Annotated in this window: 111 protein-coding genes, 1 tRNA gene, 1 pseudogene and 1 riboswitch (1 of these 114 running past the window's edge); of the genes and pseudogenes, 51 read left to right on the top strand and 62 right to left on the bottom strand. The window is 47.4% G+C overall.

Features of this window, described 5'->3' with window-relative positions:
* The 22 genes from ADU24_RS23760 to ADU24_RS11335 form a co-directional block, all read left to right on the top strand.
* A protein-coding gene (locus ADU24_RS23760; RefSeq protein WP_442853759.1) for a putative holin-like toxin crosses the window boundary here: on the top strand, positions 1 to 74 show its 3' portion. It extends 10 nt beyond the left edge of the window; the window shows 74 of its 84 coding nt (coding positions 11–84); the start codon falls outside the window, past its left edge; its stop codon occupies positions 72 to 74.
* A gap of 529 nt (positions 75 to 603) precedes the next feature.
* Positions 604 to 2,562, top strand: a complete 1,959-nt coding sequence (gene glgB / locus ADU24_RS11435; protein ID WP_053366756.1) for a 1,4-alpha-glucan branching protein GlgB — start codon at positions 604 to 606, stop codon at positions 2,560 to 2,562.
* Positions 2,480 to 3,622 carry a glucose-1-phosphate adenylyltransferase gene (locus tag ADU24_RS11430; protein ID WP_053366755.1) on the top strand — a complete coding sequence of 381 codons (1,143 nt, stop codon included), beginning with the start codon at positions 2,480 to 2,482 and terminating at the stop codon, positions 3,620 to 3,622. The genes glgB and ADU24_RS11430 overlap by 83 nt, the downstream gene beginning before the upstream one ends.
* Before the next feature lie 21 nt (positions 3,623 to 3,643).
* A complete protein-coding gene (locus ADU24_RS11425) occupies positions 3,644 to 4,672 on the top strand; it encodes a sugar phosphate nucleotidyltransferase (RefSeq protein ID WP_053366754.1) in 1,029 nt (342 codons plus the stop codon).
* Positions 4,669 to 6,105 (top strand): glycogen synthase GlgA, encoded by a 1,437-nt coding sequence (gene glgA / locus ADU24_RS11420; protein WP_053368896.1) that lies wholly within the window; start codon positions 4,669 to 4,671, stop codon positions 6,103 to 6,105. Before ADU24_RS11425 ends, glgA begins: the two co-directional genes overlap by 4 nt.
* Before the next feature lie 6 nt (positions 6,106 to 6,111).
* Complete coding sequence (locus ADU24_RS11415) at positions 6,112 to 8,514, top strand: glycogen/starch/alpha-glucan phosphorylase (RefSeq protein ID WP_053366753.1); 2,403 nt, start codon at positions 6,112 to 6,114, stop codon at positions 8,512 to 8,514.
* A 22-nt stretch (positions 8,515 to 8,536) separates the two neighbouring features.
* Complete coding sequence (locus ADU24_RS11410) at positions 8,537 to 9,172, top strand: YdcF family protein (RefSeq protein ID WP_053366752.1); 636 nt, start codon at positions 8,537 to 8,539, stop codon at positions 9,170 to 9,172.
* 73 nt (positions 9,173 to 9,245) lie between these two features.
* Entirely contained in the window at positions 9,246 to 9,701 is a 456-nt protein-coding gene (locus ADU24_RS11405) for a DUF6376 family protein (protein WP_053366751.1), read from the top strand.
* Between the two features lie 170 nt (positions 9,702 to 9,871).
* The gene (locus ADU24_RS11400) at positions 9,872 to 10,864 is read left to right on the top strand and encodes a zinc-binding dehydrogenase (RefSeq protein WP_053366750.1); all 993 of its coding nucleotides are present in this window, start codon (positions 9,872 to 9,874) and stop codon (positions 10,862 to 10,864) included.
* Positions 10,865 to 11,096: 232 nt separating this feature from the next.
* Positions 11,097 to 11,951: a manganese catalase family protein gene (locus ADU24_RS11395; RefSeq protein WP_053368895.1), complete on the top strand. Its 855-nt coding sequence runs from the start codon at positions 11,097 to 11,099 to the stop codon at positions 11,949 to 11,951.
* A 122-nt stretch (positions 11,952 to 12,073) separates the two neighbouring features.
* Positions 12,074 to 13,045, top strand: a complete 972-nt coding sequence (locus tag ADU24_RS11390; protein ID WP_053366749.1) for a ring-cleaving dioxygenase — start codon at positions 12,074 to 12,076, stop codon at positions 13,043 to 13,045.
* An 18-nt stretch (positions 13,046 to 13,063) separates the two neighbouring features.
* On the top strand, positions 13,064 to 14,401 hold the full coding sequence (locus ADU24_RS11385) for a D-serine ammonia-lyase (RefSeq protein WP_053366748.1): 1,338 nt from the start codon (positions 13,064 to 13,066) through the stop codon (positions 14,399 to 14,401).
* A gap of 66 nt (positions 14,402 to 14,467) precedes the next feature.
* Complete coding sequence (locus tag ADU24_RS11380) at positions 14,468 to 15,634, top strand: LL-diaminopimelate aminotransferase (RefSeq protein ID WP_082306884.1); 1,167 nt, start codon at positions 14,468 to 14,470, stop codon at positions 15,632 to 15,634.
* Positions 15,635 to 15,653: 19 nt separating this feature from the next.
* Positions 15,654 to 17,135: an aldehyde dehydrogenase family protein gene (locus tag ADU24_RS11375; protein WP_053366747.1), complete on the top strand. Its 1,482-nt coding sequence runs from the start codon at positions 15,654 to 15,656 to the stop codon at positions 17,133 to 17,135.
* Positions 17,136 to 17,444: 309 nt separating this feature from the next.
* Complete coding sequence (locus ADU24_RS11370) at positions 17,445 to 18,761, top strand: flavin monoamine oxidase family protein (protein ID WP_053366746.1); 1,317 nt, start codon at positions 17,445 to 17,447, stop codon at positions 18,759 to 18,761.
* A gap of 63 nt (positions 18,762 to 18,824) precedes the next feature.
* Positions 18,825 to 19,532 carry a CoA transferase subunit A gene (locus tag ADU24_RS11365; RefSeq protein WP_156324565.1) on the top strand — a complete coding sequence of 236 codons (708 nt, stop codon included), beginning with the start codon at positions 18,825 to 18,827 and terminating at the stop codon, positions 19,530 to 19,532.
* A complete protein-coding gene (locus tag ADU24_RS11360) occupies positions 19,516 to 20,178 on the top strand; it encodes a 3-oxoacid CoA-transferase subunit B (protein ID WP_053366745.1) in 663 nt (220 codons plus the stop codon). The genes ADU24_RS11365 and ADU24_RS11360 overlap by 17 nt, the downstream gene beginning before the upstream one ends.
* Positions 20,179 to 20,203: 25 nt before the next feature.
* A complete protein-coding gene (locus ADU24_RS11355; protein ID WP_053366744.1) occupies positions 20,204 to 21,352 on the top strand; it encodes an acyl-CoA dehydrogenase family protein in 1,149 nt (382 codons plus the stop codon).
* Positions 21,352 to 22,554: a thiolase family protein gene (locus ADU24_RS11350; protein WP_053366743.1), complete on the top strand. Its 1,203-nt coding sequence runs from the start codon at positions 21,352 to 21,354 to the stop codon at positions 22,552 to 22,554. The genes ADU24_RS11355 and ADU24_RS11350 overlap by 1 nt, the downstream gene beginning before the upstream one ends.
* A gap of 18 nt (positions 22,555 to 22,572) precedes the next feature.
* A complete protein-coding gene (locus ADU24_RS11345) occupies positions 22,573 to 23,571 on the top strand; it encodes a hydroxyacid dehydrogenase (RefSeq protein WP_053366742.1) in 999 nt (332 codons plus the stop codon).
* Entirely contained in the window at positions 23,568 to 24,644 is a 1,077-nt protein-coding gene (locus ADU24_RS11340) for a tartrate dehydrogenase (protein ID WP_053366741.1), read from the top strand. The genes ADU24_RS11345 and ADU24_RS11340 overlap by 4 nt, the downstream gene beginning before the upstream one ends.
* Positions 24,645 to 25,104: 460 nt before the next feature.
* The gene (locus ADU24_RS11335) at positions 25,105 to 27,036 is read left to right on the top strand and encodes an endonuclease MutS2 (RefSeq protein ID WP_053366740.1); all 1,932 of its coding nucleotides are present in this window, start codon (positions 25,105 to 25,107) and stop codon (positions 27,034 to 27,036) included.
* Positions 27,037 to 27,113: 77 nt separating this feature from the next.
* Here ADU24_RS11335 and ADU24_RS23035 read toward each other — a convergent pair.
* Positions 27,114 to 27,198: transfer RNA gene (locus ADU24_RS23035), tRNA-Ser, on the bottom strand.
* A gap of 30 nt (positions 27,199 to 27,228) precedes the next feature.
* Entirely contained in the window at positions 27,229 to 27,543 is a 315-nt protein-coding gene (locus ADU24_RS11330) for a hypothetical protein (RefSeq protein ID WP_053366739.1), read from the bottom strand.
* A 124-nt stretch (positions 27,544 to 27,667) separates the two neighbouring features.
* Between ADU24_RS11330 and ADU24_RS11325 the strand changes: the two genes are divergently transcribed.
* Entirely contained in the window at positions 27,668 to 27,928 is a 261-nt protein-coding gene (locus ADU24_RS11325; protein ID WP_053366738.1) for a hypothetical protein, read from the top strand.
* Between the two features lie 81 nt (positions 27,929 to 28,009).
* Positions 28,010 to 28,288 (top strand): DUF1292 domain-containing protein, encoded by a 279-nt coding sequence (locus ADU24_RS11320; RefSeq protein WP_053366737.1) that lies wholly within the window; start codon positions 28,010 to 28,012, stop codon positions 28,286 to 28,288.
* Positions 28,289 to 28,331: 43 nt separating this feature from the next.
* Here ADU24_RS11320 and ADU24_RS11315 read toward each other — a convergent pair whose 3' ends face one another.
* On the bottom strand, positions 28,332 to 29,480 hold the full coding sequence (locus ADU24_RS11315; protein ID WP_231689600.1) for a glycosyl hydrolase family 18 protein: 1,149 nt from the start codon (positions 29,478 to 29,480) through the stop codon (positions 28,332 to 28,334).
* A 320-nt stretch (positions 29,481 to 29,800) separates the two neighbouring features.
* Between ADU24_RS11315 and ADU24_RS23665 the strand changes: the two genes are divergently transcribed.
* Positions 29,801 to 29,935: a hypothetical protein gene (locus tag ADU24_RS23665; RefSeq protein WP_269432229.1), complete on the top strand. Its 135-nt coding sequence runs from the start codon at positions 29,801 to 29,803 to the stop codon at positions 29,933 to 29,935.
* A gap of 104 nt (positions 29,936 to 30,039) precedes the next feature.
* Here the strand turns inward: ADU24_RS23665 and ADU24_RS23335 are convergent, their stop codons facing one another.
* The gene (locus ADU24_RS23335; RefSeq protein ID WP_197277503.1) at positions 30,040 to 30,195 is read right to left on the bottom strand and encodes a hypothetical protein; all 156 of its coding nucleotides are present in this window, start codon (positions 30,193 to 30,195) and stop codon (positions 30,040 to 30,042) included.
* Positions 30,196 to 30,343: 148 nt separating this feature from the next.
* Between ADU24_RS23335 and ADU24_RS23030 the strand changes: the two genes are divergently transcribed.
* The 6 genes from ADU24_RS23030 (at position 30,344) to ADU24_RS11290 (ending at position 33,729) form a co-directional block, all read left to right on the top strand.
* Complete coding sequence (locus ADU24_RS23030; RefSeq protein WP_156324564.1) at positions 30,344 to 30,493, top strand: hypothetical protein; 150 nt, start codon at positions 30,344 to 30,346, stop codon at positions 30,491 to 30,493.
* 20 nt (positions 30,494 to 30,513) lie between these two features.
* Complete coding sequence (locus ADU24_RS23660; protein WP_269432228.1) at positions 30,514 to 30,642, top strand: hypothetical protein; 129 nt, start codon at positions 30,514 to 30,516, stop codon at positions 30,640 to 30,642.
* Positions 30,643 to 30,671: 29 nt separating this feature from the next.
* Complete coding sequence (locus ADU24_RS11305; protein WP_053366735.1) at positions 30,672 to 30,863, top strand: YbxH family protein; 192 nt, start codon at positions 30,672 to 30,674, stop codon at positions 30,861 to 30,863.
* A 132-nt stretch (positions 30,864 to 30,995) separates the two neighbouring features.
* A complete protein-coding gene (locus ADU24_RS11300; protein ID WP_053366734.1) occupies positions 30,996 to 31,349 on the top strand; it encodes a hypothetical protein in 354 nt (117 codons plus the stop codon).
* A gap of 65 nt (positions 31,350 to 31,414) precedes the next feature.
* Positions 31,415 to 32,779, top strand: coding sequence for an amino acid permease (locus ADU24_RS11295; protein WP_053366733.1), 1,365 nt, complete (start codon positions 31,415 to 31,417; stop codon positions 32,777 to 32,779).
* Positions 32,780 to 33,084: 305 nt separating this feature from the next.
* On the top strand, positions 33,085 to 33,729 hold the full coding sequence (locus ADU24_RS11290; protein WP_053366732.1) for a hypothetical protein: 645 nt from the start codon (positions 33,085 to 33,087) through the stop codon (positions 33,727 to 33,729).
* Positions 33,730 to 33,765: 36 nt separating this feature from the next.
* Here the strand turns inward: ADU24_RS11290 and gndA are convergent, their stop codons facing one another.
* A complete protein-coding gene (gene gndA / locus ADU24_RS11285; protein ID WP_156324563.1) occupies positions 33,766 to 35,196 on the bottom strand; it encodes an NADP-dependent phosphogluconate dehydrogenase in 1,431 nt (476 codons plus the stop codon).
* A gap of 551 nt (positions 35,197 to 35,747) precedes the next feature.
* Here gndA and ADU24_RS11280 point away from each other — a divergent pair.
* Positions 35,748 to 36,611, top strand: coding sequence for a type II toxin-antitoxin system SpoIISA family toxin (locus ADU24_RS11280; protein WP_053366730.1), 864 nt, complete (start codon positions 35,748 to 35,750; stop codon positions 36,609 to 36,611).
* Positions 36,612 to 37,312: 701 nt separating this feature from the next.
* Positions 37,313 to 38,425 (top strand): LAGLIDADG family homing endonuclease, encoded by a 1,113-nt coding sequence (locus ADU24_RS11270; RefSeq protein WP_053366728.1) that lies wholly within the window; start codon positions 37,313 to 37,315, stop codon positions 38,423 to 38,425.
* A gap of 481 nt (positions 38,426 to 38,906) precedes the next feature.
* Here ADU24_RS11270 and ADU24_RS11265 read toward each other — a convergent pair whose 3' ends face one another.
* The 12 genes from ADU24_RS11265 to chrA all read right to left on the bottom strand — a co-directional run bounded on the left by ADU24_RS11265 (position 38,907) and on the right by chrA (position 55,085).
* Entirely contained in the window at positions 38,907 to 39,605 is a 699-nt protein-coding gene (locus ADU24_RS11265) for a peptidase E (protein WP_053366727.1), read from the bottom strand.
* Between the two features lie 127 nt (positions 39,606 to 39,732).
* On the bottom strand, positions 39,733 to 41,688 hold the full coding sequence (locus ADU24_RS11260) for a glycoside hydrolase family 15 protein (RefSeq protein ID WP_053366726.1): 1,956 nt from the start codon (positions 41,686 to 41,688) through the stop codon (positions 39,733 to 39,735).
* Positions 41,689 to 41,808: 120 nt separating this feature from the next.
* Entirely contained in the window at positions 41,809 to 42,630 is an 822-nt protein-coding gene (locus ADU24_RS11255) for a carbohydrate ABC transporter permease (protein ID WP_053366725.1), read from the bottom strand.
* A gap of 12 nt (positions 42,631 to 42,642) precedes the next feature.
* Entirely contained in the window at positions 42,643 to 43,968 is a 1,326-nt protein-coding gene (locus ADU24_RS11250) for a carbohydrate ABC transporter permease (RefSeq protein WP_053366724.1), read from the bottom strand.
* Between the two features lie 147 nt (positions 43,969 to 44,115).
* Complete coding sequence (locus ADU24_RS11245) at positions 44,116 to 45,423, bottom strand: ABC transporter substrate-binding protein (protein WP_053366723.1); 1,308 nt, start codon at positions 45,421 to 45,423, stop codon at positions 44,116 to 44,118.
* Between the two features lie 206 nt (positions 45,424 to 45,629).
* Entirely contained in the window at positions 45,630 to 46,106 is a 477-nt protein-coding gene (locus tag ADU24_RS11240; protein WP_053366722.1) for a staygreen family protein, read from the bottom strand.
* Between the two features lie 139 nt (positions 46,107 to 46,245).
* Positions 46,246 to 46,953, bottom strand: a complete 708-nt coding sequence (locus ADU24_RS11235; protein ID WP_053366721.1) for an RDD family protein — start codon at positions 46,951 to 46,953, stop codon at positions 46,246 to 46,248.
* Positions 46,954 to 47,198: 245 nt separating this feature from the next.
* Positions 47,199 to 49,640 carry a DNA topoisomerase IV subunit A gene (gene parC, locus ADU24_RS11230; protein WP_053366720.1) on the bottom strand — a complete coding sequence of 814 codons (2,442 nt, stop codon included), beginning with the start codon at positions 49,638 to 49,640 and terminating at the stop codon, positions 47,199 to 47,201.
* A complete protein-coding gene (gene parE, locus ADU24_RS11225; protein ID WP_053366719.1) occupies positions 49,637 to 51,625 on the bottom strand; it encodes a DNA topoisomerase IV subunit B in 1,989 nt (662 codons plus the stop codon). The genes parC and parE overlap by 4 nt, the downstream gene beginning before the upstream one ends.
* A 338-nt stretch (positions 51,626 to 51,963) precedes the next feature.
* Positions 51,964 to 52,377 carry a CoA-binding protein gene (locus ADU24_RS11220; protein WP_053366718.1) on the bottom strand — a complete coding sequence of 138 codons (414 nt, stop codon included), beginning with the start codon at positions 52,375 to 52,377 and terminating at the stop codon, positions 51,964 to 51,966.
* A 121-nt stretch (positions 52,378 to 52,498) separates the two neighbouring features.
* Positions 52,499 to 53,665, bottom strand: a complete 1,167-nt coding sequence (locus ADU24_RS11215; protein ID WP_053366717.1) for a PAS domain-containing sensor histidine kinase — start codon at positions 53,663 to 53,665, stop codon at positions 52,499 to 52,501.
* A gap of 241 nt (positions 53,666 to 53,906) precedes the next feature.
* Positions 53,907 to 55,085, bottom strand: coding sequence for a chromate efflux transporter (chrA, locus tag ADU24_RS11210; RefSeq protein WP_053366716.1), 1,179 nt, complete (start codon positions 55,083 to 55,085; stop codon positions 53,907 to 53,909).
* A gap of 402 nt (positions 55,086 to 55,487) precedes the next feature.
* Here chrA and plsY point away from each other — a divergent pair, with 402 nt between their 5' ends.
* The 4 genes from plsY to ADU24_RS11190 all read left to right on the top strand — a co-directional run bounded on the left by plsY (position 55,488) and on the right by ADU24_RS11190 (position 58,696).
* Positions 55,488 to 56,081 carry a glycerol-3-phosphate 1-O-acyltransferase PlsY gene (plsY, locus tag ADU24_RS11205; protein ID WP_053366715.1) on the top strand — a complete coding sequence of 198 codons (594 nt, stop codon included), beginning with the start codon at positions 55,488 to 55,490 and terminating at the stop codon, positions 56,079 to 56,081.
* A 429-nt stretch (positions 56,082 to 56,510) separates the two neighbouring features.
* The gene (locus ADU24_RS11200) at positions 56,511 to 56,711 is read left to right on the top strand and encodes a hypothetical protein (RefSeq protein ID WP_053366714.1); all 201 of its coding nucleotides are present in this window, start codon (positions 56,511 to 56,513) and stop codon (positions 56,709 to 56,711) included.
* A 472-nt stretch (positions 56,712 to 57,183) separates the two neighbouring features.
* A complete protein-coding gene (locus tag ADU24_RS11195; RefSeq protein ID WP_053366713.1) occupies positions 57,184 to 58,320 on the top strand; it encodes a CapA family protein in 1,137 nt (378 codons plus the stop codon).
* 88 nt (positions 58,321 to 58,408) lie between these two features.
* The gene (locus tag ADU24_RS11190) at positions 58,409 to 58,696 is read left to right on the top strand and encodes a HesB/YadR/YfhF family protein (RefSeq protein ID WP_053366712.1); all 288 of its coding nucleotides are present in this window, start codon (positions 58,409 to 58,411) and stop codon (positions 58,694 to 58,696) included.
* A 17-nt stretch (positions 58,697 to 58,713) separates the two neighbouring features.
* On the opposite strand, the gene ADU24_RS11185 is transcribed toward ADU24_RS11190, so the two are convergent.
* The 7 genes from ADU24_RS11185 to acnA form a co-directional block, all read right to left on the bottom strand.
* Entirely contained in the window at positions 58,714 to 59,025 is a 312-nt protein-coding gene (locus tag ADU24_RS11185) for a hypothetical protein (RefSeq protein ID WP_053366711.1), read from the bottom strand.
* Positions 59,026 to 59,041: 16 nt separating this feature from the next.
* Positions 59,042 to 59,467, bottom strand: a complete 426-nt coding sequence (locus ADU24_RS11180; protein ID WP_053366710.1) for an acyl-CoA thioesterase — start codon at positions 59,465 to 59,467, stop codon at positions 59,042 to 59,044.
* Between the two features lie 151 nt (positions 59,468 to 59,618).
* Complete coding sequence (gene tlp / locus ADU24_RS11175) at positions 59,619 to 59,858, bottom strand: small acid-soluble spore protein Tlp (RefSeq protein WP_053366709.1); 240 nt, start codon at positions 59,856 to 59,858, stop codon at positions 59,619 to 59,621.
* Between the two features lie 155 nt (positions 59,859 to 60,013).
* On the bottom strand, positions 60,014 to 60,157 hold the full coding sequence (locus ADU24_RS11170) for an acid-soluble spore protein N (RefSeq protein ID WP_053366708.1): 144 nt from the start codon (positions 60,155 to 60,157) through the stop codon (positions 60,014 to 60,016).
* Between the two features lie 62 nt (positions 60,158 to 60,219).
* Positions 60,220 to 60,351: an FbpB family small basic protein gene (locus ADU24_RS11165; RefSeq protein ID WP_053366707.1), complete on the bottom strand. Its 132-nt coding sequence runs from the start codon at positions 60,349 to 60,351 to the stop codon at positions 60,220 to 60,222.
* A 139-nt stretch (positions 60,352 to 60,490) separates the two neighbouring features.
* Positions 60,491 to 61,018 (bottom strand): redoxin domain-containing protein, encoded by a 528-nt coding sequence (locus ADU24_RS11160; RefSeq protein ID WP_053366706.1) that lies wholly within the window; start codon positions 61,016 to 61,018, stop codon positions 60,491 to 60,493.
* Between the two features lie 191 nt (positions 61,019 to 61,209).
* Entirely contained in the window at positions 61,210 to 63,918 is a 2,709-nt protein-coding gene (acnA, locus tag ADU24_RS11155; RefSeq protein WP_053366705.1) for an aconitate hydratase AcnA, read from the bottom strand.
* 316 nt (positions 63,919 to 64,234) lie between these two features.
* Between acnA and sspO the strand changes: the two genes are divergently transcribed.
* Entirely contained in the window at positions 64,235 to 64,384 is a 150-nt protein-coding gene (gene sspO, locus ADU24_RS11150) for a small acid-soluble spore protein O (protein WP_053366704.1), read from the top strand.
* Between the two features lie 74 nt (positions 64,385 to 64,458).
* Here sspO and ADU24_RS11145 read toward each other — a convergent pair whose 3' ends face one another.
* A complete protein-coding gene (locus ADU24_RS11145) occupies positions 64,459 to 64,719 on the bottom strand; it encodes a hypothetical protein (protein ID WP_053366703.1) in 261 nt (86 codons plus the stop codon).
* A gap of 148 nt (positions 64,720 to 64,867) precedes the next feature.
* Here ADU24_RS11145 and ADU24_RS22560 point away from each other — a divergent pair, with 148 nt between their 5' ends.
* Positions 64,868 to 65,002, top strand: a complete 135-nt coding sequence (locus tag ADU24_RS22560; protein WP_082306883.1) for a small acid-soluble spore protein P — start codon at positions 64,868 to 64,870, stop codon at positions 65,000 to 65,002.
* Between the two features lie 85 nt (positions 65,003 to 65,087).
* On the opposite strand, the gene selA is transcribed toward ADU24_RS22560, so the two are convergent.
* The gene (gene selA / locus ADU24_RS11140) at positions 65,088 to 66,494 is read right to left on the bottom strand and encodes an L-seryl-tRNA(Sec) selenium transferase (protein WP_053366702.1); all 1,407 of its coding nucleotides are present in this window, start codon (positions 66,492 to 66,494) and stop codon (positions 65,088 to 65,090) included.
* Positions 66,495 to 66,622: 128 nt separating this feature from the next.
* Positions 66,623 to 66,808: pseudogene (locus tag ADU24_RS23755) on the bottom strand (Rdx family protein); the annotation flags it as partial.
* Positions 66,809 to 66,982: 174 nt separating this feature from the next.
* Between ADU24_RS23755 and selD the strand changes: the two are divergent.
* Positions 66,983 to 68,050, top strand: coding sequence for a selenide, water dikinase SelD (selD, locus tag ADU24_RS11130; RefSeq protein WP_197277502.1), 1,068 nt, complete (start codon positions 66,983 to 66,985; stop codon positions 68,048 to 68,050).
* A 42-nt stretch (positions 68,051 to 68,092) separates the two neighbouring features.
* Here selD and ADU24_RS11125 read toward each other — a convergent pair whose 3' ends face one another.
* On the bottom strand, positions 68,093 to 69,043 hold the full coding sequence (locus tag ADU24_RS11125; protein ID WP_053366699.1) for an L-threonine 3-dehydrogenase: 951 nt from the start codon (positions 69,041 to 69,043) through the stop codon (positions 68,093 to 68,095).
* Between the two features lie 49 nt (positions 69,044 to 69,092).
* Entirely contained in the window at positions 69,093 to 70,286 is a 1,194-nt protein-coding gene (locus ADU24_RS11120; protein WP_053366698.1) for a glycine C-acetyltransferase, read from the bottom strand.
* 293 nt (positions 70,287 to 70,579) lie between these two features.
* Positions 70,580 to 70,681: riboswitch (purine riboswitch) on the top strand.
* Positions 70,682 to 70,800: 119 nt separating this feature from the next.
* Here ADU24_RS11120 and ADU24_RS11115 point away from each other — a divergent pair.
* Both ADU24_RS11115 and ADU24_RS11110 read left to right on the top strand, forming a co-directional pair.
* The gene (locus tag ADU24_RS11115; RefSeq protein ID WP_053366697.1) at positions 70,801 to 71,397 is read left to right on the top strand and encodes a xanthine phosphoribosyltransferase; all 597 of its coding nucleotides are present in this window, start codon (positions 70,801 to 70,803) and stop codon (positions 71,395 to 71,397) included.
* Positions 71,394 to 72,686 (top strand): nucleobase:cation symporter-2 family protein, encoded by a 1,293-nt coding sequence (locus tag ADU24_RS11110; RefSeq protein ID WP_053366696.1) that lies wholly within the window; start codon positions 71,394 to 71,396, stop codon positions 72,684 to 72,686. Before ADU24_RS11115 ends, ADU24_RS11110 begins: the two co-directional genes overlap by 4 nt.
* A 202-nt stretch (positions 72,687 to 72,888) precedes the next feature.
* On the opposite strand, the gene ADU24_RS11105 is transcribed toward ADU24_RS11110, so the two are convergent.
* Positions 72,889 to 73,329 (bottom strand): GNAT family N-acetyltransferase, encoded by a 441-nt coding sequence (locus ADU24_RS11105; protein WP_053366695.1) that lies wholly within the window; start codon positions 73,327 to 73,329, stop codon positions 72,889 to 72,891.
* Between the two features lie 192 nt (positions 73,330 to 73,521).
* Here ADU24_RS11105 and ADU24_RS11100 point away from each other — a divergent pair, with 192 nt between their 5' ends.
* The 4 genes from ADU24_RS11100 to ADU24_RS11085 all read left to right on the top strand — a co-directional run bounded on the left by ADU24_RS11100 (position 73,522) and on the right by ADU24_RS11085 (position 78,747).
* Positions 73,522 to 75,078 (top strand): ABC-F family ATP-binding cassette domain-containing protein, encoded by a 1,557-nt coding sequence (locus ADU24_RS11100; protein ID WP_053366694.1) that lies wholly within the window; start codon positions 73,522 to 73,524, stop codon positions 75,076 to 75,078.
* A 368-nt stretch (positions 75,079 to 75,446) separates the two neighbouring features.
* The gene (locus ADU24_RS11095; protein ID WP_053366693.1) at positions 75,447 to 76,337 is read left to right on the top strand and encodes a putative selenate ABC transporter substrate-binding protein; all 891 of its coding nucleotides are present in this window, start codon (positions 75,447 to 75,449) and stop codon (positions 76,335 to 76,337) included.
* A 15-nt stretch (positions 76,338 to 76,352) separates the two neighbouring features.
* Positions 76,353 to 77,114: a phosphonate ABC transporter ATP-binding protein gene (locus ADU24_RS11090; RefSeq protein ID WP_053366692.1), complete on the top strand. Its 762-nt coding sequence runs from the start codon at positions 76,353 to 76,355 to the stop codon at positions 77,112 to 77,114.
* Complete coding sequence (locus ADU24_RS11085) at positions 77,107 to 78,747, top strand: PhnE/PtxC family ABC transporter permease (RefSeq protein ID WP_053366691.1); 1,641 nt, start codon at positions 77,107 to 77,109, stop codon at positions 78,745 to 78,747. Before ADU24_RS11090 ends, ADU24_RS11085 begins: the two co-directional genes overlap by 8 nt.
* A gap of 20 nt (positions 78,748 to 78,767) precedes the next feature.
* Here ADU24_RS11085 and ADU24_RS11080 read toward each other — a convergent pair whose 3' ends face one another.
* Both ADU24_RS11080 and ADU24_RS11075 read right to left on the bottom strand, forming a co-directional pair.
* Positions 78,768 to 79,334 (bottom strand): GNAT family N-acetyltransferase, encoded by a 567-nt coding sequence (locus ADU24_RS11080; protein WP_053366690.1) that lies wholly within the window; start codon positions 79,332 to 79,334, stop codon positions 78,768 to 78,770.
* 13 nt (positions 79,335 to 79,347) lie between these two features.
* On the bottom strand, positions 79,348 to 80,214 hold the full coding sequence (locus ADU24_RS11075) for an arginase family protein (RefSeq protein WP_053366689.1): 867 nt from the start codon (positions 80,212 to 80,214) through the stop codon (positions 79,348 to 79,350).
* A 156-nt stretch (positions 80,215 to 80,370) separates the two neighbouring features.
* Here ADU24_RS11075 and ADU24_RS11070 point away from each other — a divergent pair, with 156 nt between their 5' ends.
* The 3 genes from ADU24_RS11070 to ADU24_RS11060 all read left to right on the top strand — a co-directional run bounded on the left by ADU24_RS11070 (position 80,371) and on the right by ADU24_RS11060 (position 83,077).
* A complete protein-coding gene (locus ADU24_RS11070) occupies positions 80,371 to 81,168 on the top strand; it encodes an SGNH/GDSL hydrolase family protein (RefSeq protein WP_053366688.1) in 798 nt (265 codons plus the stop codon).
* A gap of 271 nt (positions 81,169 to 81,439) precedes the next feature.
* Positions 81,440 to 82,609, top strand: a complete 1,170-nt coding sequence (locus tag ADU24_RS11065; protein WP_053366687.1) for an MFS transporter — start codon at positions 81,440 to 81,442, stop codon at positions 82,607 to 82,609.
* A 132-nt stretch (positions 82,610 to 82,741) separates the two neighbouring features.
* Entirely contained in the window at positions 82,742 to 83,077 is a 336-nt protein-coding gene (locus tag ADU24_RS11060; RefSeq protein WP_053366686.1) for a hypothetical protein, read from the top strand.
* Positions 83,078 to 83,896: 819 nt separating this feature from the next.
* Here ADU24_RS11060 and ADU24_RS11050 read toward each other — a convergent pair.
* The 3 genes from ADU24_RS11050 to ADU24_RS11040 form a co-directional block, all read right to left on the bottom strand.
* Complete coding sequence (locus ADU24_RS11050; RefSeq protein WP_053366684.1) at positions 83,897 to 84,175, bottom strand: DUF2188 domain-containing protein; 279 nt, start codon at positions 84,173 to 84,175, stop codon at positions 83,897 to 83,899.
* Positions 84,176 to 84,280: 105 nt separating this feature from the next.
* Positions 84,281 to 85,330, bottom strand: a complete 1,050-nt coding sequence (locus tag ADU24_RS11045; protein WP_231689599.1) for a mechanosensitive ion channel family protein — start codon at positions 85,328 to 85,330, stop codon at positions 84,281 to 84,283.
* Between the two features lie 251 nt (positions 85,331 to 85,581).
* The gene (locus tag ADU24_RS11040) at positions 85,582 to 86,229 is read right to left on the bottom strand and encodes a phosphatase PAP2 family protein (RefSeq protein ID WP_053366683.1); all 648 of its coding nucleotides are present in this window, start codon (positions 86,227 to 86,229) and stop codon (positions 85,582 to 85,584) included.
* A 167-nt stretch (positions 86,230 to 86,396) separates the two neighbouring features.
* On the opposite strand from ADU24_RS11040, the gene ADU24_RS11035 reads away from it, so the two are divergent.
* Positions 86,397 to 87,626 (top strand): RNA-guided endonuclease TnpB family protein, encoded by a 1,230-nt coding sequence (locus tag ADU24_RS11035; protein ID WP_053366682.1) that lies wholly within the window; start codon positions 86,397 to 86,399, stop codon positions 87,624 to 87,626.
* 369 nt (positions 87,627 to 87,995) lie between these two features.
* Here the strand turns inward: ADU24_RS11035 and ADU24_RS11030 are convergent, their stop codons facing one another.
* A complete protein-coding gene (locus ADU24_RS11030; protein ID WP_053366681.1) occupies positions 87,996 to 88,391 on the bottom strand; it encodes a hypothetical protein in 396 nt (131 codons plus the stop codon).
* 204 nt (positions 88,392 to 88,595) lie between these two features.
* Here ADU24_RS11030 and ADU24_RS11025 point away from each other — a divergent pair, with 204 nt between their 5' ends.
* Complete coding sequence (locus tag ADU24_RS11025) at positions 88,596 to 89,453, top strand: DegV family protein (RefSeq protein ID WP_053366680.1); 858 nt, start codon at positions 88,596 to 88,598, stop codon at positions 89,451 to 89,453.
* Between the two features lie 128 nt (positions 89,454 to 89,581).
* Here the strand turns inward: ADU24_RS11025 and ADU24_RS11020 are convergent, their stop codons facing one another.
* The 26 genes from ADU24_RS11020 to paaA all read right to left on the bottom strand — a co-directional run bounded on the left by ADU24_RS11020 (position 89,582) and on the right by paaA (position 115,095).
* Positions 89,582 to 90,733, bottom strand: coding sequence for a homogentisate 1,2-dioxygenase (locus ADU24_RS11020; protein ID WP_053366679.1), 1,152 nt, complete (start codon positions 90,731 to 90,733; stop codon positions 89,582 to 89,584).
* 4 nt (positions 90,734 to 90,737) lie between these two features.
* Positions 90,738 to 91,664, bottom strand: a complete 927-nt coding sequence (locus ADU24_RS11015; protein ID WP_053366678.1) for a fumarylacetoacetate hydrolase family protein — start codon at positions 91,662 to 91,664, stop codon at positions 90,738 to 90,740.
* Positions 91,661 to 92,290 carry a flavin reductase family protein gene (locus ADU24_RS11010; protein ID WP_053366677.1) on the bottom strand — a complete coding sequence of 210 codons (630 nt, stop codon included), beginning with the start codon at positions 92,288 to 92,290 and terminating at the stop codon, positions 91,661 to 91,663. Before ADU24_RS11010 ends, ADU24_RS11015 begins: the two co-directional genes overlap by 4 nt.
* A 2-nt stretch (positions 92,291 to 92,292) precedes the next feature.
* Positions 92,293 to 93,396 carry a histidinol-phosphate transaminase gene (hisC, locus tag ADU24_RS11005; protein ID WP_197277501.1) on the bottom strand — a complete coding sequence of 368 codons (1,104 nt, stop codon included), beginning with the start codon at positions 93,394 to 93,396 and terminating at the stop codon, positions 92,293 to 92,295.
* Between the two features lie 27 nt (positions 93,397 to 93,423).
* Positions 93,424 to 94,539 carry a 4-hydroxyphenylpyruvate dioxygenase gene (gene hppD, locus ADU24_RS11000; protein WP_053366675.1) on the bottom strand — a complete coding sequence of 372 codons (1,116 nt, stop codon included), beginning with the start codon at positions 94,537 to 94,539 and terminating at the stop codon, positions 93,424 to 93,426.
* A gap of 61 nt (positions 94,540 to 94,600) precedes the next feature.
* Positions 94,601 to 96,040 carry a dihydrolipoyl dehydrogenase family protein gene (locus ADU24_RS10995; RefSeq protein ID WP_053366674.1) on the bottom strand — a complete coding sequence of 480 codons (1,440 nt, stop codon included), beginning with the start codon at positions 96,038 to 96,040 and terminating at the stop codon, positions 94,601 to 94,603.
* Positions 96,041 to 97,264, bottom strand: a complete 1,224-nt coding sequence (locus ADU24_RS10990) for a dihydrolipoamide acetyltransferase family protein (protein WP_053366673.1) — start codon at positions 97,262 to 97,264, stop codon at positions 96,041 to 96,043.
* A gap of 12 nt (positions 97,265 to 97,276) precedes the next feature.
* A complete protein-coding gene (locus tag ADU24_RS10985) occupies positions 97,277 to 98,245 on the bottom strand; it encodes an alpha-ketoacid dehydrogenase subunit beta (RefSeq protein WP_053368890.1) in 969 nt (322 codons plus the stop codon).
* Positions 98,246 to 98,271: 26 nt separating this feature from the next.
* Positions 98,272 to 99,339 carry a pyruvate dehydrogenase (acetyl-transferring) E1 component subunit alpha gene (gene pdhA, locus ADU24_RS10980; protein ID WP_053366672.1) on the bottom strand — a complete coding sequence of 356 codons (1,068 nt, stop codon included), beginning with the start codon at positions 99,337 to 99,339 and terminating at the stop codon, positions 98,272 to 98,274.
* Between the two features lie 27 nt (positions 99,340 to 99,366).
* Positions 99,367 to 100,473 (bottom strand): Leu/Phe/Val dehydrogenase, encoded by a 1,107-nt coding sequence (locus ADU24_RS10975; protein WP_156324685.1) that lies wholly within the window; start codon positions 100,471 to 100,473, stop codon positions 99,367 to 99,369.
* 243 nt (positions 100,474 to 100,716) lie between these two features.
* Positions 100,717 to 101,103: a thioesterase family protein gene (locus ADU24_RS10970; RefSeq protein WP_053366670.1), complete on the bottom strand. Its 387-nt coding sequence runs from the start codon at positions 101,101 to 101,103 to the stop codon at positions 100,717 to 100,719.
* Between the two features lie 37 nt (positions 101,104 to 101,140).
* The gene (locus tag ADU24_RS10965; protein ID WP_053366669.1) at positions 101,141 to 101,935 is read right to left on the bottom strand and encodes an ABC transporter ATP-binding protein; all 795 of its coding nucleotides are present in this window, start codon (positions 101,933 to 101,935) and stop codon (positions 101,141 to 101,143) included.
* Positions 101,913 to 102,941: an ABC transporter permease gene (locus ADU24_RS10960; protein ID WP_053368889.1), complete on the bottom strand. Its 1,029-nt coding sequence runs from the start codon at positions 102,939 to 102,941 to the stop codon at positions 101,913 to 101,915. The genes ADU24_RS10965 and ADU24_RS10960 overlap by 23 nt, the downstream gene beginning before the upstream one ends.
* Positions 102,942 to 103,035: 94 nt before the next feature.
* Complete coding sequence (locus ADU24_RS10955) at positions 103,036 to 104,040, bottom strand: ABC transporter substrate-binding protein (RefSeq protein ID WP_053366668.1); 1,005 nt, start codon at positions 104,038 to 104,040, stop codon at positions 103,036 to 103,038.
* Positions 104,041 to 104,316: 276 nt separating this feature from the next.
* Positions 104,317 to 105,267, bottom strand: coding sequence for an NAD(P)H-dependent flavin oxidoreductase (locus ADU24_RS10950; protein ID WP_053366667.1), 951 nt, complete (start codon positions 105,265 to 105,267; stop codon positions 104,317 to 104,319).
* A 43-nt stretch (positions 105,268 to 105,310) separates the two neighbouring features.
* Positions 105,311 to 106,186, bottom strand: a complete 876-nt coding sequence (paaX, locus tag ADU24_RS10945) for a phenylacetic acid degradation operon negative regulatory protein PaaX (RefSeq protein WP_053366666.1) — start codon at positions 106,184 to 106,186, stop codon at positions 105,311 to 105,313.
* Positions 106,187 to 106,738: 552 nt separating this feature from the next.
* Complete coding sequence (locus ADU24_RS10935; RefSeq protein WP_053368888.1) at positions 106,739 to 107,950, bottom strand: acetyl-CoA C-acyltransferase; 1,212 nt, start codon at positions 107,948 to 107,950, stop codon at positions 106,739 to 106,741.
* A 25-nt stretch (positions 107,951 to 107,975) separates the two neighbouring features.
* Complete coding sequence (locus ADU24_RS10930) at positions 107,976 to 108,836, bottom strand: 3-hydroxyacyl-CoA dehydrogenase (protein WP_053366664.1); 861 nt, start codon at positions 108,834 to 108,836, stop codon at positions 107,976 to 107,978.
* 94 nt (positions 108,837 to 108,930) lie between these two features.
* Complete coding sequence (locus tag ADU24_RS10925; RefSeq protein ID WP_053366663.1) at positions 108,931 to 110,448, bottom strand: aldehyde dehydrogenase family protein; 1,518 nt, start codon at positions 110,446 to 110,448, stop codon at positions 108,931 to 108,933.
* A gap of 51 nt (positions 110,449 to 110,499) precedes the next feature.
* Positions 110,500 to 111,273 (bottom strand): enoyl-CoA hydratase-related protein, encoded by a 774-nt coding sequence (locus ADU24_RS10920; protein WP_053366662.1) that lies wholly within the window; start codon positions 111,271 to 111,273, stop codon positions 110,500 to 110,502.
* Positions 111,274 to 111,287: 14 nt separating this feature from the next.
* Entirely contained in the window at positions 111,288 to 112,067 is a 780-nt protein-coding gene (locus tag ADU24_RS10915) for an enoyl-CoA hydratase/isomerase family protein (RefSeq protein WP_053366661.1), read from the bottom strand.
* Positions 112,060 to 112,368, bottom strand: coding sequence for an EthD family reductase (locus ADU24_RS10910; protein ID WP_053366660.1), 309 nt, complete (start codon positions 112,366 to 112,368; stop codon positions 112,060 to 112,062). Before ADU24_RS10910 ends, ADU24_RS10915 begins: the two co-directional genes overlap by 8 nt.
* Positions 112,369 to 112,432: 64 nt before the next feature.
* Complete coding sequence (gene paaD, locus ADU24_RS10905) at positions 112,433 to 112,939, bottom strand: 1,2-phenylacetyl-CoA epoxidase subunit PaaD (RefSeq protein ID WP_269432227.1); 507 nt, start codon at positions 112,937 to 112,939, stop codon at positions 112,433 to 112,435.
* A 31-nt stretch (positions 112,940 to 112,970) separates the two neighbouring features.
* Positions 112,971 to 113,792, bottom strand: a complete 822-nt coding sequence (gene paaC, locus ADU24_RS10900) for a 1,2-phenylacetyl-CoA epoxidase subunit PaaC (RefSeq protein WP_053366658.1) — start codon at positions 113,790 to 113,792, stop codon at positions 112,971 to 112,973.
* Complete coding sequence (gene paaB, locus ADU24_RS10895; RefSeq protein WP_053366657.1) at positions 113,761 to 114,135, bottom strand: 1,2-phenylacetyl-CoA epoxidase subunit PaaB; 375 nt, start codon at positions 114,133 to 114,135, stop codon at positions 113,761 to 113,763. Before paaB ends, paaC begins: the two co-directional genes overlap by 32 nt.
* Before the next feature lie 51 nt (positions 114,136 to 114,186).
* Entirely contained in the window at positions 114,187 to 115,095 is a 909-nt protein-coding gene (paaA, locus tag ADU24_RS10890; RefSeq protein WP_053368887.1) for a 1,2-phenylacetyl-CoA epoxidase subunit PaaA, read from the bottom strand.
* Between the last annotated feature and the right edge of the window lie 248 nt (positions 115,096 to 115,343).

Genomic DNA, 115,343 nt, shown 5'->3' with positions numbered 1-115,343 from the left:
TCCAGGCCCTCATGCTCGCGATTTCGTTTGCCAGCCTTATTGTAGCCGTACTGTCGGTGAACCAAAAAAAATAACCCACCCTTGAGCCGGCAAGCATACTGGGCGGGTTGACGCTTTATTCCCGATTCCACTACCGGGAACCGTCGGTTAAGGGCCTGTGCATGCTGCAACATGCGCAGGCCTTTTTTAATTGCTTCATCATAGTTCATTATACCCGAAAAAAGGGAAAAAGAAAATAGAGGAGCCTTTTTTGGGCGGAATCCACCTGTTTTCACCATTATCCGTTCTCAAAAATGTTCCTTTGGAGACAGCGGCAAATTCCTCTCACGCCAATACCAAACCGTTTTCCTTTCTTTAAATGGATTTTTCCGTTAAAAAAGATATGTGGGGTAATTTTTATAAATAAGGATTGTACCGTCGGCCACCATATTACAAAAGGGCATTGTTTCCCCTCATTCCACTCTCCAAAAAATTCCGTCATCTCTAATGAATCAGCTTTTTTAAAGGTTTTTACGCAGTTGGCGTCGAAACCAAAATATAGCATGTTTATGCAGTTATTTTTTAGGAAACTAGAATATTACTGAAGATAGGCAGGTGACAAGGATGGTTTATCATCCAACTGAGTTTCAGCTTCATTTGTTTCATGAGGGGGCGCTCTATAAAAGCCATGAATTATTCGGTGCCCATGTCATAAACGAAGGCGGGAAGACATATACCCGTTTCTGTGTCTGGGCTCCACATGCCGCTGAAGTAAGGCTCACGGGCGATTTCAATGGCTGGGACGGCGAAGGCTTCTCCTTTGAGAAAGTAAATAGGGAAGGCGTCTGGGTGTTTTTCGCCGACCGGGACATGACCGGTGCACTGTACAAATACGAAATTATCACCGCTTCCGGGGAAAAGAAGCTGAAGGCCGATCCGTTTGCTTTTTTTTCGGAGCTAAGGCCCAATACCGCTTCCATTGTCCAACCGCTTGATGGCTACAAATGGAATGATCGGGCGTGGATGAGAAAACGGGCGAAAAAAGTTCCCTATGAGGAGCCCACAGCCATTTACGAGGTTCATCTTGGTTCCTGGAAAAAGGCGGAGGATGGTTCGTTCCTGACCTACCGGGAAGCGGCCGATCAGCTCGTGCCATATGTGCTTGAGCACGGCTATACCCATATTGAACTCCTGCCATTGACGGAACATCCACTCGATGCATCTTGGGGGTACCAGACGACAGGCTACTTTTCGGTGACGAGCAGATATGGGACACCACATGATTTTATGTACTTCGTAGATCAATGCCACCAGAACGGAATCGGCGTAATACTTGACTGGGTCCCTGGCCATTTTTGCAAGGATGCCCATGGGCTTTATTGTTTTGATGGCGGATATGCGTATGAATACAAAACGGAGAATGACAGGGAAAACACTGTTTGGGGAACAGCCAATTTTGACCTCGGGAAAACGGAGGTTAACAGTTTTCTTGTTTCAAGCGCGCTTTTCTGGCTTGAAACGTACCACATCGATGGCTTTCGGGTTGATGCGGTCGCAAATATCATCTACTGGCCTAATTCAGAAAAAGTGGTTAATCAAAATGGGCTTGCCTTTCTCAAGAAGCTGAATACGGCTGTGGCAGCGTATTGCCCAAACATCCTCATGATAGCCGAAGACTCCACCGATTGGCCGAATGTAACGAAGCCGCCAGCAGGTGGGGGACTGGGGTTTACATACAAATGGAATATGGGCTGGATGAACGATATTCTGAATTATATGGAAACGGATCCTTACCAGAGGCGGCACCATCATAATAAAATGACTTTTTCGCTCATGTATGCTTTTACCGAACATTTCGTCCTCCCATTTTCCCATGATGAAGTTGTCCATGGGAAAAAGTCCCTTCTTGATAAGATGCCGGGGGATTATTGGCAAAAGTTTGCCCAGCTACGGCTGCTCCTTGGCTACCAGGTCGGCCATCCCGGCAAAAAGCTGACGTTCATGGGAACGGAGCTCGGCCAGTTTTCCGAGTGGAAGGATAAGGAAGAAATTGACTGGCATCTCAATGAGTATGAAATGCATGCCAAGCTGAATCTCTTTGTAAAGGAATTGAACAAGCTTTATAAAAGGTCAAAGCCGCTATATCAGCTGGATTCGTCCCCTGAGGGCTTTGAATGGATCGACCCGAACAATCACCATCAGTCCGTGTTTTCATTTGTACGGAGAGGATTCAAAGAAGATGATTTCCTCGTCATAGTTTGCAATTTCACGTGGCAGGCGTACAGCGGCTACCGGATTGGCGTCCCTGCGCCTGAGCGATACAGGGAGATTCTTAACAGCGATGCAAGGGAATTCGGCGGGTCAGGKGTAATAAACAAAAAAATCATCACGGCTGAAAAGGAAGGGTTTCACGGAAAACCTTTTTCCATCCAAATGAATATTCCGCCATACGGCATTTCAATTTTAAGGCCTGTGAAAAAAAGAAAGGGGATAAATGCCAATGCAAAAGAAGAAGATGGTAGCCATGCTTCTGGCGGGAGGCCAGGGGAGCAGGCTAAATTCACTGACAAAAGAACTGGCTAAGCCAGGGGTGCCTTTCGGCGGTAAATACAGAATCATTGATTTCCCCTTAAGCAACTGCACGAATTCAGGCGTGTACACGGTTGGGGTCCTTACTCAGTACCAGCCGCTTGTCCTGAACAGCTATATCGGGATAGGAAGCGCGTGGGACCTGGACCGGATGGACGGCGGGGTAACTGTGCTGCCGCCTTACAGCGTATCGTCCGAAGTAAAGTGGTATGACGGTACGGCGAGCGCGATTTTTCAAAACCTGCCTTATTTACGGCAATATGATCCGGAATATGTACTTATTTTATCCGGGGACCATATTTATAAAATGAATTATGAAAAGATGCTGGACCATCATATCGAAAATGAAGCGGATGTAACGATTTCTGTTATTGAAGTCCCATGGGAGGAAGCTGGGCGGTTCGGCATAATGAATACGGATGAAAATTTGAGAATCGTAGAATTCGATGAAAAACCGAAGAACCCGAAAAGCAACCTGGCCTCAATGGGCATTTATATTTTTAATTGGGAGCTACTTGAAGACTGCCTGATTCAGGACGATGAAAACCCTGGCTCCTCGCATGATTTCGGGAAGGACATCATTCCTCTCCTATTAAACGAAAACAGGAAACTTGTTGCCTACCCGTTCAAGGGCTATTGGAAGGATGTCGGTACGGTCCAGAGCCTGTGGGAGGCGAACATGGATTTGCTGGACGAGAGTTCCGAGCTGGACTTGTTCGACCAGTCCTGGAGAATTTATTCCGTTAACCCGAACCAGCCTCCACAGTTTATTTGCCCTGATGCGACGCTCACGGAGTCTCTTGTGAATGAGGGCTGTGTCATTGAAGGCCGGGTGGAAAGAACGGTTGTCTTCCAGGGGGTTTCCATTAAAAAGGGAGCGGCCATCAAGGAGTCAGTCATAATGCCCGACGCGGTCATCGGCCAGGATTGCATAATTGAAAAGGCCATTGTATCACCCGGCATAACAGTTCCTGACGGAGGTGTCATAAAGGGCCGCGACGGGGAGGTCGTGCTTGTATCAGAGGATACGATTGATCAGCTTTTGTCCAAATAATCCTATTGGGAGGGGCAACAATTGAAAAAAGATATGCTGGGGATCATTGATGCTACAACTTTCCATAAAGACCTCGATGAATTGACCATCCACCGGTCGGTTGCGGCGATACCGTTTGGCGGAAGATACCGCCTAATTGATTTTATCCTTTCAAATATGGTGAATTCCGGCATCCAGAGTGTCGGCATATTTTCAAAATACCAATACCGTTCATTAATGGACCACCTGGGATCGGGCAGGAACTGGGATCTTAACAGGAAAAGGGACGGACTGTTCTTTTTCCCGTCCACCAGCCTTGACAAGCCGGTCACCGGAATTGGGCCGCTCGACGATTTCGCGGAAAACATCGATTTTTTTAAACGGAGCCGGCAGCCCTATGCGCTGGTCGCGAATGCCTATACAGTATTCAATATCGATTTCTGCCCAATTCTTGATGAGCATATTTCTTCCGGCAGGGATATTACGGAAGTATTGAAAGATGGAGCTTCGCTAGGAATTTATTTGATGAAAAAAGAAATACTCCTTGAAATTATCGAACAACGGGGAGAAACGGGCTATTTGACAATCCGGGACGCTTTAACGGATTTGAACAGTCCGTATTCAGTGCACTACCACAACTTGGAGGAATTTGCGATTCAGGTCAATTCTATCCGGAATTATGCAAAAGCAAGCAAGCTCCTCCTCAAGCCGGATATTTGGACGAGGCTGTTTACAAAGGAAAGGCCCATCCTCACCAAAGTCAAGGATGAGCCTCCGGCACGCTATTCTTCCACCTCAACCGTTCGCAACTCAATGATTGCAAATGGCTGCAATATTCAGGGCGTTGTCGAAAACAGTATCATTGCCCGCGGGGTGACAATCGGAAAAGGCGCGGTAGTTAAAAACTGCATCATTATGCAAAAATCAAGGATTGGCGAAAATTGCGTCCTTGAACATGTCATTTTGGACAAGGATGTGACAATTGAGAACGAAACAGAGTTACTTGCAACGGAAGAAAGCCCGGCAGTGATACGGAAGGGCAGGACGCAGGGAGCGTGGAAAAACTCGTGAAAATTCTTTTTGCAGTATCGGAATGTGTTCCATTTATAAAGTCCGGGGGGCTTGCGGACGTAGCGGGAGCCCTCCCAAAGGAATTAAAGAAGCTAGGCTTCGATGTCCGGGTGATCCTTCCCAAATATGCTTTAATCAGGGACGAATATAAACGGAAGATGAAAAAAACTGCCGAATTTACCGTCCAGCTAGGCTGGAGGAACCAATATTGCGGCATCGAAGAAATGGAACACGATGGCATTATCCATTATTTTATCGATAATCAATATTATTTTTTCAGAAGCCAAATGTATGGGGATTATGATGATGGGGAAAAGTTCTCTTTCTTTAACAGGGCTGTGTTGGAAAGCATCGGCCAAATCGGATTTTTCCCCGACATTATCCATTGCCATGACTGGCATTCCGGGATGATCCCCTTCCTATTGCAGGAACAGTACCGGCACCGCGAAGGATATGAAGGAATCAGGACGATTTTTACGATACACAATCTCCAGTTCCAGGGGGTATTCCCAAAAGAGGTAATGAATGATTTGCTAGGGCTTGATGACCGGTATTTCAACCCGGGACAGCTTGAGTATTATGGCAATATCAACTTTATGAAAGCGGGCCTTATTGCTTCGGATAAAATTACAACCGTAAGCCCTACATACCGGGAAGAAATTAAAACAGCTTATTTTGGTGAGGGGCTCGATGGCGTCTTGCGGATGAGGAGCGGGGATCTGGAAGGAATCGTGAACGGGATTGACTATGAGCTCTACAATCCTGATAACGACCCATTCCTTGCCGCTTCCTTTTCGGTGGAGAATCGTGTGCCGCGCAAGGAAAATAAAAAGGCGATCCAATCGCAATTCGGCCTTCCACAGGAAAGTGATGCCCCCCTTATTGCAATGGTTACCCGGCTTACGAAGCAAAAGGGACTGGACCTCGTCCGTGGCGTATTCCACGAAATTATGGCCACAGGCGCCCAGTTGATCGTTCTTGGAACGGGCGACCGGGAATTCGAATACTTTTTCAGCCAAATGAGCAGCCAGTATCCGGACCAATGCAAGGTGTTCATCGGCTTTGATGAGTCGATTGCCCACCGGATCTACGCAGGAGCTGATCTCTTTCTGATGCCGTCGAAATTCGAACCGTGCGGCCTGAGCCAGCTAATCGCCATGCGTTATGGCGCTGTCCCGATTGTCAGGGAAACCGGCGGATTGAATGATACGGTCAAGTCGTACAATGAAGAAACTGGTGAAGGCAATGGCTTTACCTTCACAAACTTCAATGCGCATGACATGCTTTATACAATTGAGCGGGCATTGTCCTTCTATAGGCGGCCTGAAGAATGGAACACCCTCGCCCGCAAGGTAATGGAGCTGGATTTCAGCTGGACCCGGTCGGCGCAAATGTATGAGCAGCTTTATGAGGACCTAAAAAATAGGGGGTAATCCAACATGTTTTCCAGTGTACCTGAGTTCAAGGCGGCATTTGTCCAGAAGCTTGAAATGGCGTATGGCACGACCTTTGAGGAAAGTACAAGGCGTGAGCAGTTCCAGACGTTGGGTACAATGATCAGGGAGCAAGTGAGTACGAACTGGATCAAGACAAACGAAATGTACCGCGTATCGGGAAAAAAACAGGTGTATTATCTTTCAATTGAATTCCTTCTCGGAAGGCTGCTTCGCCACAACCTGTTGAATCTTGGGATCGAGGAAATCGTCAGCAAGGGACTTAAGGAACTGGGGATCGAACTTGACGATCTAGAAGAATTCGAACCAGACGCCGGCCTTGGCAATGGGGGACTTGGGAGGCTTGCCGCCTGTTTCCTCGATTCGCTCGCATCACTCAGCCTGCCGGGCCATGGATGCGGGATCCGTTACAAACATGGCCTGTTCGAACAGGCGATTGTGGATGGCTATCAGGTTGAACTGCCTGAGCAATGGCTGAAGCACGGCCATGTTTGGGAAGTGCGCAAAGGTGATGAAGCCGAGGAAATCCCTTTCTGGGGCCATGTCGAAAGTTCCGTGGAAAACGGCCGTCTAGTGTTCCGCCACATCAATCCGGAAATTGTCAATGCGGTCCCTTATGACATGCCGGTTGTCGGCTACGATACGAAAACAGTGAATACGCTGCGGCTCTGGAGCGCGGAACCGTCCAAGTTCTCGGCCAATTCGGATATTCTGAAATACAAAAAGGATACAGAAGCAATCTGCGAGTTCCTTTATCCGGACGACACGCATGATGAAGGGAAAATTCTCAGGCTGAAACAGCAATACCTGCTCGTCGCCGCCTCCTTGAGGGCAATCATCAAATCGTTCAAAAAGAAAAACCGGAGCATATTCGAGCTTCACGAGCACACGAGCATCCATATCAACGATACACATCCGGCGCTTGCGGTACCGGAGCTGATGCGGATCTTAATGGATGACGAGGGACTGGGCTGGGATGAAGCGTGGCATTTAACCGTCAATACCCTTTCCTATACGAACCATACAACACTATCGGAAGCACTTGAAAGGTGGCCGGAAAGGATTTTCAGGCCGCTTCTGCCACGAATCTACATGATTGTCGAAGAAATCAACGAGCGGTTTTGCAGGCAGCTTTGGGATCGGCATCCGGGGAGTTGGGATCTGATTGAGAACATGGCGATTGTCGCGCATGGCGAGGTAAGGATGGCTCCGCTCGCAATTGTCGGCTCCCATAGCATAAACGGCGTTGCCAAACTTCATACCGAAATATTGAAAGAACGGGAAATGAACAATTTTTACAAGGTCTTCCCGGAACGGTTCAACAACAAAACAAACGGGATTACCCACCGCCGCTGGCTGATGAAAGCCAATCCGAGGCTAGCCGAACTGATTACCGATTCAATAGGCGCGGGCTGGATAAGGGATACACAGCAACTTGAAGAACTGCTTAAATTCAGGGAAAGCGAGGCCTTCCTCGAAAAAATCGATTCCATAAAGCATGCAAACAAAGAGCGGCTCGCAGCGCGCATCCTTGAAAAAACAGGCATCACCGTGGATCCAAAATCGATCTTCGATGTTCAGGTCAAAAGGCTGCACGCCTATAAAAGGCAGCTGCTGAACGTTCTTCACATCATGTATCTGTACAATCGGATCAAGGAATACCCAAATTATGAAATGCACCCAAGGACATTCATATTCGGGGCAAAAGCTTCACCTGGCTATTATTTCGCGAAAAAAGTCATAAAACTGATCAATTCCGTCGCCCATAAAGTGAACAACGACCCATTAGTGAATGACAGGATCAAGGTCGTCTTCCTTGAAAACTACCGTGTGTCGCTTGGGGAGGAAATTTTCCCGGCGGCCGATGTGAGTGAGCAAATTTCCACGGCGAGCAAGGAAGCTTCCGGAACCGGGAATATGAAGTTCATGATGAATGGGGCGTTGACTGTCGGGACGCTTGACGGCGCGAATGTCGAGATTACGGAGCTCGTTGGACGGGAAAATATTTTCCTCTTTGGGCTGAGCGCAGAGGAAGTTCTTGAATTCCAGCGGAACGGGGGGTACCACGCCCAGGAATATTATCATTATGACAGGCGGATCCGTACGGTTGTCGACCAGCTTGTCAATGGTTTTTTCCCGGATACGGGGAACGAATTTTCCGAAATATACGACTCGCTGCTTTCTTATAATGACCAATATTTTGTTTTTCGCGATTTCTCTTCCTATGCCGATATTCAGGAACAGGTCGGGAAGAGCTATGGGGACCGGACTGGCTGGCTGAAGAAAAGCCTCGTCAATATTGCGATGTCCGGCTTTTTTTCAAGCGACCGGACGATACGGGAGTATGCCAGCGATATTTGGCATACCGAACCGGTCATCATCAAGTGAGTTTGCGCAGGGGATGCCATCAATGGGCCTCCCCTTGCTGTTTGTCTGGAATTTACCAAATCCGGGGGAAGTGGTTACTGTCAAACGTCCTATCATTAAAAAAGGGCTCATTTTTATATTGGCTTTTGGGATCCTGTATGTTGGGTTCCTTCATGCAAAAATCCACCTGCATGCCAAGGGTGAACCCGCCCCAGGCGCTGATTATTTAATTATCCTGGGGGCGAGGGTAAAAGGGGAGATACCTTCCCTCGCGCTGCAAGAGAGGATCGATGCCGCGGCAAGCTATTTACATGATAATCCGTCCACCGTCGCGATTGCTTCAGGCGGGATGGGTCCTGGCGAGGACATTTCGGAAGCAGAAGCAATTAAAAGGGAGCTTGTCTGGCATGGCATCGCAGAATCCAGGATTATCATGGAAGACAGGTCAACATCTACATATGAAAATATCAAATTCTCAAAAGAGCTTCTGCCTGAAAGGGTGCGTAAAGGGCTGCTCGTAACGAATACGTTCCACCTGTACCGGGCAAAAATGATTGCCGGTGATAATGGGCTCGATCTCGGCGGTCTTCCTGCGAAAACCCCTTCACAGGCCGTCGTCAAGTCGTACGCCAGGGAATACCTTGCGCTAACAAAATACTATTTAACCTCCGCTTTATAGCCGGGAAAAATGGGTAAAGGGAAAAAGGGACAAGATTCCCTATTCCAACTATCCAGCCGAGGAGGTGGGTATGATGAAAAAGAAGTTTTTTTCCCTCTTTTGCTTACTTGCGTTGATTCTTGCGGGCTGTTCATCTGGCGGGGATGGGAAGGACCACTTTGTTTACGCCAATGAAGTTTCGGAATACATGGATAAGGTTGTGGAATTCGCCAAGGATATTCCCGATAAGGCTGAAAAAGCGGTAAATGATGAACAGGCGAAGCAGGAATTGAAAGGCAGCCTTGAAGAGATGAAGCAGGAAATAAATGAATTCGGCAAAGTCGAGGCGCCTGAAATCGCCGATGACTTTCATAAAGAAATTGTCGATAAAGGCCAATCGCTTGAAGAAAAAATCGATGTATACCTGGAACGAATCGATAAAGGTGATTTCAATGAGGAGTTTCTGAAAAAAGAGGACTTTTCCAAGGTAACGGAAGAAATCACGGGGTCTTTCGAAAAGCTGAAGGGCCTTTTGGAAAAAGATAAATAAAAGATAGATTTAGAAGGCAGCCGATCATACTTTCGGCTGTTTTTTGGGGTGCACCAAAGCGGATTCTGGAACTTTCGAAAAATTGCATGTTTTTAAGAGTAAAAACATGCAATTTTACAGCTCTTGCTCCAAAATAGATTGTGAGAAAATAAATAATGGGGTGGATGATAATGAAAGCGCTAGTTCATGCCGGAAAAACAGGAATGGAAGGTTTGGCATACAGGGACTTTGAAAAAGCCGAGCCGGGAGCCGGAGAAGTTAGGATTAAGTTGAAAACGGCCGGGCTCAACCACAGGGACCTGATTATCCTTGAACGCCATAAGGAATCGGATCCAGCACTCGTTATGGGATCGGATGGCGCGGGTGTTATCGATGCTGTTGGTGAAGGTGTGGAAGGAATTGAAGTTGGCGATGAAGTTATCATCAATCCAGGTATCGGCTGGAGGGAAAAAAGTGATGCGCCGCCACCTGGTTTTGAAATTCTCGGTCATCCTTTCCACGGGACATTTGGCGAATACATAGTCCTGCCAGCTGAGAACGCGTTGCCAAAACCAGCGTTTTTAACATGGGAGGAAGCCGGGGTGGTCGCTCTTGCCGGACTTACAGCCTACCGCGTCCTGTTTACGCGTGCGAAGATCAGGGAAGGGATGAAGGTTCTCATCCCGGGAATCGGCGGCGGGGTAGCAACGCTGATGCTGCAAATGGCAAAAGCGGCCGGCGCCACAATTTATGTCACATCCCGTTCAGAGGAGAAATGCAAGAGCGCGCTTGAACTTGGCGCCGACAAAGCATTCAACAGCGAGGGAGACTGGGCTGAGGAGCTTGGCGGTGAAAAAATGGATGTCGTGATTGAATCGGTCGGGGCGGCAACGTTCAACAAATCACTGGGCCAGCTACGGACCGGGGGAACAATCGTAACGTTCGGTGCGTCCGCTGGGGATGTTGTTGATTTGAATTTGCGTGCCTTCTTTTACGGACAGTACAATCTGCTAGGTTCGACTCTCGGAAGCGGCGAGGAGCTTGCGGAAATGCTTGGGTTTATTGAGCAGCATGGGATAAGGCCGGTAATGGACCGGATGTTCAAGCTTGAAGAGTACACGGAAGCATTTGAAAGGCTCGACAAGGCGGCCCAGCTGGGGAAAATCGGGTTTTACATTGGCTAATTGGAAAAATACTGTTTTTGAAGCCCTTTTTACGGAGGGCTTCTTTTTTTCATTATCGCGGCTGTGATATAGGGTTGAATCGAATATTTATTAATTACCCACGGACGACTTTTCCCACTTAAAGGGGTTTCGCCGGTTCTTCCTGTTTTTTCATGCATGTTTAACCGAAACCTTTGCCAAACTATGGGAAAGGCCAGAAATGGTGGCTTTAAATAGGAAAGTGGGGTTAATCATGTATTTTTACAGGGAAGATTTAATTAATATCATCACGCCGGATAAGCCGGATCCGGTTGCTGCGAAAGCGATGCAGGAAATTCTTGGCGGACACTTTGGCGAAATGCGCACGATGATGCAGTTCTTTTTCCAAAGTTCGAATTTCCGCGGTAAAGATAAGAAGTACCGGGATTTACTGCGTGGAATTTTCCTTGAGGAAATCAGCCATGTCGAGCTTGTGCAAACAACGATCAATCAGCTGTTGAATGAGTCCGGTGAGCCGGGAGCAGGCTCGGACAGCCCAAGCGGGTCACCACTCGGCGGCCCGGTCAACCACGCAAACCCGCATCATTACATTGTAGGCGCGCAGGCTTCACTTCCTGAGGATGCGGCAGGAAATCCGTGGAACGGGTCCTGGGTGTACAGCCATGGAAACCTGATCGGGGACCTTCTGGACAACCTTACGCTGGAATCAACCGGTGTTTTGCAAAAGTCGAGAATTTACGAAATGAGCTCAAATAAAACGTTCCGGGAAACGCTTGCTTTCCTTATCGTCAGGGATAACGCCCACCAAAATGCGTTTGCAAAAGCCCTTGAAACACTTGGGGTGGATTGGGGAAAACTGTTTCCGGTTCCGAATTATGATATTAACAAATATCCAGAATGCCGCAAGTATGTGGATATGGGCTTCCATAATGCCCAATTCAACTTCAGGCTTGATGATACGCTCATTGGTGAAATTTTCAGCGGCAAGTCGCCGAGCAGGAACGGCGGCGAACTTCAAGTTGTCCCTCCGCCGCAAGGGTTTCCGGTTCCGGTTTTGCCCGAGCTTCCTAACGAACATGCACCCGGAATCAGTGATTTGAACCGATAGCATACTCTGTCCCGCTCTATCGCGCGGGATTTTTTTATTGTGGCGAATATCTATTTTTTTATAGAGTAAGGCAAACCTGCTACTATGGAGATAACCATTGAACTCGGAAGGGAGTGCAAGAATTGGAGCTGTTGGGTTTGCACCACGTTTCTCTATTAACAGCAAAGGCGGAAAAGAATTATTCATTTTACACAAAGGTTCTCGGGATGAGGCTTGTTAAAAAGACGGTAAACCAGGATAACCCGGAGTCGTACCATCTATTTTACGCGGATGCGATAGGAAGCCCCGGGACGGAAGTGACCTTTTTCGATATTCCGGCTCTTGGGAGGACCTATCCGGGAATCGGGAGTATCTCATCCGTTTCTTTAAGGGTGCCTGATACAGAAGCACTTATGTATTGGAAAGAAAGGTTTATTCAAAAAGGAATTGTAAGCGGCGACATTGCCAAGCGGGCAGGCCGGGATGTCCTTGAATTCCAGGATTACGAAGGCACAAGGCTGCTGCTTGTCGCTGACAATGGCGAGCCTGGCGTTCGGGCAGGCGAGCCATGGGACGCCTCGGATGTACCTGTGGAGCATGCGATCATTGGGCTCGGTCCAGTGAAATTGACGGTTGGGGCAGCCGAACCGACTGCAAAAGTACTGACCGAAATCATGGGCTTCAGGCATGCGGGCTCCTATCCTGCCCCTGCTGGCGACTTCCCCGACATAGAGGTGTATGCGACAGGGGAAGGTGGCCCTGGGGCGGAAGTCCATCTTGAAGCAAGGCCGGATCTGCCGAGGGAGCGGCTTGGCCGGGGCGGAGTCCACCATGTTGCGTTCCGTATTCCAAACGAAGAGGAATTCGCCTGGTGGGTAAAAAGAATCAAGGACAGCGGACTAATCAATTCGGGTGAAGTCGACCGGCATTATTTCAAGGCCCTGTATTTCCGGGAGCCAAATCATGTTCTGGTTGAACTGTCGACAGACACACCGGGTTTCGCGGTAGACGAGCCTGTTGAAACGCTCGGGGAAAAATTGGCGCTCCCTCCCTTCCTCGAGCCGAAACGGGAGGAGATCGAAGCGAACCTGAGACCGTTGGAATTAGAAGATTGATAAAGGAGAGTCGGGAGAATGAATGAGAGATTGGTTGGCGGAAAAACGATTGAAGAGTGGACAAAGCAATTGCCTGTTCTTGGTACAATGGCAGAGGACGAGGAAGTATTTTGGGGAAATAAGCGGTACTCGCTGGTTGACGGAAGCCCGCTTGAATTGGAGGACCAAATAAAAGATGCTTCGGACCGGTTAGGCCGATTCGCTTCTTTTATTAAGATTGCATACCCAGAAACGGCTGAAGCGGAAGGAATCATCGAATCACCACTTGTGGAAATCAACAAATTCCAGGATAAGCTGGGTGAATGGCACCAAAGCGAAATCGAAGGCACATTATTTTTGAAATCCGATAATGAACTGCCAATTTCCGGATCGATAAAGGCCCGCGGCGGGATTTACGAAGTATTGAAACATGCCGAGGATTTGGCGATTGCACATAATTTGATTAAGCCGGAGGATGATTATTCGGCCTTTGGGAGCCAGGCATTCCGGGACTTCTTCTCCAATTATTCAATCGCGGTCGGCTCGACTGGCAATCTTGGGCTAAGCATCGGCCTGATTGGCGCGAAACTGGGATTTAAAGTCACTGTACATATGTCAGCGGATGCGAAAGCATGGAAGAAAAATAAGCTCCGTTCGCTGGGCGTGGAAGTCGTCGAATATGCATCGGACTATTCCGTTGCGGTTGAACAGGGCCGAAAGCAGGCCGAAAGCGACCCAACATGCTATTTCATTGATGATGAGAATTCGGTCAACCTGTTTCTCGGGTATGCGGTCGCTGCGGAAAGACTGAAAAGGCAGCTCGATGAGAAGGGTATATTGGTGGACAGCGACCATCCGCTGTTCGTGTACCTGCCATGTGGAGTAGGCGGCGGGCCGGGCGGAATCGCTTATGGGTTGAAAGCAATTTTCAAAAACAACGTACACTGCTTTTTCGCGGAGCCGGTCCAATCCCCATGTATGCTCCTAAGCCTTGCCACCGGCTTGCATGATGCCATCAGTGTGAACGATTTCGGATTGAGCAACATGACGGCGGCGGATGGCCTTGCCGTTGGGAGGTCATCCGGGTTTGTAAGCAAGACGATTGAATCGCTTTTGGCAGGGCTCTTTACTGTTAGGGACGAGAAACTTTTCGTGATGGTGAAGGGCATGTGGGACTCAGAGGGGATATTCCTCGAGCCTTCTGCGACAGCGGGGGCGATTGGCCCAGTGAAGCTGCTGGAAACGGCTGAAGGCCGGGAATTTTTACAAAGCAACGGGCTTTTGGAAAAAATGAAGGACGCCACCCATATTGCCTGGGCGACTGGCGGCAGCATGGTTCCCGACCAGGAACGAAAAAACTATTTGCAAAAAATATAAAGCATACTCCCTTGAATTTCCCATACTTTTTCTTTAGGGACACCTATTGATAAAGGGGGAAATGTTTTGCGCTACCAATCTGCCAGGATGGACCTGATTCCTCCCTACATGTTCGCGGAACTTGGGAAAAAGAAGGCCGCCATGATCAAGTCGGGAATCGATGTGATAGATCTGGGAATCGGGGACCCGGACTTGCCCACACCGGACCATATTGTTGAAAGGCTAGTTGACGAAGTGAGAAAGCCGGAGAACCAGAAGTATCCCCAGTTTTCAGGCCATCCGGAGTTCAGGAAGGCTGTCGCCGAATTTTACAGGCGGGAATATGGAATTGAACTGAATCCTGAAACCGAGGTGCTTGCATTAATCGGGTCGAAGGAAGGGCTTTCCCACCTCGTTCCGGCGATGATCGACCCAGGAGAATTCGTGCTCGTTCCTGACCCGTGCTACCCGCCTTACCGGATGGCGGCTCTCCTTGCGGGCGGTTCTTACCATAACATGCCGATGGTGAAAGAGAACGGTTTTTTGCCCGAGTTTAATGATTTTCCGGAGGAAGTCGTTGAAAAAGCACGCTTGATGTTCCTGAATTATCCCGGGAATCCGACGGCGGCTGTCGCGGACGGCGCCTTTTTTCAAAAAGCGGTCGATTTTGCTAAAGATAAGGGCATCCTCATCGCTCATGACTCAGCCTATAATAAGGTCGCCTTCAGTGGTTTTAAACCGCCAAGCATTCTTGAAGCAAAGGGGGCGAAGGATGTCGCGGTCGAATTTGGATCTCTTTCGAAGACGTACTGCATGACCGGGTGGCGTATTGGCTACGTCGTTGGCAACAGGGAAGCTATCGGTGCGTTGTCCGTTTTTAAAAGCAACACGGACACAGGGGTATTTACACCAATCCAATTGGCGGGAGCGCATGCGCTTTTGTCGGACCAATCATGTGTGGACACGTATAATGATGTTTATTTTGCGAGAATGAAAGGAATGGTCGGTGCCCTTCAGGATATCGGCATAGAGGTTGAACCGCCAAAAGCGACATTCTTTATATGGGCGCCTGTTCCGGCCGGATATTCGTCAGCAGGGTTCGCGGAGGCTGTCCTTGATCAGGCTGGGGTCATCGTGACGCCTGGGAACGCATTCGGGCCATCCGGGGAAGGCTATTTCCGGATTTCCCTTTCGGTTCCAAATGACAGGCTGGATGAAGCGATTGGCCGGATAAAAAGGAAAATCAAGATTTAAAATGATGGAGGCTCGGATAATGATACGTTACGAGAATTATATAAACGGTGAATGGGCGCAACCTTTGTCAGGCAGCTATATAAAGAATGTGAATCCCGCGACGGGGGAGATATTGGGGGAGGTAGCCAAATCCGGGGCGGAAGATGTTTGCCGTGCAGTTGCAGCGGCGAAACGGGCGCAGAAGGAGTGGCGGCTCGTTCCCGCTCCTGAGAGGGCTGAAATATTATATGAGGTAGCCCGGATTTTAAAAGAAAAGAAGGAACATTTGGCGCAAATTTTAACAAGCGAAATGGGAAAGGTGATTGCCGAAGCGAGGGGCGAGGTCCAGGAAGCGATTGACATGGCCTATTACATGGCAGGCGAGGGGCGGCGCCTGTTCGGAGACACGGTTCCGTCCGAGCTCCGGAACAAGTTCGCGATGAGTGTCCGTGTACCTGTAGGAGTGGCCGGACTGATTACTCCCTGGAATTTCCCGATCGCCATCGCGTCCTGGAAATCGTTGCCCGCGCTTGTCGCCGGCAATGCGGTCGTCTGGAAGCCAGCGACGGAAACGCCGTTCCTGGCCGCGGAGTTTGCAAAGATTTACGAAGAGGCCGGACTGCCAAAAGGATTGATGAATGTTGTTTTCGGGAGTGGCTCGGTCGTCGGGAATGCACTGGTCGAACATCCGGATGTTGATATTATTTCCTTTACAGGTTCGAATGAAGTCGGTAAGGCTATCAACGGCCTTGCAGGAAGCCTTTTGAAGCGGACGTCGCTTGAAATGGGCKGGAAAAATGCGGTGACGGTTCTGGACGATGCCGATATTGATCTGGCAGTCGATGGGATTGTGTGGAGCGCGTTCGGCACCGCTGGCCAGCGCTGCACCGCCTGCAGCCGGATCATCGTTCATAAATCGGTTAAGGAAGAGCTTGAGGAGAAGCTGATTCGGCGGGTGAAAGCACTTAAGGTAGGAAATGGACTTGATGAGACGGTAGATGTTGGGCCGGTCATTAACAGGGGTTCGCTTGAGCGAATTCACGGCTACGTGCAAAAAGGGGTCGAAGAAGGCGCCAAACTTCTTTGCGGCGGGGAAATCCTTTCTGAAGGTGATTTAGCCGGAGGGCATTACTATGCGCCGACGCTGTTTACGGATGTTGCTCCCGGGATGGTAATCGCCCGTGAAGAAATCTTCGGGCCGGTAACTTCCATTATCCCCGTTCGGAGCCTGGAGGAAGCGATTGAGGTGAATAACAGCGTTGAATTCGGCTTGTCCAGTTCGATTTTTACAAGGGATGTGAATAAAGTGTTTACCGCGATGCGCGACTTTGATACGGGCATCGTCTACGTGAACGCAGGAACGACAGGCGCGGAAATCCATCTTCCATTCGGCGGCACGAAAGGAACGGGAAATGGGCATCGGGATTCCGGGGTAGCGGCGCTTGACGTATATACAGAGTGGAAGTCGGTGTATGTAGACTTTAGCGGGACGCTTCAGCGGGCGCAGATTGATAATAAATAAGGTTTTGAAGCTCACAGCGATGTGGGCTTTTTTACATATGGAAGATGGGTGTAATTGTGGCGGAAATTTGACAGTTTTCGATATCCGAGAAAAAGTGGGGATAAATTGTAAAAAGCGGGCGATATATTGAAAAAACTTTCGATATCGCCCCTGAAACTTTCGATATCTGTTCATGTGGCCGAAAAACAGGCAAAACTTTCGGCGGTCACCCCCATATACAGAAGAATTTTCGGCTGTATGCTACTTATCCCCGCTTTTTGCTCATACATTTAATTAGGCAAGGCAGTTTGAAGTGCTAGGGGGAGTCGCATGCAGGAAATAAAACTGGATTACGACACCGTTGTGATCGGCGGCGGATTTTCCGGATTGATTGCGGCAAGGGAACTGCGGCTGCTGGGGTATAAGGTACTTGTTTTGGAAGCGCGTGACAGGCTTGGCGGAAGAACCTGGGTGGACAGGCGCCTCGATTCCGAGTTAGAAATGGGCGCAACATATGTCCATTGGCACCAGCCTCATGTGTGGGCGGAAATTACAAGGTACGGACTGGAAATTGTTTCTGGCCCGAAGCCGAAAAAAGTGTATTGGATTTCCGGAGGGACTGCGCGCTGTTCCACCGTCGAAGAATACAGGAAAAAGATTCGGGATACGGCCGGAAAGTTGATGAGCGTGAGCCTGACATACGTTCCTTTGCCGTATCAGCCGCTGCATTCGCCGCTGATCAAGGAGATTGACGGTATTTCGGCCGAGCAATTTTTGCGGGACTTCGGGCTGACGGAAGAGGAATATGATATCCTCCATGGCTGGGTGGCATCCGACTTTTGCGGCCCCCCGGGTGAAGGGGCGGCCAGCCAGATTTTTCGCTGGTGGGTCTTTTCACAGGGAAATTGGGGAACGCATAGCGAAATGATCTCAACTTACAAGCTAAAGGACGGTACGATAGCGTTAATTGACGCGATTGCGCAGGATTCCCATGCCGAAATTAAGCTTTCGGCTCCAGCGGTGAAAATAGAACATGACGAATACGGTGCAACGGTGACGACAATGGATGGTACGAAGTATAGATCAAGGGCAACCATCGTTACCGTCCCGATGACGGTCCTGAAGGAAATAGAATTTTCACCCATGCTGTCCGATTTGAAAATGAGCGCTTCACATGAAGGCCAGACTTCAAGAGGCATAAAGGTATGGGCGAGGCTTGAAGGCCATCTCGAACCATTCGATGCGCTTGCCCCAGGAAATTATCCGCTCAATTCCGTACATTTGGACCGGTATGACGGAAGTGACAGCATTATTGTCGGATTCGGGCCGCGCGCTGACTTGCTTGACCCAAATGACCGCGAAGGCGTGGAAAAAGCGCTTAAGCATTGGCTTCCTGATGTGAAGGTCATTGAATGCACAGGGCATGACTGGGTCAATGACGATTTTTCAAAAGAAGCCTGGCCAATGCTCAAGCCGAACCAGCTAATACGGTATTTCGAGGATTGGAATACACCCGAGAACTGTGTTTTCCTTGCCGGGACGACATTTGCAAAAGGCTGGGCAAGCTTTATGGACGGTGCAATCGAGTCAGGGATGACAGCTGCGAGAAAGGTGGATAGATTTTTTCGCGGGCAAGAAGCCAAGTGAACAAAAATGAATAGAAGCGCCCTCAAGGCGGGGGCGCTTTTTTAGCAGGAAGGAGGCGTACGGTTGGGAATATTGGTTCATTCGGAAAAATTGCTGTCTCCTGAAGAAGCGGTTCGCCTTTTGCGGGATGGCGACTCGGTTATGGTGGGCGGATTTGGGCTGTGCGGCACGCCTTTTACCCTAATCGACGCAATCACGGCGCAGCCCGCGATAAGGAACCTTACAATCATCAGCAACAATTTGGGGGAGCCGGGAAAAGGTCTGGGGCTTCTGCTCCTTTCCGGACAAATAAATAAGGCGATTGGCTCCTATTTTACGTCGAACCGTGACGCGGTAAAGGCGTGGAAAAGAGGCAAGCTGGACATCGAACTTTTCCCGCAAGGAACCTTTGTTGAAGCAATCCGAGCGGGAGGAGCGGGGATTGCAGCCTTTTATGTAAAAACCGGCGTCGGAACGGAGCTGGCAAAAGGAAAGGAAGAACGGAGCTTTAATGGGGAAAGGAATATTCTCGTTGAAGCAATCAGGGCAAAAGCGGCGCTTATTAAAGCCGCAAAGGCGGATTCGCTCGGCAACCTCATTTACACAAAATCAGCACGTAATTTCAATCCGGCGATGGCAACTGCCGCGGATGTTGTGATTGCCGAAGTGGATGAAATTGTCCCATGCGGCTCGCTTGATCCTGAGCAAATCGTCACCCCCCATAATTTTGTCGATTACCTTGTCGTAAGCCGCTATTGGAAGGAAGGTGGCGTGTATGTCAAAAAAAACTGATGCCAGAAGGCGGATTGCCCGGCGAATCGCTAAAGAGCTGAAACCGGGTATGGTGGTGAATCTTGGCGTTGGCATTCCGACACTCATCCCTGAGTTCCTTGAGCCTGGCAATGGCGTCTTTCTTCATTCGGAAAACGGCATGCTCGGGATGGGGCCAGCTCCTCCACCCGATGAACTGGACATGGATTGCATCAGCGCAAGCAAACATCCCGTAACACTTGAACCGGGCGCGGCCATCTTTTCAAGCAGCGATTCGTTCGGAATGATTCGCGGCGGCCACATCGATGTCGTCGTCCTTGGGGCGCTCCAGGTAAGTGAAAAAGGGGAAATCGCCAACTGGGCGGTGCCTGGCACTGATATCCTCGGAGTGGGCGGGGCAATGGACCTTGTTCCAGGAGCAAAAAAAATCATTGCCGCGCTGACACATATGGCGAAGGATGGCTCTCCGAAGCTAGTCGGGGAATTGGCGTACCCGACAACCGGCATTCAGTGCGCCTCGCTCATTGTGACAGAGCTTGCGGTATTTTCGTTAATTGGCGGAAGCATGGTTCTTGAGGAACTAGCGGAGGGGACGTCAATTGAAGAACTCGAGGCTGTTACCGCTGCGAGGTTCACCGTTTCGCCGGAGCTGAAGCTATGGAAGTAGACTATTAAAAAGAGGGGGAAAGCGGATGGATTTCTCTTTTTCAGAAGAAATAGAACTTCTTCGCGCAACAGTCCGTGAGTTTGTGGAGCAGGAAGTCGAAAAAGTGGCGATGGCGATAGAGGAAAACGATGAAATTCCAGAGAAGATTGTCCGAATGTCAAAAGAAATGGGTCTGTTCGGACTCGGGATACCCGAGGAATACGGCGGGCTCGGCCTTGATATGGTCGGGAAATGTGCCATTTACGAGGAACTCGGGAAGACGCATAACGGTTATACTACATTGATTGGCGCCCATACCGGAATCGGATCGGTCGGAATTGTCGAGCTTGGGACAGAGGAACAAAAGAATAAATACTTACCGAAAATGGCGACCGGCGAGTGGATAGGCGCGTTCGCACTGACGGAACCAAGCGCGGGTTCCAATGCGGCGGCAATGAAAACGAAGGCTGTCAGAAAAGGGGACCGCTATATTTTGAATGGCTCCAAGCATTATATAACGAATGCAGTCTGTGGCCATGTATTTACCGTAATGGCTGTTACAGACCCGGAGAAAGGGCCAAAAGGAATCACTTCGTTTATCGTGGAAAAGTCCTTTCCAGGCTTTGTTCTGGGGGCGGTTGAACGAAAAATGGGGCTGAGGGGCTCGCATTCTGCGGAATTATTTTTTGAAGATATGGAGGTCCCTGCTGAAAACGTTCTTGGCGAGGAAAATAAAGGGTATGTGAACGCGCTAAAAATTTTAGCGAATGGCCGTGCGGGACTGGCGGCCAGGAATTTGGGCTCCTGTGAAAAGCTTCTTGAAATGAGCCTCGATTACACAATGAAAAGGGAGCAGTTCGGCAAGCCGATTTTTGAACAGCAGGCCGTCCAGCACATGCTCGCCGAAATGGCAGCCGAAATCGAAGTGCTGCGCTCAATCACCTACCGTGCCGCCTGGATGAGCGACAGGAAAATGAGGGTCGTCAAGGAAGCGGCTATCGCGAAGCTGTACGGGTCTGAAGTGTATAACCGGGTCGCCGACCTTGCCGTCCAGATTCACGGCGGCATCGGCTACATGAAGGATTATCCGATTGAACGTTTTTACAGGGATGCCCGGATCACAAAAATTTATGAAGGTACAAGCCAAATACAGAAAAACATTATCGCGGCAGAGCTGAAAAGGAGCTTGAAGTAATGGCTGAAAGGAAACAGGCTGTCATTGTTGATGGTGTACGAACGGCCATCGGGCGAATGGGCGGCACATTGAAGGAAGTGGAGGCTGACCAGCTATCGGAGGCTGTTATCCGTGAACTTATGGTGAGGACAGGCGTAAACGGGAATGGAATCGACGAAGTTATTTGGGGCCATGCGAAGCAAAGTTCCGATACGCCGAATATTGCCAGGCTTGCTTTGTTAAAAGCGGGTCTCCCGGTTGAAGTGCCGGGATATACCGTCCATCGCCAATGTGCCTCGGGCTTGCAGGCAATCGTGAGCGCCGCGCAGCAGATTGCCTGCGGGGACAGCTCCCTTATTGTGGCCGGAGGGGCGGAAAGCATGAGCACGGCACCATATTACTTGCGGCATGCGCGTTATGGGTACGGCGCGGGAAACGGAGAACTCCTCGACCCGAATACAGAGAGCCAGCCGCGCGCCCAGCCCATTGATGTGTATGGGCACCTAACGATGGGCATGACCGCGGAGAACCTCGCCGAAAAGTACAGGATTTCAAGGAAAGAACAGGATGAATTTGCGCTCTCCAGCCAGGAAAAAGCCGCGGCAGCGATTGCGGCGGGCAAATTCGCTGGCGAGATCGTGCCCTTAAAGGTGCTGTCCAGGAAAGGAGACTTCTTTTTCGAAAAAGACGAGCATCCAAGGGCAACGTCCCTCGAAAAACTGGGACAGCTGAAGCCGGTGTTTAAACCCGGCGGGACCGTGACGGCGGGAAATGCGAGCGGAAGGAACGACGGAGCCGCGGCCCTGCTAGTGATGGAGGAAGAAGGCGCGGCCAACTTAGGGCTTAATGCACGCGCGAAGATTATCGGCTATGCAGCTGCCGGAGTATCGCCGGACATCATGGGGATTGGGCCGGTCCCTTCCGTAAGAAAGGTATTGAACCAGGCTGGACTCCGGCTGGGTGATATTGATTTAATAGAATTGAATGAAGCGTTTGCCGCCCAGGCATTGGCCGTAATGAAAGAGCTCGAAATGGATCCGCAACGGGTGAATGTCAATGGCGGCGCCATCGCGCTTGGGCATCCAATCGGGGCGACAGGCGCAATCTTGATGGTCAAACTCCTGAATGAGCTTGAACGGCGAGGCAACAGGTATGGGCTTGTGACCCTCTGCATTGGGGGTGGACAGGGGCTGACCATGATTGTTGAAAATTCAAGAATTTAATAGAAGAGGGACTGTTGAATGAAGAAACCAAAAATCTTGCAAATCCTGTCCATGTACCACTCTGAAGGCGAAAAAATACTTCTTGAAGGCGCAGAGGTGATTAGGACAGACAACATTGAAACGGAACACCTTTGCCAATTGGCCGCTGATGTGGATGGCATAGTCCTGCGCGCCCCTGCCAGGATTACAAGGGAAATCATTGACGCTGCCTCACATCTGAAGGCAATTTCCGGTGCGGGAGTCGGCCTTGATAATATTGATGTCGCGCATGCGACTTCGAAAGGGATACCCGTCCTCCATGCGCCGTCCGTCAATGCAGTTTCGACAGCCGAACATGCCGTCATGCTGATTATGGCGCTTGGGAAAAGCCTGGTTCCGTTCCACACTGAAATGAGCCGGGGTAATTACAGTTCGAGAACATCGCTCATGTCATATGAGCTGAGAGGAAAGAAAGTCGGAATCGTTGGATTTGGGAGCATCGCAAAAGAAACGGCAAGACGGCTTAAATTCGGCCTTGGCATGGACGTTGCCGCCTGGGTCCGGAAGTACGATGAGAAAAAGCATGGTGCCGCACACGAATGGGGCATCTCAATCACAGAGGATCTTGAGTCTATTTTCTGCGACTCAGACTTTATTTCGCTTCATATCCCGTTGACCGGACAGACGCGCGGGCTTGTGGAACGCCGGCTGCTGGCTTTAATGAAGCCAACATCCTTCCTCATCAATACGGCCAGGGGCGGGGKCGTAAACCAGTCCGATTTGTATGACGCTTTGAAAAATGGCAAAATCGCAGGAGCAGCGCTTGATGTGTTTGATCCTGAGCCTCCTCGGGCTGATGATCCCATTTTGTCACTTCCAAATGTCATTGTCACCCCGCATGTCGGCGGGACAACCGTTGAGTGTAATTATATTATGTCAACTACGGTTGCAAAAAATATTCTCAAGGCGGTGAAGGGCGAAAAACCCGACTATTGTGGGAATCCCGAAGTTTTGGCGCGATATGGGGGTGCGAAATGACAAGGCATTATTCCATCGCCCTTATTCCAGGTGACGGGATTGGCGTTGACGTCATCAGGGAAGGAAGAAAAGTACTGGATGCGCTGTGCCAGCTTGATGGCGGTCTAAAATTTGACTACCAGGAATTTGATTGGAGCTGTGAGTATTATCTGAAAAACGGAGCGATGATGCCGGATAACGGCCTTGAGCAGCTGAAGGGACATGATACAATTTATCTCGGCGCAGTCGGCTATCCAGGCGTACCGGACCATGTTTCCCTTTGGGGGCTGCTGTTGCCGATCCGCCGCCAATTCCAGCAGTATATCAACCTCCGCCCCGTAAAACTGTTAAGGGGAATAAATTCGCCTTTGGCAGGTAAAGGAGCGGCCGAGTTAGATTTCATCGTGGTACGGGAAAACAATGAAGGCGAATATTCAAGCATTGGCGGGCGGATGTATGAGGGCACCTTAATGGACCTGGCCATCCAGAGTTCCGTTTTTACAAGGCATGGGGTCGAACGGGTCTTGCGCTATGCCTTTTCTCTAGCAAGCTGTCAGGGAAAAAGGAAAAAGCTGACGGCGGCGACGAAATCAAATGGCATAAACCATACGATGCCATTCTGGGATGAATACGTCAGGAAAATAAACAGAGAGTTCCCGGACGTCGAAACGGAAATCACCCACATTGACGCACTCGCCGCGTTTTTCGTAACAAAACCGGAGTCATTCGATGTAGTCGTCGCCTCAAATCTCTTCGGCGATATCCTGACAGACCTCGGAGCCGCGATTGTCGGAGGCCTCGGCATCGCACCTTCCGCGAACATTAATCCAGAAAAAGAATTCCCATCCATGTTCGAACCTGTTCATGGCTCAGCGCCGGATATTGCGGGAAAAGGAATTGCGAACCCAACTGCAGCTATTTGGTGCGCGGGGATGATGCTTGATCATCTTGGTGAACACGAGTTGGCCGAAGTTCTTATGGATTCGCTCCAGCAAGTTTTAGAGGGAAGCGCCGCTTTGACACCGGATCTTGGGGGTACGGCATCCACCTGGCAATTCGGGGATGAAGTGTGCCGTAAAATCATGGGGAAATAGTAGAATTTTCCGCCAGCGCCGCTTTACTTTGCTGTTTTCCCTATGATAAAATTTCAATGAAACCAATATAGCCTTTTAAGGGGTATGTTTTATGGCGAGAGCCGTTCTTAACTAATCCAACTAATTGGATACACTCATTCTGGCCGATGTTTTCCTTCAAAATGAATATTTTGGGGAAAGCTTATTTTGGTGCGGCCTAGAATGAAAGTTAAGAACAATGGCCATACAAGCATACAATCCTTTACCTTTGTAGCTGTGTACCTTTGTGCACAGCTATTTATTTTGGGTAGGCAATGTGAAAGCCCATCTATACCACTTCATATTAACCCGTCTGCCGGGTTGTAATGAGTGTTATAAGAGCTTTTGCCAAAAGGGATAAGGAAGCGGGACAAATCCGCTTCTTTGCGGAGCCGCGTTGACATTGTTCAGCGCGGCTATTTTCATTTAGGAGGAAAATGAGTTGAACAATCACACATTCACGGCGTTGGACTTTTGCAAAATCAAGGAAAAACTTGCAGCATACGCATTAACCGGAGCGGGAAAAGCCATGATTGCCAGCCTGGTTCCGTCAACAAACCTTAAACAAATCAGGGCGCTCCTTGATGAACTAGCCGAAGCGGAACAAATTATGGTGATCAGCACAAGTGTTCCCGTACATGGCCTTGAGGGAATCGACTCCTTGTTGGAAGCGCTGAATAAAGGAGCCGCGCTTAGGCCGGACCAATTCAGCAGGCTTTATGATTTCCTTGATTGCTGCGGGAAAATGAAGCGGTTTATGAAGGATAAGGGCTATGTGGCTCCAAGGGTATCCAGCTATATTTATTCGATCGATGACCTGCCGGCTCTCGCGGAAGAAATCATCCGCTGCATCCGCCATGGCGGTGTGGATGACTATGCCAGCAAAGAACTTTTAAAAGTCAGAAAGCAAATCGCGATTCAGGAGGAGCGGCTGAAGGAGAAGGTGCAGCAAATGGTCCGTTCCTCTAAATACAAAGCGTATTTGCAGGATCATATAATCAGCCAGAGGGACGGGCGGTATGTCATTTCGGTGAAAAAGGAATATCGGGCAAAGATTAAAGGAGCGGTGCTTGATACATCGGCTTCAGGGTCTACGCTGTTTATCGAACCGGAAGAACTATCCTCTTCCTCCGAACAACTGTTTTGGCTGAGGTCGGACGAGGAAGCGGAAGTCCAGAAAATCCTTTTGTATTTGACAGGGCTTGTGGAGGAGAATGAACAGAAAATTCGTCTTGCAACCGAAACGATGGTCCATTATGACTTCCTGTTCGCAAAAGCGAAATACGCCCGTGCCATCAACGGCAAAAAGGTGGCAGTAAATGAGTCACATTTTATTAACCTTAAAGACGCCAGGCATCCCATGCTAGGCGATAAGGCAGTCCCCCTAACGATTGCGCTTGGGAGCCCTGAAAACGCCCTTGTATTTACCGGCCCGAATACCGGAGGCAAAACGGTGGCGATTAAAACCGTTGGCCTATTGGCATTGATGGTCCAATCGGGGCTCTTTATCCCGGTTTCTGAAGGAAGTGAAATTGCCGTCTTTCAAAATATACTTGTTGATATCGGCGACGGGCAAAGCATCATCGAAAATTTGAGCACGTTCAGCTCAAGAATTGTAAACATTATTGAAATACTGAAGGACACAAATGACCGAACACTCGTCCTTCTCGATGAACTTGGTTCAGGAACCGATCCGGGAGAAGGAATGGGGCTCGCTACCGCCATTCTTGAGCAGCTTTATGCGAAAGGCGCTACCATACTTGCAACGACGCATTATAGTGAAATAAAGGTTTTTGCCAATCAGCACGAAGGCTTCATCAATGGCTCCATGGAGTTTGACATAGAATCTCTCCAGCCGACATACCGGCTGGCTATCGGAACGGAGGGCAAAAGCCAGGCGTTTGCCATAGCGCTGAAACTGGGTATGCATCCTGAACTGATCAAGAGGGCGCACCGGATTACCTACAAGGAAGAAAAGGACTATGCCCTTTTGGAACCAGACAGGCAGAGCCAGATTGAAATGGCGAGGCAAATCATTGTAAACAGGCATCAGCAAAGGGTGAAAAGCGAAAAAATACCCGCAAGCCAGTCAGTAAAATTGTTTAGCATGGGGGACAATGTCGTGCTTTCTCCAGTGAACGAATACGGGATTGTCTATAAAGGACCTGATGAGCTGGGGAATTACATCGTCCAGGTGAATGGAGAAAAGAAGAAGTTCAATCATAAGCGGCTCGAACTTAAAATTTCGGCAAGTGACCTGTATCCGCCCGATTATGATTTTGACATCGTCTTCAAATCAAAGGAATACAGGAAGGCGGATAAAATTTTTTCGAAAAGACACGACTCAGGCATAACAATTGAATACGAAGATTAATGGGGAAAGGCATGCCAATTGATGGCATGCCTCTTTTAATATAGCGATTATTGCACGGATGCGGGTCGGTTGTTCTAAAAGCCTGGCGGGAATCGAACCCGCTAGATGCACGTCAGCCTGGCAATCCAGGCCGCGGCTGCTCTGCCGTTGAGCTACAGGCTTTCCGCTCTATCATGCCCAAATGGCCGGAAGTTATTCTTCAGCCTCTTTTTTCTTCCGTCTGCCGATTTCTTCGGCTACAATGAATGCAAGGTCATCATTGCCAAAAAGGGATAATGCATTAAGAACCGTTTGATCCGGCACTTCCCCGGCTTCGTCTTTTGGGACGGTGAGCTCAAGCGCCTCCCTTAATGCATGGTTTCCCTTCTGTCCCGGATAAGCCCTAAGGTAGAGCTCTTCTGGAGCCAACCCACGATTGATGCACCATTGGGCAAAAATTAGAATCATCATCTTTTCATCAGCCTGATAGTTTTGGATGATTTTATCTTGTAAGTCTTTTTTATCCATAACAAGTCTCCAATAAACGTATTTATATTCAGTATAAACGTTTACCGGCTGTGTAAAAAGTTTTTCACTCGGTGCAGGGAAATTGCACGGGATGTCGAATTGCTCAAGTAAGGAGTGAAGCCATTTGGATACAGTGATTTTAGTGACCTATAAAATTCCGGGAATACCGATGCCAATTAAGATTGCTTCCACCATCGAACCGAATAAGGAACAAATTTTTCATAAATTGACAGAGCTCGTTAAAGAGAATAAGATTGAAGGCGATATTCAATTCAGGAAACTCCTTGTAGAAAAGGAAAATTCCATGTACATATTCGAACTTGGCGGTAAAAGGTGTAGAGTGCTGGTCGAAAAACTGGCAAAAATAAAGGAATTTGATTCCTGATTGAATGTTTTAAGGCATTAATTTGTTCTCCAAAGGGAAAACAATGAAGGAAAGCATTCTTTTAAAGCGAGGGGAAGCATGATGGAAAAAATTGAAGTTGGCGAAATTTTCACCATAAGCGATGAAAATAACGAGGAAGCCCAGGTAGAGGTACTCGCCGTAATGAATATCGATGGAACCGATTATGCGGCTGTAAGCTTCCTTGAGGATTTACAGGAGGAGACGGATGAAGACATCGATATCTTTTTCCTGAAAGTCGATGAGGAAGGCGACCTGGACGCCATCCAGTCGGACGAGGAGTTTGAAAAAGTGGCCCAGGCATTCGAGGAATTGATGGACGAGGAAGAGATGGAAGATTGATCAAAAAAGGAGAGGCGGCTTTATTAGCTGCCCCTCCTTTTTATTATCTCCTGGTGTTTGCTTTGCCCGAAGCTGGTAAGGTATTGTTGAGTTCATCCCCGATAGCCCTTGTAAGGCTGGATTCTCCTTGGCTGTCATGGCCCGCCTCCCAGAGCATCATTCCTCCAAAACCGTTTGCCATTGCCAGCCTCGTTTTTTCCTTGGCAGTTTTCACCCCGTTATAGAAATAAACCGTATCGTTCATCTCGATAGAGTCTTTCATGGCGAACGACGGATTTTTTTCGACGATTGCCGCATAGGACACCTGCTTTGCTTCCGGATTCTGTGGCTGCCCGTAGAGCGGCAAACCGAGGACAAGCTTTTCCCTGGGTAAGCCAAGCTGGTCAAACATCCTGGACCAATAACGGACAATGTTTTCCGTGAAACCATACGGAGCAAGGTTTTCGGCATCATAGCCACCGTCCCACTGGCCATCATATGCCATGATGTTCACATGGTCGGCAGCCTTGAAGATACCGGGCTTATACATAACCGATTCAACCGGTTTACCGGTAACCGCGTTTATTTTTGAATGAACAGCAATGGACAGTTCCTTTTTCGCCGGCCTGAGCTTTTCGCTTAGCTCTATTGCTAGAAGTTCCAGGTTGGCTGCATCCCGTTCAGTTCGGGGAAATTCATAATCGAGGTCAATGCCATCTAGATTTTCGGCTTCTACAATGCGAACCAAATGGTGGACGAGGTTTTTACGTGATTCCGGATTGCTGATGGCCGCGGAGAAATATGGATATGACTCGCCCCCTTGGATATGATACCAGCCTCCAACCGCGAGGATCGCTTTTGTCCCGTTATTATGGGCAAGGGAAACTGTTTTCCTTAGATTTTCCTTTGCCATGGCGCCATTGAACAATACGGAGCCATCCGCCGCGGGGTGCGCGAAGGAAAATAGAATATGGGTAAAGGCCGAAAAATCAATTTCCTCAGGTTTTCGGAAATCCTGTACGTAGCCTATAACGACCTTTGAAGAGCCGGATTTAACGGGGTCACTACGTTCATCCTCTATTCCCTTGGAACTCGAAGATGGTACATTTGCTTCTTTTGCGAGATTCCCTGAATAATAGATTCCCGAAAAAAAACCGCCTATAAATAAAGCAGGAAGCATGATTCCGATTACGATTCTCCGCCGTGATAACAATGTAAATCACCCTTATAAATGTCGCTGATTAAAAGTTTAACAGAAATGAGATGCGAAAAGCGTGGTAAATGAAGGGAGTGCCACGACAATCAACAAATGGCTGTCATTCATGGTTAATTTCTCATTGATTTCCTAGTTCTTTTTCGCAAAGGTCGGCCAATTGCCCAATAGCAGACTCCGTTGAGGCTGCATCGTTAGATCGGATGGAAAATTGGCCGCGGCAAATAATTGGCGGGCAAGGAAGGGAAGACTATTCACTTGAGGATGCGGAGACGGTGGAAGTACTGTCCGCGTATAAACTGAATGAAGGGAGACATCGTATGGAAAAACAAGCGAAAGACGTTAATAAACATCAGGATAGCAATGAGAAAGAGACTAGCTATGGACTTAAAAAGGAAGAGAGCCTTCTGTCTGTAAAATTTGCTCCTCCGGAAAATCGCGATTTAAGGGAATAAGGGAGTCAAATCTGAAGTCATCTCTTGGAGGCAATAGGAAAAAGCCCTGCGGATGCGGGCTTTTTTTCTATCCAGGCCCAGGCCGGTCTGGCACTATTTGGTTTTTAGCTTGGGTCAACTTCATCGTATGAAGCAATTGTCACGGAAGTAACGTTCCCTTTGCGCCGGTCTTCCTCCGTGGCGGACTGGCTAAGCTGTTCATCCGTGTTAAGTCCGGGAGCAATGGTCGGGCTTTTGTCTTCGGCTTTCCTTTTTCTCATTGATAACACTCCTTGATTGTGTGGTTAACCTAAATGCTAGTATTTGCGAGAGGGATTATTTTAGACGTGTTCGGCTCAAATTGCCCTAATAGAAAACAGGAAAATGGCATACCCTACTCACAATGGATTAAAAGTGGAGGTGGAAAAATTGAAAACGAAGGATGATTTTCAAAAAGGAGCAAAAATTACATCCGACAGCCATGTGTTCGGACCGCCAAATGGGGGAAGCGAGAACCATCATTCCCCTCAGTCAGTAAAAAAGGGTGCCGCTTCTGATAGGAATGGCCGAAATCAATAAAGGATTTTGGAGGGAAAACAATGAGCAAACAATCAGACACAAAAGGGACTGCCGAGCAAATAGAAACAAGTCCAACGGGCTATGGGTTTGTTCCGGTAAAACCTAAAGAGCAGGACAATGGGAAGAAATCCGATATGAAAAAGCACTAAAAGCAGCTCATGGACGGAGTGATGATTGTATGGGTGCGATAGACAAGTTCGGGTACCGATTCGAACCCGAATTTAGTGTCATAAGCCAGAACGGGGCAATCCATGTATACAAAAATGGCGAATTTGTTGAAGAAATCAAATTTACATTTAGCGGGAAGTACCCGGTTCTGGATGAAATCGAGCAAATCGTGGACGAGTATTGCCATGAAAAAGGGATCTAAAGAGGGCTATTGCGGCGAATTGGCTCTTCATATGGCCCAAGCGGCCTTTTTTTTCTGTTCATGTGGCGCTGGGCTCCTGACCCGGGGGCTGGCGGATTACTAGCTAGGGCATCCAGAATCAAGGAGGTTACCATGACAGTTTACGTGTATCAGACTTTTGAAATCAGGCAGGAAAAATTTATGGAGGCATTTGCCAATCTTGAAAAAATCGTCAGCTATCGAAACGATCATTATAGCCATAAAGTCGAGCTATTATCGCCTATTGCAGGCCCGGATTACTCCTATGTACTGCTTTCCGAATATGAGGGCCTTGGGGAAATGGAACTGCAAAACAGGAAAATGTTCGATGATGACGGCTACAAGGAAATTTTTACGCCTTTCTTTCTCGAATATGTCGTCCAGGGGAGCATGACAACCGCCATGTATCGGACGGTTGAACGGAACGCGGGGAAACCGGTGGCGGATGAAGGGAAAGAAGAGGAATAGACCATCCTTATTAGGTGCATAACCAGCCGGGGGATGGTGGCGAATATAACGTTAGGAGGCATTCCATGGACTTTTTTTTCCCTGTGGCCAAATCAGGGCATAAAGGGAGCGGAGCCAGTAAGGGAAGCCTGAAATGGTGGCAGCTGTCGTTAATCGGAATCGGTTGTACGATAGGCACCGGTTTTTTCCTGGGCTCGGCGATAGGGATAAAAACAACCGGACCTTCACTCGTGTTTTCTTTTTTACTGGCCGCTTTTGGGACATACACAGTTTATAATTTGCTCGCAAAAATGACGGCTGAAGATCCCCAGGACGGCTCTTTTTGCTATTATGCCGGGAAGGCGTATGGACAATGGGCGGGCTTCAGTTGCGGCTGGAATTATTGGTCTTCGAATATCCTGATTATGGGCAGCCAATTGACTGCATTATCAATCCTATCAAGATTTTGGCTTCCGAATATTCCATTATGGCTCTTTGCCGCTGGATATGCAGCCTTGGCGATTCTTGTTGTCCTTACTGGGAACAAGGGCTTCGACAAAGTGGAAAATTTGCTTGCGGTCATAAAAACCTCGGCAATCATTATGTTCATCATTCTTGCGGTCCTTGCCCTAACAGGGGTCCTGCACGGAAATGTGAAGCATCCCGGCATCCCGGGCTCGATGGGCGGTTTTTTTTCAAACGGGCTTATGGGCTTTTGGGCTTCCCTCATATACGCCTACTACGCCTATGGCGGTATTGAGGTAATCGGTTTAATGGCGACGCGGCTGAAGAGGAAGGAAGATGCGCCAAAAGCGGGAATCATTATGCTGATCGTCCTGGTGGCCATTTACTTCCTGGCGATTGGCTTCGCGGTCATCATGGCAAATCATTACGAATTTAATGACAAGGAAAGTCCGTTTGTGACGGCGATGGAACACTATCATTTGTCGTTTTTCCCCCATGTTTTCAATGCGGCAATCATTATGGCTGGCTTTTCAACAATGACAGCCTCCTTGTTCGGGGTTACAACCTTACTCGTCACTTTATCCGAAAGCAAGGACGCACCGGCTTTTTTTGCGAAAAAAATCAAGTGGAAACATGTGCCTCTTCCATCGCTTGGGCTTGCTACAATTGGTTTATTGGCTTCCATTATTACAGCCTTGCTTCTTCCGGGAACAATTTATGAATATATCACAACAGCAGCGGGAATTCTCATTTTGTTTAACTGGGGTTTTATTATCCTTTCTGGCCTTCGTATCCTTAAAACAGGCAAAGGGGGAAAGGTTCTTGCCTTCTTGGGCTTGCTGCTTTTACTTGCGGCAGCAAGCGGGACACTTGCGGAAAGCGAAATCCGTTATGGCTTTTTTGTAAGCATCGGGTTTGTGCTGATCATTGGGATAGCTACGCTCATCATGCACTTCAAGGTTTGGAAAAAGCAAAAGCATGCATAGGACTCAGGCTCCTTTTCAGGGGCTTTTTTTTTTTCTAAAGAAATTTTTTAGATTGAACTTTGCGGATAACTCAAAACAAGTTTTTGTAATCCAGCTCTAGCGCCTAGCCCCTCGAGGACATAAGCCGGTTCCCTCCGGAGGGCTGGCCCATCCTGCGGGCCCCGTCTTATGCTTGTCGGGGCTGACCAAGGCGCTTCCGCATTTTGATGCTTGTCCAATTTTTGCATGAAGGTGTGAATCGAACCAGAATGGGTAGATTATATGTACAGTAGTCATCATGTCATTATGAGCGGGGAGGAAATCAATTGACTATAGACACCAGGTTCCCATTTTACGATCACGTTCTTGGCCTGCTAACCCCTTTTTTGCCGATGATTGTTAATGATATGTCCGGGCAGATGCTTGAATTTGATCTCGACGATGAGGAAGATGATGAAGTTTTTGCAGAAACCGTCTATGAAACCGAAATGGACGGGGAGTTCGACGATGACGGGGATTCCGACTGCCTGAACATCGCAATTTCCTTTGAAAGGGGCGTTTTCCCTGATTCAGATGGGGATGATTCTTTCGATGAGATGCAGAAATGCGATTATGAAGTGATCATCAAGCCCTTTTTTACAATTAAACCATACATCCTGTTTGGCCTGCACAATAACAAGACGAAGCAATTCTTTGCTGAAGTCAGTGAATTTGATGACTTCCAGCCGATTGAAATACTGGAGCGGTTTGCTCTGCTAATTCACGCTTTGTTCAAGGACGAAACGCTTTATAATAAGATTTTTATCATGACGAACATGGCACATCTGTCGATCCGGGAACTGATTGCGTTTGACGAGCCTACGTATATCAAAGGGAAAAGCGGAGATGTGCAATACGTTTCAAGCCCTTACTTTGAACTGGATAATCCGTCAATCCATGAATATCTGATCAAACAAAAGCATTACAATTAAAGAGGGAGCTGCGGTTTGCAGCTCCCTTGCTATGTTCTATTTCAGCCACTCAGTATGGAATGTGCCTTCTTTGTCGACCCTTTGGTACGTATGCGCGCCGAAATAGTCACGCTGCGCCTGAAGAAGGTTTGCAGGCAGTGTTTCACTCCTGTAACTGTCGTAATAGGCGATTGCCGCTGAGAAACAAGGGACAGGAATCCCGTTCTGGACGGCAGTGCCGACGATTTCCCTCAGGGCATCCTGGTAGCCTTCAGCGATTTCCTTGAAGTACGAATCGAGCAGAAGGTTTTTTAGGCCAGGTGAGCGGTCGTAAGCTTCCTTGATTTTTTGCAAAAATTGCGCCCGGATGATGCAGCCGCCGCGGAAGATCATCGCAATGTCACCGTAGCGCAAATCCCAGCCAAATTCTTCGGATGCCGCCCTTAATTGAGCGAAACCTTGGGCGTACGAACAGATTTTGCTCATATACAAAGCTTTGCGGACCGATTCAATGAATGATTTCCGGTCTCCGGTGAATGTGTTTCCGGAAGGGCCGCGGAGGACTTTGCTAGCTTCGACGCGTTCGTCCTTCATTGCCGAAATGAAACGGGCAAATACTGATTCAGTGATGATTGGAAGGGGTACTCCAAGGTCGAGTGCGCTTTGGCTTGTCCATTTGCCGGTGCCTTTTTGGCCGGCGGTGTCAAGGATGACGTCGACGAGCGGCCTTCCGGTTTCTTCGTCGGTCTTCTTGAAAATATCAGCCGTAATTTCGATAAGATAGCTGTCGAGTTCGCCCTTGTTCCATTCTGCAAACACCTCGTGCAGCTCCTGGGAGGTTAATCCCAATCCGTTTTTCAGAAGGGAGTAGGCTTCGGAAATCAGCTGCATGTCCCCGTACTCGATGCCATTGTGGACCATTTTTACATAATGTCCCGCACCGTCCGGCCCGATATAGGTCGTACAAGGTTCACCGTTCACTTTAGCTGAAATATCTTTGAAAATCGGTGCGACAAGGTCATAGGCTTCTTTTTGGCCACCCGGCATGATGGAAGGGCCTTTTAATGCGCCTTCCTCACCGCCTGATACGCCTGTTCCAATAAAGTGAAGGCCTGCTTGGCTTAACTCCTTGTTGCGGCGCTGTGTATCAACGAAGAATGTGTTCCCGCCGTCAATGAGGATGTCGCCTTTATCAAGATGGGGTTTCAGCTGTTCGATTATTGCGTCGGTCGCCCCGCCAGCCTTGACCATCAGCATGATTTTCCGTGGTTTTTCCAGGGAATTGACAAACTCCTCTATGGAATAGGCGGGGAAGATGTTCTTTCCCTCGGATTCCTTCGCCATTTCGTCCGTTCTTTCTGATGAGCGGTTGTAAACCGCAACACTGTAGCCTTTACTTTCCATGTTCCAGGCAAGGTTTTTGCCCATAACTGCCAGGCCGATTACGCCAATTTGCTGTTTTGACATGATTGTTACCTTCCTTTCCATAAGTCCATTAGATAAACAAGGTTGAGTGTTTGTTTCTTCTAAGTATACCAAAATGCGCATTATGAAACCCGGTTAATGCTTTTTGCTTTATCAGTGGGAATGGACTTTTTCACCCTAATCCCAAACTTCATGGATATTTTTCGGGGGAATTAGGTACATGATTTTTTGAAAACCAACATCTAGATCTTCATTTCGATTGGAGATAGGCAACCCTTATCCTGGTTCTGGTATGTATTCGAAAGGGGGAGGTGTTAGTGCTTGGAGCGAAGAACTTGAAAAGGAAGCTCTGGAAAATATGCGTTGAATCCCTTAAAATGTTCTTCTTAATAGCCGTTTTTAATTTGACAGTATAAAATAATAAAATGCAGCACCTAAGGAAATCGCACTTTTTTAGGGTCCCCTGTAAAATAGGAGGCCATACCTAACATTTGGGCGGTTTGTTCCCCGCCTGAATTTTTGTTTCAATAACGAAATTATAAGTAGATAACTCACATACCAAATTTTTCTCAAAGCAAGTTTATGAAATAATATAGGGAAGGGAGGGGATTGTAATGGAAGTCAGCTGGTATTTGGTCACGGTTTATGTCATCCTTTTGATTGGGATTGCCTTCAGTATAGGTCTATACATATGGAGTAGGGAATTTTATCTTAAGCATCGGATAGCTATGAGGAAAATATATTATGGCTTTGTTGTTCTAATTGCTTTTTTCTTATGGGCATTTAATATATTTCCGGATGTTGGGCAAAAGCTGGAGCATTTGATTGCTCTGGTTATTAGTGTGGTTGTTATAGATTTATTTGTTTTTCAGACACCGGATATCACTAAATTTATGACGAATGAGTTACAACATGAGAGTTTGGTGGAAAGTATTAATAAGAATAGGGGAGCATTTATTGAATTAAGTGATAAACTCCTAAAAGTAAATCAAATGATGCCCAAGAGTGCAGCAAAATGGCAGCTGGACGAATTTGATTTTACGCCCGAGAAGTATGAAGAATCGGTTCTCTCTTATTTGAAAACCTTTGCGTCATCATTCCATCTAGAAGTCTATTCCTACATGGTTGAATCATCCAATGACGAGGGTATCTTTCGCCAGAATGTCACTGCTGCTTATGAAAAAATCATAGAAGAACACGATTTTACTCTAAAGGGAATGGGAATGCGTAAAAAACAAGCTATCAAGACGATCTTGGAAGGAGAAAATATCGAAATCATCGAAAAGGAAAGTAACGCTGTGTTATTTCCTTACTTTGGTGAGTATTATAACTTGCTCTTTGTTGTAAGTTCCAGGAAAGGCAGTGAAGTAACAGGGGCTGATGCATCTATTATGTTAAACCTTCTATATACATTTGATATGTGGCTTGAATACAACGAAGATGAGTTCATACCTAGCGAAGATGGAAATGAAGAGTAAAATATGATACTCTTAAGAGAGGATGAAAGGAGAGTGGAAGATATGACAGTTGGATCACCTTTAAAAGTTGAAAGTAAAGCTCAAACAAAAAGGCCTTCCCGACACGTTAGTGTTCCTCCTAGAAACCCGAACAAAAGGCCAACAATCATTAATCTGGACCGTTCGATTGGCCGTATGAAAGCTAATGATATGGACGCAATTAGGCGAGCAGCTGAATAATAAATAAAGGGAAAGAGAAGGTATGCATGATTACCTTCTCTTTTTTTTATGTTATTTCTCTGCAAAGTCGCATAACCTATACAAAAAAGCGGAAAAGGTAGTGATTTATATTATGAGTTCCCATAAAAAAACATCACCACCTAGAAATCCTAACAAGCGGCTTTGTGTAGCAAAAAACATAACATTTCCTGTGCAAAAGGAAAATGAGGACTTAGCGCGGTTGTTATCGAAGGGACCTCGATTCATGAACCAAAATTGGTTAAGGCAACAGTAGTGAACATATTATAGTTTGGAGTACTGCAGAAAGTAATTTTTCTGTTGTACTCCTTTTTTATTTTGCTTATTCTGCAGCATTCCGCCTATTTCAATGCGAAATTTTGAGAGTTGTTTTTAAAAGAGGGGTTTATAGTTGGCTAAATTTTCCATGATGTTGTAGAATAGAAGTAGAACAAACGTTCCTACGAGGAAAGGGGGAGAAATAATTGCCTAGAAAGAAGGGGATTACGGATGATTGCATTATCAAAATGTATACAGATGGAGTCTCTTATAAGGAAATGATCGCCATTAGCGGCCTTTCAGCAAGAGCCATCTTAAATGTCTTAACTAAAAGTGGTATCAAAGCAATAAGAACAGGCCCACCGAGGAAATATAAAGTTAACGAAGAGTTTTTTGATCATTGGACCAATGAAATGGCCTGGGTGTTGGGGCTGATTGTTACGGATGGAAATGTTTGTCCAAACAATCAATCTTTTTCAGTCAGCCAAAAGGATCCGCAACTTTTAGAGAAAATAGCAAAACTGATGGAATTCACAGGCAAAGTAGTTAAGCGCGAACATGCAGATTTATATACATTGACTGTTTGCTCAAAGGCTTTAAAGAATAAGTTATGTAAACTGGGAATAACAAAAAGGAAATCGTTAACAGTTAATTTTCCTAAATGTCCACAAGATTATATGCCATCCTTTGTACGAGGCGTCATTGATGGGGATGGTTATGTAGATAATGAAGGATACACGGTTACAGTAACCAGCTGCAGTTATAGTTTCGCTCAGGGTTTAATGTCCGTATACAAAGAGTGGATTCTGCAATCAAAAATTCGTACAGACAAAACTCAGAGTTTGAACTCAATTTACAGAGTCGTCGTATCTGGCAGAGAAAGTGTGAAGAAACTTGCGGATATTATCTATAGGGACGCTGGATCAAACTGCGTTTTGAAGAAAAAAGAAAAAATGTTGCAAATCATGAATAAAGATAGTCTGCCCATAACAAAACGAGTTAAATTCAGAACAACTGTCAGTTCAGGTATTCTGGCAAAGCTGGGCGAACTCGCGAAACAAAACAATACATATACAAATTATTTACTTGAAAGCGGAATGAACATTTTAATGAATGAAAAAGATCTTAATCTTATAAAGAATAAACGGTCGGACCGGGTTCACTATAAATCTTCTTTTGACCGTGAACTGCTAGACAAGGCAAGAGTTTTTGCCAAAACATATGGAATTCATATGAGTGATTTAATTGAGTATGCCGCGGAGTGTAATGATGTTACTGTAGCGGTCAGGGAAGGGAGAAGCAAGAGGATTCAATCATAGATAGGATAGATTCTATTATTTTTTATTTTTGTCAGTTAACATAATATATATTCTAGGAAGTTGAGTTTGGAATTACTATTCTAGTCTCACTACCTAAGTAAACTCTTGATAGTGAGACAGAATAAAAATTTTCATCAGTAAACCATAAATTTGCTCTCAATCATAAATCGTACTACGGCAGTCATTTTACCAAAAGTCTTACCTGGTTATCTGAATATCAATCACAAACGGATTTTAGTTGTACCCATTTGACGCTTCAGTGTTTTGCATTCAGGAACGTTTCAGGCCGTTAACTTCTGATGTTCAGCAAAAGTTTTCTAGTCCATATAATATGTATTATTTACCATAAGGATGGTTTTATGAGGCTTTTTTATTAATTTACTGTGTTTACCAATTAAGCTCTACTTAATTATCCCTCTCTACAATTCTGGGGCTGTATGGGACTAATCCATCTATTTAAGAGGAACAACATTTGAGATGATTAACACTTGTCCAAATACTCTGTTTCAAGCTCCGTTTCAATAACGTTCTCTTTTAAATAAACTCTGTATGCCTTAGCATATGGGCGTGAACTGACAATCCGTTTAATTTCCTGCCCAGTATAATGGATTGCGACTCCGTCATCCGCAGCAATTCCTCCTTGCAGCCCCCGGGTACCAACCAGCCGCTGATATGCAGGCCGTCGGTCCGCTTCCCCGTCATAATGCGGGCAATTGCTTCCTGTCAATAAACCGAGACCTTTTATAGGTTCGAGCCCAGTTCCGAATGAATCTGTGACTCCTTCCTCATACCAGCAAATAGAGCCAGCGCTGATGCCTGATAAAATGACTCCTTCCTCCCAGGCTTTCTTGAAAATTATGTCCAGTCCCCATTCCTTCCATAAAATTAACAGGTTTCGTGTATTGCCACCGCCAACATAGATGATGTCTTTATCAAGTACATACCCCTCCAAATCCCTTGTTGGCGGCTTGAATAATGATAAATGGGACGGTTCACAGCTGAATTTTTCAAATGCTTCGTAAAACCTTGCGATATATCCATCCGCATCGCCGCTTGCTGTTGGCACGAAACAAACTTTAGGCTTGTTTTTTCTTGATTGATCCAATATGTATTTATCCAGGACTAAATTCTCGGGTTCCATGGAAAAACCCCCGCCGCCGAGCGTAATAATTTGCTTCATTCTCTCTTCATTCCTTTATTTTATTCTTAGGAAATTGCTAATCTAGCAAAACCTCTTCCTGGTAATTTTAACATAAAAAAACAGCAGCGAAATCCATAATGGATTTCGCTGCTGTAACAAAGGTCCGTTAATAGCGATTAAGCTCCCCCGCTTCTTCAAGAGCGATGACAGTCAGCACAAACATCGCATGCGACCATGTGAGAGGCATGACCCAAGCTGGCTCGCCGGTCTCTTTGTGGATTTGTTCCGGCAGCAGGCCAAGATGGTTGGCGTTGTTCACGGCCCAATTCAAATACGCGCGGGCCTTTTCAAAATTGCCGGTTTTAATGTCATACAAAGCCATCCACAGCGTGGTCAGTATCCAAGGGTTGCCACCAATATAGACGTCACCTGGAAAGCGTTCCAGCCCGCCCGTTACCGGAGAAGTCAGAGTGCGTTCAATCGTTTCGGCGGTCTTTCTCATCCGTTCCGAATTTTCATCAATCATTTCGAAAGGAACATTCAATCCAAGCAGGCAGATGTCGATAACTGGATCCTCCATCAGCCTGAAAGTCTTGTATCCTTTACGGTCCTCCTCTACAACTGTTTCCTTGCCGGCCAGCGTGGCCTCCGTATAGGTTTTCTCGTCAACCGCAAGCTTCAGGGCTCTTAAATAAGAGCCAGCCTCATCATTCCAGCATCGTTCCTCTACCGTCTTTTTCATCCTTTCAGCTGTTTCTTCCCATTGTTTAGCCAAATCTACACGGCCCAGTTTTCTGGCAAGCTTGGCGGAACCAACCAGGCCGCCGTAAACAGCAGCAGTAGAGTACAGGTGTTCCCCCTCCCTCTTTTCCCATAAATCATTTGTCGGGAGCGGCAGATTGGTTTCTAGGTCAATGAACATCGTCAGGTAATTTGCGCCTTTTTCGACCGACGGCCAGATCATATTCAGAAAATGATCATCGCTTGTAATTTCGTAATGCTTATGAATACCCCATAGGATCGAACCGCATTCGTCAATTTGGATGCCCCATGTCGGTGCAAGCATGCCATTTGTGTAAAATCGGTGCTCCCATGCGCCATCCTCCCTCTGTGTAGCCATCGTGGAGTAGTAAAATTTCGACACGAGGTCATGGTATCCGGCAACATCGGCGGCAGTGGCGATATAGGCGGCGTCCCTGCCCCAGCAATACGCATATCCGCCGGAATAATCATAATCTTCATCAACTTCCGGACCTGCGATAAAAGCTCCTGTTTCCTCATCATTCAGCAGCTTGAACGTGAGCAGCGATCGATTATAGACGTTTCTCACTTTTGCATCTTCAATATCGATTTGCCGGGCCTTAAGGAGATATTCCTTCCAATAACGGGACGTTATCCCATGAAGTTCCCCGGGTCCAAGTTTCTTTGCCTCCGCTAGCCCCTCCACAGCACCACCGAGATTCGAACCTGCGGAAATATAGACGGTAAGCCTCTTCTTTTCTCCACCTGCGATATCCCCTAGCTCCCAGGAAAGTGCCCCGTCAGTTTTGTTCATGATGACCTTGCCGCTCAACTTGTTCACGCGGGCCGCTTCCAATGCAGCGCCGCTCTGGTACTGGGAAGCCTCTATGCTGCTTCCGACCGCAAAGGCGTATTGGCGGAAATAATGCACTAGGCAGTCGTCCACCGGGTTAAACATGACCGTGCTGTACCTTTTCCTGTCATCGACCGTGAAATCGGAAAACATGACGAATGACATCCTATTAGGTGAACTTGATAGATTTGTAACCTGATAATCCCGCACGAAAATGTCCTTCCCGGGAACGACGAAATCCGTTTGGGTAATTTCAATCTTCAGCTGAAAATTTCGTGCTGTAGTAACGAGTATATTCGTATCATTTTCATAGGACTGAAGATGTTCCCACCCGTCCTCATGTATAAACGAAGTAGTGCCTCCATCCTCTCCATCATCGATATGGATGCCGGTATAGAACCGGTTGGCATGCTGCGGAAAGTCGATATTCGGCCAGTACAGGCGCTGGAGCTGCCCATCCTTTGTCAGCGTTGCAAGCATCTTTGAATTGCCAATAATTGCGTCTGTTAAGTAAGGCTTTTTTCTCATACGTTTGTCACTCCCCAAAAACAAGTCCCATTTTTCATTTTTACTATGTTGTGTACTTCCCCCTCCAGATTCAGAGAAATCGAGGAGCTTCACCAGGCCACCGGCGATAGAAAGTTCGATTTATCCTTTTACCGAACCAGACGTCAGCCCTGATACAATTCTTCTTTGGAAAATAAGCACCAGCACAACAATCGGAATCGTTACAATAACTGTTGCCGCGGTGATGTCGCCCCAAGGGACGGTGTAATCACTTTGATAAAGCGAAATTCCCACAGGAACCGTCCGCGATGACTCCTTAGAGTTGATTGTCAGCGCGAACAGGTATTCATTCCAGGCGGTAATAAAAACAAGAATCGCCGTTGTAAAAACACCTGGTGCCGCGAGCGGAAAGATAACTTTCCGGAACGTTTGAAAAGGGGTGGCGCCATCAATTTTTGCGGATTCTTCCAAGTCGAAAGGAATCTTTTGAAAAAAAGTGGATAGCAGCCAAATCGCGAGCGGCAGGCTGAACGTGATATAGGGAATTACAAGGCCAAGGTACGTATTCCGCAAATGAAAATCTGTTGCAAAATTATAGATGGGCGACATAATCGCGATATGCGGAAACATTGAAGAAGCCAGGACAATTCCCAAAATCAGTTTTTTGAACCGAATCGGAAGCCGAGTCAGCGCATAAGCGGCGAATGACGCAAAAACAATTGCGATAAGGGTTGTCATTGCCGATACAATAAAACTGTTTTTCATATAGGTCAGCAAGGGCCTAGTCGTCAAGGCAGATTCATAAGACCTGATCGTTGGCTCCTTCGAAAACCAGGCGAAAGATGCAAAAATTTCACCGGGTGGTTTAATCGATGTGAGAAAAACCCATAAAAATGGGAACATCACAAAAAATACGAAAACAACGAGGAAAGCATAAAACGGAATTCCGGCTCGTCTATTCATCATCCCATCCTCCTAACCCTTTATTTTTCCTTCAAAGAGGTCGGATCCGATGAAGCGGATATAAATCATGCTGATCAATGCCACAGCCAGAAAGACGATGACTGATAAAACTGAACCCGCTCCGAAGTTTTGCTGGGAAAACAATGTTTTATACGCATAGACCGTAATCGATTCCGTTGAATTCGCGGGACCGCCCCCGGTCAAAACATAAATCAGGTCGAAAACCCTGAAAGCATCGAGTGTGCGGAACAGCAGGGCCACGAGAATCGACGATTTCAATAGCGGCAGCGTAATTTTGAAAAACTGATGGTACCGGTTCGCCCCATCCACCTGTGCCGCTTCATACAGCGAAGAAGGTATGGTCTGGAGGCCGGCAAGCAGAAGCAACGACATGTAAGGAGTCGTTTTCCAAACATCGGTGAAAATGATGGAGAACATTGCCCCGGCAGGTGTCGTTAATAAATCCCCGGCACTTTCAACGAGGTGGAGCTTTTCGAAAAAATGGGCGATAATACCCGACTGCCCGTCATACAAATACTTCCACATCATCGCGGAAACGGCCGTCGGAATGGCCCAGGGAATCAGAACCGCTGCCCGGACGATACCCCTTCCAAAGAAAACCCTGTTCAGGAGCAGGGCGACCATCAATCCGATGACAAGTTCGAAAAATACGGAAATGACCGTAAAGATTGTGGTATTCGCAAGGGATTGCCACATCCGCTGGTCCTGAAAATAATTCAGATAATTTTTAAAGCCGATAAAATTCGATTTAAGGATTGCTCCTCGCGTTTCCTTCAGCTGGTCCCTTAAATCAGCCGCATTCGCCGCTTCTTCCGATCCAAATTGCAGCTTCGCGAGTTTTTCTTCCGCTTTTCCCAATGCTGCTGAATAACCAGCCGCAAGCTTTGAATCCAGCTTGGAATACTTAAGGTTTGAGTCGGTTACAGGCTTGAATGAGGCTATAATATCATTCACCCTGTTATATTTATCCTCCATCCCGGGTTCCCGTAAAAGCTTTTTATGGTATGTTTCAATCTCTGTATTCATTTCAGAAAGCGTTTGCTTAACATCCGTCTCCCTCGCGCCTTCTTCAAGGCTCTCGAGTGAATTGGACAAATAATAATAGTTGTTTGCATATCGTTCAAGGTCGATATTGTCCGACAGCATTTTCTGTGATTTGGCTGGGTCGTTCAGCCTGTAATCAAACAGGCTGTTCCAGAAGGATTGGGTGATTGGCCAAATCACAACTGCAAGGATTAGAAAAAGTGAAGGCAGCACCATCAAATAGCCTAGTTGTTTTTCGCTTAGGCTATGATTTTGCCCGGAGCCTTTTGCCATTATGAACACCCTCTCTTCCAAATGGTATATAATGCGCCATTACGGTTTGTTTAAGGGGTAACTTGAAAAAAAGAGGCGGGTGCGAGAACACCCACCTTCCTTTGTTCCTTGTAATTGAAATAAAAAACTAGTGGAGAAATGGCAAGGTTACTCTAAAGCCTCCTCCATTTTTTGTTGCATATTTTTAATGGCTTCCTCCGGTGTAATTTTCTTGGTTAATGCCTTGGAAACTTCTATCTGCATAATGTCGGACACCTTTTGGTAATTTGGCGTTACAGGCCTTGGCACTGCGCTGTGAAGCACATTCACAAATTCTTCTTTACCGAAAAGCGGAGCTGCTTCCTTAACTTTTTCATCTTCATACAATGCTTTCAGCGTCGGCGCCCTTCCACCTTCAATCGCAGAGATGAGCTGCCCGTCCTTGCCTGTCATCCATTTTACAAATTCCCACGCCGCTTCCGGTTCGTCCGTATAACGGTTGATCATTGTCATATATCCGCCAAGTGTCGATGCGGAGCCTTTGTCCCCTGATGGCAAAACAGAATAACCTACTTTATCGAGAACTTTTGAGCGTTCCTTATCCGCGGCTGATTTCGACATGTACGGCCAATTGCGCGCAAGGACTGTTTGGCCTTCAATAAACGCTGTTTCCGTTTCGGGTTCTGTAAAGTTAAGGACGTTGTTTGGCGTTACGCCTGAATTGACGACCTCGACCATTTTCGTCAAGCCTTTGATGGACTCCGGGCTGTCAATGACTACCTTGTTGTTTTCGTCGATGACCTGGCCGCCATAGGAAGCAATAAACTCCATGGCGTTAACGACAAGGCCTTCATACTGGTTCGCCTGGAGGGCAAAGCCGAATTTTGTCCCTTCCTTTCCCTGGCCTTCTTTCGCGGCAGCGATCAAATCATCCCACGTTTTCGGTGGATCCTTTACAATATCGGTCCTATAGTACAGGAGGCCGGCGTCCATGTATTTAGGCATGGCCCACTGTTTCCCGCCGAATTTCCCCGCCTGGACGGTCGCAGGGAAATAGTCATCCAAATTGATACCATCTTTTTTAATTAGCCTGTCCAACTCTAGGGCATAATTCGCTTGGGCAAATTCGGCCGGCCAAACGACATCCGCATCGAACACATCTATTTCATCGCTTTTCGAACTGAATGCCGTTACATACTGGTCATGCTGCTGGCCACTGCTGTTCGGCATTTCCTGGTATTCTACTTTGATATTCGGATGGGCATCCTCAAATGCCTGGATCAGTTTGTCGGTACTGCCTGTCGTATCGGCACCCCTGGCATACGTAATCGTAACTACTTTATCCTTTGCACCTTCCCCATTACCATCCTTCTTTGAATCCCCGCCCGTTTTATCTGAAGTAGATTGGCAGGCGGCCAGGCTCAGTGCCAGAGTGGCGGAAGCCAAAATCGGAAGGAACTTGCCTTTCTTTTGCATAAGAACGCCTCCTAATCGATTTTTGAAGCCGGTATCCAGTTCGTTGTACTAAAGTGCGGGATTTCTCTATGTAAGGCCTGGATCCGATTTCGGGAAAAGTAATGCTAGAACGTATTTACCCTTGTTTCTTTTAAAAAAACCGGGTTTATCCATATCTGCGGAATATTCTGCAAAAACAACAGCGCAGGCATTTTTGTCCTGCGCTGTTACGTAACTTTCTGTCCGCGTGATAAAGTAAGGTACTGCCTTGGCGTCCCGTAGTAGAGGACCTTCTTGTATTCAGGATAAACGGAATCGAATTGAATATAAATGGGAGCATCCAGGAGCCACGGAAAGCTTTTGTAAAATACCTGGTCGCCATACACGATCGCCGTGAGGGCCAAATCCATTTTCTTTTTAAAAATCATGAACCGGATCCCGGATTGCTGCTCGTCAAATTCACCGCCGCTCACATGGACACGCCCGCACAGGGAATATTCGCCCATGCTTTGGACCCATTCGGCAAAGACTTCATCTTTGGAAACAGTTGTTGTCGAATAGCTGTACTCTGGCCCAATCGTCAAAAAAAGCTTTCCGGTCGTGTCTGAGTGGGACAATGTATATTTTCTGCCCTCAAGCGGCCTAAACGGCGTAATCGGGGCGATATAGGTGACCGCCAAGTTCGTGTGATCGAATTTAGTCAAGTCAAGCAAGCTCCTTTCCCTTTTATCTGCCTGCTTTATACTATGCTTCCCTTACAAATTTGTGACGATTGCCTATTCTCCTTGGAAAGGCAAATGAAAAACCCCCTCTCTTTTAAAAAGTAAAGGGGGTTTCCAGGTTTTATTTTTTGATTACATACGTATCGGCAATGAAGTCATGAAGGGTACGTTTTTCTTTTGTCCAGAGTGCCATCAGGTATCCGATTCCTAAAATCAGGGAGGAAAGGATAGTGGCGAAGTATCTCCCGATTGCCCGGCCATAGCTGATTCGGCCGCCGTCCGGCCCAATTACTTTTATGCCCATTGCCATCTTTCCTAGGGTTGCCTGGTTGGATGAGCCCTCCATTCCTGCTTTATAGGCAATGCCAAGAATTAAGGAAAGAAAATTAATAAAAACGCCGTTATCATCCGCAAACGCAAACAATAATCCAAGGACGCCTCCTGCAACTCCAAGGATAACCGAATCGATTATTAACGCTACAAGCCTCTCACCGAAACTCGCGAACCGAACATTGTCCCCATTTGTACCCACAATGGTATTTGGCCCGAAATTATGTGAGGGGCCGGACTGGTAACCGCCGCTAGTGGATCCGTTATAACCATCTCGGTCGCCAGTGTTTCCAAAGTTGCTCGAAGATGGGGCTGGTTGGAGTGGTGGCCTTGAACCAGCGAATTTATACCCGCAAATGATGCAGTAGGGATCGCCCTTTTTCCTTTCAGTGCCGCAATCCGGGCATATGTCCGCGGCCTTTCTGTCAAGGTAATCCCCGCAACTGCTGCAAAAACGGGCGGAATCGTCATTTAACGTATTGCAATTAGGACAGTTCAAGTAGTTGCCTCCTTATAGGAATTTTCAAAGATTAATAAATAGTATAATAAACTGGCTAAAAGATTACTAGGAAAATTGGTTGAAATTGTCGTGTTTTGTCATTTTTGGATTCGGCCCTGAATGTTCATCCCATCATGTGTCCTCTCTCAAGGAAAATTAGGACTGAGGAGCCAGGAAAAGGCCAGCCAATGTTCTGCCCATTAAAGGGCAAAGGGCCGTCCGATGCAGGACAGCCCTTTGTTCAGCTAAGCTAGTTCAGTTTCTTCCCTTCCGGCTTCCTTCCAGAGGGAAACGGGTTTTCCGCTTTCCACTTCATCAAAAATAAACGAACCGTTTGAATAGCGGTCGGTGAATTTCAGCTCGCTCGCCATTATAGAGAGAAGCTGTCCTTTTTCAGTCAGGATGAAGAGCTGGTCGCGGTCTTCAATCGCTTCAATGCCGACTACGCGGTGCGGATTGGCTTTCAGTTCCCTAAGGATGACGACTCCGCGTTTGGCACGAGCAGCTTTTTCAAATTCTTTTAATTTCATTTTTTTCATCGCCCCGCGCTGGGTAACAATGGCGATTGATTCCTTGCCATCTGGGCCAATCACTTTTCCGCCGGCTACGAAATCGCCTTCTTTCAGGTTGATCCCTTTCACTCCGGCGGCCCTGATGCCAATCGGGCTGACCTCCGCCTCATCGAACCATAGCGCATATCCATAATGGGAGACGAGGAACAGTTCCTGTGATCCGTCCGTTACGTGAACATCGATAACCTGGTCGGCATCCTTAAGGTTAATTGCCGTAAGAGGTTTGGAATAGCGCTGCGCCTTATAAAGCTTCAGATCTGTTTTCTTGACCATTCCATTCCTGGTAACGAAAAGCAGATAAGAGTCGTTTTCGAAATCTTTTACCGGGAGCGCTTTGATGAGTTCTTCATCCCGATCGATAGGAATGATATTGGCGACATGCTGCCCCATATCCTTCCATCTGATATCAGGAAGCTCGTGGACAGGCATGTACAGATAGTTTCCTTTGGATGTAAAAAGGAGCAGAACATCCTTCGTATTCATTTCCAACTGCGCGAACATCCGGTCTGAATCCTTCATCGCCAAATCCTGACCGTTTGATGCGCTGAATGAACGCAGGCTTGTCCGTTTGATATACCCTTCCTTCGTCACAGTTACGATAACATCCTCGCTTGGGACCATGACATCGAGATTGATTTTCAATTCTTCAATTTCATCCTCAATGACTGACCTTCTCGCATCGGCGAAGCGCTTTTTAACATCCTTAAGGTCTTTTTTAATGACGCTGTAAAGTTTCTTTTCACTGCCAAGGATGGATTGCAGCTCTTCAATTTTTTTCGAAAGTTCTTCCGCTTCTTTCATAAGCGCGGTAATATCCGTATTGGTCAATCTGTAAAGCTGCAAGGAAACGATTGCTTCGGCTTGCGGCTCGGTAAATCCGAATTTTGCGATAAGGTTGTCCTTCGCATTCCGTTTATCCTTGGAAGCGCGGATGGCTGCTATTACTTGATCGAGAATCGAAAGTGCCTTTATAAGGCCTTCGACGATATGCTGCCTTTCCCGCGCTTTTCTTAGCTCATATTGTGATCTTCTCGTTACGACGTCTTTTTGATGGCCGATATAGGCATCAAGAAGTTCCCTGAGGCCCATGAGCACCGGCCGCTTGTTGTGAATGGCGACCATATTAAAGTTATAGGCCACCTGAAGATCGCTGTTCTTGTATAGATAATTCAGGACGCCTAAAGCATCCGCATCCTTACGCAATTCGATAACAATCCTAAGCCCTGTCCGGTCAGTTTCGTCCCGGATTTCAGAAATTCCCTCAAGCTTCCGATCAAGCCTGAATTCATCCATTTTTTTGACGAGGTTTGCCTTGTTCACCTCATACGGAATTTCTGTAATGACGATTTGCTGCCTGCCGCCGCGGATGTCTTCAATCTCGGCTTTGCTGCGGACGATGATCTTCCCGCGTCCGGTTTCATACGCTTTCCTAATTCCATCAATGCCCTGGATGATTCCGCCGGTCGGAAAATCGGGCCCTTTAATGGCTGTCATCAGCTGTTCGATAGAGGCGTCGGGATTGTCCATCCTCATAATGACGCCATCGATGACTTCACCTAAATGGTGGGGTGGTATGTCTGTCGCGTATCCTGCTGAAATACCAGTCGAACCATTGACGAGGAGATTAGGGAACATCGCCGGCAAAACAGTCGGCTCACTTGATGTGTCATCAAAGTTTGGGATGAAGTCGACCGTCTGCTTTTCAATATCGCGCAATAGCTCGGTTGAAATGGCGGATAGCCTGGCTTCCGTATAACGCATCGCGGCAGGAGGGTCACCATCCACGCTTCCGTTATTTCCGTGCATTTCGACAAGGACATTGCGTACCTTCCAATCCTGGCTCATCCGCACCATTGCCTCATACACAGATGAGTCGCCGTGCGGATGATAATTGCCGATTACGTTTCCGACGGTTTTTGCTGATTTCCGGAACCCTTTTTCATGTGTGTTCCCTTCAACATGCATAGCGTACAAAATGCGCCGCTGCACAGGCTTCAGCCCGTCACGCGCATCAGGAAGCGCCCGCTCCTGGATAATGTATTTACTGTATCTGCCAAACCTGTCGCCTAGTATATCTTCAAGGGGAAGGTCGCGGAATTTCTCTGTCAAGCTCATTGCCCTATTTCCTCCTCGGCGACGGTAATATTTTCATTGTCAAGAATTGTATCAAGTTCATCCTCTTCTTCCAGCCCGAAAGCAACGTTCGATTCGATCCACTTCCTGCGGGGTTCAACTTTATCTCCCATGAGCGTAGTAACCCTGCGTTCCGCCCGGGCCGCGTCATCGATCTTCACCCTGATCAATGTCCTTGTTTCAGGGTCCATTGTCGTTTCCCACAGCTGGTCGGCGTTCATTTCGCCGAGTCCTTTATAACGCTGGATCATATAGCCCTTGCCAACCTTTTTGATGGCGCCCTGGAGTTCACTTTCATTCCAGGCATATTCAATGACTTCCTTCTTGCCTGTACCCTTGCTGACCTTGAAAAGCGGCGGGAGGGCGATGAAAACCTTGCCAGCCTCCACTAGCGGCTTCATGTAGCGGTAAAAGAATGTGAGCAAAAGGACCTGGATATGAGCCCCGTCCGTATCGGCATCAGTCATGATGATAATCTTGTCATAGTTGATATCCTCTACGCTGAAATCCGACCCAACCCCCCCGCCGATTGCGTGGATGATCGTGTTGATTTCTTCATTTTTAAAAATATCCTGGAGCTTCGCTTTCTCCGTATTGATGACTTTACCCCTTAACGGAAGGACTGCCTGGAATTTGCGGTCACGGCCTTGTTTTGCCGATCCTCCAGCGGAGTCCCCCTCGACCAGGTAAAGTTCGTTTTTCTGAGGATTGCGCGATTGCGCCGGAGTCAGCTTGCCGGACAGGACCGCGTCTGCCCGCTTCCGCTTCTTGCCGCTCCTTGCCTCTTCCCGTGCCTTTCGGGCAGCTTCCCTTGCCTGGAATGCCTTAATTGATTTTTTTATTAAAAGTGAGCTAATATCCGGATTCTCCTCAAGGAAATAGGAAAGATGTTCGGAAACGACTGAATCGACAGCCGACCTTGCCTCGCTCGTGCCAAGTTTCCCTTTTGTCTGCCCTTCAAATTGGAGCTGGCCTTCGGGGATGCGGACCGAAATAATCGCCGATAGCCCTTCACGGATATCGGCGCCATCGAGGTTTTTATCCTTTTCCTTCAGGAGGGAAACCTTGCGGGCGTAATCGTTAAATACCCTCGTCATCGCAGTTTTCGCGCCTGCTTCGTGCGTGCCGCCGTCCTTTGTCCTTACGTTGTTAACGAATGAAAGGACATTTTCCGAATAGCCATCATTGAATTGAAAGGAGAATTCAACTTCAATCCCGTTCGTTGCGCCCTCGAAGCTGACGACTGGGTGAAGGACTTCCTTGCCTTCGTTCAAATATTCGACAAACGCCTCTATCCCATTTTCATAATGGAAGGATTCCTGCAGCGCGTTCCGGTCGTCAATAATATCGATTTTCATGCCTTTTAAAAGAAAGGCAGATTCCCTTAGCCTTTCGCAAAGAGTTTCAAAGTTATAAGTTGTGACTGAAAAAATTGTTGGATCCGGCTTGAAATGAATGGTTGTGCCTGTCTGGTTCGTTTTGCCGATTTTTTCAAGGGTGGTTGCCGGTTTTCCGCCATTTTCAAACCGCTGTTCGTAGACTATGCCGTCCCTTTTAATTGTGACAACCAGCCATTCCGAAAGGGCGTTGACTACCGAGGCGCCGACGCCATGGAGGCCTCCGCTTGTTTTATAGCCCCCTTGGCCAAACTTCCCTCCGGCATGCAGAACGGTCAGGATAACTTCGGGGGTGGGCTTGCCAAGCTTGTGCATACCAGTTGGCATTCCGCGCCCTTTATCAATGACGCTAATTGAATTATCCTTGTGGATCCTTACGATGATGTGGTTGCCATATCCGGCAAGCGCTTCATCGACAGAGTTGTCGACAATTTCGTAAACAAGATGGTGGAGACCTCTTGCGTCAGTACTCCCGATGTACATACCCGGGCGCTTCCTGACTGCCTCCAAGCCCTCGAGGACCTGGATGGCGTCATCATTATAAGTAAAAGCCTGTTGGTTTGCTGACACTAAAATACCCCTTTCATGCTCTGCCAAAGAATGTTCATTTTATTTCTATCATCCTTTTAGGCAACGAATACAGTGAAGCTTCCATCAGAGCGGGTCCATCCCTCAATGATGGTTACGTCCTAATAAGTGTGGGATAACCGGAAATATTGTTCGAGAACGGATGTTCGCAAGTTTAATTTTACCATAACTTGTCCTGCCGTCTATGCTTTATTGTAGCGATTTATTTCGTTTTCGCAAACCAGTTCTTTCAAATTTCCTTGTATTTTGCTTGTATTTGGGTTGTTTTGGTTATGAACCGGACGAAAAAAGCCGCCCGCAGGCAGCCGTTTTCAAGTATGTTATCTTCTTGTTAAAGCGTGTTCCACCTTAATGCAGCGGTCCATTATGACGGTATATCCTCTTTCTTTCAGGAAATGATACGCTTCTTCACTTTCAAGGCCGAGCTGCGCCCAGAATACATCTGCATCCATTTCCGCGAATTCCCTGGCGACACCGGGCAAATACTCGGGCCGGCGGAATACGTTAACGATGTCTACATGGCCCTCAATATCTTTAAGCGATGGTACCGCTTTTACCCCCAGCGCTTCTTTAATCGTCGGATTCACAGGGATGATTTCGTAGCCGGCCTTTTGCATCGCTTCGGATACCATATAGGATGTTTTTTCTGGATTATCGCTTAGGCCAACAACAGCGATTCTTTTTGCCTTATTGAGGATTTCCTTTATTTCCTCACGGCTTGGATACGTCAACATTCGTCCGCTTCCTCCTTAACCTTTTAGCTTAAGTTTACCTTTTCCCATTAAAAATGCCTATTATTCTGCTTTTTTACGGAAAAGGTAAACAACAAGAGGAATGCTGGGCTAATCTTCCGGTTCAATCCCTGCTGAATGCTTTTGGGATGGACAGCCTGAACAGCGTGCCGGATTGATTGTTTTCAGCGCTGGCGCTTCCTTTCATGCGCTCGACGATCGTTTTGACCATATAAAGCCCCAAGCCGGTACTTCCAGCCCTTGTTGTAAAGTGAGGGTCAAAGATGTGCGCCATGTTGGATGGATCGATCCCTCCGGTGTTGTCTGTAAATACGGTTTCAGAAAAACCATCTTTATCTTCAATCGCAATTGAAATTCTCCTGTTTTCCGAGCCTTTGTGGACAAAAGCGTCCCTCGAATTGGCAAGAAGATTAAGGATTGCCTGGCTGAATTCATTCGGATAGCCGAACGCCATTTGCTGTCCCCTGTAGATGAATTCAATCTCTATTTCGTGCTTTTTCAGGCTAGGCGAGAAAAGGGACAATGCATCCTCAATCGCATCCGCTACGGAGAAGAACGACTTTTCCAGGTTTCGTCGGTAAAATCTTCGGATATCGTGGATGGTCCGGGAGAGTACTTGTACCTGTTCTAGCCCTTCTTTTATGAAAATATCGGCAAATTGTTCGTTGATTTCTCCAAATTCCAGCGCTTCCCTTGCTTCCTGAAAAAGCATTGATAAATTATTCAAAGGCTGCCGCCACTGATGCCCGATGCTTGCGAGCATTTCTCCCATTGCCGCTAGCCTTGATTGTTGAATGAGGATTGCGTCTTTTTGTCTGTTTTTTTCAATTTCCGAAGATATCTTTGCCTTAAGGGTAAATATCAGATCATTTGGCTGGAATGAGTTATGCTCTTTATGTAATGTCGAGCCTGGACGAGGGGCCAAAGCGCCGGTATACCCCTGGAGTGAACCATCATCTAATAAAATTGGCAGCATGGTTACTGTAACGAATGCAGTCTGTCCTTTTTTGGTGAATAAAGTGTGTTTTCCGTTTTGGATGAGGGGCAGGAGGGTGTCGCAACTCCTTAAAAGAGGGTCGGGGCTGAAAAAATCGAGGAAGTTTTGGCCGATAGTTTCGTTTGGATTAAGGCCGGTTATCGTTTCCCACTCCCCTTCAACAGCAGTAAACAATCCTTTGGAATTTAGCAGAAAAATACCTAGTGGGGATTCGCTCTCCGGAAAGGCAACGGCTGCCGGTGAATCCCCTTGTTTATCCTCCCAAGAATTCATATACTCACAACCTTTTAAATGGATTTTAAAAAATAAGCCGGCCTTACGTTTATAACTTGGCCGGCGGAAGCTTTAAAAGCGCCTATATGTAAAATTATAGGAATGTCTTGCTGATTGTTCAATTCCAAATGGGGGCTTTTGGCAACAGTCCATCAATTTGTAAAAAGTTCGCCTTTTTTTGGACGAAATTAAAGGAAGCCTACTAGAAAAAAAGTCAGTTTCGGAGTTTTCCCTATTTCCGTTAAAGAAATACATACCCTGCTCCAGCTCCAACAACAACGAGAAGCCATGGAGGTGTTTTCCAAAAGGCGAGTATGCCGAAAAACAACGTGAAGAGAGCCGCATCCATCCTGGTTGTTATCGATGAGAGGAAGATAGGGTCATAAAATGCGCCCCCAAGCAGCCCGACGACGCCGGCGTTCAACCCGGCAACAACGGATTGGATGGCAGGCTTGGACCGAACTTTTTCCCAAAAAGGCAAAACAGCGATTAGAAGCAAAAAACCCGGAAGGAAAACGGCCAGTATTGCGATGATTGCACCTGTCCATCCATCAACCAAAGCCCCCAGATAGGCGGAAAACGTAAATAATGGTCCTGGCATCGCCTGGACAAGTCCGTAACCAGCGAGAAAGTCGCCTTTTGTAATAAAACCTGTTGGGACAAGTTCCCGTTCAAGTAACGGAAGGACGACATGTCCCCCTCCAAATACGAGAGCGCCGCTCCTGTAAAAACTGTCTGCCAGTGATGCTTCAATACCGTAAAATCGAATGGCTGGCAAAAGCAGAAACAACAGGAAAAAAACGGTGAGGCAGGCAATCGCCAGTTTCCGGGGAACGATGGTGAAAGTCCCCGCTGTCGGCCCTCCTGCTTGTTTTTTACAGAATAGGAAGCCTGCTGTACCCGCCGCTACCATTACAGCCAATTGTGCGATTGAATAAGGAAAAAGGAACATCGCCGCAGCAGCAAGGATGGCGATAGTGCCTGTTGCCTTTGTAGAAGCGAAGTTTTTGCCTAAAGAATATACGGCCTGGAGAACAACAGCGGCCGCCACAATTTTCAAACCGTGAAGCCAGCCGTTCCCAGCGGGGTCGATTCCCGTGAGGGCGAACGCGAATAGCGCCATTAGCACAAAGGACGGTAAGGTAAATCCGGCAAACGAGGCGATGCCTCCCGCAACTCCCCCGCGTTTCAAGCCGATTCCAAACCCGGCCTGGCTGCTTGCCGGTCCGGGCAGCAACTGGCATAAAGCAATCAGCTCGGCAAATTCACGCTCATCCAGCCACTTTTTCTTTTTAACATACTCATTATGAAAATAGCCTATATGGGCGGTTGGACCTCCAAATGACGTACAGCCCAATTTTAACGAAACCAAAAAAATGTCCAGCAAACTGGATCGCTTTTCATTTTTATATGTACTCATTCCTTCGCCTTCCTTTCCTAGCATTTATCCTAGCAAACAAGCAGTCACCATGCCAAGGAAATAACGGCAATCTATCAGGTTTAAAAAATTCCTATTATGGCTATATGGCGTTTTAAAAAGAAAATGGTACAATAAAGTGAAACTTCCATCAGCGGTGGTTTCCCGCTGATGGTTAGCCGCGTTCTACTGCCGCTAACTCCCCGCTAAGGCGGAGATTAAGCGGCACTACGAACCCGATTGGTTCAACTAAGCCGCTGAAACCCACAGCGTCAAGTTTCACTGTATCTCACCAATCGGACCTTTAGGGACAGTTGCCCTGGAGGGGCTTACTGTCCCTTAAGAGTGGGATAAAGTGAAACTTCCATCTAAACAACAGCAACAGAAGGTAAAGGAGATTTAAGTATGATTGGAATAGTTCTTTGTTGTATGCTGGCATATTTGCTCGGCTCCATCCCTTCCGGACTCATCATCGGAAAGGTTTTTTATAACAAGGATATCCGCCAGCATGGAAGCGGCAACCTTGGAGGAACAAATACATTCAGGACGTTGGGGGCAAAAGCGGGGATTGCCGTCACATTGGCCGATATCCTGAAAGGCACCCTTGCCGCGGCCCTGCCGACTCTATTTGGCTACGATGATTTCAACGCATTGATTCCAGGCATGATAGCGGTTATTGGCCATATGTATCCGATTTTTGCCGGGTTCCGGGGAGGAAAGGCCGTCGCGACATCCGGTGGGGTGCTTTTGTTTTACGCGCCTGTCATGTTTCTAGTTATCTTTGTCATTTTTATCCTCTCTTTGTTTCTTACAAAATACGTTTCACTCTCATCCATGTTGGCGGGAGTTGGTGCCATTGCCTACTCGCTGTTGACTGCTCCAAGGGATGTACCGCTCATTATTATCGTTAGTATACTGGCGTTATTTGTTTTTTACAGGCATAGGGCGAACATTAGGAGAATCATGAATAAGACGGAACCGAAAGTTAAATGGCCGTAAGGGGCGGACAAGCTCCCTTCCGGCCATTTTTATTTTAAAAAAAGAGTAAAACAGAAGTGGTCAAGAATATTTGGCCCGAAATTTTATTGGGAAAACCGATACTAATTTTTCAGGAAAGTAAAGAATCCGTTGAAATAGTAAAAGGGTTCCTTCTACTTCTATCCCCACCCCCTTCTTTTCAACAAAGAAAAATGGAATTGGATTGAATATCTGAAAAATATCATTGAGGAACACGGAGCTGGCATTCATGTCGAAAGTAAGGCCGGCGTGGGATCACTGTTTTCTATTTCATTTCCCATCAAGGTGCCAGTTTGCTCATGAACAGGGAGAGATAAATTCACGAATAATTCAAATCATTGTCGGATATGGGAATTTATTTCTTTTACAATAGATATATACTTGAATTGTAAAAGTGAGAGGAGAATTCCTATGTCAGGTTTGAATACCAAGAAGTTTGAATTTGTCTTTTCTTCTTCCGTGACTCCGGCTCCTTCCAAAGAGGAATTCATTGTTGAATTTTATCCATATACGCCGGATTGGTCCTGTTCCGGCAATCCGGTAAAAGTGACAAAAACGTTTGAAGAATTAATCGAATTCTTTGAAGAAATGGACGAAACTGATCTCCGGTAAAAGCACATTGAAAAACGGCGGCCCTTGCATGGGCCGCCGTTTTTTTATACTTTAAGGAGCTGGAATCGCCCGCTCCCAAAGACGTCTTTTACAAAATCAAGCTTGGTGTCGTTGAAATACACAAGATCGTGTTCATGTATCAGGAAAGTCAAGTCCTTGTAGTCGAATTGGTGGTCATCGGTTAACTTCTGCTCTTCCAGAGACAGATTCAGCTTTGGCCCACCTCAGCCAATTCCCATAGTCAGGCGGATATACAGGTTTTCGCCGGATGGATGGGTTTCATTTTCTATTGACCTGGCAATTGTTTGGTAGGCGGCTTCGGTAATTGTGAACATTTTGTCACCCCGCTTTAGGAATAATATTCGTTTTTTGTCGAATTTTAAAAAAATCAGGTGAAATACATTTGGCTAACACTTATAATAAATCACTGTGCCCTAAGTGGAAAATAATTTGCTTAACAGGAGGATTTCCAGTGAAGGAATTCCCGATTACGAAAAAACTGATAGTGGTTGGACTTGGTTTGGTCCTTTTATCAACCGCCTGTTCACAACCAGAAACGAAAGAAAAACCGGCTCCTACGCTGCATAAGATACGCCAATACTCGGAGGCGCCGAAGGAACTCATAGAAACAGCCACAATTGGCGCTATTGGGGATATCTTAATCCATGACCATGTTTACAACGATGCCAAAACCGGGAATGGATACAATTTTAAGCCGATGCTCGAACCGGTAAAAGGAATGCTCCAGGCGCCAGACATTTTGATAGCGAACCAGGAAAGCCTCGTCGGAGGCATTGATTTGGGTATTTCAAGCTACCCTAGCTTCAACAGCCCATTTGAATTGTCGGACGCTGTCATGAATGCCGGGGTCGACATTGTTTCAACCGCGAATAACCATTCACTTGATAAAGGTTTTCGCGGCGTAGAGGCGCAGATTAGCCATTTTAATAATATTGGCCTCCCTTTTACCGGCACGGCGATAAGCAAGGAAGGCAGGGAAAAGATAACCGTCCTTAAAAAAAACGGCATCCGCCTCGCCTTTTTATCGTACACGTACGGAACGAATGGTATACCGATTCCGCAAGGCAAGGATTTCGCCGTCAATTTAATTGACCGGGAGCTCATGAAAAAGGACATCGCCAAGGCTAAAACGAATAGCGATGCTGTTGTTGTTAGCGTGCATTGGGGAAATGAATACCAGCGCTTTCCGACTGATGGACAAAAAAGCCTTGCAGCATTCATGGCGGACCAGGGGGTTGATATTATTTTCGGTTCCCATCCGCATGTCCTCCAACCGATGGAATGGATACAACGCAAGGATGGAAAACGGACGTTCGTCGTCTACTCGCTCGGCAACTTCCTATCCGCGCAGATTGGCGATTACAAGGATATTGGGGGCCTCGTTACACTTAAGCTGACTAAAAGGGTAAATGAAAAAGGGACAACTGTGGAAGTTGCCTCTCCATCCTTCCAGCCGACTTTTGTCTACAGGAAAAACCGTCGCGACTTCCGTGTTATACCCCTGGAAAAAGCCCGGCAATACGGAGTTGCTGACCCTCAAAAAATGCAGGCAGAAACCCTTCGCCACATGAATCAATGGCTCCGTTAAATACGGGGCTATTCGTTTTTTGGGGTTGTTATTTTTGCATTAGTGCTCATTTTGGTAAATAATATAAACGCAGAAGGAGGCATTTCACATGAAATTAAAGGTTAGCAGCAAAGCGGCGCAGTGGTATAAAGATGAATTCGAAGCCAACGATGGAACGCATATCCGTTTCTTTGTCCGTTATGGCGGCTTTAATCAGCTTCAGAAAGGTTTTTCACTTGGCGTTATTTCAGATGTGCCTATCGACGCGGCAGTCACGACAGAAAGCGGCGGTTTAATATTCTATATTGAAGAAAAGGATTTATGGTATTTTGACGGGAAAGACGTGGAAGTAGAACTTGATGAACAACGCTTGGAACCTGTCTTCCTGTACCACTAATAAAAATGGCGGCCCTGTTACAGGCCGCCATTTTTTAGATCCCAAATATGCTCATACAAGCCTTCCGAGCGAAGGATTTCTTTCTGCTTTTCGCCAATCAAGTCAAAATGCGGATACCCGTCACGCCTGTGGTGAATCCATTCTTTTCGCAAACCATGCTTTTTCCCCCACTCTGCTAGCTTTTCAATGTCATTGCAGCCCGCTTTTGTGACGGTTTTACAGCCAGGGAAACGGTCATCCAGCCAGTAGTGGGTCAAGAAAGCAATTTCGCCAAGGTCGATCTTCCGTTTCCATTCCTGCACGTCCTTCTTTTTAATCCCAAAAGCCACAAGCTCTTCCCCCTGGTCATTCTTCTTTTTTGGAAGCTTTTAAATAGGACTCGTGCCAGTCGGGGTAATGCCGCTTTAGAGAAATCGGACGGAAATTTTCTTTCTTTACGCACACATGGACGGAAAAGCCGGTAACGGAAAGTTCCCCTTTTTCATTCAGGATTTCATATCCGTATTTGACCCTGAAACCATCGTATTCCTCCACCCACGTTTTAACGGTCGCTTTTTCTCCATAGCGCATTGCTTTTTTGTATGAAGCCTGGATATCAATAACGGGGGATATAATCCCATCCTCCTCCATTTTCGCATAGCTGAAGCCCAGGTCCCTGATGAAGCTTGTCCTACCCAATTCCATCCACACTAGGTAGTTGGCATGGTAGACGACGCCCATCTGATCCGTTTCCGCGTAGCGTACGTCAACGGTTGTCTCGCTGATTACCATTGTTCTTCCCCACTTCCTGAAAGCTCTTTATCTTTTTCCTATGTTATCATACCGACAGGCCAAGTGCGACGTACCAGCCTTCCCTTTGCCGATAGAGGAGGTATTGGCTAATGAAAAAGAGGGCGTTGCATAATACAAGCCCTCCTTTCAATTATTCCGTCATTGGGCCATTGGCACGGGCTTCATCCTTAACTTCCGCCCTCATGGCTTCAATGCTTTCCCGCCTGCGTTCGTTTTTCTCCTCAACCTGCCGCCTTGTCTCATCACTATCGCTTAGTGCCATTGTCTCCTCTGCACGTTCCATGTTTTCAATTGTGTTCTGAATCATTTCCTGCAGTTTTTCGACATTATCGCTTCTGTTATCCGGGTTCGGCTTATTTCCAAACGGCATCGTGTTTTCCTCCTTCAAAGTGCATTCGTTCCCTTTTAGGATGGACCGTGCCACGGGAAAATATGAGCTTAAAATCGCCCATGCAAAAAGCCCGGTCTCCCGGGCTTTTGATTTGTTTTTTACTTAAGAGGCAATGCCGGAGAGGTTTATGCGGCTTACTCTCCTTTTGTCTGGATTACTTGGGCATGCTCCCCTGATTTATCCTGCATCTTTTTGCCTTTGTTGCCGCTGAACCCCCTCGGTTGTGTCCCAAGATGGCTCGGCACAAAATGCTTGCTGTCTTTCTTCGGATTTCCCATCATCATCCCTCCTGCCTTTATTTTTGCCAAGAGACATGATTTCATGATTGGAAAACTATGTTTTATTCAGCTTTGCCTAAACGTTTTGCTTCCAGGCGCTGCTCGATTTTTTCCATTGCCGCTTCGTCTTTTAAAATTTGGTTCTTGTTTTCATTAACAAGTTCAGCAAATGAGCGTTTCCGAGGCTTTCGCATGGTATCACCTTCCCTTACCTACTATTCTAACAGTAAGTATGCCCGGAAACGGTTTCAATTATTACAACTTTTTGAAAATTTAATTGAAGTGTAATTGAACTTTAACAAAAACCGCCGGAAACTCCCGGCGGCCATCTTATTAGTTCAATTCTTCAACGTACTGCACCATCGCTTCATGCGGCATGGCGCCGATAAATTTATCCTGGATTATTCCGTTGCTATCGATAAAATAGGTAGTTGGAATCGAGATGACTTGATACGTGGTGTTCACTTCATCTTTTTCATCAAGCAGGATTGGAAACGTAATTCCATTCTGTTCGACAAAACCTTTTACATCCAATTGAGGATCGATATTGACGGCCAGAATGGCAACATTGCTATCCACTTCCTTGGATAGTTGCTCCATTGCCGGCATTTCCGCTTTGCAAGGGCCGCACCATGTTGCCCAGAAGTTTAACATGATTTTTTTTCCTTTTAGGCTTGAAAGCTTAACAGTTTCCCCAGCCAGCGTTTTAAGTTCAAAATCCGGAGCTTTTTGCCCTACCTTTACCCCCTGAACCGCCGCTTTATCCGAATACATTGGCTCTTCTTTTTTATCAAGCGCTTGGACAATCGCTATCACCATGAATGCGATGAGTAATATGCCTGCAATCCACTTTTTTGCCACTTACGCCCCTCCTTTTTCTCTATACCGATTTTACTCTATCGCTAGCGGGAAAATAACATGCCTTTTGGGGAAAATAGTGCCGATAATGTGACAACTGCCTTCTCGGAGGGATGGGGAGCTCGTGTAAAAGCGATCGTATAAAAAACACCAGGCGCACAAAAGGGTGCCTGGTGTTTTTAAGTTCATTTAGATTATGCTTTAAGCTTTTCGCGAAGAACCATTGGAAGGATCCCACCGTGGCGGTAGTAGTCGATTTCCACTTCCGAATCAAAGCGGACAAGCACTTCAAATTCAGTCGTTTTGCCTTTTTCATCCACAGCAGTCACTTTTAGAAGATCCCTTGGGCGGACGTTCTCATCCACATGGACTGTGAAGGTTTCTTTTCCGGACAGTCCAAGAGATTCCGCGTTTTCTCCTTCCTTAAACTGAAGCGGAAGGACGCCCATCATAACAAGGTTGGAACGGTGGATACGCTCGAAGCTTTCGGCGATGACCGTCTTGATGCCTAGAAGATTTGTTCCTTTCGCAGCCCAGTCACGCGAAGAGCCCATTCCGTAATCTTTGCCGGCAATAACAACAAGTCCGGTTCCTTCATCCTTGTACTTCATGCATGCATCGAAAATCGTTGTAACTTCGCCTGTTGGCCAGTAGGTTGTGAAGCCGCCTTCTGTGCCTGGCGCTATCTGGTTGCGGATTCGGATATTCGCAAATGTACCGCGCATCATGATTTCGTGGTTGCCCCGGCGTGAACCATAGGAGTTGAAATCACGTGGCTGGACGCCTTTTTCGAGCAAGTATTGTCCGGCAGGCGTGTTTTTCCCAATCGCGCCCGCAGGTGAAATATGGTCGGTTGTTACGGAATCGCCAAACTTCGCGACTACCCTCAACCCTGTAAGCGGCTCAACATGGCCTGGCTCAGGGGAAAGCCCTTCAAAGTATGGAGGATTCTGAATGTAAGTTGAATCTGCATCCCATGTATACAGTGGCTCATTGCTTGTTTTGATTTCATTCCAGCGCTCGTTGTCGCTGAACACGTTTTCGTATTCTTTCCTGAATAATTCAGGAGTTACTGTCCGGCGGACCAATTCATTGACTTCTTCGGTTGATGGCCATACATCTTTAAAGAACACATCATTGCCGTTCCTGTCCTTGCCGATTGGCTCACTGTTGAAGTCAACGTTGACATTGCCTGCAAGAGCGTAAGCAACGACAAGCGGCGGGGAAGCAAGATAGTTCGCTTTGACAAGCGGATGGATCCGGCCTTCAAAGTTACGGTTCCCTGAAAGGACGGAAGTAACTAGAAGGTCGTTCTCGGCAACGGCTTTTTCAATTTCTTCACGAAGTGGGCCTGAGTTTCCGATACAAGTCGTACAGCCGTAGCCAACAAGGTTGAAACCAAGCTGTTCGAGGTATGGAAGCAAACCTGAATCGCGAAGGTAGCCTGTAACAACTTTCGATCCCGGAGCGAGGGATGTTTTAACAAACTTCGGAACTTCCATTCCAAGTTCGACAGCTTTCTTTGCCACAAGGCCGGCACCTACAAGAACATAAGGGTTGGATGTATTTGTACAGCTTGTAATAGCTGCAATAGCAACAGCACCGGTTTTCATCGCTGTTTGGTCACCATTATGGAATGTTACATTCACTTCTTTATCAAGTTCTTTTTCCTTCAAGCCAAAGCCCTGGTTGCCTTGCGGGGCGCTGACAGCCTTGACGAACTCTTCTTTCATTTTTGAAAGAGGAATCAAATCCTGCGGGCGCTTAGGGCCTGAAAGATTCGCTTCAATGATGGAAAGGTCGAGCTCGACTACATCTGTATAAACAGGCTCTTCTGCCGGATTAAAGAACAGGCCATTTGCCTTGCAGTATGCTTCAACTACTTTAATCTGTTCCTCATCGCGGCCAGTCAGGCGCAAATAGTCAAGCGATTCATCATCGATCGGGAAGAACCCGCAAGTTGCGCCATATTCAGGAGCCATGTTCGCAATCGTCGCGCGGTCCGCCAACGGTAGCGCGGATACTCCTGGCCCGAAGAACTCAACAAATTTGCCTACTACTCCCTTGCTGCGGAGAACCTGAGTCACTTTCAATGCAAGGTCGGTGGCTGTCGCTCCGTTCGGAAGAGTCCCGACAAGCTTGACGCCAACTACTTCAGGCACAGGGAAATAAGACGGTTGCCCGAGCATGCCGGCTTCGGCTTCGATGCCGCCAACACCCCAGCCAAGTACGCCCAGGCCGTTGATCATTGTTGTATGGGAGTCGGTACCGACGAGCGTGTCCGGATAAGCTTCAAGTTCACCCTCCGCTGTTTTGGCAACGTGGACAACATCCGCAAGGTACTCAAGGTTTACCTGGTGGACAATCCCTGTTGCAGGCGGGACGGCGCGATAGTTGTTGAATGCTTTTTGTGCCCAGTTAAGGAACTGGTAGCGCTCTGCGTTTCGTTCGAATTCAAGAACCATGTTCGCTTCAAGTGATCCTGGTCCGCCGTATTGGTCAACCTGCACCGAGTGGTCAATTACAAGGTCAACCGTTTTCTCAGGATTGATTTTATCCGGGTCGCCGCCAAGGTCTGCAACCGCTTTCCTAAGGGATGCAAGGTCAACTACAACCGGGACGCCAGTAAAGTCCTGAAGAATGACACGGGAAGGTTTGAATGGAACATCCACTTCCCTAACGTCGTTTGTGCCCCATTTTGCGAGGTTTTCAACATGTTCTTTTGTAATAACACGTCCATCATGCTGCCTAAGGACGGATTCCAGTAATACTTTAATGGAATATGGCAGCCTGGAAACATTGCCTGCGCCTGCTTCTTCAAGAGCGGCAAGACGGTAATAATGATATTGCTTACCGTTTGCTTCAAATGTAGAGCGGGCATTGAATACATCATTTTTCGCCATATGTAATACCCCCTTCAATTCATCAATCCAATAATAAAGGAAAAATTTATAAAAGTCGAAAGGTTTGAATTAAATGGTTCCTTCGCGACTTTTCTCACAATTATATCGTATTACAGACTGGTAAAAGAGTAAATGACCGGAAAGTTATAAAAAATAATAAGTTTTTCTTATGGTAAATCGTGTGCTGTTTATTTTCCTTGTAAAAGCAAGGCTTTGTCCGGTCCACCGCCCTTCTTGGCAGCCAAAAATACTATTGTGAAAAAGGGTTAAATCTTCCTCGCTTTTATGGGGAAGAATAGCATATGGGGGTGAGAGCATGGCCAGGAGAAGGGCAAATCATGTCCGTCCCGGGATGAATGCCGCAAAGGCACAGGGAATGGGCACGGGATACAATGAAGAAGCCGGAAACGAGCCTTTGACCGAAATGGAAAGGCAGAACAACAAGAAGCGTAAAAAAAACCAGTAAGTTGATCAATTACGACAAAAAAACAGGCACACAGCCTGTTTTTTTTTGCAATAGCGGTTTAAATTAGAGCGCCATCAATTAAAATTATTTACTTCCTCAACCATTCTCTGTAAATCGTGGCGGAACTGTTCCAATTGTTGCCGCTGGTGTTCTGAGGCAACTTCCATGGCGTTTTCGATTTGCTGATATGCTTCATTCACTTCATTTTTTAAATGCTTGAGCTGATGCCCATAGCTTGCGCTGTCACGGACGATCTCAGCAAATAAATCCCTTGCTTCCTCGACTCCCTGTTGGGCCGCCTGGAAAGCCTGCTGCTTGTTTTTATGGTACGGCATTGTGTCCACTCCTTCATGATGTTTAGCATGTACCGTTAAATTATCCAGCACCAAAGGATTTATGCAGCGATTGATTGGCGGTGCTTCCACTGTTATACAGCATAGAAACGTGCCCTTTACCCATCCTAAGTAGGAAGGAGGGATTGAAATGGCTAAAAAACCAAACAGGCAAAATGCAGAGAATGTCCAGAACGTGAGCCAGCCGGAACCGATGAGCGGATCGCATAAAGTGAAAAACCGCCAGCATTCCCGCCAAAAACATAACTCACACCACGATATGTAAGGAAAGCCCTTAAGCCAGACACGTATTTTTTTACAATAAAAGGCCCCTGTTACTTGCAGGGGCTAACCGGCATCTTCCGTTTTCTTCACCACATGGTTAAAGATTCAATTATCGTTTCTACTTCCAGTGGCGTCACCGAGCGTAAATCAATCAATACTTCCTCGTTCTGGATACGCACAATGATTGGTTCGATTGCATCCTTCCTTAGTTTAGTGGCAAGCTGCTCTGCCGATAGGGACTCATGGGAAAGGGAAACTGCATACGATGGCAGGCTGACATCCGGCATGGTCCCCCCTCCAACCTGGCCTTCAGCCGGAACCGCCTTTACCTTGTAGCTGACCGTCTTTTCCGTAAGCGCCTGAATGAAGGCATTGGACCGTTCCTTCAGTTCTTCGGGCCCTGTCAAAAGGTTCCTGATCGTCGGTATGCCCAACATTCCTTTTTCACCCTTGGCATATGCGAGCAAGGTACCCTCCAATGCGGCGAGTGTCATTTTATCGACCCTTACTACCCTAGCAAGCTGATGTTTCTTCAATTTGTCAATGAGGTGTTTCTTTCCCGCAATGATACCCGCTTGAGGGCCGCCAAGGAGTTTGTCCCCGCTGAATGAGACGATATCCGCTCCCATTTCAATCACTTCCCTCACATGGGGTTCCTCGCCGATTCCATGCTTCCGGAAATCATACAATGCCCCGCTTCCAAGGTCTTCGTAAAATAAAATGTCCTTATGGGCGGCGGCCAGGCAAGAAAGCTCAAGCGTATCGACTGTTTTTGTAAAACCGATTGTTTTGAAGTTGCTCGTATGGACTTTCATGATCATGGCCGTATTTTCCGAAATGGCGTCTTCATAATCGAAAAGATGGGTTTTGTTCGTCGTCCCGATTTCGACGAGTTGCGCGCCGCTCTCCTCCATGATGGATGAAATTCTGAAAGAACCGCCGATTTCGACTAGTTGCCCTCGTGAAACGATAACTTCCTTATTCTGTGCGAGAGCCCGAAGAATCAGGTAAACTGCTGCTGCGTTATTATTCACAACCATGGCCGCTTCCGCACCGGTTATTTCTGTCAGGAGCTTCTCGATATGGCTGTGCCGCGAGCCTCTCTCTCCTTCTTCCAGCTTGTATTCAAGGTTCGAATAATTCCCTGCCACTTCTGCTGCGTGGCGGATCGCTTCATCGCTCAGCCTCGCCCTGCCAAGGTTTGTATGCAGAATTGTACCGGTTGCATTAATGACTTTCTTAAGTGTATAGGAAAAATCTTTCGCGACACAGTCTTTTAGCCGGGAAAAGAATTCATTCAAAAATGCACCGGTTCCGGGAGATGGTCCGGACCAAGAGCCGTTTACGATAGCTTCCCGTATTTCGTCTATGCCTGAACGGACATGGCGAACAAGCTCCCTGGATTCCAGGCCTGTTTCTTCCATAATGCTCTGGAAACGGATGTCCTGTTGGAGCTCGTGAATGGGCGGGATTGAACGAAGCAAATGTTTCAATCGAAAAACTCCTTCACCAAAAGAATAATGATTCCATTATAGCATTTTTGCATATGGGCAAAACCTCCCTCTTGGGTGTTTTGGGCAAAGAAAAACTCTCCCGAAGGCTTCTTTGGGAGAGCTTTGCATTAAAGAGATTCCAATTTCGTAATAATGTCATCGGACTTAGGGAAAACGCCTGTTTCATCCTTAGAATAAATCCTATCGCCATTTACGTATACCTCAAAAATTCCACCAGAGGCAGGAATGAGTTCCATTTTCCCGATATCCCGGCGAAAATGTGTGAATAAATCCTCCGCGAGACCCGCGGCTTTTGGCGCGTAGTTTCACATCATGCAAAATTCGATTTTAACTTCCAGGTTCCTCATGACAAAAACCTCCATCATTCTCTATTGTTAGATAAAGCCATTTTAGTATATACCGAAAATCGTAAGCAAATCATATGCTTGCTTGCGTGCGGAAATCCGTCCCAAAAGGTATACTATGGAATGGAGGTGGACAAATTGAGCGAGCAGGATAAGATTCGCCTGACCTCTTTATCGACTAAAGCAGGTTGAGGCTGCAAAATTGGTCCAGAGGACCTGGCGCAAGTTTTGCGCCTATTGCCAAAGCAAGACCCAGTACCGGAACTCTTGGTAGGCCACGAAACATCGGATGATGCGGGAGTTTATCAACTTACAGATTCAATTGCGTTAATACAGACGGTTGATTACTTCACCCCGGTCGTCGACGATCCCTATATGTTTGGCCAAATCGCCGCGGCCAATTCACTTAGCGATGTCTATGCGATGGGGGGAGAGCCAAAAACGGTGCTGAATATTGTCGGATATCCGATCAAAAAACTCGGAGCAGAAATGCTTTCCGAAATTCTTCGCGGAGCCGCGGAAAAAGTGAAGGAAGCCGGAGCAATTACTGTCGGCGGCCATTCCATAGATGACCAGGAACCGAAATTCGGCCTTTCGGTCACAGGGATAGTCCATCCTGAAAAGGTTTGGAAAAACGTCGGCGCCGTTCCCGGTGACGTACTTGTTTTAACAAAGCCTATCGGCGTCGGCATCCTGACGACTGGCATTAAACGCGGTGCCGTCTCTCCCGAGCAGGAAAAAAAGGTAACCGAGACGATGGCGCTCCTGAATAAAACTGCGGCGGAAGCATTGAAAAAGTATCATCCCCATGCCGTAACCGATGTAACCGGATTCGGTCTGCTCGGCCATGGCAGCGAAATGGCGCGGGGAAGTTCCGTCAGCTTTGAGTTTGATTTTTCAAGCGTCCCATTTTTGGAGGGCTCCCTTGAACTTGCCCGGGCTGGAATCGTTCCTGGCGGGACAAAGTCCAACCATTCCTGGCTCAAGGATGATATCGAATACAGCGGCCTTTCACTTGAAGAGCAGCTTGTTGCCTGTGATGCGATTACATCCGGGGGCTTGCTTGTATCCATGCCGGCTGAAGAGGCGGAACTGTATGTATCGGACCTCCATTCGGTTGGGTTGAAGGAAGCCGCCATCGTTGGGAAGGTTACGGAAAAGAAAGAAAAGCTTATTTATGTCGAAAAATGAAAAAACGGCAAGCCTTTAGGGCTGCCGTTTTTCATTTTCCTCTTACGCTAATTTTGCCTTTAACTTATCAAGCATATCGGCTGTCATGCGGGCCAAGTCGTATTCGGCCTTAAAGCCCCATTCTTCCGCCGCGGCAGATGTATCCAGGGAATTTGGCCAGCTGTCAGCTATTCCTTGGCGTACGGGATCAACATTATAGGACAACTCAAATTCAGGAATGTGCTTCCTGATTTCAGCTGCCAATTTTTCCGGATCAAAGCTCATTGCGGTAACGTTGAATGAGTTCCGGTGGACAAGTTTTGCCGGATCGGCTTCCATCAGGTTGATGATGGCGTTTAGGGCATCTGGCATATACATCATATCCATGAAAGTGCCTTTGTCGATGAACGAAGTGTATTTTTTATTTTTAACAGCTTCGTAAAATATTTCAACCGCATAATCCGTCGTACCGCCGCCCGGAGGAGCAACATACGAAATAAGCCCCGGGAACCTTACGCCCCGTGTGTCGACTCCGAACTTGTGGTGATAATAGTCTGATAAAAGCTCACCGGCCACTTTGTTTACCCCATACATAGTCGTTGGGCGCATAATAGTATCCTGGGGTGTGTTCTCTTTAGGCGTGGACGGGCCAAAAGCCCCAATCGAGCTTGGCGTGAAAAACTGCGCGTTCAGCTCCCTTGCTGTTTCAAGGGCGTTCATCAGGCCGCCCATGTTCAGATTCCAGGCAAATAGCGGTTTTGCTTCTGCCGTCGCGGACAATAATGCCGCCAAATGCATGATTGCATCAACATTGTATTGTTTAGCTATTTCGGCCATCCGCTTGCCGTCGGTTACATCGAGGATTTCAAACGGGCCGCTCGTTGCGGCTTCATTATCCGGATTCAATCTAATATCTGTCGCGATGACGTTGTCGTTTCCGTAAATATCCCTCAGCTTCATCGTCAGCTCGGAACCAATTTGGCCAAGCGCCCCGGTAAGCAATATTCGTTTCATTCTCTATTTTCCTCCCCTAAATGCATCATGCATTCGCTGTATGGCGTAATTACTTGATTACGCCCATTTCTTTCCCGACCTTTTCATAAATGGAAATGGCTTTGTCGAGCATTTCCTTTGTATGTGCAGCAGTAGGCATATTCCGTACCCGCCCAGTGCCGGCCGGAACCGTCGGGAATACAATCGATTTGGCGTAAACGCCTTCTTCGTTCAACCGTTTGCTGAATTGCTGGGTCAGGTTTTCTTCACCGATAATGCATGGAGTAATCGGTGTTTCGCTATCGCCGATATTAAAGCCGAGCTCCTTTAAGCCTTTTTTCAGATAATTGCCATTTTCCCAAAGCTTTTCGTTCAATTCGGTGCTTTCAGTTAAAATTTCAATTGATTTAATAGATGCGGCAACATCAGCAGGTGTCAATGATGTTGAGAAAAGGAATGGCCGGCTCCTAACTTTTAGCCAATCAATCAGGTTCTGTTTGCCCGCTACATAGCCGCCGACAACGCCAATGGCTTTGGACAAGGTGCCAATTTGGAAATCAATTTTATCCTGAAGCCCGAAATGCTTGACCGTACCCGCGCCTTTTCCAAGGACACCGGAGCCATGGGCATCATCAACATACGTCATCAAATCAAATTCTTCTGCGATTTCGACGATCTCAGGAAGCAGTGCGATATCGCCGTCCATCGAGAAGACGCCATCCGTAATGACCATCAATTTTTTATAAAGCCCTGATTCGCGGGCTTCCTTAGCCTTTGCGCGCAAATCATCCATATCCGAATGGTTGTAGCGGATAATTTTCGCGCGGGAGAGCCTGCAGCCGTCAATGATGGAAGCGTGGTTCAGCTCGTCTGACAAAATGGCATCGTTTTTGTCCATGACCGCCGAGATTGCTGCCATATTGCAGTTGAAACCGGACTGGTAGGCAATCGCTGCTTCTGTCCCCTTAAATTCAGCAAGCTTTTCCTCCAATTTGACATGCAATTCAAGCGTTCCGTTAATTGTCCTGACCGCCCCTGCGCCTACGCCATAGTCTTCAATCGCCTGTTCTGCAGCCTTTTTCAGGCGCTCGTCCGTCGCAAGGCCAAGGTAGTTATTGGAAGAAAGGTTGATTAGCTCCCTTCCGTTAATTTTAATCATCGGTCCATTCGGGCTTTCGAGCGGGTCAATCACATTGTAAAGCCCTTTTGCTTTTAAATCTTCCAGGTTTTCGTTCAGGAATTGCTCAAGAGTTTTGCTCGACATTGAAATCTCTCCTTATCTTTGGATTTAGTTGTAGGATGTTGCGGGTATGTAGACAGGTGTCCTTGTGGTAAGGACACTAATGAACCTTGATTTTACAGGGAATTAAAGCGATTCATTCCCTTTTTACTATAGCATATTTTCTTTTTTGTTCATACTGGAAGGACACTCTTACACTAATTTTATCATTATTCCGTTATTTTTGTATACGCTTACATTTGGAATCATCGGTTTTACAGAAGGAATTAGACTATTATAAAATCGTTGCAAATGCCGTCCCTCATGTTATAATTAGCCTTACTTTTATAAAACTCACTCGTATAATCGCAGGAATATGGCCTGCAAGTTTCTACCGGACCGCCGTAAACGGGCCGACTATGGGTGGCAATGGACGGATGGCTGTTTTGGCTCATCCTCTTTACCTTTTGGTTTTTTATAAGCCCGAAGGCTATTGCTTCCTATTCCCGGAAGCGTAGCCTTTGGGCTTTTTGCATTTTTACATTACAGGGGGTTCATTATGGAGAGCTTAAAGAGAAAAATCATTGAGGAAGGCCGGGTGCTTTCGGAGGACGTTTTAAAGGTGGATGCATTTCTGAACCATCAGGTTGATCCGTTTTTAATGCGCGATATCGGCAAGGAATTCGCAGCGCGTTTTGCAGCGGACGGGATTACAAAAATTTTGACGCTGGAATCATCCGGCATCGCCCCTTCTGTCATGGCAGGCCTTGAGTTGGATGTGCCGGTTATTTTTGCGAGAAAAAGAAAGTCGCTTACTATGACCGACGGGCTCCTGACTGCAAGTGTCTACTCATTTACAAAGCAGGAAACAACGGAAATATCGATTGCATCGAAATTCATTTCCCCGGCAGACAAAATCCTGATTATTGATGACTTCCTTGCGAATGGCCAGGCGGCCCTTGCATTGCTGAAGCTTGCGGAAGACGCCGGAGCAAAGATAGGCGGAATAGGAATCGTGATTGAAAAATCGTTTCAAACAGGAAGAAAGTTGCTTGATTCAAAAGGTGTTCGTGTTGAATCGCTTGCGAGGATTGAGTCGTTGAAAAATGGAAAGGTCACATTTTTAAATGAAATCTCGGAGGGAATTGCGCTATGAGAAATGGGGTAGCAAAGACATCCTCGCTTGGAATCCAGCACGTTCTTGCCATGTATGCTGGCGCGGTCATCGTTCCCCTGATTGTTGGGAATGCGCTGAAAATGGACAGCGCGCAACTGACTTATCTCGTTTCGGTTGATATTGTCATGTGTGGCATTGCGACGATTCTCCAGGTTTGGCAAAACCGGTTTTTTGGAATCGGCCTTCCCATCGTCCTCGGTTGCACATTCACCGCGGTGGGCCCGATTATCTCGATCGGCAGCCAATACGGGATGGCGGCCATTTACGGAGCAATTATCGCATCAGGATTGTTCGTGGTCCTGAGTGCCGGGATATTCAGTAAGCTCCTGAGGTTTTTCCCGCCGGTCGTAACCGGTTCGGTCGTAACGGTTATTGGGATCACTCTCATTCCTGTCGCGATGAACGATATGGCTGGCGGAGTTGGAAGCAAGGATTTCGGCTCGTTTACAAACATTGCGCTTTCGTTCGGAACACTATTATTTATCCTGGCCATGTATCGTTTTGCCAAAGGATTCATTCGGTCGATCTCCATCCTGCTGGGACTGGCTGCCGGTACGATCGTTGCTTCATTCACCGGGAAGGTCAATTTGGCGGCAGTTGGGGAAGCTTCGTGGTTCAAATTGCCCGAGCCGTTTTATTTCGCTGCCCCGGAATTCCATGCGGTCCCGATCCTAACCATGATTCTCGTTGCAATCGTCGGAATTGTAGAAGCGACAGGCGTGTATTTGGCGCTTGCGGATATTTGCGAAAGAAAGCTAACAGATGAGGAAATGGCAAAGGGCTATCGGGCTGAGGGTGCGGCAATTGTATTGGGCGGCATTTTCAATGCGTTTCCTTATACGACTTATTCCCAGAACGTAGGGCTCGTCCAGCTTTCGGGCGTAAAGAGTAAAAATGTCATTTATACAGCCGGCGCGATGCTTGTGGTGCTCGGCCTTGTCCCGAAAATCGCGGCTCTGACAACGGTCATTCCAACTCCGGTTTTGGGAGGAGCGATGGTTGCGATGTTCGGAATGGTTATCGCATATGGAATCAAAATGCTGAGCAAGGTGGAATTCGCTTCACAGGAAAACCTGTTGATTATCGCTTGCTCGGTTGGCATTGGGCTTGGCGTTACAGCTGTACCGGATTTCTTCAGCCAACTTCCCGAAGGCGTCAAAATCCTTACGAACAACGGAATTGTTGCGGGAAGCATTACAGCCATCGTCCTGAATCTGTTCTTTAACGTCTTTAAGCCGTCACAAAGGTCTGAGGCCGTAAAAGTGTAAATTGCAAAAAGGGTGGAGCAAAATATTTGCTCCACCCTTTTTGCTTAAGTAAACTTTTGTGCACATGCTATAAACAATATTTCACTCAACAGAAAACATAAGTGATGGCACGAAAAAATTTTCGGATATCATTGAACGATTTTTCGTTCTATTCGAAATTTATTTCTGTTTATCTTGAAAATATGTGCTATTGTATTTCTGCCTATAAAACATGCAGCCCGGAAAGCTTCTCTCCCCATGGGGCAAGTCCTCTGTCCTTGAATCCGGCCGATCTGTAGAGCTTCTCCGCGGCCACATTGTCAGGATTGTAGCCCACCATTATTAGTTTGCATCCTTCTTTTATTTTCAGCCATTCAATCAGCGCCTCCATCGCTTTCTTTCCGTACCCCCTGCCCTGGAACGATTTGTCAATCATAAACCGGTAAATCCAGTAATTGTTGTCGTCCGGGTCAAGCCCCGCCATAGCGAAACCAACCATCTCTTCCCCGTTATGGATGCCGAGTGCTTCGAAGTTCTCTAGAAACTGCACTTCGGCAATTGAATATAGATTGGATGCCATAAATCCCTTCTGTTCCTCCACGACCGTGAGTGCCGCGCACTCTTCCCAGTTGTCCTTCGTCAGTTCAACCAACTTCACATTCATGTCCATTCCCCCTTTTTCTCTTGGCATCTAAGTATTCTTTCTGCCAATGTTAATTCCCTCTTTTTAAAAAAACGGCATGTACACACAGTGGCGCCAAAGGTTTTCCATTCCTTCCTATAGCCGTTTTCCGTAAAATCTTGTATGATAGGAAAATAGGTGTATTTTTTAGATAAAGTGAGGAAAAGAACAAACATGGCCCTATTAACAGTTGAAAAGTTAAGTCATACATTCGGGGATCGCATCCTCTTTAAAGATGTTTCCTTCCGCCTTCTGGCTGAGGATCATGTCGGCCTCGTCGGAGCGAACGGCGTCGGCAAATCGACCTTAATGAATATCATCACAAACCAGCTGATCCATGACAGCGGGAAAGTTGATTGGACGCCTGGTGTTGAATATGGATATCTTGACCAGCATACCGCCCTGACTCCTGGACGGACGATGCGGGACGTTTTACGGGACGCCTTCCTCCCTCTTTTTGAAAAAGAAAAGGAATTGAATGAAGTCATCGCTAAAATGGGCGACGCGACTCCTGAAGAGCTTGAAGTATTGCTTGAGCGGATGGGTGAAATCCAGGATGCGCTTGACGCTGGCGGTTTCTACACGCTTGATATGAAAATAGAAGAAGCGGCACGGGGGCTTGGGCTGGATGCAATCGGCCTTGACAGGGATGTCGCGGCTTTGAGTGGCGGGCAGCGGACCAAAGTTTTGCTTGCCAAGCTGTTGCTCGAACAGCCAAAAGTCCTTCTCCTTGACGAGCCGACCAACTACCTCGATGTCGAGCATATCCGCTGGTTGTCCGGCTATTTGAAGGAATATCCATATGCGTTCCTGCTCATATCACATGATACGGAGTTTATGAATTCGGTTTCGAATACAATTTTCCATTTGGAATTTTCAAAACTGACACGCTATACGGCTTCGTATGAGAAATTCCTTGAGCTTGCGGAAATCAATAAGAACCAGCATATCAACGCGTACGAAAAGCAACAGGAGTTTATTAAGAAACAGGAAGAATTCATTGCGAAAAATAAGGCCCGCTACTCGACAACAGGCCGCGCGAAAAGCCGCCAAAAGCAGCTTGACCGCATGGAGAGGATCGACCGACCGGAAAACGCGGTGAAACCGACGTTCGAATTCAAGGAAGCGCGCAGCAGCAGCCGGTTTGTTTTTGAAGCGAAGGATCTTGAAATTGGCTACTCCCACCCTCTTTTGCCCAAAATGGACATGGTGATTGAAAAAGGGGAAAAAATTGCGATTGTCGGTTGCAATGGCGTCGGGAAATCAACGCTGTTAAAAACGATGCTCGGGAAAATTTCTCCGCTTGGAGGCAAAATTGAACACGGTGACTTCCTCTTCCCTTCTTATTTCGAACAGGAAGTGAAAGCTATGGATATCACCCCGATCGATGACGTCTGGAATGAGTTCCCGAATCTCGACCAGCATCAGGTCCGCGCCGCACTCGCCCGCTGCGGCTTGAAAAATGAGCATATTTCCCGCCCGTTAAGCCAACTGAGCGGCGGAGAGCAAGCAAAGGTCCGCCTATGCAAGCTGATGATGCACGAAAGCAACTGGATTCTTTTCGACGAGCCGACGAACCATCTCGACGTGACGGCAAAGGAAGAATTGCAGCGCGCCTTGAAAAATTACAAGGGCACGATCGTCCTTGTCTGCCACGAGCCTGATTTTTATGAAGGCTGGGTAACACGGGTTTGGAATGTTGAAGAATGGTCGATGCAGGTAAATAAATAAGCGTAAATTTCCGCCCCGGTTCTATTGGATCGGGGTTTTGTTTCGTTTTTTTCTGAATCATATGAAGTCACGTCTCCAGTGGAAAACTTTTAAAGCTCAATTTAAAACCCTTAGGAAGACAAATAACTATAGGTAGGTTGAATTAATAATTACACCCTTATGTTTGGGAAGCTGGGTGATTGGAACGAAGGTTACCGTCTCATCAGACCTCCCTCCTATTCATCTATCGATTGTTTCGATAAGTATGGAATCGTTGTATCTATAATTTGAATGGTGGCTATATTGTTAAACCCATTGTACTTTCTCTTTTTTTCTATAAAATTAACAACAGTTGAAGGACAACACGGAGAAAACTGGAGGAGTAACATATGAGAAAAGTGTTAGCATTACTACTGGCGTGCCTGCTTGCGGTTGGGATGGCTGCCTGCGGCAATAAAGATGAATCCGCCAACTCAGGCGCGCACAAGGGGACAAAGAAGAACGAAGAAGTGTTTAAGATCGGTGCGATACCGGACCAGAGCGCAACGGAAATGAAAAAGAGCATGGATGCCGTCGCTGAACACCTGTCAAAGGAAACCGGCATGAAGGTGGAATTCGTTCCTTCTGTCGATTACGCGGCGCTAGTGACCGCTTTTCAACGTGGTGAAATCAAGCTAGCCTTTTTCGGCGGCCTGACGGGCGTACAGGCACGAAACCTTGTGCCCGAGGCGGAAGCGATTGCCCAGCGGCCGCGAGATGCGGAATTCCATTCCGTATTTATTACCCAAACTGATTCAGGAATCGATTCGCTTGCCGATGTGAAAGGCAAGTCATTCACCTTCGGAAGCGAGAGTTCAACTTCTGGACATTTGATGCCCCGCTATTATTTAATGAAGGAAGGCATTGACCCGGCGAAAGATTTTGATGGGCAGCCGAATTTCTCCGGCTCGCATGATACAACGTATAAGTTGATTGAATCCGGAGCATTTAAGGCGGGTGCCCTTAATGAAGCTGTGTGGGAGACTGCTGTCAAAGAGAAAAAGGTTGATACGAACAAAGTCCGTGTATTCTACACAACTCCTGCCTACTATGATTATCATTGGACGATTAATAAAATAGACAAGGAAACAAAGGAGAAAGTGAAGGCGGCCCTCCTTTCGATGACCCCTGAACAGCTCTCCGGCCTCAATATGTTTGCAACAGACCGTTTTATCGAAACAAAAAATGAAAACTACGAAGCAATCGAGGAAGTTGCGAAAGAACTAAAGATTATTAAATAACTGGTGTGAGATATAATGAAACAAACAACGGCATTGGAAGCTAAAAATATACTGAAGTTTTTCGGGAAGAAAACCGCGCTTTCTTCCCTTTCTTTTTCCATTCAAAAAGGAGAAAGAGTCGCGCTGATTGGCCCGAGCGGCGCGGGGAAAACAACCCTCCTCAATACGATTGCCGGGATTGTGGAACCGGACGGCGGCGAATGGATCATTGCTGGAAAGCCCAGGAGTTCCTATAAAAGCGGAAAAGAATTGGCGAAGAAAGTGGGCGTCATCCGCCAACAGTTCGACCTAGTCGGCCAGCTTGCGGTGATCCATAATGTTCTAGCCGGAAGGTTTTCCGAATGGGGAGTGGCTAAATCGCTGGTCTCCCTCCTGATTCCGCGGGATAAAAAGCTGGCGGTTGAGGCGCTTGAGCGGGTCGGATTAGCAGATAAGCTGTATGAAGAAACGGCAAGACTATCCGGCGGCGAGCAGCAGCGGGTTGCCCTTGCACGGATTCTTGTCCAGAAGCCTGAAATCGTACTCGCGGATGAACCCGTCGCTTCCCTTGATCCTGCGCGGGCTGAAGATGTGCTGGATGCCCTTGCTGCAATTGTCGCCGATGAAAATCAGACTCTAATTGCAAGCCTTCACTCCGTTGACTATGCGCGGAAGTATTTTACCCGGATGATCGCCATGAAGGATGGGGAAATCTTTTTTGACCTCCCTGCGAATAAAGTATCCGATGCCCTTTTGGCGGAATTGTACAAGCTGAAGGAGCTGCCGGAAAATGAATAGGATAGTGGCAAACCCGGTGGCCAGGCATAAGCGGCTTACTTTGACAATAGTTTTAATCCTTGTATTTGCCTGGAGCCTTTCCTCTGTGAATTGGAGCCCGGAACTCTTGCATGCCGGCGGATGGGCAATGATAGTTGAAATCCTGAAAGGGCTTGTTTCCCCTGCCCTTTCTCCAGATGTTCTCTGGCTTGGCGTCGAAGCTTCATGGCTTACGTTGGCCTATGCCACAGCGGGCATGTCCCTGGCATTGGTGTATGCGTTCATCGCCGGCGTCCTGGCGTCCGGAGTTCTCGCAAATGGCAAGGGATCCAAGTTCTTCACCAAGCTCTTTTTCCGGGGGATCCTCGGGTTTACCCGTTCGATCCATGAGCTTGTGTGGGCGTGGCTATTTGTTGCATCGGTCGGTTTATCGCCTTACGCGGCTATATTTGCCCTTGCCATTCCGTATGGCGGCATTTTGGGCAGGATTTTTGCCGACATGCTTGCCGATGTTCCCCAGCAGCCCATTGTCGCGCTTAAAACAGCAGGTGCATCGCGCCTCCAATTATTGTTTTACGGTTACATGCCGCTTGTCCGGGCCGATTTTGTCAGTTATACAATGTACCGGTACGAATGCGCAATTCGTTCTTCTGCCATTATGAGCTTTGTCGGGCTTGGAGGCCTTGGGTACCAGATTCAATTGTCACTTGCAGATTTAAAATACAATGAAGTCTGGACGTATGTTTTCTTTTTGATTGTACTCGTTATTCTCGTAGATGGTTGGAGCAGCCTTGTGCGCCGCTCTCTGCTTCATAAAGCGGGAAAACGTTTCTTTGCAGGAGGCAAATCCTCCGCCATCTTCGCTTTACTGCTTGCGGCGGTTTCGTGGTTGTATATTTATATAGCTCAAGGTGCGAGCCTCTCCTCCCTTTTTACAAATGAAAATGCAACTTACGTGGCGCAGTTTTTCGGCGGAATGCTTGGAATTGGCGAAGAAACGCCGGCTTTCATGCAGGCTGCGAGCTGGGAAAATGCGTTTCGATTGACGCTTGAAACGCTTGAGATGAGCATCATGGCAATCGGGTTTGCGGCCATTGCCGCGTTACTGACGGTTATCCCCGCTGCACGGAACATTGCCGATGGAAGTTTGACGGCTACGAAGCGATGGTATAATTGGCTTCTCTTTGGAATTGTACGGCTTTCGTATATTTTTTCACGGGCTGTCCCGGAACTCGTTTGGGCGATGATGATTGTCTTTATTTTAAAACCGGGTCTTCTCCCGGGTGCCATTGCGCTTGCCCTTCATAATTTCGGGATTCTCGGAAAGCTTTGGGCTGAGGTTATTGAAGACATGGATACGAGGCCGGTGCGGAACCTGGCCAGCGCGGGCGCTTCTAAATGGCAAAGCCTCTTTTATGGTGTCCTCCCATCCGTGATGCCTAAATTCCTGACTTACTTCCTCTACCGGTGGGAAGTGATTATGAGGACGACCATTGTTGTCGGGTTTGTCGGGGCAGGAGGCCTGGGCCAGCAATTTAAATTGAGCATGAGCTTCTTCCACTATTCAGAATTGACCTTGCTCCTATTGTGCTACATGGTGCTGGTTGTTCTCGCCGACCTTGTATCGGAAACAGCGAGGAAGTCTGTAAAATGACAAAAACGCCGTTGAGATAATCAATGGCGTTTTTTGCGCTTTTCATAATGGAGGGCTTCCCATTCTTCTTTTAAAATGCCCATTTTGATAGAGTCGTAATATATGCCATTATAAAGCCTGCACTTTCTAATCCGGGCTTCCATCTTCATCCCCAGCTTTTCGCCGACCTTCATCATCCTTTTGTTTCCCGACCAGGTTGTATAGCCAATTCTGTGAATTGGATAGTGGCTGAATAGATGTCCAAGCCAAAGTCTGAATGCCTCTGTGCCGTAACCCCCATTCCAAAAAGCAGGTTCATAGATGACAATGCCCGCTTCAAGCCAGTTTGATGGCTTATGTTCCCAGTAACAAGAGACGCTTCCAATCAACGTGTCGCCGGCCCAGATGCCCCACCTTGTATCCAGCCCTTCTTCCAACAGGATGATCATACTGCTGATATACTCGTCCTTCTCCCTTGGCATTAAAGGTAAATAGGGGGCATCCCACTTCTTCCATTCCGGGTCCTCTTCCCCGTATATCATTTCCCATAAAATAGCCAAATCTTTTTCCGCCAACGGCTGCAATGTTACTTTTTCACCTTTAATCATACTTCTCCCCGCTTCACGTTACCGAAATTGGTTGCCGCCCCTTCAGTCCCTTTGTAATCAAATTTGCTATCATTTTGGCGCTGTCGGCTGCCCCTTCCTTTTTGGCGGAAAATTCAGTTATTTCAATCCCTTTGACCCGCCAATCTTTAAGAAGGAGGGACAACAGCGTAGATGCCGTCTCAAAGTCAAGTCCTGTGTTGCTTGGAGAGTACGCGGCCGGCATGATGCTCTCATGAAGGACATCGACATCGAAATGGACAAGGATGCAGGCGTCCGCGGGAATACGGTTCAACATCTCGGCCAACGCATCCATTCCTTCGTTTGACAAAAATTTTTCATAAGGAATCGTCTCAACTCCTAGCGGTTCCCCAGGAAAATGTATGCCGACCGCTTTGATCCGCTCTGCAGGAACGGCATTTTCTGTCCACCATACGCCATTGTCCCGGGTAAGAAACCAAAGGCCCATACCAGCCGCCCCGATACAGCGATCCCCTTGGGGGGCGACCGTATCGAGATGCCCATCGACGACGATGAGATATGTATTTTCCCCAAACGTTTTTTGGAATGCGGAGTATGTTCCCACTACGATGCTGCAATCACCGCCAATAATGATGGAAAAAGCGCCTTTTTCAAAAATTTTTCCTTGATTTTCGGCAATTTCTTCCCATACCTCCCTCGGCGCAGGCCAATTTCGTACAGGTGCTATATTGTGCCGGATAAGCGATTTTCCCTTCAGAAAATTTCCCCTGTCTTCCACGGTCCAATCCATTTTCCTGAGAGATTCCAGTAAATTGGTTCTCCTCAAGGCTTCTGGCGCGTGTTCCGTCCCTTCCAGCAAGGCGCCCGCGCAGCTAGGCAGACCGGACATGATTAGTTTCACAGCAATCCCCCCTTCCTTTCATCTTAAAAGAAATTAATGGGAAGCGCCATTTGTAAACGGCCAGAATACTGAAAAATATAGCGGAAAATGTTTATTTAGTTTTCGGAAAATTTGGAATATAATCAATGTTGAATTCAGATTTGAAGGAGGAATACAATGAAGCATTCACAACTGAAAGGGCTGCTTGCATTCATTTTCCTGTTTGGGATGATTTTTGCGCCAACTGTCTCTGCAGCGAACGTCGGCGGGAAAAAGCTCAAAATTGTCTCGCTTGGTGATTCGATCACCTATGGATGGAATCTCGGTGATGATAAAACCAAGCCGTCCGATTATGCATTTCCAAATTTAATTGGTGAACGTGACCACAAAGTAACAAATCTCAGCTATCCCGGCTGGACATCCGCCAGGCTGCTAGCGGAGATGGAACAAAATGCTGAGTACGCAGATGCGATCCGAAAAGCGGATATCATTACTTTAAATATTGGCAGCAATGATCTACTTCAGTCAACAGGCATTAATGATATGGTAAAAGGCAATATACCGTTTAATAAAGAATTGGTTCTTTACAAATCGTCACAAGCGGCCATTGAATTATCGGCACATCTAAACAGAATCATCGAAAACATTAGGTCGAAAACGGATGCCCCGGTGATTTTATACAATCTGTACAATCCGTTTGGTATTAGTGAAGGGAATCCTATGTCTATAGTGCTTTATGGTCTAGGCCAGCAGATTCTCGGGCAAGTGAATGAACAGGTTATCCTCTCCAAGGCAAAACCGGGCTCAATTTTAATCGTCGATGCATTCACTGCTTTCGATGGAAAACAGGCAGACTACATATTGCCTGGGGACATCCACCCTACTGTGAAAGGGCAGGAAGTACTTGCAAAATTGGCCGAGGATCAAATTGTCGAGCTCGGTGACAAGCGGCTAAAGCTGAAGTCCTCGAAATAAGGTTTTATAATGGCTGTCCGCGATGACTTGCGGACAGCTATTTATTTGCTAGCAAGAGCTATTGCTCACTATCTACGTGATAGCAATAACTTATTCCGATGTGAAGCGACAGTGTTACCCTTTATTTATTCCCTTTTTTAAAAGTGAGTGCTTTCAGACGTAATAGTTGACTTTTCTCCTATAAAATATAAGATTATCTTAGCCCTTTTAATGTGTATTTTTTCTAAATATGTTAGTGGCAATGTTGTAATTGGCCCTGGGAGTGAACACGATGGTTGAAACAAAAAAGGCACTGCCTATCTTATTTCTTATTATGTTTTTAGTGATGGTCGGTTTCGGGATCATCATTCCGGTATTGCCTTTCTATGCAAAAAACCTTGGGGCAAGCCCTACCCAGCTTGGTTTCCTTATGGCTGTCTATTCGCTTATGCAGCTTTTGTTCGCCCCGATTTGGGGTAGGATTTCAGACAAAATTGGAAGGAAGCCTGTTATGCTTGCGGGTATAACCGGGCTTGCAATTTCCTTCTTTATAACAGCGTTCGCTGACTCAATCTGGATGCTGTTCGCAGCCAGGATTGTCGGCGGGCTGTTATCCGCGGCAAACATGCCGACCGTTATGGCGTATGTGGCGGACATCACCACCCCGGAGAACCGCAGCAAAGGCATGGGCATCATTGGTGCGGCTGTAGGCATGGGTTTTGTATTCGGCCCCGCTATTGGCGGGATTTTTTCAAAAACGAGCCTTAGCCTTCCTTTCATTATTGCCGGCTGCTCATCGATTTTGACGCTTGTGCTTGTTGCTTTATTGCTGAAGGAATCGTCGACTAAGGAAAGCAGGCGCAAAAACTCGCAACAAAAAGCTCCCTTCCACGTTGCGCTCAGCGGAGCTTCCGGCATACTGTTCTTTTTGCAATTTTTTATTTCCCTGTCGCTAGCAGGGCTTGAAGCTACGTTTGCTTATTTCGCGGCCAAGAGGGCTGGCCTTGATACGGTGAGCCTCGGTTACATTTTTATGATCATGGGGCTTGCTGGCGCATTTGTCCAGGGTGGCCTAATAGGAAAACTCACAAAGAAGTACGGGGAAGGGAAAGTCATTCAGGGAGGAATCATTGTTTCGGCCATCGGTTTTGCCTTGATCCTGTTTGTGAATAGCTTTGCCACCGCCGCAATATTCCTGACGATTTTTGGCATTGGGAACGGCGTTATCCGGCCGAGCGTTTCCTCAGTCCTAACAAAAACAGTCAACACAGGCCATGGAAGTGTAACAGGCCTCCTCTCTTCTTTCGATTCCTTGGGCAGGATTGCCGGGCCTCCGCTTGGCGGGCTGCTCTTTACAGCCGCGGCGGGTCTTCCGTATATATCTGGAGCGGTTTTATCCATTGCCGCACTAATCCTTTATCGTGTATATCACGGGCGGATGAAAACTGGCGCCCTATCGTAGATGTATATAAGCGAGGGATTCCGCCTCACCCGCTAAAAAGCGGCCGGGATTAATTACCGGCCGCTTTTTTGATGGATAAATCCACTTTTTTCGCATATATTGTACAACCATACATATGACGAGGTGGCCAATATGGGTAAAATGAAAAACTTTCAATTATTGTTCTTGGGTTTGCTGATTGCTGGGGCAGCATATCTAGATTCTCCCTTTTCCTTTCTGAACAAGGATTATTATTTTGAAACAGAAGGTCCCCAACCCACACCCGCGATAACCGAGCCGGTGGCCAGAAACTTGCTTGAGTACGAAATGATGCTTGTCGAAGAACGGAAAAGCAATGGGTATATTATTGAGGTGTACAGGGAATTCGAGGTGAAGAGGGATAAAAGTGGCAAAATTGTCGAAAAGAAACCCGGAGATAGAATTGAAGAAATCAAGTATCGGGACTATTCTTTTCGCCTCGCTCCATAAGGTGGCTCTCCAGGGTGAATAGGGAAAGAATATTTTTTAGGAATAAAAATGCATTGGAAAGGATTATTCTGCTATAATAAAGGGGMATGATACTTAGGAGGTTTTGAAAAGATGAGGCTAATTGAGTATATCAGTTTTCTGGCAGCCGCGTTAATTTGCTCATTGGTTCACGTAGTCAGACAATCCAAGGCGGAAACCTCACCGGGACAAATTGTGCTCCAGACCTTTTTCCTCGGTTTCGCCATAATTGGTTCTTCAAGTCTTTGGTGGATTTTTACGGAGAGAAATGAAATAAGCAGGGCGTTCGGAATTTTGTTTAATGGGGTTTTTCTCGGAATAGTTACCGAAATAAGCATACACCTCGCCTTCTACATTAATCGCCATAGAGAAAAAATTAGCCAAAGGGCCAAAGATCCAAACTACATTTAATGGTGGCCTGGTGAATAACACAGCTTTGATACTATCAGTTCATAGTTAATTGCTCAGGTTTAAGACAATCCTAAGAAAGTCTTTTGGGAAGAGCGACTTCCAAAGCTTTTCGGATAGTTGCTGACAAGATGTGATTCCATAATTGGCTCACTGACTGCAGACGCGTTCCGAAGCCGTTCCGCTCTACATACTTATCCTTCCTTTCCCATCTTCAGACTTATATTATATCAATATAAGGAACCGGCATGTATATTCCCCGCCGGCGTTTTGCATTTAAATGAAACCGTTTTAATAAATACATTATTGTTTTTCATATCAGTACGTTCACGCAAAAAACCATTAAATTAATCGAAAAAAGCATCCGCTTCTGCACGGATGCCTGTTCCTCAATTACTTTTTATCCTGGTAATTATGCTGCTCTTCAATTCGCCCTTCTTCATTGTGGATGTACGCCATTGTGCCGGCTTCTTCCGCAAGGCGCTTTGCTTCATCCACTGCTTCGGATTTGGAACCAGTTGTCATTTCAGGTTCATCCTCGCCCTCACGCTTGATCGCCCAGCCTTCATCATCATGGGGAACAACATGGAATCGCGCGTCCTCGGTTCCGGCTCGGTCTTTAAAATATTGCGCCTGTTCTTCTGAATGGATATGATCGTTTTTATTAGCCATTTACGAATTCCTCCTTATGTTTGCCTTACTTGCCTGTACCCGTTAAACGCCTCCATAAAAACAGGAATTTTCTTCATCGCCAAAAATGATGCCGTACAAGAAACGTCAGTTTTCAGGGTTTGTAACAATCGGCGGCATTTTTATATTATGCTCGTCAAAAAGCCGTGAAATGGAGTGGCGCAATTCGCTTTCGACCTTTTCCTTGATTTCAAAATTAACTACCGGTAATTCAACGAAGAAATCCATCGCGCTATTCCTAAAATCAATGAACCGTATTTCAAGCTGCGACGACTTCAGAATGCCTTCGCAATTTTCTTTGATTTGGTCAACCGCATCTTCCAGCAGGCGCTGAACCAGTTTTGAATCCACGCCCTGGCTGACGCTTACCTTCACCTCGGCCTTCATTTCCGCACCCGTCCGATTTTTAATGATTGTTTCAATGAAGTACTGGTTCGGAATAATCAGTGTGCCATTCTTGGCAGACCTGACAAGCGTCGACCTGAGCCTGATTTTTTCCACCCTGCCAATTTTCCCATCAACCTCTATGACCTCTCCTACCTCAATCGGCCTTTCAAAGAGGATAATGATACCGGAAACAAAGTTGCCGGCAATATTGCGCATCCCAAACCCAATCCCGATTCCGAGTACGCCAAAGATTGCACCCAAGGCAGTCAGGTTGATCCCGACGATAGTAAAGCTGAAGGCAAACGCCGAAATCATTACCGTATAATAGATCATTTGGTTAATCGTGTAGCCAAGCCCTTCGTCAACATTGTAATGTTCATATACATTGGCGAGGACGTACTTTGTAAAAAGCCTGATTATCCTGCTGGCCAATGTTACGACCATAAACGCGACAATGATCAGGAGAGCGGAAACCTTTATGCCGTCCTTCGAATACAAAGGTTTCTTAAGCCAGTCATTAGTTGAAAAGTGAAACAGGAACAAAAAAATGATTCCATAAAAGGCGAGCCAGTTTAGGAGCGAGCCCGCAGCTGCAAGGAATTTGTTCTTGTTTTCAGGATTTTTCAAAGGAACAAGCCTTGCCAACGCCCTCAAAAGCCAGTTTCCAAATAGGACAAGCCCGACGTCCATGGAAAAGGAAACAATTTTGCCAGTGGTTATCCCTTTTAAAAAAGACAGCAATTCTACCACATCTATCACCACATCACAATTTGCTCTATAAGGAAATATACCTGTCCGAATGCAGTGATAAACATGAGGGCTTTTTGAATGCCCATTAAAACGGCAGGCCGGGATTCCTCCTTTGTTTTTGCAAAAAAAAAAACAGCCCATTTAAAGATACGGGCTGCCTAATAACTGTCTATGCGATTTTTTAATACCCTGAATCAGTCGTCTGTTGATACAGCGGTTAGTTAACCTATCGAGCGGGAGGCTGTGGTTCCTTACTTATTTTTCACAAAAACCGTATCCCGCTTTTCCGCAACAGGTACACTGTAAAGTTCGAAAAGGATGCCGTACAGGAACGAGACGAGGAACATTGATGCAATCATATCGGGCACAACATGCTGCTTAACGAACAATGTGGAAATAATGATGAGTGAACCCGTTATATGAATAAACAATGTATTGAGCAAATGCTTATTTCCAATGTGGCGGGAACCAAGCATTACCGCAAACGTTGTCAGTACATGGATGCTAGGAAAGCAATTATATGGCTGGTCATTGGCATAGATAAAACGTACCATATCGATCAGCATTCCATCTCCCGTTAACTGAGGCCTCGGGACGACGGTCTGGAAAAAGAAATAAATCAAAAAGCAGATGCTTTCACCAACAACGATCAATATGAGCGTTTTAAGATACACACGGGTATCCTTAAAGCAAAAATAGACAAGGTATATAAAAACATACCCATACCAAAGGATATAGGGAATAATGAAGATTGGCAGGAATGGAATATATCCATCCGCCGCGGTTGAAATATGGACTGCCTTCTGCGCATTTTCATTCAAAAACTGGTAAACCATGCCGAGAACTGGCATGACAAGCAGAAATAGCAAATATGGAGATTTTTTCAGATACATATTCATATAAATTGCTAAGCTCCCCCCAATTTGATTGAAAGCCGCTCGCACACTCGTTACTTTAGTTGTGAGTTAGGGCGGTGGTTTTTAAGCTATGTATTACATTTAAGTACATATGTTCGTTTTTGTGTTATAATAGTAAAGATGGAAAAACTCCCCTGGGGGTGAAACGAATGACACGAAAAACAACAAAACAACGGAACGAAGAATTGGCTCCTGATGGCAAACAATTACGTCATTATGGACTCAAACTGCGTATGGATCCAAATCCAAAACAACAAAAACAAATTCATCAAACCTTCGGGAATGCCCGTTTCACCTATAATTTTTATCTTTCCGAGAAAAAAGAAGTCTACCGATTAACAGGCGAAACCTTAACTTACGGGGAGTTTAAAAAAGCATTCAATCAATTGAAAGACCATCCCTACTATTCGTGGTTGAAGGCTTCGGATAAATTTGCTTTGGAAACTGCCATGGAACAGGTGGATGATGCGTTTAAACGCTTCTTTAGCGGTCAAAACAAGTTTCCAAAGTTTAAAAGTAAGCATAAATCGAAACAATCTTATTCTACGAAAGAAACCAAAGGAAACATTAAATTAAATATAGAAAAGCAAACCATTCAACTTCCTAAATTGGGGGAAGTAAAAGTACGTTTATCTAAACAACACCGAAAGATGCTTAAAGAAAACGGACTAAAAGGAACGATTAAATCGGCAACCGTTACCTATCATAGCAGTGGTCAATATAATGTATCACTTAAAATGGAGGAAATCATCCCTGTGAAAGAGCCTGTCGATGTCTCGAAGATCCCTGGTGAATCCTTCATTGGCTTGGATTTAGGAATAGCGCATTTCTTTATTGACTCCAACGGCAAGAAAGTTGAGAATCCCCACTACCTCAAAAGAAATCTTCGTAAGTTAGCGATGCTTCAACGGCAATTAAAAAACAAAAGCATCGGAAGCCATAACTACAAGAAACTGCAGAAAAAGATTAGTAAACTCCACCTTCATATTGCCAACCAACGAAAAGACTTTTTGCATAAGGTATCCCGCAAGGTTGTGGACGAAAACCAAGTCATAATCTTAGAGGATCTCCATATAAAAGGCATGATTCGCAACAAAAAGTTGGCACGTAGTATCGCTGATGCAGGGTGGGGCCTATTTAAAACCTTTATCTCCTACAAAGCTTTATGGTCAAATAAAACGGTGGTCTGGGTCAACCGGTTTTTTCCATCATCGAAATTGTGCAACGGCTGTGATACCAAAAACATTATGTTGTCCCTTTCAGACAGGGAATGGATATGCCCGTCTTGCGGGACAAAACATGACCGTGACTTCAACGCATCCAAAAATATCAAAGAAGAAGGAATGAGAATATTGCATTACCGTCCCCTTTTAGTATAGCAAAAGAATAACCTTTTACCGTTGGAACAACGGGGTGTGCCTGTCAGCACCAGAGGTGTTGTTTGTCCTTCTTTTAAAGGACAATGGAGGGAATGTAAGACGTTCACCAACTGAATGCAGTTCCCGATGAAGCAGGAATCCAGCGACTTGCTTTAGGTCAGTAAGGATTTTGTTCCCACAAGGGAAATAGAATCCATCGACTTTAGTCGAGGGAGGTTCATATTTAAGCCTTTTTACCCCTTTTTATTGAAAATAAGCCTCTTTAAGTATATCATAATTCATTCTCGAATGTTGTAATTTTCCACTTTTATAAAGAAATGTTACTTAGGAAAAAGAAAAAGCAGCTCATGTGGCTGCTCTTCTTCCCTCTTATGCGTCCAGTGATTGGCCTTCCTCGACAATGTGATAAAGGAGATGGGCCAAATGGTGGATGGGCCCGTATTCTTCCTCTTCTTCGTTCGTTTCTTCATTAAATTCCAAATCGTTCAGGTAAAGAGCCATGAACTCATAAAAATCCTTCATGGCGAAAGAATAGCAAGCACTCGGATCTTCACTTTCTTCCTCATAATGAAGAATAAGATGAGAAACCGTTCCATCCACATCCTCTGCATCAAAAAAGACAAAGAAGCCGATGTTCGTATCAAGCTCAAACAGATGGCGCGTCCCACCTTCCGTCGCTTTTTGATAATCCTCTTCATTTAATTTTTGAATTTGCATGGAGTCTACCTTGTCTTCCTGATGGAAACTGACAACAAACGATTGCATGCCCCATAACCTCCTTTTGAATCAACTTGCTCCCGATTCAATATACCCCATAATAGTTGGGTTTATCCACTTTCAAAGGGACGGGGCTTAAGGGTAGCGCTTTCAATTATTATTGTTAGAATAATAATTTAATTACCTAATACTTGTTTAAATGGTAATATTATAGAAAAGAATAAAAAATTACCCGTAAAGGAAACACATCATATGAAAAATAAGAAGCTTGCCTGGATTACCGACAGTACCGCTTATATGACGGAAGGATTAAAACAAAATCCCGATGTCCATGTCGTTCCGCTTGATATCATTTTTGGAGATGAAGCTTTTGAGGATGGAATCGGGCTTGATACGGAGCAATTATACAAGCGCATCAACAATGAAAAAGCGGTTCCAAAAACATCCCAGCCATCACCGGGGAAATTCGCCCGGCTGTTCGAGAAATTAAAGGAAGAGTATGATGGTGCGATTGCCATTCATATTTCATCAAAATTAAGCGGTACACTTTCCAGCTGCCTTGCCGGAGCGAAACTTGCCAAATTCCCGGTTGAAGCTGTGGATTCAAAATCGATGTCCTATGCGATTACAGCTTTGATTGAAAAAGGGATCGAACTTAGGGAAACCGGTCTTGGTGCCCGTGATATCGCCGCGATTTTACGCGAAGAGGCGGAAAACTCGCAAAACTACATCCTCCTTGGCAGCCTTGATCAATTTTTCAAAGGAGGGCGGATGTCCGGTACACAGTATTTGCTTGGCAGTATTTTAAAAATAAAACCGATTATCCGGATTAATTCCAATGGTGAGTTCGAATTATTTGAAAAGGTGCGCTCCGAGAAAAAAGCAACCTGCCGGCTAGTGGAACTTTTCGGGGAAGCCTTTACGGAAAACAGGATTGGGGAAGTGTGGATCATGCATGGAAATGTGCCGAATAAAGCGAAGGAAATGGAAACGATGCTGCGTACCGCCTATCCTGGCCTTAAGACATCAATCGGCGAAATCAGTTCAACCATCGCGGCACATGCCGGTGAAGGAACCGTTGCGATCATTTGGCAAAACGAGCAGAAATAAGGTGTGTTATCAGGAGAAGGTGCCCTCTAAAATGGGTGCCTTCTTTTGCGATTTCTTTCAAAATCGAACAAAGAAGACCGGTGCTCCCCCGGCCTTCTTTTAAAATTATGAATCTCTCTACCTCTCATTCATCCACCTGTCCACGAATACATATAGCCTTTATCCTCAATTTCCCCAGCCGGCTTGAAAATACTGAGCGGGCGGAATGTGTCGATCATGACGGCAAGCTCAAGCGTTTCTTTTTTGCCGATGCTTGCCTCGGTTTTGCCCGGATGCGGCCCATGCGGTATGCCGCTTGGGTGAAGGCTGATTGATCCTTCCTTGATGCCCTTCCGGCTCATGAAATTTCCTTCCACATAATACAGCATTTCATCACTGTTGACATTGCTGTGGAAGTACGGAGCAGGAATTGCTTCAGGATGGTAATCATAAAGCCGCGGCACGAAGGAACAGACTACGAAATTATGTCCTTCAAAAGTCTGGTGCACTGGCGGCGGTTGGTGGATCCGTCCGGTGATCGGTTCAAAATCTTCAATATTGAATGCCCACGGATACAAATAGCCATCCCAGCCAACGACATCGAACGGATGGTGGCCAAGGATATGCTGATGCAGGAAGCCCCGCGTTTTGGTCAGGACCTCGAATTCACCTTTTCCGGAATGCGTTTCAAGCGTTTCGGGCCCTCTTAAATCGCGCTCGCAAAAGGGGCTGTGTTCAAGCAGCTGGCCGTATTCATTCCGGTAACGCCTCGGAGTCGTCAGTTGTGAGAACGATTCCAGGAAAAGAATTTTTGTGTCCGCATCGGGAATCAGCCTGTATATCGTCCCAATTGGGATAACAAGGTAATCGCCGCGCCTGTACGTAATCGTTCCAAACATCGTTTCAAGCTTTCCCGTGCCATAGTGGATGAACAGCATCTCATCGCCATCGCCGTTCCGGTAATAGCTTTCCATTGACCGGACGACATTTGCCGTGCCAATCAATAAATCGCTGTTCCCCATTAAATATTCCCTTGCATCAAGCGCATCGCCCGTTTTCTTTATTTCGGGTGTAAAAAAGTGCCTGTGCCTAAGTGCTCCCTGTTCTTCATAATCAGGAAGGAATGGAATAACCTTTTCCGCCTTGACAACCTCTGTCGGCATATGTTCGTGGTAAAGGATTGACTGGGTTCCGGAAAACCCTTTCGTCCCCATCACCTGCTCCCTGTATAATGAGCCGTCTTCTTTTTTGAAAATTGTATGCCTCTTCCGGGGAATTTTCCCCATTTGCCGGTAAAACATGTGATCACCCCTTTTCCCCAACAATCGTATTTCGCAGAACGCCCAGCTTTTCTATCTCGAGTTCAATCACATCGCCAGGCTCAAGCCAGCGATGCACCTCCTTGCCCAGTTCAAGGATGCAGCCAGTCCCCACAGTTCCGGAACCAATCAGTTCACCAGGGTAAAGGGTTGTGCCGGCCGATGCCCGCTCGATCATTTCACCGAATGAATAATAAATATCTTTCATATTCCCTTCGGATAAAACTTCCCCGTTTACTTTGGCGGCCATGGAAAGGTCATATCCCTTTCCCGCTTTATGTCCGGAAAGTTCATCCGAAGTAACAATCCAAGGACCGATCGATGTTGCGAAATCCTTCCCTTTCGCCGGGCCAAGGCCGACTTTCATTTCCTTCTGCTGAAAATCGCGTGCGCTCCAGTCGTTCAGGATGCAGTAGCCGAAAATATGGTTCTCGGCATCTTCGGCGCGAATATTGCTCCCTTCCTTCCCGATAATACAGGCGATTTCCAGCTCATAATCCAGCTTTCCGCACCCTTTGGGCCTCGTTATTTCTTCCTCCGTCCCCCTGATGGCCAGGTGGTTTGAGAAATAAAAAACAGGCATTTCATACCATTCCGGGATCATATCCAGTCCCCTATTCCTCCTCGCAGTTTTCACATGCTGTTCAAAAGCATAGAAGTCGCGGAAGCTTTTCGGGTTCGGTAGCGGCGCCATAAGCTTCACAGCATCCATTGGATAAACCCCTTTGGATTCTATGTCCACTTCAAGTGACCTTGCTGTTTTAAGGTGGGCTTCGGATTGTAAAAGAAATTCGTCCATTGAGCCAGGCAAGTCCCCTCCGGATGCTTCTTTCATATCGACTGCGAACCTATCCGCCAAAATCCAGCCGGCGGCAGGCTGCCCATTTGGTTTTAAAAACGTAATGAACCTCATTTTCCTTCACCCGGCCTTACCTGCCGTTTGAGTTCGAAGGTGGAACCAAGCGGCCGTGTATACAAATTGCCCGCCATCCGCCCAATTGGCTTCAATTGTTCCGCGAGAATCCGTCCGTTGTCCAGCAGGCTGTCATCGGCCTGAATATGAACGACCTTGCCGATTACCAGGCTGCCTGCGCCAGGCTTATCCCCGTAATGATGGACCTCGTGAAGCACGCATTCCAAATGGATCTTCGCTTCCTTTATCCTTGGCGGCCGGACTGCCGCGGAAGGTTCGCGTGTAAGCCCCGCTTCTGCCAGCTCGTCAACTTCGGGCGGGTACTCCGTTGCGCAAATGTTCATTTGTGCCGCTATTTCTTCGCTAACAATATTGATAACAAACTGGCCGGTTTCCTCAATATTGACCAGCGTATCTTTTTTTGCCCCGTCACTGCCCCGCCTCATTGGCGAAAAACACACAAGCATCGGTTCAGCGCTCACAACAGTAAAAAAACTGAACGGCGCGGCATTGGTGACACCATCTTTGCTCACAGTGGAAACAAAGGCAATCGGCCTTGGCAAAATCGAGCCAATCAATAGCTTGTAGCCATCGCGCCAGTCCATTTTTTCCGGAGTAAATTCCATTCCTAGAGCACCCCTTCCGTCGCGAAAGTCCTTATTGTATCTAGAAACAGGTCATTATCTTCCCTGCATCCTAGAGCGACACGAAGCGCATTCTGATAACCTGGTGCCGAAATCGCCTTAACAAATATCCCTTTTTCGGCGAGTGATGCCTCCACCATGCGTGCTGATTCTTTTAACAATACAAACAGGAAATTCGCCTCGGACGGCAACACCTTGAAGCCCATTTCCGTAAGGCGGCTGGCGGCGTATTCCCGTTCCCCCTTGTTCTTTACCGCAGAAGCCGCGACAAAAGCATTATCTGCAAGGGAGGCTTCCGCTGCAGCCGCGCCAACTCTGTTAACGTTGAATACGTCCCGGACCTTTTGGAGTTCCACGGCAATTCCAGGGTCCATCATCCCGTAGCCAACCCGGAGCCCGGCAAGCCCGTGGATTTTTGAAAAAGTCCGCAAAACAACGACATTCCGATACAAATCCAGGATTGCCTTCGCGTCATTCATCGCTCCAGGAGTGACATACTCCACGTACGCTTCATCAATCACAATCAGCACATTCCCTGGGACATTCGAGATAAATTGAACAAGCGCATCTTTTTCGACAATCGTTCCTGTCGGGTTGTTTGGGTTGCAGACAAACACCATTTTTGTTCGTCCATTAATCTTTGACATCATCCCTTCGAGGTCATGCGCCCCGTCAACAAGGGGAACCTCCACCGGCACCCCGCCTTCAATCAAAACATTCGTTTTATACCTCGGAAACGTGCAGGAAGCCATGACCGCTTCATCCCCTCGGCTAATGAATGCCCTTGTTAACAGGCGAATCACTTCATCCGAGCCGTTTCCGACAGTAAAATAGCCTTCTGGAAGTCCGTGGAAATCACTTAATGCCTTATATAGCCTGGAGTAGGTGCCATCCGGATAGCAGCTGATCATTTCAAGCTCCCTTTTTGCCGCTTCCAGGGCCCTGGGTGATGCGCCATATGGATTCTCGTTATCTCCCATTCTAATAATCCTGGAAAACCCCAGCTCATTCTGCTTTGTTTCAGGCGGGGGACCCAGTGGGTAAGGGATGACTGAGGCCAGTTCATCCCTTGCTTTAATCGTTGCCATACCCATTCCCACTTTCGTGATGTGTTTTTAAAGGTTACCGCGCCTGGCCTGCTCGCGTTCGATTGATTCGAAAAGCGCCTTGAAGTTTCCTTCGCCGAATCCCCTTGCGCCCTTGCGCTGGATAACCTCAATGAACAATGTCGGCCTGTCTACGATTGGTTTTGTGAAGATTTGCAGCAAGTACCCTTCATCATCGCGGTCCACCAGAATGCTCAATTCACGGAGTTTCGAAATTTCCTCATCGATTTGACCGACCCTGGCGGAAAGCTCCTCATAATACGTATCCGGTGTTGACAGGAACTCAACGCCATTGTCTTTCAGGGCAGTTACGGTAGAAATGATGTCTTCGGTCAGGATTGCCAGGTGCTGTACACCAGGGCCGTTGTAGAAATCAAGGTATTCCTGGATTTGCGATTTCCGCTTGCCTTCCGCAGGCTCATTGATCGGGAACTTGATCCTGCCGCCATTATGCATGACCTTCGACATTAGTGCCGAATACTCGGTTGAAATGTCTTCATCGGAGAAATGCTTCATTTCCTTGAAGCCCATGACTTTTTCGTAATACTCAACCCACTCATTCATGCTCTCTACATTTCCAACGACATGGTCAATGCCGATCAGTCCGGTATCCGGAACCTGGTTGAACAGCGTGTATGGTTCATATCCTGGCAGGAATGGGCCGGTATATCCTTGCCTTTGGACAAGTGTATGGATTGTGTCGCCGTACGTTCCGATGACTGCTTTCTTAATCGTACCATGATCGTCGCTGAAGTCTGTTGGCGCCATCAATGCGATTGCACCGCGGTCCACAGCCGCGGAAAAAGCTTTCTCGACATCATCGACTAGAAGGGCCACATCCTTGACGCCGTCGCCATGCTTTTTTACAAAAGCGGAAACTTCACTGTTTTCAACGAGCGAGCCAGTGATGACGAGCCTTATATTGCGCTGTTGAAGAACGTAGGAAACTGTTTCGCGGTTGCCGGTCTCAAGCCCGGAATATGCGACTGTCCTGAATCCGAATGCATGGCAGAAAAAGTAGGCGGCCTGCTTGGCGTTCCCGGTATAGATTTCAAGGTAATCAACATCCCTTACCGGGAAAAAGTCTTCTGCCAACCCAGTCATTTTCATTGTTTGTTCCTGCATAAAAATAACCCTCCTAATAAATGTTTTTTGAACCGGAAGAGATTCCGGTTTGTAAGAATTATTAAGTATGAACCGCACCTGTTTTCTTTTCCTTTTGCGGTTTTAAGTGGATAGCCTTTCCCACAAGCCCTTCCGCAGCTTCAAGCATCGCTTCCGCCAGCCCTGGATGCGGGTAGGTTGGGAAGTGCAAATCCTCCTCCCTGGCGCCCATTTCAAGGCCAACGCCTCCGCCGAAAATGAGTTCATGTGCTCCTTCACCGATTATATGGATCCCAAGAATCACGTCGGTTCCCTGCTCCGAAACAATTTTTACAAAACCATCCCTCTTTCCGGTGATGGCGCTGAACCCGTTTCCGGCCAAAGGAAACTGGCTCGTTTTAATATCTAGGTTTTCGCAAACCGCTTCCTCCTCTGTCATTCCCGCCGAAGCGACAGGCGGCCGAGTAAACGATACCGAAGATAGGAACCGGAAATCGGCTTCCGGGTTAAGCCCGCAGGCTGCTTCAGCTGCCGTCTTCCCCTGTTTAATCGCTTTCGAGGCAAGGAATGGCCCGCCTGTTATATCTCCTATCGCATAGATTCCCTTCACCGAGGTGCGGCATTGGGCATCTGCAAGAATGAACCCTTCCTCATCATGCTTAATCCCGATCCTTGACGTTCCAAGCCCCGCTGTATCTGGCCGTTGTTTTTCCTTGTAAAAGAAATGCGTTGCCTCGAGCACTTTTTCGCCGGCTGGATCATGGAATGTAATCTCGACACCATCTTCAGTGTCCGCTACCTCCTGTACAGTACAATCCTTAACAATCGTGATTTTTTCCTTTTTAAAAATCCGCGCCAGTTCTTTCGTAACCGAAGAATCGAAGGGAAGCTCCTCTCCATTTTTAAAAAGAATTGTCACGTCCGCACCGAGCGCCCTGTACGCCATCGCCATTTCAAGCTGAAGAGAGTCCGATCCGTAAATCGCCAGGTGTCCAGGAATCTCGTCCAGGAAGGAAATCTCCATTTGATTGAGAAGTCTTCGGCTACCAGGGAATGCAGGGTTAGGGACGGGCTGTACCCCCGTTGCGAGGATGGCGTCTTTGAATTCATACACTTCATAATTGTCGCCTTCCTCAACGCCGATTCTTGAATCCGAGAGGAAAAACGCAGACCCTTTAATTATCTGTACTTTATTTGCTTTGCAGAGCGCTTCCACCCCTGCCCGTAAACCTTCAATGGTTTTTCTTCGGTGTTCATGCAGCCTTGCAAATTGTATGCTAGCCTCCCCGTTTCCTATGCCAAAAATGGATGCCTTTTTTACATCGTCTAGCCTTCTCGCCGCTTCGGTTATCACCTTGGATGGAATGCAGCCTTTATTCAGGCACACCCCTCCCATGTCCGCTTTTTCAATCAGGACGACTTGCCTGCCGAGCTGGGCCGCCCTGATGGCCGCATTGTAGCCGCCTGGTCCGCCGCCAATTACGATGAGATCCGCCTGATTGGCCAATTCACCGACGACCATTTAACGTAACTCCAATAACAGCATGTTCGGATTTTGGATATAGGCGGCAAAGCGGTTCGTGAATCTTACGGCGGTTGCTCCATCGGCTACCCTGTGGTCGAACGACATCGACACGTTCATGATCGAGCGGATGACGATTTCATCGTTGTCATTTACGACAGGCGTCTTTTTTGTCTTATGGAAGGACACGAGCGCCACTTGCGGATGCTGAATAATCGGGGTTGCGCCGATGCTTCCTCCGAGCGGCCCGACATTGCTGATTGTAAACGTTCCGCCCTGGATGTCACTTACCACAAGCTCGTTCCTCAATGCCTTTTCGGTAAGGGACTTCATTTCCTTGTTTATTTCCGGCAGGGATTTTGTTTGGATCGAACGGATGACCGGGACGATCAGCCCGTCTTCGGTATCAACGGCAACGCCAAAATGATGCTCATCCAACAGCCTGATTTCTTCTTTTTGTTCATCGAGAACTGCGTTGAAAATTGGAAATTCCTTCAGGCAAATCGATAGTGTTTTTAAAAAGAATGCTGTAGCCGAAATCGGCTTTCCCGCTTCTTTTAGTTCATTTCTGAATTGGATTAGGTTTGTAACATCGATTTCTTCAAAATGGGTGCAATGAGGTATAGTCTGGATGGAATGAAGAAGGTTTTTGGCGATTTGCCTGCGTCTGCCCCTGAATGGAATAGACTGGTCCGTTTGAGGAGCCGGGGCAGGTTGCCGGATTTCTACAGGCTCTTTAATCTTTGCTGGATTTTTGCTTTCTTCGATGAACCTGAATACATCTTCATCAAGAATCCTGCCAGCGGGGCCGGTTCCCGTGATTTCCTCAATTTTGACGGAATTGTCCCTGGCCAGCTTACGTGTGTATGGCGATGCCAAAATGCGCGGGTACGTTGGTTTGGTGGCCTCATTCCTTGGAGGAAGAACCTTTTCCTGTACCGGCCTGGCTTCAATACTAGTTTCTTCGCTGTTTTCGGTTCCGGCTGTTTTCCCTGCAGCTTCAAGGATGAGAAGAACCGTGCCAACCGTAACGGTATCCCCAGGTGCAACCTTGAATTCCTTGATAATCCCGGTTGCCGGAGATGGGATTTCAGCCACCATTTTATCTGTCTGAACTTCGATTAAGGGGTCATCAGCCTTGACGAAATCCCCCGGTTTGACGAGGAAACAATTGATTCCCGCTTCGGCCATGCCTTCCCCGATATCATGGAGCTTTACCTCCATTCATTTCACCTCCTAAAAACGGATTACTTTTTCTATGGCAGCCTCTACTCGCCTAGGTGTAGGCAGGTAGTGGTTTTCAAAACCGAAATATGGGACCGGTGTATCAAAACCGGCAACCCTTTCTGCCGGCGCTTTTTGATAGAGGAAAGATGTGTCATTAATGATTGCGAGGATGTCATTTCCTACTCCGCCAGTTTCATGTGCCTCATGGACAATGACAGTCCTGCCGGTTTTTTGGACAGATCCGGCAATGATTTCCCGGTCAAGAGGATACAAAGTCCTCATATCAATCACATCGCAATGGATTCCCTTTTCAGCCATGGACCTCGCAGCTTTCATGGCGACCGGAACCATCGCCCCCCATGTAATGACAGTTACATCATCGCCCTCCATCAACCGCTTTCCTTTACCAAGTTCAATCTCGTAAATGCCTTCTGGAACTTCATCCTTCACCGACCGGTACAGGTGCATAGGCTCTAGGAACAGGACCGGGTCCGGATCAAGGATAGAGGCGATCAGCAATCCTTTCGCGTCATAAGCCGAAGATGGGCAGACAACCTTGATGCCCGGCATATGGGTGAACAGTGCTTCCGTACTGTCGCAATGGATTTCGGGAGCCCGGACGCCCGCACCATATGGGGCGCGGATAACCATAGGGACCGTGAAATGCCCGAATGTCCTCATCCGGAGCCTTGAGGCATGCGTCATGATTTGTTCATACGCGGGATAAATGAAGCCAAGAAACTGAACTTCGGCAACTGGCCTGAAMCCCGCCGCGCCCATGCCGATTGCAGCTCCGATAAACCCAGCCTCGGATAGTGGTGTATCCATGACCCTTTTCTCGCCAAATCTCTCCTGGAGGCCATCCGTTACCCTGAAAACCCCTCCATTCTTACCGATATCTTCACCAAGAAGAATGACCTCATCATGTTTTTCGAGCATGGCGGCAAGGGCTTCGTTAATTGCCTGGACCATGGTCATCGTCCTTGTTTTTACAGCAACATCCACTACTTTCCGCCTCCAATCAGCTGTAGATAGTCCCTCTTTTGCTTTTCAATCGGCCAAACCGGTTTCTCGAAGACATAATCGAAAATATCCGCCGGGTTTGCAGGAGGAAACTGTTCCATTTCTTCGACCGCTTTTTCAATTTCCGCGGCAGCTTCTTCCTCAAAGGCCTTGAGAAGTTCCTCATCAAAGTACCCCTCATTTTTCAGGAACCGCTCAAGCCGGAGAATCGGGTCAATACTTTCACGTTTGCCATGGCTTTCGGCCTGGTCTCTGTATTTTGACGGATCATCCGCTGTCGTATGGGCTCCGTATCTCCATGTGACCGCTTCAATTAATGTCGGCCCCTCGCCATTACGCGCCCGGGCGAGCGCTTTCAATGTTTCGAAGTAAACAGCGAACACATCATTGCCGTCTATCCTGACGCCGGGGATTCCATAAGCAATCGCTTTCTGGGCAATTGTTTCGGAATTCATTTGTTTTTCAATCGGAACCGAAATCGCATACCCGTTATTCTGGTTGAAAAAGACGACAGGGGCCTTTGTGACGCTCGCAAAGTTCAGTCCCTCGTGGAAATCGCCTTCGGAAGTCGCCCCATCGCCAAAATAGGCAATCGCGGCGCATGATGAACCCTTCATTTTTTCAGCAAGGGCTGCCCCGGCTGCATGAGGAATCTGGGTGGCGATTGGGATGCCCGGCGGAAAAATTTTCTTTCCATCCGGCGGCACACAGCCTTCGTTCCTCCCGTTCCAGAATAAAAGGATGTTCCGGAGCGAATGCCCAAACACGAAAGCCGCTCCATGCTCCCGGTAGGTCGGAAACATCCAGTCATCGCTTTCAAGTGCGAGCGCGCTTCCTACCTGTGAAGCTTCCTGGCCTTCAAAAGGCGCGTAGGTGCCAATCCGCCCTTGCCGCTGGAGGCTGACCGCCTTCTTGTCAAACAAGCGGATCCTCGCCATTTGCCTGTAAAACGCCACGGCAAGGTCGCGGGTAATTTTATCCCTCGCGGAAGGCTCTGCCACATTGCCTTGTTCGTCCATGATTTGAATCAATGGAAATTCAACTTTCACTGCTATCGCCCTCCTTGGTGCAAATTATTAGGAACGGACAGCCCACTTCGGGCGCCTGTGATGGGAGAAGAAACTGTTTCTCCTCACCCTAGCTTCTATTCTCGAGTCACAGAAACGGTTCGCTGCTTCAACCGTAGTCACGCCATCTTCAGCGGCGTGGCGGTATATATCGAGCAGGGAGTCGTAGATAGCCCTCGTTTTTTGCATTACCCGCTCCTTATTCGGCGTGTACAATTCGTCGGCTACCTGTATGAGTCCGCCGGCATTGACGATATAATCGGGCGCATACAAAATGCCTTTTGCCTGAAGCATCTGGCCGTGCCTTTCCTCGGCCAGCTGGTTGTTCGCTGAACCGGCCACCGCAAGGCATTTGAGCTCAGGAATTGTGTCATCATTAATAATTCCGCCAAGCGCGCACGGAACAAACACGTCCGCTTCCTGGGAATAGATTTCATTGCTTCCGACCGCCTTAATGCTGCAGCCAAGCGATTTCGCATGTTCGGCGAGGCGGTTCACAGCTTCCTCGTTTATATCGGTAACGTAAAGGTCGGCGCCCTCTTCAAGAAGCCGTTCCGCAACTTTGTACCCGACTTTTCCCAGGCCCTGGATCGCATAGCTTCTTCCTGAAAGGCGGTCCGTCCCCCAGGTGACCTTGTTTGTAGCCTTGATGCCGTAAATTACGCCCTGCGCGGTTGGAATCGATGAATCGCCGCTTCCGCCGTATGCTTCATCAACGCCGACGATGCAATTCGTTTCTTTCATTGCATGGACAAAATCGGACGGAGTCGTCCCCATATCAGTCCCTGTGTAAAAACGTCCATTGAGGGAATCGACAAATTGGCCAAAAGCCCTGAACAGTTCCGGGCTTTTATCCTTCATCGGGTCGCCGATGATAACCGCTTTTCCCCCTCCAAAGTCAACGTCTGCCGCGGCGCACTTATACGTCATTCCTTTTGACAGGCGAAGGACATCCTCAAGCGCTTCCTCCGTACTTGAATACGGCCTCATCCGGCAACCGCCCAAAGCCGGTCCAAGCTTTGTGCTGTGAATGGCAATGATGGCCTTCAGTCCGGTTGTTTCATCGTTGCAAAAAACGACCTGTTCATGCTCGCCAATTTTTTTGAAAATGTCCATTGTGTTCGTGTCTCCCCCTGCAAATGGTAACGCTTTCATTTTTGGCTCCCCTTTCGGCATTTGAAAAATCAAAGTGGCATTATTAAAAAAGGCGGTTATCAGTTCGGCGCGAATTGCTATGTATCTAAATAAAAAACCAAACCGCTTCACCGCTTTAAAGCAAACGAAACCCCTAGAAAGCAAGAAAGAAACAAACCCGATAACAGGCTGTTTCTTTGTCATGCCGCTGTTGCGCTAAATAGTCTATGATTTTAGGATACTGCTAATTTTTACTTTTGGCAAAATTTTCTGTTTTACTTCACCTGTACCAATCAGTCCGTCCGGCCCATACGCCTTAACCTCTGCCACAATCGCATTCCCCTCAATGGAAGTAAGCGTTGCTGTAACCGTAACCGCTTCGCCTTCAAGTCCGGGCGCCAAATGTTTGACAGTAACCTCGGCTCCCATGCCTTCCTCAGTATCCTCCAGAAAATGAAGGATAAGCTTCCTCGATGCCCATTCCATATGATAGACCATCCAGGCGGTTGAATAGGCGGGATGGACAACCTGTCCGCCAAACTCGGCGAACATTTCCTTTGTAACCGTAAACTGAATGGTTTCCTCCTGGCCAATTCGCATACCCGGCTTCATACCTCTGTTCTCCCTGCTTCAGTATTCCTGAAAACTATTACGTCAGGAGTGCGCGGTCATTGGCCATCTGCGTGCCGCGAATCCGCTGGAACTCCTGAAGAAGGCTTTCGATCGTAAGCTTTTTCTTTTCTTCTTCATTTACTTCAAGGATGATTTGCCCTTTATCCATCATAATCAGCCTGTTGCCAAGGTCGATTGCCTGCTGCATATTGTGGGTGACCATAAGCGTCGTCAGGCCGTATTGCCCGATGATTTGTTTCGTCAGGTTTGTGATCAGCTCCGCCCTTGATGGATCGAGCGCGGCTGTATGTTCATCCAATAGAAGAACACATGGTTCCGTAAAAGTTGCCATTAAAAGCGACAGCGCTTGCCTTTCCCCTCCGGAAAGAAGCCCCACTTTGGCGGTTAGCCTGTTTTCAAGGCCAAGATGAAGGGATTCAAGCACTTCCCTGAACAATTCCCTCCGCTTTTTCGTAACCCCCTGCCTGAACGTCCTTGTTTTATTCCTCGAATACGCCATCGCAAGATTTTCCTCAATCGTCATGCTCGGCGCGGTCCCGGCCATCGGATCCTGAAAAACGCGGCCTATCAGCTTCGAACGGTTGTATTCCGTCATACTGGTGACATTTTTCCCATCAAGGTAAATCTCGCCGATATCTGGCGAAAGAGCGCCTGAGATGATATTCATAAGGGTCGATTTGCCTGCCCCGTTACTGCCGATTACTGTGACGAAATCGCCTCTTTTAAGCTCCAGGTCAACATGGTCGATGGCGATTTTTTCATCGGGGGTCCCTTCATTGAAAACCTTATTAATCTGATTTAAGCGAAGCATGGACATCCCCCTTTCCCGCCTTGACAGTTTTCATGAGCGAAAGCCTTTCCGCCCTCTTTCTTGCTTTCCGTTTCTTTTCCTTGGCGCCGCCCAAAAGCTTTGGTGTAATGAGCGAAATGATGACAATTAAAGCAGTAATCAGTTTCATGTCGCCCGGATCAAGGAAATCAATCCGCAGTGCGAGCGTTACGACAATCCTGTAAATGATCGCCCCGCCTACAACCGCAAGAGTGGCCCTGGCGATTGTTTTTGCGCCAAAGAGTGCTTCCCCGATAATGACCGAGGCGAGTCCGATAATGATCATACCGATTCCCATTCCCACATCGGCGAATCCCGATTGCTGGGCAATCATGGCCCCCGAAAAGGCGACCATAGAATTCGAAATTCCAAGGGCAAGGATAATCAGCAGATTTGTATTCGCTGAAAAGCTGCTGATCATTCGTTTATTGTCGCCGGTCGCACGGACGGCAAGGCCGATTTCCGTTTTAAGGAACCAGTCGGTAAAAACCTTGATCAGCAAAGTAACCACAATCATGAACAAGAGGATTCCCCATGTGGAAGGCAAACTGTCGCCAAGGCCAAGTGAGACAAGAAGATTGTTCATGAATGCGTCAATGCCCGCCTTTTCAAAAAAGCCGCTAACAGATGATAAAGAAGTATCCTGGTTTAGAAGAGTCACATTCGACCGGCCCATGATCCTAAGATTAATAGAATAAAGGGCAATCATGACGAGGATTCCTGACAGAAGCGCATTAATTTTCCCGGCGGTATGGAGGATGCCTGTCACACAGCCCGCGGCAAAACCGGCGATAAGGGCTGCAACGGTCGCAACGAATGGATTGTAGCCATTCACGATCATTGTTGCCGCAATCGCGGCGCCTGTCACAAAGCTTCCATCAACCGTCAAGTCGGGAAAATCAAGGATCCTGAAGGATAAATAGACACCAAGCGCCATAATTGCGTAGATGATTCCTGATTCAAATGATCCGAATATTGCTGTAAACACATCCATCATCCTTCCTGTCCAGCCGGATGGCGGGGCAGTCCGTGAACCGCTCCCGCCATTATCGGCCCCAACTTAGCTTGAAAGTTATCAGGGATTATTCCCCTTCATAAAACTCCCCGGCTTCCTTCCATTCATCCTTCACTTCAAGGCCCTGTTCTTCCGCTGCCTTCTTGTTGATCATTAGCGTCAGGCTTTGCGGAAGCGCAACCGGAATTTCGGAGGCCTTTTTCTTGCCTGTTAAAATTTCCGCTGCCATTAGGCCAGTTTCATAACCAAGGTCATAGTAGCTGAATCCACTCGCCGCGACCGCGCCCTTTTTCATGGAGTCAAGCTCCCCGACGAACAGAGGAATTTTTTTGCTGTTGGCGACAGAGATAACTGTATCAAGCGCGGAAACAACTGTATTGTCCGTAGGGATGTAAATAGCGTCCACACGCCCAACAAGGGATTCAGTCGCCTGTTTTACTTCAGCGGTGGTAGAAACCGATACCCTTACTAATGAACCGCCATTGTCCTTTGCGAGTTTTTCAACAGCCTCTACCTGGACGACGGAGTTTTGTTCCCCTGAATTGTAGACGATCCCGATTTTCTTCGCGCCTACTTCGTTTGTAATGAAATCAATTGTCTTTTTGGTTGCATCCGGGTGGTTGTCTGTCGTTCCGGTAATATTTTCTCCCGGCTCGTCAAATGATTTTACAAGGCCGGCGCCAACTGGATCCGTCACGGAGGTGAACAAGATAGGAATATCTGTTGTTACACCCAAAGCCGCCTGGGCGCTAGGAGTGGCATTCGCGAAAATCATATCAACCTTGTCGCCGACAAAGTTTTGTGCGATTGTCCTAGTGTTGTTTTGGTCACCCTGGGCGTTCTGGTCATCAAAGGTCACTTTCAACCCTTGGTCTTCAAGTGCTTTTTTGAAGCCTTCCGTTGCGGCGTCAAGTGATGGATGGGGAGCAAATTGGGAAATGCCCACTTTGTATTCTTTTTCTTTTTCTCCTCCATCACCAGTCTTGCCGCCTGTTTCTTCCTTGCTTCCGCATGCCGCGAGCATCATCATCGCGGCAAGTGCGATCGAAATGGTTTTCACATGCTTCTTCATAAAAATTCCCCCTTGTTTTTAATTGCCACCCATTGCTGGGTGAAAATCTTTATGTAAACTTCCTTGAGATGTCCGTATGATATTTCCTATCACCACCGTATTTATACCGTTATACTAACATTCAAAATCTTTTCAAGTCAAACAATATTCTAAAAATTGAATATTATTGAAAATTATATTGGTATAAAATAAAAAAAGCAAGAGAAAATTTTATTCTCCTGCAAAATTAACGCTTAAACCCGTTTATGCGTTAAAGTGTTAATAAGTGAATTTTCTTCAAAAAAGATCTGTTTGTGCCGACTCCAGGGCTTTTCTCGCTTCTTCCACCATCCTTTGAAGAAGTTCAGAGGATGATGGAATGTCTTTGATTAAACCGGCAATTTGTCCTGCATTTAAAAATCCATGTTCCAAATTTCCTTCAATAGCGCCCAATTTATGATAATATTCGGCGGTCATGTCGATAAAATCTTCCAGGATTATTCCTTTGCGCTCTTCGTCAATGAGCTTTTGTGCATATGGTGTGTTAAGGAGCCTACGGATTCTCCCCAGTCCCCTGCCAACAATGACGGTAGAAGTATCTTCGGCATGTGTAATCAGCTGCTTATAAATAGTATGGAACGGCGCTTCCCTCACCGTAATAAAACGGGTGCCCATCTGGACGCCGCTTGCCCCTAATGCGAGTGCAGCGGCCAGGCCGCGCCCATCGGCGATGCCGCCCGCGGCCACGACCGGTACGGCAACGGCGCTGGCAACCTGCGGGATGAGCGCCATCGTTGTAGTTTCAAACGGGGAATTGATTCCGGCTGCTTCGTAGCCTTCCGCCACTATGGCATCCGCGCCTGCTTCTTGCGCATTTCTAGCATGCTTTACGGATGCGGTGACAGCGAGCACCTTGACTCCCTCGCCGTGGAGCTTTGGGATGAATGGGGCCGGGTTGCCCGCGGACAATGAAACAACCGGAACTTTATGCTTTAGTACAAGGGAAAGAATCTCCTTCCCGTAGGGCGAAACGCCGATTGGTACATTGACGCAAAAAGGATGGCTGGTTCTCGCCTTTGTTTCTATAATCATTGTTTCCACTTCATCAGGTTCCATCGTTCCCGCGCCTATCGTACCAAGTCCTCCGGCTTCCGAGACGGCGGCGGCCAATTGGGCATTGCTTATATTACCCATGCCCCCCTGGATAATCGGAAAACGGATTCCGAGCAGTTTTGCTAGCTTATTCACAAATTCCATCCTTCCGTTCAGAAAGCGTTATAGTGTATCCCGTTCACTCGATGATAAAAGGATGTTCAAGAACATCGTAATCCTCATCGCGTTCCTCAAGCAGATTTCCTTCCTTGAAAACTTCTTCGAAAAAACGTGAAGCCGGCTCGGCAAGCTCCTTGTAATAATCGGAAAACAAGGATGCAGCATGGCCCCCCAGCCAATTATCCGGAAGCAGTTCCTCGGGCAGTCCAGGGTCAATGAACAGGAATTTCCTGTATTCATGGACAAGCTTTGTTCTCTCGACAAAACATTCTGCATCGGACATATGCCCTTTGAGAATCATATTTTTGCCAATAATGTACTTCTGGCTGTATTCCTGGATGAAATCCTGGTACCGATGATTGATTTCCCCGAGATCCCAGCATTTCTCGACGAGCCGGATATTTTCCTTCGGCCCTTTGTATTCCGCTGCGAAAAAATCAACATAATCGGCGATTTGATACTTATCGATTAGGTCGTACACTTCGTTTTCAAGCGGATTGGCCGAAATCCATGAACTGTTTGAAAGTGTGCCAAACCCGCTCCAGACGAGCTCCTTCCTGAGTTCATCCCTTACATTCCTGATTTCTTCCGGAATGGAATACATCAGGATCCGCCATTTACCGTCCCAGGCTTCAGGTTTTAATTTGAAAATCCTTCTTGCGGCTTCTTCAATCCGCCTTACGCCGCGGGGAGTCAGGGAATAATAGCTTTTGTTTCCCGATTTTTCGGCCTGGACCCAGCCCTGCTTATTCATCCTGGAAATGGCCGCGCGGACGGCCTGGCTGTTATGGCCGAACTCCTCGAGCAGCCTGATTAGGCTCCCGATCCAAATTTTGTTCCCGTAGTGGGAAATGTAGTCGCCGTAAAGCGTAAAAATCATTGATCTCGTATTCACTGTTCTGCTCACCTTTTCAAGATGCTTAGGAAATAATATTATTGCGATTCCAAATGGGGAAATTTATTAAAAAGAAAAAAGTAGGATCATAAATTGTATATTCTAATGTAACCTTGCGGTTGATTTCCGCTCCGGGCACACGCTTTCCGCGGGGCGTCAGTGGAGCCTCCTCGGCGGTTGCGCCTGCGGGGTCTCCAATTTGCCGCTGCATCCCGCAGGAGTCGGTGCCCTCCGCTCCAATCAACTTACTTCCAAACCAATGATGATGTTAACATCCTATAAAGTATCGGCGCATAGCCAGTTTTCACCCGGATTAAGCATCCTGTTTATCTGGTAACAATCATGACTTGAAATGCAATGTTGTTACAGATCGTGGTCTTAAGCTTGTCGGGGCTGACCACTAAGAACGAGCTCCTTTGATTAATCATCGCAGAGACACAAAGGAAAGTTTCCTAGAATAAACATCCCAGAGACAGGCGGTTTATACTTGTCACGAAGGCGCTTCCACTTTTTACTTTCCCACTACGATTGTTTCTGATTTTTCAAGACAAGTCAATAATAATTGTCCGGGAGCTCGACAATCGAGGCGATGCCCTGGCCCACCCCGACACACATTGTCGCAAGGCCGTAACGGGTTTTGCGCCTGTTCATTTCGTGTACCAATGTGGTCAGGATGCGGGCTCCGCTTGCTCCAAGCGGATGGCCAAACGCGATGGCTCCGCCGTTTACGTTGATTTTTTCAGATGGGATACCCATTTCCTTTATACAAGCAAGTGCTTGCGAGGCAAATGCCTCATTCAGCTCGCACAATCCGATATCGTCCGGATGCAGCCCTGCCCTTTGCAGCGCCTTTCTCACTGCGGCAACCGGGCCGATGCCCATCACTCTTGGTTCTACCCCCGCGGCCGCCGAAGCAACGTACTTGGCCAGCGGCTTAAGGCCAAGTGCATCCGCCTTTTCCGAGCTCATTAACAATAGGGCCGATGCGCCATCGTTTACCCCGGATGCATTGCCGGCCGTTACCGTTCCACCAGGGAATAAAGGCTTCAGCTTCGCAAGCTTTTCGATTGCAGTCTCCGGGCGTGGATGTTCGTCCTGCTCGACGATGATTTCATTTCCTTTTTTATCCGTGTAATGAACTGGTACAATTTCATCACGGAAGACACCGTTTTCCATTGCCGCCTTTGCTTTCAATTGGCTCTGCAAGGCGAATTCATCCTGTTCCTGCCTGCCGATTGAGTATTCCCTGGCGACATTTTCGGCTGTTTCCGGCATGCTATCGGTACCAAACCCCTCCTCCAGCTTTTTGTTGATGAACCGCCAGCCGATGGTCGTGTCGAACAATTCCATATTTCCTCGAGGGAACCCGGATTCCGGCTTTGCCATTACAAAAGGTGCCCGGGTCATGCTTTCCGTTCCACCGGCGATGAAGATGTCCCCTTCCCCAGCCAATATGGCCCTTGCCGCATAATTGACTGCGTCAAGGCCCGAACCGCAAAGGCGATTGATTGTCGTACCTGCTACATCTACTGGAAGGCCTGCCAGGAGGGCGGACATCCTGGCGACATTTCGGTTATCCTCCCCCGCCTGATTGGCGTTTCCGAATACCACTTCTTCGATTTCCATTGGGTTTACAGCGGAATTACGTTCAACGAGAGCCTTGATGACAACTGCACCAAGGTCATCCGGCCTCATCATCTTTAATACGCCATTGTATTTCCCGATTGGCGTCCGAACCGCATCAATAATAACAGCTTCCCTTATTTTCAAAATAGATTACCCCCGGATTTTAAGACTCTGTCCTGTTGCGATAGTCGTATACGCCCCTGCCTGCCTTCCTGCCGAGGCGGCCTGCCTTTACATATTGCTCCAGCAGCGGGGCGGGACGGTATTTTTCCCCAAGCTTCTCGTGAAGATATTTCAGGTTGTTCAGCCTTGTGTCAAGGCCGACAAGGTCGCCAAGCTCGAAGGGTCCCATCGGGTAATTCAAGCCGAGCCGGATAGCTTTATCGATTTCTTCGGGACTACCTACCCCTTCCTGAAGCATATAAAAAGCTTCATTCCCTACAAGGGCGCTGATCCTGCTCGTTACAAAGCCGGGGAATTCATTGACGACAACCGTTTCCTTGCCCATCTTTTCGGCTGCTCGCCTAATTTTCTCCGCTGTGTCGTCGCTCGTTTCAAGCCCCCGGATGATTTCAACAAGCTTCATTTTATGGACAGGATTGAAAAAATGCATGGCAATGACCTTTTCCGGCCGGTTTGTAAATGAACCGATTTCCGTCGGGCTCATCGTGGATGTATTTGTTGCAAAATAACAGCCTTCCGGAGCATGCCGGTCAATCCTTTCAAAAATGTCCTTTTTGATCGAAAGAACCTCTGGCACAGCTTCAATAATCAGGTCGGCTGTTTTGGCGGATTCCTCCAGCCCGGTTGAATAGGAAAGCCTGGCGATTCCTTCGTTCATTTCGATATCAGTGAGCTTGCCCCGTTTTTTCGCCCCTTCAAAAATGGACAGGATGTCTTCCTTTGCTGCATCAAGCTGTTCCTGCCGAATGTCCACTAAAGTAACGCGGTAGCCTCCCGCCGCACTTACATAAGCAATTCCACGCCCCATGACTCCAGACCCGATGACAACGACGTTTTCCATACGCATCGCCTTCCTTCCTCACTCTTTTGAAAACAGCGACAAGCACCTTTTTCAAGGTGCCCGGCTTATTGTATTTACGTTTTGCGCAGACCCTTTAAACGCCAAGCGGGTTTAACGGCTTTGGACCATAGTAAGAGATAATGCTCTTTGTTTCTGTATACAAATCAAGCGTCTCGATGGACAGTTCCCTGCCAAATCCAGATTGCTTATAGCCTCCGAACGGGGTGCCAGGGAAGGCGGAGAATGGACAGTTGACCATGACGATGCCGGCCTGGATTTGTTTGGAAACCCTTGTGGCCCGGCCGTAATCCTTTGTCCAGATGGCGGAGCCAAGCCCGTAATCACTGTCGTTCGCAAGCTTGATTGCTTCTTTCTCATCGGAAAATTTCATTACAACAACAACCGGCCCGAAAATTTCTTCGCGAACGGCTTTCATGCCATGATTGACATTTGTCAGAATTGTTGGCTCATACCAGTAGCCCTGTTCGTAGCCTTCAACTGTCGCTTCCCGGCCGCCTGTTTCCGCCACTGCCCCATCTTCAAGCGCCGATTTTACATAGCCGTCAATTACTTCCAGCTGCGAACGGCTGATGATTGCGCCGACGTGTGTGCCAGCTTCAAAAGGATTGCCAAGCTTGAGCTTTTTCGTCTTGGCGATAAATTTCTCCATGAATTCATCGTAAATGTTTTCGTGCACATAAAGCCTTGAGCGTGCTTCGCATGACTGGCCGCTGTTATAGAAGATTCCAAAGAGCGAGCCATCGACTGCGGCGTCAATGTCGGCATCGTCGAAAACGATATTCGGCGATTTGCCGCCTAGCTCCAGTGTTACGCGTTTCAGCGTCTTGGATGCTTTTGCCATGATATCCTTCCCAATCGGGGTCGAACCGGTAAAAGCGACTTTATCTACCTTTGGGTGTTCAACGAGGTAATTGCCAATCTCGGAGCCCGCGCCCGGAAGGATATTGACGACGCCAGCCGGAACTCCTGCTTCAATGCATATTTCCCCAAGGACAATAGCCGTCAGCGGCGTGAGGGAAGCCGGTTTTACTACAACCGAACAACCTACCGCGAGCGCGGGGGCAATTTTCCAGGCAGCCATCATTAATGGATAGTTCCATGGGATGATTTGCGCGCAGACGCCGACAGGCTCTTTTTCAGTAATATTCTGGAACGCACCCGGCATGCTGTTGACCGCGCCTCGGTGGCTGACAATTGCGCCTGCGTAAAATTCAAAATCTTCGATTGCCTGCATCACCTGGCCCTGGGCAGCGGACATCGATTTCCCAGTATCAAGAATCTCCAATTCTACAAGTTCATTAAACCGCGAACGCATGATTGAAGCGATTTTATTCAACGTCCTGGAACGTTTATTTACTGGGGAGCGACGCCATTTGCCGTTATCGAACGCATCCCTGGCAGCCTGGACGGCGCGTTCCCCGTCTTCAATGGACGCTTTGGCGACACGGGCTATTTCCTCGCCTGTAGCGGGGTTAATGGTGGCGTATGTTTCACCGGAGTGGCTGTCGGCACGCTCACCATTGATAATCAGCTGGTATAGGTCCCTCTTCATTGCAAGCGTCTCGAATTTTTGCTCTTTTACTGTAGACATTGTTCCAACTCCTTTTTTGATTGATTTTAAGGGAGATAGAATAAGTGAAGGTTATTCTCCTTTAAAGACGGCTTTCCGTTTTTCGAGGAATGCCTGAACTCCTTCTTTATGGTCTCCTGTCAGGCTCGCAATCCTCTGGCTCTGGGCATCCCTGTCCAGGAACTGTTCGATTCCCGATCCCCAGCTTGCTTTCAGGTTGCGTTTGATCAGGCCGATTGCTTTCGTCGGCATCGCCGCAAGCCGGTCGGCAAAGGCGGACGTTTCATCGGAAAATTCCTCTACCTGTACGACTTTCGTTGCGAGGCCGATGCGAAGGGCTTCCTCGGCACTGATTTTTTCACCGAGCACAGCAAGTTCAAGCGCTTTTGCATGCCCGACAAGACGCGGCAAATAATAGAGGTTCCCGGCATCCGGCAGAAGCCCGACATGAATGAAAGCCTGGATAAAACTTGCCTTTTCGGATAAAATCCTGAAATCGCATGCGAGGGCAAGGCTCATTCCCGCCCCTGCAGCGACACCGTTCACGGCTGCCACAATCGGCTTTTCACACTTTTCAATTTCCAGAACCATTGGATTGTACCGGTGTCTGAGGACATCACCGTAGTCCGTGTTTTCGTCCACGTCCCCCAAATCCTGTCCGGAACAAAACGCCCTCCCTGCACCGGTGATAACAATGGCCCGGACGGAACGGTCCTTGGCAGCGGCACGAACCGCTGAAGCGACATCCTTATTCAGTTGGGCGGTAAAGGCATTCAGCTTATCGGGTCGGTTAAGGGTAATCCATGCGGTTTGCCCGCGTACTTCGTAAATGGCTGTTTCAAACATGCTATGTACCCTCCTTAAAGGCCTTTGAATTGCGCCTTTCTTTTTTCGATAAATGCCTTCATGCCTTCTTTTTGGTCACCAGAAGAAAACAATAATGAAAAATTCTTCCGTTCGAACTGCATCCCCTCATATATGGATGTGTCGATCGCTTTTAGAACAGATTCCTTAATAAATCGGACAGATAGCGGCGGCATCTTCGCAAGCTCGCGCGCATACCGGGCTGTTTCCTCCATAAGCGCCTCGCGGGCGAACAACTGGTTGACGAGTCCGAAGTCCCGTGCTTCCTTTGCGGAAATACGCTTCCCTGTGAAAAGCCACTCCATCGCCTTTGTTTTCCCGACAAGCTTTGTCAGCCGGACGGTTCCGCCTGCGCCTGGCATTACTCCGAGAAGCACTTCAGGAAAGCCGAACTCCGCGTCCTCAGCGGCAAAAAGCAAATCGCAGCATAATGCCAGCTCGAATGCCCCACCGAGCGCAAACCCATGGACCGCGCCAATAATCGGCTTTTTAATCCACGCAAGACGGTCCCAATCCGTAAATTGATTGAGCAGTTCCATTTCAATCGCTTCCGCTTCGGCCATTTCATCAATATCAGCCCCGGCGGCAAAGCAGCGCCCCTTTCCGCTCAGGACAATGGCCTTGACCTCTTCCGCCCTGTCGAATTCTTCCATGGCGGCAAGAATTTCTGCGACCATGCCCCTGTTAAGGGCGTTCAAGACTTCAGGCCGGTTCAGCTCGATAAACGCAACGGACCCTTCCGTTCTTGTTTCAATAAAACGCGGCTGGCTACCCATTTACTTCCTCGCCAATCATCATCGTGACAAGATCGCCGGCAAAACCCATGACATCCTTCCCGGAAGCCCTTGCTTCGTCGCTCTTCATGGCGGCCTTGAAGGATGCCATGTCTTCGTAATACATTTCGCACATTAAATAATAGGCTGGCTCTCCCCCCATTGGGCTGCCGATGATCCTTGTTACGTCCATTTTCTTGAGGCCCGGGATTTTCGCAGTTAAGGGCCCGTGGGTGTTAAAATAATGGTCGTCAAACGCCTCTTTGTTCTCCGGATGCTTGTAAAGTGCGATCATTTTAATCATTTTTCATCTCTCCTCTATTTTAGTAGTAGGGCAAATCCAAGATTCGGTTTTGCCCAGAATATCCTTACATCAAGGTGGATACCGGCTTCATTGCCTCGAAAGGATTTTTGCATGAACGACAGTACAGGATGCTTCTGCAAGCCGTCGGACCGAAGATATTGTCGAGCGTCGTATACGGCGAACTGCAAAATGGGCAATCCACTTCCCATCCACCCGCTTCCAGCTGCCGCGGCGGAGGAGCAATCCCGAATTCCTTCAGACGTAAACGCCCAACCTCGGAGATCCGGTCGGTCGTCCAAACCTCGCTGTAAACGAAATTCACCACAATCTCTTTAATCCCATCTATTCCTTCGAGTGCCTTTACCGTATTTCCTTTAATTATGTCCAGGGCCGGGCAGCCAAGGAAGGTCGGTATTAGGGACACTTCCACCCTTGTACCGGAAACGATAACATTATGCAGCATCCCAAGGTCGACAATCGATACAGACGGAATTTCAGGGTCCATCACAGAATGAAGCGCTTTCAAAATTGTTTCTTTTGAAAGTATTTCTTGCGGTTTGTTCGCTTCCACAGCATTCATTCCTTTTGCCTGAATTTTTTCGTTACCAACCTGCCGCAGGGTCGAATCTGTATACTTCGCTAAGGACGGAGAGAGCATCTTCAAGGTCCTGTGTATGCTCCCCATCTCGACCGGAGCCGCCCGCCATTCCAAACTCGGCCGGGACTGATGCACCGATTTGCGAAAAAACAGGTTCCATCGTGGCAATCCACTGTTCCCTCAATTCCTGGCTTGTGGCGATCAACCCATGGTTTATGAATTCACCTTCCTTGCTTCCAAGGGCAAGGACATCTCCAAATCCGGCAAAAACTTTGGCCATGGCAGCCTCCATCCGTTGCCTTGCCTCCCCGCCCGAATTCATTAGCTGGGTGAACCATGTTTTCCAGTGGAGCTGGTGGTAATACAATTCCACATTCACCCTGGCTGCAGCTTCGGCAAGAGGGATATAACTGGAACGCATAAGGGATACCATTTTGTTCTTTTTGGCGGCCGTATAGAAATAATGGCGGACAACGGCAAATGCCCAATCGTAACGCGGCTCATTTAAATAAGTTCCTGTTCCGTTCACCATCTCCAGCAATATGGCGTTTTTTCGTTCCCGTGCCGGCCGGCCATGGGCCAGATCGTCCAAATTTCCCTCGCCCAACTCTTCTAGCAGCTTGTAAAAAATGGCCGCATGGCCCATCGTATCCTGGCTGATTGAAGAGAATGCCACGTCTTCCTCGATATGAGGGGCAAGGCCGAGCCACTCGGAGCCCCTGTAGGCGACAATAAAATCATCATCGGCCAGCTGGTAAAGCAGTTCGACGACCGCTTCCCGGTAGCCTTGTATGTCAGCCGCCATTTCCGGTGTTTTGATTGACATGTGCMCCCCCGCCTCCCCATGACATGATTTCCTTTTCATCGAGCATTTCCTGTTCATACTTGCGCCATTTCTTTTTCAAGTACCCATACCCTTTCGTATTCCGGTAATCCTTGTTGTCCAGGCGCTTCAATGTTTCCTTTTCCTCCGCGGTCATTTTGCGGATGGCCGCCCTTTTTACTACCCAGATATCAGCAACAGGTTCACGGCGCATGAAGTTCTCCTGCGCCATTATGAGGGCGAGCTCCTCATTTGGCGCAAGAAGTGAAAATTGATATTGGATTGGTGACGTTTCGGACCGTTTGCTGAAGACTTCATATTCCTGGTAAAAGCTGTTTTCCGGCAAATGCGCCCCTCCTTTCTTCTATTTCGATTTTCAGGCTATAACATTATAATTCTATGAATGTACCGGGGCTCCTAGTGCTTCTCTTACCCATGCGTTTGTTTCGTAGGAAATCTTCCGGAGCCTTAGGCGGTCTTCTGATTTGGGGCCTTTGTTTTTGATAATCTCCTTGAATCTGCTCCAGTCCGGCTGGCGGTAAATCCACTTTCCTGTTGTTGCATCAAAGCGCATTGAATCATCGGGAACCTTCAGACCGAGTGACAGCACCCTGGGAATGTATTTTGTAAAAAAGTCCTGGCGCAGCTCTTCATTTGTTTTTGTGCGGATTTTGTACTTAATCGTAATATCCTGCTTTGATGTACCGGTCGTCGAGGCATCCCCCGGACCGAAGAACATAAGCAAAGAGTCCCACCACCGGTTGAGTGAATCCTGGATCATCGCTTTTTGGGCATCCGTCCCTTCCGCGAGCGCGATGATGATTGACTCTCCGTGCTGGGCGTGGAATACCTCTTCCGCGCAAATCCTTTTCAGCGCCCTGGCATATGGTCCGTACGAGGCATCGAGCATATTCGTTTGGGTGATGATTGCTGCCCCGTCAACAAGCCAGCCGATCAATCCGGCATCGGCCCATGTTGGAGCTTCCATGTGAAAAACATTATGGAATTTCAAATCGCCGCTGAACAAATCTTGCATAATTGATTCGCGGTTTTTTCCATATGGCTTCATTAAATCCTCCGCTACACGGAGAAGGAGCTGGCCGTGGCCCATTTCGTCCTGTACTTTGGCCATGATGCCTAGTTTCCTTTTTAAGGATGGTGCCTTTGGAACCCATTCCTTTTCAGGCAGTGCCCCCATGATTTCGCTAATGCCATGCATGGAAATCAGCTTGATGAGCGTTTTCCGGTAATCTTCCGGCATCCAGTCATCCGCTTCAATTTTCTCGCCGGCATTGATCCGGTCCATAAAGTGATCGAGTTTTTCCTGCTCAGACAAATGGTTTTCCTTCGCCAACGTATACCCTCCCTATTCGGTAATTATATAACGGGTTTTAACCGCAGATGTTATATGGTGTTATATGTTTATTTCAAAAATAACTTCTTGATAGTGAAAAGTCAAATAATTATTCTGAAAATTGGTTTTATTCCTTAAAATAGGCAGTCCGCCACACAAAAAAATAGCCCTCCGCTAAATTGCGAAGGGCCCCAATATAT

It is taken from the genome of Bacillus sp. FJAT-27245, from assembly GCF_001273955.1.
GTDB lineage: Bacteria > Bacillota > Bacilli > Bacillales > Cytobacillaceae > Bacillus_D.
This window is presented reverse-complemented; position numbering and strand designations above follow the sequence as displayed.

Excerpts from the sequence above, each read along its gene's own strand:
- ADU24_RS11430 (WP_053366755.1), top strand. The coding sequence starts at position 2,480 with ATGCAAAAGAAGAAGATGGTAGCCATGCTTCTGGCGGGAGGCCAGGGG.
- ADU24_RS11415 (WP_053366753.1), top strand. The coding sequence starts at position 6,112 with ATGTTTTCCAGTGTACCTGAGTTCAAGGCGGCATTTGTCCAGAAGCTT.
- ADU24_RS11410 (WP_053366752.1), top strand. The coding sequence starts at position 8,537 with ATGGGCCTCCCCTTGCTGTTTGTCTGGAATTTACCAAATCCGGGGGAA.
- ADU24_RS11405 (WP_053366751.1), top strand. The coding sequence starts at position 9,246 with ATGAAAAAGAAGTTTTTTTCCCTCTTTTGCTTACTTGCGTTGATTCTT.
- ADU24_RS11400 (WP_053366750.1), top strand. The coding sequence starts at position 9,872 with ATGAAAGCGCTAGTTCATGCCGGAAAAACAGGAATGGAAGGTTTGGCA.
- ADU24_RS11395 (WP_053368895.1), top strand. The coding sequence starts at position 11,097 with ATGTATTTTTACAGGGAAGATTTAATTAATATCATCACGCCGGATAAG.
- ADU24_RS11385 (WP_053366748.1), top strand. The coding sequence starts at position 13,064 with ATGAATGAGAGATTGGTTGGCGGAAAAACGATTGAAGAGTGGACAAAG.
- ADU24_RS11370 (WP_053366746.1), top strand. The coding sequence starts at position 17,445 with ATGCAGGAAATAAAACTGGATTACGACACCGTTGTGATCGGCGGCGGA.
- ADU24_RS11360 (WP_053366745.1), top strand. The coding sequence starts at position 19,516 with ATGTCAAAAAAAACTGATGCCAGAAGGCGGATTGCCCGGCGAATCGCT.
- ADU24_RS11355 (WP_053366744.1), top strand. The coding sequence starts at position 20,204 with ATGGATTTCTCTTTTTCAGAAGAAATAGAACTTCTTCGCGCAACAGTC.
- ADU24_RS11350 (WP_053366743.1), top strand. The coding sequence starts at position 21,352 with ATGGCTGAAAGGAAACAGGCTGTCATTGTTGATGGTGTACGAACGGCC.
- ADU24_RS11340 (WP_053366741.1), top strand. The coding sequence starts at position 23,568 with ATGACAAGGCATTATTCCATCGCCCTTATTCCAGGTGACGGGATTGGC.
- ADU24_RS11330 (WP_053366739.1), bottom strand. The coding sequence starts at position 27,543 with ATGGATAAAAAAGACTTACAAGATAAAATCATCCAAAACTATCAGGCT.
- ADU24_RS11320 (WP_053366737.1), top strand. The coding sequence starts at position 28,010 with ATGGAAAAAATTGAAGTTGGCGAAATTTTCACCATAAGCGATGAAAAT.
- ADU24_RS23665 (WP_269432229.1), top strand. The coding sequence starts at position 29,801 with ATGGAAAAACAAGCGAAAGACGTTAATAAACATCAGGATAGCAATGAG.
- ADU24_RS23335 (WP_197277503.1), bottom strand. The coding sequence starts at position 30,195 with ATGAGAAAAAGGAAAGCCGAAGACAAAAGCCCGACCATTGCTCCCGGA.
- ADU24_RS23660 (WP_269432228.1), top strand. The coding sequence starts at position 30,514 with ATGAGCAAACAATCAGACACAAAAGGGACTGCCGAGCAAATAGAAACA.
- ADU24_RS11305 (WP_053366735.1), top strand. The coding sequence starts at position 30,672 with ATGGGTGCGATAGACAAGTTCGGGTACCGATTCGAACCCGAATTTAGT.
- ADU24_RS11300 (WP_053366734.1), top strand. The coding sequence starts at position 30,996 with ATGACAGTTTACGTGTATCAGACTTTTGAAATCAGGCAGGAAAAATTT.
- ADU24_RS11295 (WP_053366733.1), top strand. The coding sequence starts at position 31,415 with ATGGACTTTTTTTTCCCTGTGGCCAAATCAGGGCATAAAGGGAGCGGA.
- gndA (WP_156324563.1), bottom strand. The coding sequence starts at position 35,196 with ATGGAAAGGAAGGTAACAATCATGTCAAAACAGCAAATTGGCGTAATC.
- ADU24_RS11280 (WP_053366730.1), top strand. The coding sequence starts at position 35,748 with ATGGAAGTCAGCTGGTATTTGGTCACGGTTTATGTCATCCTTTTGATT.
- ADU24_RS11265 (WP_053366727.1), bottom strand. The coding sequence starts at position 39,605 with ATGAAGCAAATTATTACGCTCGGCGGCGGGGGTTTTTCCATGGAACCC.
- ADU24_RS11260 (WP_053366726.1), bottom strand. The coding sequence starts at position 41,688 with ATGAGAAAAAAGCCTTACTTAACAGACGCAATTATTGGCAATTCAAAG.
- ADU24_RS11255 (WP_053366725.1), bottom strand. The coding sequence starts at position 42,630 with ATGAATAGACGAGCCGGAATTCCGTTTTATGCTTTCCTCGTTGTTTTC.
- ADU24_RS11250 (WP_053366724.1), bottom strand. The coding sequence starts at position 43,968 with ATGGCAAAAGGCTCCGGGCAAAATCATAGCCTAAGCGAAAAACAACTA.
- ADU24_RS11245 (WP_053366723.1), bottom strand. The coding sequence starts at position 45,423 with ATGCAAAAGAAAGGCAAGTTCCTTCCGATTTTGGCTTCCGCCACTCTG.
- parC (WP_053366720.1), bottom strand. The coding sequence starts at position 49,640 with ATGAGCTTGACAGAGAAATTCCGCGACCTTCCCCTTGAAGATATACTA.
- ADU24_RS11220 (WP_053366718.1), bottom strand. The coding sequence starts at position 52,377 with ATGTTGACGTATCCAAGCCGTGAGGAAATAAAGGAAATCCTCAATAAG.
- ADU24_RS11215 (WP_053366717.1), bottom strand. The coding sequence starts at position 53,665 with ATGAATTCTTGGGAGGATAAACAAGGGGATTCACCGGCAGCCGTTGCC.
- chrA (WP_053366716.1), bottom strand. The coding sequence starts at position 55,085 with ATGAGTACATATAAAAATGAAAAGCGATCCAGTTTGCTGGACATTTTT.
- plsY (WP_053366715.1), top strand. The coding sequence starts at position 55,488 with ATGATTGGAATAGTTCTTTGTTGTATGCTGGCATATTTGCTCGGCTCC.
- ADU24_RS11200 (WP_053366714.1), top strand. The coding sequence starts at position 56,511 with ATGTCAGGTTTGAATACCAAGAAGTTTGAATTTGTCTTTTCTTCTTCC.
- ADU24_RS11190 (WP_053366712.1), top strand. The coding sequence starts at position 58,409 with ATGAAATTAAAGGTTAGCAGCAAAGCGGCGCAGTGGTATAAAGATGAA.
- ADU24_RS11180 (WP_053366710.1), bottom strand. The coding sequence starts at position 59,467 with ATGGTAATCAGCGAGACAACCGTTGACGTACGCTACGCGGAAACGGAT.
- tlp (WP_053366709.1), bottom strand. The coding sequence starts at position 59,858 with ATGCCGTTTGGAAATAAGCCGAACCCGGATAACAGAAGCGATAATGTC.
- ADU24_RS11170 (WP_053366708.1), bottom strand. The coding sequence starts at position 60,157 with ATGGGAAATCCGAAGAAAGACAGCAAGCATTTTGTGCCGAGCCATCTT.
- ADU24_RS11165 (WP_053366707.1), bottom strand. The coding sequence starts at position 60,351 with ATGCGAAAGCCTCGGAAACGCTCATTTGCTGAACTTGTTAATGAAAAC.
- acnA (WP_053366705.1), bottom strand. The coding sequence starts at position 63,918 with ATGGCGAAAAATGATGTATTCAATGCCCGCTCTACATTTGAAGCAAAC.
- sspO (WP_053366704.1), top strand. The coding sequence starts at position 64,235 with ATGGCCAGGAGAAGGGCAAATCATGTCCGTCCCGGGATGAATGCCGCA.
- ADU24_RS11145 (WP_053366703.1), bottom strand. The coding sequence starts at position 64,719 with ATGCCGTACCATAAAAACAAGCAGCAGGCTTTCCAGGCGGCCCAACAG.
- ADU24_RS22560 (WP_082306883.1), top strand. The coding sequence starts at position 64,868 with ATGGCTAAAAAACCAAACAGGCAAAATGCAGAGAATGTCCAGAACGTG.
- ADU24_RS11125 (WP_053366699.1), bottom strand. The coding sequence starts at position 69,043 with ATGAAACGAATATTGCTTACCGGGGCGCTTGGCCAAATTGGTTCCGAG.
- ADU24_RS11120 (WP_053366698.1), bottom strand. The coding sequence starts at position 70,286 with ATGTCGAGCAAAACTCTTGAGCAATTCCTGAACGAAAACCTGGAAGAT.
- ADU24_RS11115 (WP_053366697.1), top strand. The coding sequence starts at position 70,801 with ATGGAGAGCTTAAAGAGAAAAATCATTGAGGAAGGCCGGGTGCTTTCG.
- ADU24_RS11110 (WP_053366696.1), top strand. The coding sequence starts at position 71,394 with ATGAGAAATGGGGTAGCAAAGACATCCTCGCTTGGAATCCAGCACGTT.
- ADU24_RS11105 (WP_053366695.1), bottom strand. The coding sequence starts at position 73,329 with ATGAATGTGAAGTTGGTTGAACTGACGAAGGACAACTGGGAAGAGTGC.
- ADU24_RS11100 (WP_053366694.1), top strand. The coding sequence starts at position 73,522 with ATGGCCCTATTAACAGTTGAAAAGTTAAGTCATACATTCGGGGATCGC.
- ADU24_RS11095 (WP_053366693.1), top strand. The coding sequence starts at position 75,447 with ATGAGAAAAGTGTTAGCATTACTACTGGCGTGCCTGCTTGCGGTTGGG.
- ADU24_RS11090 (WP_053366692.1), top strand. The coding sequence starts at position 76,353 with ATGAAACAAACAACGGCATTGGAAGCTAAAAATATACTGAAGTTTTTC.
- ADU24_RS11085 (WP_053366691.1), top strand. The coding sequence starts at position 77,107 with ATGAATAGGATAGTGGCAAACCCGGTGGCCAGGCATAAGCGGCTTACT.
- ADU24_RS11080 (WP_053366690.1), bottom strand. The coding sequence starts at position 79,334 with ATGATTAAAGGTGAAAAAGTAACATTGCAGCCGTTGGCGGAAAAAGAT.
- ADU24_RS11070 (WP_053366688.1), top strand. The coding sequence starts at position 80,371 with ATGAAGCATTCACAACTGAAAGGGCTGCTTGCATTCATTTTCCTGTTT.
- ADU24_RS11065 (WP_053366687.1), top strand. The coding sequence starts at position 81,440 with ATGGTTGAAACAAAAAAGGCACTGCCTATCTTATTTCTTATTATGTTT.
- ADU24_RS11060 (WP_053366686.1), top strand. The coding sequence starts at position 82,742 with ATGGGTAAAATGAAAAACTTTCAATTATTGTTCTTGGGTTTGCTGATT.
- ADU24_RS11050 (WP_053366684.1), bottom strand. The coding sequence starts at position 84,175 with ATGGCTAATAAAAACGATCATATCCATTCAGAAGAACAGGCGCAATAT.
- ADU24_RS11040 (WP_053366683.1), bottom strand. The coding sequence starts at position 86,229 with ATGAATATGTATCTGAAAAAATCTCCATATTTGCTATTTCTGCTTGTC.
- ADU24_RS11035 (WP_053366682.1), top strand. The coding sequence starts at position 86,397 with ATGACACGAAAAACAACAAAACAACGGAACGAAGAATTGGCTCCTGAT.
- ADU24_RS11030 (WP_053366681.1), bottom strand. The coding sequence starts at position 88,391 with ATGCAATCGTTTGTTGTCAGTTTCCATCAGGAAGACAAGGTAGACTCC.
- ADU24_RS11025 (WP_053366680.1), top strand. The coding sequence starts at position 88,596 with ATGAAAAATAAGAAGCTTGCCTGGATTACCGACAGTACCGCTTATATG.
- ADU24_RS11020 (WP_053366679.1), bottom strand. The coding sequence starts at position 90,733 with ATGTTTTACCGGCAAATGGGGAAAATTCCCCGGAAGAGGCATACAATT.
- ADU24_RS11015 (WP_053366678.1), bottom strand. The coding sequence starts at position 91,664 with ATGAGGTTCATTACGTTTTTAAAACCAAATGGGCAGCCTGCCGCCGGC.
- ADU24_RS11010 (WP_053366677.1), bottom strand. The coding sequence starts at position 92,290 with ATGGAATTTACTCCGGAAAAAATGGACTGGCGCGATGGCTACAAGCTA.
- hisC (WP_197277501.1), bottom strand. The coding sequence starts at position 93,396 with ATGGCAACGATTAAAGCAAGGGATGAACTGGCCTCAGTCATCCCTTAC.
- hppD (WP_053366675.1), bottom strand. The coding sequence starts at position 94,539 with ATGCAGGAACAAACAATGAAAATGACTGGGTTGGCAGAAGACTTTTTC.
- ADU24_RS10995 (WP_053366674.1), bottom strand. The coding sequence starts at position 96,040 with ATGGTCGTCGGTGAATTGGCCAATCAGGCGGATCTCATCGTAATTGGC.
- ADU24_RS10990 (WP_053366673.1), bottom strand. The coding sequence starts at position 97,264 with ATGGAGGTAAAGCTCCATGATATCGGGGAAGGCATGGCCGAAGCGGGA.
- ADU24_RS10975 (WP_156324685.1), bottom strand. The coding sequence starts at position 100,473 with ATGGACATTTTCAAAAAAATTGGCGAGCATGAACAGGTCGTTTTTTGC.
- ADU24_RS10970 (WP_053366670.1), bottom strand. The coding sequence starts at position 101,103 with ATGAAGCCGGGTATGCGAATTGGCCAGGAGGAAACCATTCAGTTTACG.
- ADU24_RS10965 (WP_053366669.1), bottom strand. The coding sequence starts at position 101,935 with ATGCTTCGCTTAAATCAGATTAATAAGGTTTTCAATGAAGGGACCCCC.
- ADU24_RS10955 (WP_053366668.1), bottom strand. The coding sequence starts at position 104,040 with ATGAAGAAGCATGTGAAAACCATTTCGATCGCACTTGCCGCGATGATG.
- ADU24_RS10930 (WP_053366664.1), bottom strand. The coding sequence starts at position 108,836 with ATGGAAAACGTCGTTGTCATCGGGTCTGGAGTCATGGGGCGTGGAATT.
- ADU24_RS10925 (WP_053366663.1), bottom strand. The coding sequence starts at position 110,448 with ATGTCTACAGTAAAAGAGCAAAAATTCGAGACGCTTGCAATGAAGAGG.
- ADU24_RS10920 (WP_053366662.1), bottom strand. The coding sequence starts at position 111,273 with ATGTTTGAAACAGCCATTTACGAAGTACGCGGGCAAACCGCATGGATT.
- ADU24_RS10915 (WP_053366661.1), bottom strand. The coding sequence starts at position 112,067 with ATGGGTAGCCAGCCGCGTTTTATTGAAACAAGAACGGAAGGGTCCGTT.
- ADU24_RS10910 (WP_053366660.1), bottom strand. The coding sequence starts at position 112,368 with ATGATTAAAATGATCGCACTTTACAAGCATCCGGAGAACAAAGAGGCG.
- paaC (WP_053366658.1), bottom strand. The coding sequence starts at position 113,792 with ATGTCAATCAAAACACCGGAAATGGCGGCTGACATACAAGGCTACCGG.
- paaA (WP_053368887.1), bottom strand. The coding sequence starts at position 115,095 with ATGGACCGGATCAATGCCGGCGAGAAAATTGAAGCGGATGACTGGATG.